At 46.4% G+C, this 115,343-nt stretch carries 114 protein-coding genes, 2 tRNA genes, 1 pseudogene and 1 riboswitch (2 of these 118 cut by a window edge); of the genes and pseudogenes, 84 read left to right on the forward strand and 33 right to left on the reverse strand.

The window, feature by feature from the left end:
- From FZD51_RS16835 to FZD51_RS16845, 3 genes are all read right to left on the reverse strand, one after another.
- Positions 1-251: the 5' portion of a globin domain-containing protein gene (locus FZD51_RS16835; protein WP_148975830.1), read on the reverse strand. It extends 157 nt beyond the left edge of the window; only the first 251 of its 408 coding nucleotides appear in the window; it begins with the start codon at positions 249-251; its stop codon lies off the left edge, out of view.
- A 277-nt stretch (positions 252-528) separates the two neighbouring features.
- Positions 529-1,149, reverse strand: coding sequence for a lytic transglycosylase domain-containing protein (locus tag FZD51_RS16840; RefSeq protein ID WP_148975831.1), 621 nt, complete (start codon positions 1,147-1,149; stop codon positions 529-531).
- 35 nt (positions 1,150-1,184) lie between these two features.
- Positions 1,185-1,781 carry a CYTH domain-containing protein gene (locus FZD51_RS16845; protein ID WP_148975833.1) on the reverse strand — a complete coding sequence of 199 codons (597 nt, stop codon included), beginning with the start codon at positions 1,779-1,781 and terminating at the stop codon, positions 1,185-1,187.
- 122 nt (positions 1,782-1,903) lie between these two features.
- On the opposite strand from FZD51_RS16845, the gene FZD51_RS16850 reads away from it, so the two are divergent.
- The 4 genes from FZD51_RS16850 to FZD51_RS16865 all read left to right on the forward strand — a co-directional run bounded on the left by FZD51_RS16850 (position 1,904) and on the right by FZD51_RS16865 (position 4,762).
- Complete coding sequence (locus FZD51_RS16850) at positions 1,904-2,266, forward strand: UPF0738 family protein (protein WP_187445797.1); 363 nt, start codon at positions 1,904-1,906, stop codon at positions 2,264-2,266.
- Between the two features lie 85 nt (positions 2,267-2,351).
- Entirely contained in the window at positions 2,352-2,990 is a 639-nt protein-coding gene (gene yjbM, locus FZD51_RS16855; protein WP_009794118.1) for a GTP diphosphokinase, read from the forward strand.
- Between the two features lie 69 nt (positions 2,991-3,059).
- The gene (locus FZD51_RS16860; protein WP_009794119.1) at positions 3,060-3,857 is read left to right on the forward strand and encodes an NAD kinase; all 798 of its coding nucleotides are present in this window, start codon (positions 3,060-3,062) and stop codon (positions 3,855-3,857) included.
- A gap of 17 nt (positions 3,858-3,874) precedes the next feature.
- Positions 3,875-4,762, forward strand: a complete 888-nt coding sequence (locus tag FZD51_RS16865; protein WP_148975835.1) for an RluA family pseudouridine synthase — start codon at positions 3,875-3,877, stop codon at positions 4,760-4,762.
- Positions 4,763-4,809: 47 nt separating this feature from the next.
- Here FZD51_RS16865 and prpE read toward each other — a convergent pair whose 3' ends face one another.
- On the reverse strand, positions 4,810-5,550 hold the full coding sequence (gene prpE / locus FZD51_RS16870; RefSeq protein WP_148975836.1) for a bis(5'-nucleosyl)-tetraphosphatase PrpE: 741 nt from the start codon (positions 5,548-5,550) through the stop codon (positions 4,810-4,812).
- 156 nt (positions 5,551-5,706) lie between these two features.
- Here prpE and mgtE point away from each other — a divergent pair, with 156 nt between their 5' ends.
- The 4 genes from mgtE (at position 5,707) to FZD51_RS16890 (ending at position 10,710) form a co-directional block, all read left to right on the forward strand.
- Positions 5,707-7,080, forward strand: a complete 1,374-nt coding sequence (mgtE, locus tag FZD51_RS16875) for a magnesium transporter (protein WP_148975837.1) — start codon at positions 5,707-5,709, stop codon at positions 7,078-7,080.
- A gap of 18 nt (positions 7,081-7,098) precedes the next feature.
- On the forward strand, positions 7,099-8,958 hold the full coding sequence (locus tag FZD51_RS16880) for a monovalent cation:proton antiporter family protein (RefSeq protein WP_148975838.1): 1,860 nt from the start codon (positions 7,099-7,101) through the stop codon (positions 8,956-8,958).
- 136 nt (positions 8,959-9,094) lie between these two features.
- Entirely contained in the window at positions 9,095-9,868 is a 774-nt protein-coding gene (fabI, locus tag FZD51_RS16885) for an enoyl-ACP reductase FabI (protein WP_148975839.1), read from the forward strand.
- Between the two features lie 284 nt (positions 9,869-10,152).
- A complete protein-coding gene (locus FZD51_RS16890) occupies positions 10,153-10,710 on the forward strand; it encodes a CotO family spore coat protein (protein WP_148975840.1) in 558 nt (185 codons plus the stop codon).
- A gap of 213 nt (positions 10,711-10,923) precedes the next feature.
- Here FZD51_RS16890 and FZD51_RS16895 read toward each other — a convergent pair whose 3' ends face one another.
- Positions 10,924-11,421, reverse strand: a complete 498-nt coding sequence (locus FZD51_RS16895; RefSeq protein ID WP_009794127.1) for a CotY/CotZ family spore coat protein — start codon at positions 11,419-11,421, stop codon at positions 10,924-10,926.
- A 172-nt stretch (positions 11,422-11,593) separates the two neighbouring features.
- Between FZD51_RS16895 and FZD51_RS16900 the strand changes: the two genes are divergently transcribed.
- The 20 genes from FZD51_RS16900 (at position 11,594) to spoVIF (ending at position 28,514) form a co-directional block, all read left to right on the forward strand.
- Complete coding sequence (locus tag FZD51_RS16900; protein ID WP_148975945.1) at positions 11,594-11,929, forward strand: DUF1360 domain-containing protein; 336 nt, start codon at positions 11,594-11,596, stop codon at positions 11,927-11,929.
- A 406-nt stretch (positions 11,930-12,335) separates the two neighbouring features.
- Entirely contained in the window at positions 12,336-12,821 is a 486-nt protein-coding gene (locus tag FZD51_RS16905; protein WP_148975841.1) for a YhcN/YlaJ family sporulation lipoprotein, read from the forward strand.
- 12 nt (positions 12,822-12,833) lie between these two features.
- Positions 12,834-13,304 (forward strand): stage V sporulation protein AC, encoded by a 471-nt coding sequence (gene spoVAC / locus FZD51_RS16910; RefSeq protein ID WP_148975842.1) that lies wholly within the window; start codon positions 12,834-12,836, stop codon positions 13,302-13,304.
- Positions 13,305-14,321, forward strand: coding sequence for a stage V sporulation protein AD (gene spoVAD, locus FZD51_RS16915; protein WP_148975843.1), 1,017 nt, complete (start codon positions 13,305-13,307; stop codon positions 14,319-14,321).
- Between the two features lie 34 nt (positions 14,322-14,355).
- Positions 14,356-14,712 (forward strand): stage V sporulation protein AE, encoded by a 357-nt coding sequence (gene spoVAE / locus FZD51_RS16920; RefSeq protein ID WP_148975844.1) that lies wholly within the window; start codon positions 14,356-14,358, stop codon positions 14,710-14,712.
- Positions 14,713-14,784: 72 nt separating this feature from the next.
- Positions 14,785-15,492, forward strand: coding sequence for a DUF421 domain-containing protein (locus tag FZD51_RS16925; protein WP_148975845.1), 708 nt, complete (start codon positions 14,785-14,787; stop codon positions 15,490-15,492).
- Between the two features lie 83 nt (positions 15,493-15,575).
- Positions 15,576-15,707 (forward strand): YjcZ family sporulation protein, encoded by a 132-nt coding sequence (locus tag FZD51_RS16930; RefSeq protein ID WP_009794135.1) that lies wholly within the window; start codon positions 15,576-15,578, stop codon positions 15,705-15,707.
- A gap of 340 nt (positions 15,708-16,047) precedes the next feature.
- Positions 16,048-17,256: an acyl-CoA dehydrogenase gene (locus FZD51_RS16935; protein ID WP_148975846.1), complete on the forward strand. Its 1,209-nt coding sequence runs from the start codon at positions 16,048-16,050 to the stop codon at positions 17,254-17,256.
- A gap of 18 nt (positions 17,257-17,274) precedes the next feature.
- Positions 17,275-18,048, forward strand: coding sequence for an SDR family oxidoreductase (locus FZD51_RS16940; protein WP_148975847.1), 774 nt, complete (start codon positions 17,275-17,277; stop codon positions 18,046-18,048).
- Between the two features lie 101 nt (positions 18,049-18,149).
- Entirely contained in the window at positions 18,150-19,766 is a 1,617-nt protein-coding gene (locus tag FZD51_RS16945; protein WP_148975848.1) for a long-chain-fatty-acid--CoA ligase, read from the forward strand.
- A gap of 125 nt (positions 19,767-19,891) precedes the next feature.
- Positions 19,892-20,455 (forward strand): TetR/AcrR family transcriptional regulator, encoded by a 564-nt coding sequence (locus FZD51_RS16950; protein ID WP_148975849.1) that lies wholly within the window; start codon positions 19,892-19,894, stop codon positions 20,453-20,455.
- Positions 20,456-20,523: 68 nt separating this feature from the next.
- Positions 20,524-21,411 (forward strand): 3-hydroxyacyl-CoA dehydrogenase family protein, encoded by an 888-nt coding sequence (locus tag FZD51_RS16955; RefSeq protein ID WP_148975850.1) that lies wholly within the window; start codon positions 20,524-20,526, stop codon positions 21,409-21,411.
- Positions 21,411-22,190, forward strand: a complete 780-nt coding sequence (locus tag FZD51_RS16960) for an enoyl-CoA hydratase/isomerase family protein (protein ID WP_187445799.1) — start codon at positions 21,411-21,413, stop codon at positions 22,188-22,190. Before FZD51_RS16955 ends, FZD51_RS16960 begins: the two co-directional genes overlap by 1 nt.
- Positions 22,191-22,203: 13 nt before the next feature.
- Complete coding sequence (locus tag FZD51_RS16965; protein ID WP_148975852.1) at positions 22,204-22,620, forward strand: acyl-CoA thioesterase; 417 nt, start codon at positions 22,204-22,206, stop codon at positions 22,618-22,620.
- Positions 22,621-22,637: 17 nt separating this feature from the next.
- Positions 22,638-23,705, forward strand: coding sequence for a phosphotransferase family protein (locus FZD51_RS16970; protein ID WP_148975853.1), 1,068 nt, complete (start codon positions 22,638-22,640; stop codon positions 23,703-23,705).
- Between the two features lie 36 nt (positions 23,706-23,741).
- The gene (locus FZD51_RS16975; protein WP_148975854.1) at positions 23,742-24,485 is read left to right on the forward strand and encodes a 2-phosphosulfolactate phosphatase; all 744 of its coding nucleotides are present in this window, start codon (positions 23,742-23,744) and stop codon (positions 24,483-24,485) included.
- A 35-nt stretch (positions 24,486-24,520) separates the two neighbouring features.
- On the forward strand, positions 24,521-26,287 hold the full coding sequence (locus tag FZD51_RS16980) for an acyl-CoA dehydrogenase family protein (protein WP_148975855.1): 1,767 nt from the start codon (positions 24,521-24,523) through the stop codon (positions 26,285-26,287).
- A gap of 104 nt (positions 26,288-26,391) precedes the next feature.
- Entirely contained in the window at positions 26,392-27,171 is a 780-nt protein-coding gene (locus FZD51_RS16985; protein ID WP_148975856.1) for an enoyl-CoA hydratase/isomerase family protein, read from the forward strand.
- A gap of 11 nt (positions 27,172-27,182) precedes the next feature.
- The gene (locus FZD51_RS16990; RefSeq protein ID WP_148975857.1) at positions 27,183-28,154 is read left to right on the forward strand and encodes a quinone oxidoreductase family protein; all 972 of its coding nucleotides are present in this window, start codon (positions 27,183-27,185) and stop codon (positions 28,152-28,154) included.
- A gap of 105 nt (positions 28,155-28,259) precedes the next feature.
- Entirely contained in the window at positions 28,260-28,514 is a 255-nt protein-coding gene (spoVIF, locus tag FZD51_RS16995) for a sporulation-specific transcription regulator SpoVIF (RefSeq protein ID WP_009794149.1), read from the forward strand.
- A gap of 55 nt (positions 28,515-28,569) precedes the next feature.
- On the opposite strand, the gene FZD51_RS17000 is transcribed toward spoVIF, so the two are convergent.
- The gene (locus FZD51_RS17000) at positions 28,570-30,855 is read right to left on the reverse strand and encodes a UvrD-helicase domain-containing protein (protein ID WP_148975858.1); all 2,286 of its coding nucleotides are present in this window, start codon (positions 30,853-30,855) and stop codon (positions 28,570-28,572) included.
- Between the two features lie 248 nt (positions 30,856-31,103).
- Between FZD51_RS17000 and FZD51_RS17005 the strand changes: the two genes are divergently transcribed.
- Positions 31,104-31,382 (forward strand): hypothetical protein, encoded by a 279-nt coding sequence (locus FZD51_RS17005; protein ID WP_148975859.1) that lies wholly within the window; start codon positions 31,104-31,106, stop codon positions 31,380-31,382.
- 21 nt (positions 31,383-31,403) lie between these two features.
- Here FZD51_RS17005 and FZD51_RS17010 read toward each other — a convergent pair whose 3' ends face one another.
- The 4 genes from FZD51_RS17010 to FZD51_RS17025 form a co-directional block, all read right to left on the reverse strand.
- A complete protein-coding gene (locus FZD51_RS17010; RefSeq protein WP_148975860.1) occupies positions 31,404-32,078 on the reverse strand; it encodes a DUF421 domain-containing protein in 675 nt (224 codons plus the stop codon).
- Between the two features lie 120 nt (positions 32,079-32,198).
- A complete protein-coding gene (locus FZD51_RS17015) occupies positions 32,199-32,624 on the reverse strand; it encodes a GNAT family N-acetyltransferase (RefSeq protein ID WP_148975861.1) in 426 nt (141 codons plus the stop codon).
- Positions 32,625-32,627: 3 nt separating this feature from the next.
- Positions 32,628-33,146 (reverse strand): YjcG family protein, encoded by a 519-nt coding sequence (locus FZD51_RS17020; protein ID WP_148975862.1) that lies wholly within the window; start codon positions 33,144-33,146, stop codon positions 32,628-32,630.
- A gap of 403 nt (positions 33,147-33,549) precedes the next feature.
- Positions 33,550-34,272 carry an alpha/beta hydrolase gene (locus FZD51_RS17025; RefSeq protein ID WP_148975863.1) on the reverse strand — a complete coding sequence of 241 codons (723 nt, stop codon included), beginning with the start codon at positions 34,270-34,272 and terminating at the stop codon, positions 33,550-33,552.
- Positions 34,273-34,587: 315 nt separating this feature from the next.
- Here FZD51_RS17025 and FZD51_RS17030 point away from each other — a divergent pair, with 315 nt between their 5' ends.
- The 3 genes from FZD51_RS17030 (at position 34,588) to FZD51_RS17040 (ending at position 38,241) form a co-directional block, all read left to right on the forward strand.
- Positions 34,588-35,586, forward strand: coding sequence for a TAXI family TRAP transporter solute-binding subunit (locus tag FZD51_RS17030; protein WP_148975864.1), 999 nt, complete (start codon positions 34,588-34,590; stop codon positions 35,584-35,586).
- 173 nt (positions 35,587-35,759) lie between these two features.
- The gene (locus FZD51_RS17035; protein ID WP_148975865.1) at positions 35,760-36,290 is read left to right on the forward strand and encodes a DUF1850 domain-containing protein; all 531 of its coding nucleotides are present in this window, start codon (positions 35,760-35,762) and stop codon (positions 36,288-36,290) included.
- Positions 36,280-38,241, forward strand: a complete 1,962-nt coding sequence (locus tag FZD51_RS17040) for a TRAP transporter permease (protein ID WP_148975866.1) — start codon at positions 36,280-36,282, stop codon at positions 38,239-38,241. The genes FZD51_RS17035 and FZD51_RS17040 overlap by 11 nt, the downstream gene beginning before the upstream one ends.
- A 167-nt stretch (positions 38,242-38,408) precedes the next feature.
- Here FZD51_RS17040 and FZD51_RS17045 read toward each other — a convergent pair whose 3' ends face one another.
- Positions 38,409-38,633, reverse strand: coding sequence for a hypothetical protein (locus FZD51_RS17045; RefSeq protein WP_009794159.1), 225 nt, complete (start codon positions 38,631-38,633; stop codon positions 38,409-38,411).
- Between the two features lie 275 nt (positions 38,634-38,908).
- Here FZD51_RS17045 and FZD51_RS17050 point away from each other — a divergent pair.
- A tRNA-Val gene (locus tag FZD51_RS17050) sits at positions 38,909-38,980 on the forward strand.
- Positions 38,981-39,088: 108 nt separating this feature from the next.
- On the opposite strand, the gene FZD51_RS17055 is transcribed toward FZD51_RS17050, so the two are convergent.
- Complete coding sequence (locus tag FZD51_RS17055) at positions 39,089-40,105, reverse strand: LLM class flavin-dependent oxidoreductase (RefSeq protein ID WP_148975867.1); 1,017 nt, start codon at positions 40,103-40,105, stop codon at positions 39,089-39,091.
- A 251-nt stretch (positions 40,106-40,356) separates the two neighbouring features.
- Between FZD51_RS17055 and FZD51_RS17060 the strand changes: the two genes are divergently transcribed.
- The 15 genes from FZD51_RS17060 to FZD51_RS17130 all read left to right on the forward strand — a co-directional run bounded on the left by FZD51_RS17060 (position 40,357) and on the right by FZD51_RS17130 (position 55,670).
- Positions 40,357-40,947 carry a molybdopterin-dependent oxidoreductase gene (locus FZD51_RS17060; RefSeq protein ID WP_148975868.1) on the forward strand — a complete coding sequence of 197 codons (591 nt, stop codon included), beginning with the start codon at positions 40,357-40,359 and terminating at the stop codon, positions 40,945-40,947.
- A gap of 810 nt (positions 40,948-41,757) precedes the next feature.
- Positions 41,758-42,087: a DUF3870 domain-containing protein gene (locus FZD51_RS17065; protein WP_022543622.1), complete on the forward strand. Its 330-nt coding sequence runs from the start codon at positions 41,758-41,760 to the stop codon at positions 42,085-42,087.
- Between the two features lie 166 nt (positions 42,088-42,253).
- Positions 42,254-43,078: a M55 family metallopeptidase gene (locus tag FZD51_RS17070; RefSeq protein ID WP_148975869.1), complete on the forward strand. Its 825-nt coding sequence runs from the start codon at positions 42,254-42,256 to the stop codon at positions 43,076-43,078.
- A gap of 12 nt (positions 43,079-43,090) precedes the next feature.
- Positions 43,091-44,023: an ABC transporter permease gene (locus FZD51_RS17075; RefSeq protein WP_148975870.1), complete on the forward strand. Its 933-nt coding sequence runs from the start codon at positions 43,091-43,093 to the stop codon at positions 44,021-44,023.
- Positions 44,023-44,976, forward strand: a complete 954-nt coding sequence (locus tag FZD51_RS17080; protein ID WP_148975871.1) for an ABC transporter permease — start codon at positions 44,023-44,025, stop codon at positions 44,974-44,976. The genes FZD51_RS17075 and FZD51_RS17080 overlap by 1 nt, the downstream gene beginning before the upstream one ends.
- A gap of 6 nt (positions 44,977-44,982) precedes the next feature.
- Complete coding sequence (locus FZD51_RS17085) at positions 44,983-45,981, forward strand: ABC transporter ATP-binding protein (RefSeq protein ID WP_148975872.1); 999 nt, start codon at positions 44,983-44,985, stop codon at positions 45,979-45,981.
- Between the two features lie 105 nt (positions 45,982-46,086).
- Complete coding sequence (locus tag FZD51_RS17090; RefSeq protein WP_148975873.1) at positions 46,087-47,718, forward strand: peptide ABC transporter substrate-binding protein; 1,632 nt, start codon at positions 46,087-46,089, stop codon at positions 47,716-47,718.
- A 76-nt stretch (positions 47,719-47,794) separates the two neighbouring features.
- Entirely contained in the window at positions 47,795-48,715 is a 921-nt protein-coding gene (locus FZD51_RS17095) for a S66 peptidase family protein (RefSeq protein ID WP_148975874.1), read from the forward strand.
- Between the two features lie 12 nt (positions 48,716-48,727).
- Positions 48,728-49,837, forward strand: a complete 1,110-nt coding sequence (locus tag FZD51_RS17100) for a mandelate racemase/muconate lactonizing enzyme family protein (RefSeq protein ID WP_148975875.1) — start codon at positions 48,728-48,730, stop codon at positions 49,835-49,837.
- The gene (locus FZD51_RS17105; RefSeq protein ID WP_148975876.1) at positions 49,821-50,750 is read left to right on the forward strand and encodes a C40 family peptidase; all 930 of its coding nucleotides are present in this window, start codon (positions 49,821-49,823) and stop codon (positions 50,748-50,750) included. The genes FZD51_RS17100 and FZD51_RS17105 overlap by 17 nt, the downstream gene beginning before the upstream one ends.
- A gap of 2 nt (positions 50,751-50,752) precedes the next feature.
- On the forward strand, positions 50,753-51,760 hold the full coding sequence (locus FZD51_RS17110; RefSeq protein WP_148975946.1) for an ABC transporter ATP-binding protein: 1,008 nt from the start codon (positions 50,753-50,755) through the stop codon (positions 51,758-51,760).
- The gene (locus tag FZD51_RS17115; protein ID WP_148975877.1) at positions 51,757-52,572 is read left to right on the forward strand and encodes a serine hydrolase; all 816 of its coding nucleotides are present in this window, start codon (positions 51,757-51,759) and stop codon (positions 52,570-52,572) included. The genes FZD51_RS17110 and FZD51_RS17115 overlap by 4 nt, the downstream gene beginning before the upstream one ends.
- A gap of 4 nt (positions 52,573-52,576) precedes the next feature.
- Positions 52,577-52,918, forward strand: coding sequence for an Mpo1-like protein (locus FZD51_RS17120; protein WP_148975878.1), 342 nt, complete (start codon positions 52,577-52,579; stop codon positions 52,916-52,918).
- 155 nt (positions 52,919-53,073) lie between these two features.
- Entirely contained in the window at positions 53,074-55,095 is a 2,022-nt protein-coding gene (locus tag FZD51_RS17125; protein WP_148975879.1) for an EAL domain-containing protein, read from the forward strand.
- A complete protein-coding gene (locus FZD51_RS17130; protein ID WP_148975880.1) occupies positions 55,095-55,670 on the forward strand; it encodes an HAD-IA family hydrolase in 576 nt (191 codons plus the stop codon). Before FZD51_RS17125 ends, FZD51_RS17130 begins: the two co-directional genes overlap by 1 nt.
- Positions 55,671-55,716: 46 nt before the next feature.
- On the opposite strand, the gene FZD51_RS17135 is transcribed toward FZD51_RS17130, so the two are convergent.
- From FZD51_RS17135 to FZD51_RS17150, 4 genes are all read right to left on the reverse strand, one after another.
- The gene (locus FZD51_RS17135; protein WP_148975881.1) at positions 55,717-56,139 is read right to left on the reverse strand and encodes a pyridoxamine 5'-phosphate oxidase family protein; all 423 of its coding nucleotides are present in this window, start codon (positions 56,137-56,139) and stop codon (positions 55,717-55,719) included.
- Positions 56,129-56,392 carry a hypothetical protein gene (locus FZD51_RS17140; protein WP_148975882.1) on the reverse strand — a complete coding sequence of 88 codons (264 nt, stop codon included), beginning with the start codon at positions 56,390-56,392 and terminating at the stop codon, positions 56,129-56,131. Before FZD51_RS17140 ends, FZD51_RS17135 begins: the two co-directional genes overlap by 11 nt.
- A gap of 23 nt (positions 56,393-56,415) precedes the next feature.
- Positions 56,416-56,535, reverse strand: coding sequence for a hypothetical protein (locus FZD51_RS17145; RefSeq protein ID WP_022543627.1), 120 nt, complete (start codon positions 56,533-56,535; stop codon positions 56,416-56,418).
- Positions 56,536-56,726: 191 nt separating this feature from the next.
- A tRNA-Arg gene (locus FZD51_RS17150) sits at positions 56,727-56,800 on the reverse strand.
- Positions 56,801-56,943: 143 nt separating this feature from the next.
- Between FZD51_RS17150 and FZD51_RS17155 the strand changes: the two genes are divergently transcribed.
- The 9 genes from FZD51_RS17155 to FZD51_RS17185 all read left to right on the forward strand — a co-directional run bounded on the left by FZD51_RS17155 (position 56,944) and on the right by FZD51_RS17185 (position 66,438).
- Entirely contained in the window at positions 56,944-58,290 is a 1,347-nt protein-coding gene (locus FZD51_RS17155; protein WP_148975883.1) for a spore germination protein, read from the forward strand.
- Between the two features lie 16 nt (positions 58,291-58,306).
- A complete protein-coding gene (locus FZD51_RS17160) occupies positions 58,307-59,407 on the forward strand; it encodes an SLC5/6 family protein (protein WP_148975884.1) in 1,101 nt (366 codons plus the stop codon).
- On the forward strand, positions 59,404-60,489 hold the full coding sequence (locus tag FZD51_RS17165) for a Ger(x)C family spore germination protein (RefSeq protein WP_187445800.1): 1,086 nt from the start codon (positions 59,404-59,406) through the stop codon (positions 60,487-60,489). Before FZD51_RS17160 ends, FZD51_RS17165 begins: the two co-directional genes overlap by 4 nt.
- Positions 60,490-60,678: 189 nt before the next feature.
- The gene (locus FZD51_RS26245; protein ID WP_187445801.1) at positions 60,679-60,837 is read left to right on the forward strand and encodes a hypothetical protein; all 159 of its coding nucleotides are present in this window, start codon (positions 60,679-60,681) and stop codon (positions 60,835-60,837) included.
- A gap of 109 nt (positions 60,838-60,946) precedes the next feature.
- Entirely contained in the window at positions 60,947-61,945 is a 999-nt protein-coding gene (locus tag FZD51_RS17170) for a DUF3231 family protein (RefSeq protein ID WP_148975886.1), read from the forward strand.
- Between the two features lie 90 nt (positions 61,946-62,035).
- Positions 62,036-62,161 carry a hypothetical protein gene (locus FZD51_RS26700; RefSeq protein WP_262380957.1) on the forward strand — a complete coding sequence of 42 codons (126 nt, stop codon included), beginning with the start codon at positions 62,036-62,038 and terminating at the stop codon, positions 62,159-62,161.
- Entirely contained in the window at positions 62,140-62,955 is an 816-nt protein-coding gene (locus FZD51_RS17175; protein WP_148975887.1) for a cyanophycinase, read from the forward strand. Before FZD51_RS26700 ends, FZD51_RS17175 begins: the two co-directional genes overlap by 22 nt.
- Positions 62,952-65,576, forward strand: coding sequence for a cyanophycin synthetase (cphA, locus tag FZD51_RS17180; RefSeq protein WP_148975888.1), 2,625 nt, complete (start codon positions 62,952-62,954; stop codon positions 65,574-65,576). The genes FZD51_RS17175 and cphA overlap by 4 nt, the downstream gene beginning before the upstream one ends.
- A gap of 127 nt (positions 65,577-65,703) precedes the next feature.
- Entirely contained in the window at positions 65,704-66,438 is a 735-nt protein-coding gene (locus FZD51_RS17185; RefSeq protein ID WP_148975889.1) for a protein-glutamine gamma-glutamyltransferase, read from the forward strand.
- Positions 66,439-66,479: 41 nt separating this feature from the next.
- Here FZD51_RS17185 and FZD51_RS17190 read toward each other — a convergent pair whose 3' ends face one another.
- On the reverse strand, positions 66,480-67,289 hold the full coding sequence (locus FZD51_RS17190) for a glycerophosphodiester phosphodiesterase (RefSeq protein WP_262380959.1): 810 nt from the start codon (positions 67,287-67,289) through the stop codon (positions 66,480-66,482).
- Between the two features lie 98 nt (positions 67,290-67,387).
- Positions 67,388-67,681 carry a hypothetical protein gene (locus FZD51_RS17195; protein WP_148975891.1) on the reverse strand — a complete coding sequence of 98 codons (294 nt, stop codon included), beginning with the start codon at positions 67,679-67,681 and terminating at the stop codon, positions 67,388-67,390.
- A 317-nt stretch (positions 67,682-67,998) separates the two neighbouring features.
- Here FZD51_RS17195 and FZD51_RS17200 point away from each other — a divergent pair, with 317 nt between their 5' ends.
- The 7 genes from FZD51_RS17200 to FZD51_RS17230 all read left to right on the forward strand — a co-directional run bounded on the left by FZD51_RS17200 (position 67,999) and on the right by FZD51_RS17230 (position 75,411).
- Positions 67,999-68,370 (forward strand): hypothetical protein, encoded by a 372-nt coding sequence (locus tag FZD51_RS17200; protein ID WP_148975892.1) that lies wholly within the window; start codon positions 67,999-68,001, stop codon positions 68,368-68,370.
- 232 nt (positions 68,371-68,602) lie between these two features.
- Complete coding sequence (locus FZD51_RS17205; protein WP_148975893.1) at positions 68,603-69,127, forward strand: NfeD family membrane protein; 525 nt, start codon at positions 68,603-68,605, stop codon at positions 69,125-69,127.
- A 15-nt stretch (positions 69,128-69,142) separates the two neighbouring features.
- Positions 69,143-70,690, forward strand: coding sequence for a flotillin family protein (locus FZD51_RS17210; protein ID WP_148975894.1), 1,548 nt, complete (start codon positions 69,143-69,145; stop codon positions 70,688-70,690).
- A gap of 220 nt (positions 70,691-70,910) precedes the next feature.
- Positions 70,911-71,024, forward strand: coding sequence for a YjcZ family sporulation protein (locus FZD51_RS17215; RefSeq protein WP_009794198.1), 114 nt, complete (start codon positions 70,911-70,913; stop codon positions 71,022-71,024).
- Positions 71,025-71,061: 37 nt separating this feature from the next.
- Complete coding sequence (locus tag FZD51_RS17220; protein WP_009794199.1) at positions 71,062-71,196, forward strand: YjcZ family sporulation protein; 135 nt, start codon at positions 71,062-71,064, stop codon at positions 71,194-71,196.
- A gap of 135 nt (positions 71,197-71,331) precedes the next feature.
- On the forward strand, positions 71,332-71,532 hold the full coding sequence (locus FZD51_RS17225) for a hypothetical protein (protein ID WP_262380961.1): 201 nt from the start codon (positions 71,332-71,334) through the stop codon (positions 71,530-71,532).
- A 345-nt stretch (positions 71,533-71,877) separates the two neighbouring features.
- The gene (locus FZD51_RS17230; RefSeq protein WP_262380963.1) at positions 71,878-75,411 is read left to right on the forward strand and encodes a CheR family methyltransferase; all 3,534 of its coding nucleotides are present in this window, start codon (positions 71,878-71,880) and stop codon (positions 75,409-75,411) included.
- Between the two features lie 10 nt (positions 75,412-75,421).
- Here the strand turns inward: FZD51_RS17230 and FZD51_RS17235 are convergent, their stop codons facing one another.
- Genes FZD51_RS17235 through FZD51_RS17245 form a run of 3 tightly spaced genes read right to left on the reverse strand, consistent with a single transcriptional unit; the run spans position 75,422 to position 76,734 of the window.
- Positions 75,422-75,847 (reverse strand): hypothetical protein, encoded by a 426-nt coding sequence (locus FZD51_RS17235; RefSeq protein ID WP_148975896.1) that lies wholly within the window; start codon positions 75,845-75,847, stop codon positions 75,422-75,424.
- Complete coding sequence (locus tag FZD51_RS17240; protein WP_148975897.1) at positions 75,844-76,026, reverse strand: hypothetical protein; 183 nt, start codon at positions 76,024-76,026, stop codon at positions 75,844-75,846. Before FZD51_RS17240 ends, FZD51_RS17235 begins: the two co-directional genes overlap by 4 nt.
- A 60-nt stretch (positions 76,027-76,086) precedes the next feature.
- A complete protein-coding gene (locus FZD51_RS17245) occupies positions 76,087-76,734 on the reverse strand; it encodes a cobalamin B12-binding domain-containing protein (protein WP_148975898.1) in 648 nt (215 codons plus the stop codon).
- Positions 76,735-76,856: 122 nt separating this feature from the next.
- Between FZD51_RS17245 and FZD51_RS17250 the strand changes: the two genes are divergently transcribed.
- Positions 76,857-77,225, forward strand: coding sequence for a hypothetical protein (locus tag FZD51_RS17250; protein WP_148975899.1), 369 nt, complete (start codon positions 76,857-76,859; stop codon positions 77,223-77,225).
- Between the two features lie 59 nt (positions 77,226-77,284).
- Here the strand turns inward: FZD51_RS17250 and FZD51_RS17255 are convergent, their stop codons facing one another.
- Entirely contained in the window at positions 77,285-81,613 is a 4,329-nt protein-coding gene (locus FZD51_RS17255) for a S8 family peptidase (RefSeq protein WP_148975900.1), read from the reverse strand.
- A gap of 662 nt (positions 81,614-82,275) precedes the next feature.
- Between FZD51_RS17255 and FZD51_RS17260 the strand changes: the two genes are divergently transcribed.
- The 5 genes from FZD51_RS17260 to FZD51_RS17280 all read left to right on the forward strand — a co-directional run bounded on the left by FZD51_RS17260 (position 82,276) and on the right by FZD51_RS17280 (position 86,976).
- Positions 82,276-82,803 carry an RNA polymerase sigma factor gene (locus FZD51_RS17260; protein ID WP_148975901.1) on the forward strand — a complete coding sequence of 176 codons (528 nt, stop codon included), beginning with the start codon at positions 82,276-82,278 and terminating at the stop codon, positions 82,801-82,803.
- Complete coding sequence (locus FZD51_RS17265) at positions 82,787-83,407, forward strand: hypothetical protein (RefSeq protein ID WP_148975902.1); 621 nt, start codon at positions 82,787-82,789, stop codon at positions 83,405-83,407. Before FZD51_RS17260 ends, FZD51_RS17265 begins: the two co-directional genes overlap by 17 nt.
- A 349-nt stretch (positions 83,408-83,756) precedes the next feature.
- Positions 83,757-85,049 (forward strand): ABC transporter substrate-binding protein, encoded by a 1,293-nt coding sequence (locus FZD51_RS17270; protein ID WP_148975903.1) that lies wholly within the window; start codon positions 83,757-83,759, stop codon positions 85,047-85,049.
- Positions 85,050-85,123: 74 nt separating this feature from the next.
- Positions 85,124-86,104, forward strand: coding sequence for a carbohydrate ABC transporter permease (locus FZD51_RS17275; RefSeq protein ID WP_148975904.1), 981 nt, complete (start codon positions 85,124-85,126; stop codon positions 86,102-86,104).
- A complete protein-coding gene (locus FZD51_RS17280; protein WP_148975905.1) occupies positions 86,101-86,976 on the forward strand; it encodes a carbohydrate ABC transporter permease in 876 nt (291 codons plus the stop codon). Before FZD51_RS17275 ends, FZD51_RS17280 begins: the two co-directional genes overlap by 4 nt.
- 150 nt (positions 86,977-87,126) lie before the next feature.
- On the opposite strand, the gene FZD51_RS17285 is transcribed toward FZD51_RS17280, so the two are convergent.
- The 6 genes from FZD51_RS17285 to FZD51_RS17310 form a co-directional block, all read right to left on the reverse strand.
- Positions 87,127-87,885 (reverse strand): hypothetical protein, encoded by a 759-nt coding sequence (locus FZD51_RS17285; protein WP_148975906.1) that lies wholly within the window; start codon positions 87,883-87,885, stop codon positions 87,127-87,129.
- Positions 87,886-88,060: 175 nt separating this feature from the next.
- On the reverse strand, positions 88,061-88,831 hold the full coding sequence (locus FZD51_RS17290) for a TatD family hydrolase (protein WP_148975907.1): 771 nt from the start codon (positions 88,829-88,831) through the stop codon (positions 88,061-88,063).
- The gene (locus FZD51_RS17295; protein WP_148975908.1) at positions 88,828-89,574 is read right to left on the reverse strand and encodes an ABC transporter ATP-binding protein; all 747 of its coding nucleotides are present in this window, start codon (positions 89,572-89,574) and stop codon (positions 88,828-88,830) included. The genes FZD51_RS17290 and FZD51_RS17295 overlap by 4 nt, the downstream gene beginning before the upstream one ends.
- A complete protein-coding gene (locus FZD51_RS17300) occupies positions 89,571-90,335 on the reverse strand; it encodes an ABC transporter permease (RefSeq protein ID WP_148975909.1) in 765 nt (254 codons plus the stop codon). The genes FZD51_RS17295 and FZD51_RS17300 overlap by 4 nt, the downstream gene beginning before the upstream one ends.
- Complete coding sequence (locus FZD51_RS17305; RefSeq protein WP_148975910.1) at positions 90,332-90,622, reverse strand: thiamine-binding protein; 291 nt, start codon at positions 90,620-90,622, stop codon at positions 90,332-90,334. The genes FZD51_RS17300 and FZD51_RS17305 overlap by 4 nt, the downstream gene beginning before the upstream one ends.
- An 11-nt stretch (positions 90,623-90,633) precedes the next feature.
- Positions 90,634-91,632 (reverse strand): ABC transporter substrate-binding protein, encoded by a 999-nt coding sequence (locus FZD51_RS17310; protein ID WP_148975911.1) that lies wholly within the window; start codon positions 91,630-91,632, stop codon positions 90,634-90,636.
- 163 nt (positions 91,633-91,795) lie between these two features.
- A riboswitch (TPP riboswitch) is annotated at positions 91,796-91,904 on the reverse strand.
- Between the two features lie 236 nt (positions 91,905-92,140).
- Here FZD51_RS17310 and FZD51_RS17315 point away from each other — a divergent pair.
- Positions 92,141-92,779, forward strand: coding sequence for a cell wall hydrolase (locus tag FZD51_RS17315; RefSeq protein ID WP_148975912.1), 639 nt, complete (start codon positions 92,141-92,143; stop codon positions 92,777-92,779).
- Between the two features lie 24 nt (positions 92,780-92,803).
- Here FZD51_RS17315 and FZD51_RS17320 read toward each other — a convergent pair whose 3' ends face one another.
- Positions 92,804-93,250: a YkvA family protein gene (locus FZD51_RS17320; protein WP_148975913.1), complete on the reverse strand. Its 447-nt coding sequence runs from the start codon at positions 93,248-93,250 to the stop codon at positions 92,804-92,806.
- 105 nt (positions 93,251-93,355) lie between these two features.
- Here FZD51_RS17320 and FZD51_RS17325 point away from each other — a divergent pair, with 105 nt between their 5' ends.
- The 4 genes from FZD51_RS17325 to treC all read left to right on the forward strand — a co-directional run bounded on the left by FZD51_RS17325 (position 93,356) and on the right by treC (position 99,223).
- Positions 93,356-94,078: an NAD-dependent deacylase gene (locus FZD51_RS17325; protein ID WP_148975914.1), complete on the forward strand. Its 723-nt coding sequence runs from the start codon at positions 93,356-93,358 to the stop codon at positions 94,076-94,078.
- 255 nt (positions 94,079-94,333) lie between these two features.
- On the forward strand, positions 94,334-95,737 hold the full coding sequence (gene treP / locus FZD51_RS17330; RefSeq protein WP_148975915.1) for a PTS system trehalose-specific EIIBC component: 1,404 nt from the start codon (positions 94,334-94,336) through the stop codon (positions 95,735-95,737).
- An 80-nt stretch (positions 95,738-95,817) separates the two neighbouring features.
- Complete coding sequence (locus tag FZD51_RS17335) at positions 95,818-97,500, forward strand: glycoside hydrolase family 13 protein (protein WP_148975916.1); 1,683 nt, start codon at positions 95,818-95,820, stop codon at positions 97,498-97,500.
- A gap of 37 nt (positions 97,501-97,537) precedes the next feature.
- Entirely contained in the window at positions 97,538-99,223 is a 1,686-nt protein-coding gene (treC, locus tag FZD51_RS17340; protein WP_148975917.1) for an alpha,alpha-phosphotrehalase, read from the forward strand.
- 39 nt (positions 99,224-99,262) lie between these two features.
- On the opposite strand, the gene FZD51_RS17345 is transcribed toward treC, so the two are convergent.
- Positions 99,263-100,480, reverse strand: coding sequence for a NupC/NupG family nucleoside CNT transporter (locus tag FZD51_RS17345; RefSeq protein ID WP_148975918.1), 1,218 nt, complete (start codon positions 100,478-100,480; stop codon positions 99,263-99,265).
- A 102-nt stretch (positions 100,481-100,582) separates the two neighbouring features.
- The gene (locus FZD51_RS17350; protein ID WP_148975919.1) at positions 100,583-101,464 is read right to left on the reverse strand and encodes a metal-dependent hydrolase; all 882 of its coding nucleotides are present in this window, start codon (positions 101,462-101,464) and stop codon (positions 100,583-100,585) included.
- 194 nt (positions 101,465-101,658) lie between these two features.
- Here FZD51_RS17350 and FZD51_RS17355 point away from each other — a divergent pair, with 194 nt between their 5' ends.
- From FZD51_RS17355 to nhaC, 4 genes and pseudogenes are all read left to right on the forward strand, one after another.
- Complete coding sequence (locus tag FZD51_RS17355) at positions 101,659-103,236, forward strand: peptide chain release factor 3 (RefSeq protein ID WP_148975920.1); 1,578 nt, start codon at positions 101,659-101,661, stop codon at positions 103,234-103,236.
- A 213-nt stretch (positions 103,237-103,449) separates the two neighbouring features.
- The gene (locus FZD51_RS17360) at positions 103,450-104,376 is read left to right on the forward strand and encodes an EAL domain-containing protein (RefSeq protein WP_148975921.1); all 927 of its coding nucleotides are present in this window, start codon (positions 103,450-103,452) and stop codon (positions 104,374-104,376) included.
- Positions 104,373-104,848 (forward strand): annotated as a pseudogene (locus FZD51_RS17365) (GNAT family N-acetyltransferase). Before FZD51_RS17360 ends, FZD51_RS17365 begins: the two are co-directional and overlap by 4 nt.
- Before the next feature lie 658 nt (positions 104,849-105,506).
- Positions 105,507-106,895, forward strand: a complete 1,389-nt coding sequence (gene nhaC / locus FZD51_RS17370) for a Na+/H+ antiporter NhaC (RefSeq protein ID WP_148975922.1) — start codon at positions 105,507-105,509, stop codon at positions 106,893-106,895.
- Between the two features lie 49 nt (positions 106,896-106,944).
- Here the strand turns inward: nhaC and FZD51_RS17375 are convergent, their stop codons facing one another.
- A complete protein-coding gene (locus FZD51_RS17375; RefSeq protein ID WP_148975923.1) occupies positions 106,945-107,700 on the reverse strand; it encodes an AAA family ATPase in 756 nt (251 codons plus the stop codon).
- Positions 107,701-107,965: 265 nt separating this feature from the next.
- On the opposite strand from FZD51_RS17375, the gene FZD51_RS17380 reads away from it, so the two are divergent.
- The 5 genes from FZD51_RS17380 to FZD51_RS17400 all read left to right on the forward strand — a co-directional run bounded on the left by FZD51_RS17380 (position 107,966) and on the right by FZD51_RS17400 (position 115,257).
- Positions 107,966-111,238 carry an efflux RND transporter permease subunit gene (locus tag FZD51_RS17380; protein ID WP_148975924.1) on the forward strand — a complete coding sequence of 1,091 codons (3,273 nt, stop codon included), beginning with the start codon at positions 107,966-107,968 and terminating at the stop codon, positions 111,236-111,238.
- 256 nt (positions 111,239-111,494) lie between these two features.
- The gene (locus FZD51_RS17385) at positions 111,495-112,601 is read left to right on the forward strand and encodes an SDR family oxidoreductase (protein WP_187445803.1); all 1,107 of its coding nucleotides are present in this window, start codon (positions 111,495-111,497) and stop codon (positions 112,599-112,601) included.
- Positions 112,602-112,691: 90 nt separating this feature from the next.
- A complete protein-coding gene (locus FZD51_RS17390) occupies positions 112,692-113,162 on the forward strand; it encodes a hypothetical protein (RefSeq protein WP_148975925.1) in 471 nt (156 codons plus the stop codon).
- 212 nt (positions 113,163-113,374) lie between these two features.
- Positions 113,375-114,118 (forward strand): RNA polymerase sigma factor SigI, encoded by a 744-nt coding sequence (sigI, locus tag FZD51_RS17395; protein ID WP_148975926.1) that lies wholly within the window; start codon positions 113,375-113,377, stop codon positions 114,116-114,118.
- Positions 114,115-115,257, forward strand: coding sequence for an anti-sigma factor domain-containing protein (locus FZD51_RS17400; protein WP_148975927.1), 1,143 nt, complete (start codon positions 114,115-114,117; stop codon positions 115,255-115,257). Before sigI ends, FZD51_RS17400 begins: the two co-directional genes overlap by 4 nt.
- Positions 115,258-115,292: 35 nt before the next feature.
- Here the strand turns inward: FZD51_RS17400 and FZD51_RS17405 are convergent, their stop codons facing one another.
- A protein-coding gene (locus FZD51_RS17405; RefSeq protein WP_009794241.1) for an alpha/beta-type small acid-soluble spore protein crosses the window boundary here: on the reverse strand, positions 115,293-115,343 show its 3' portion. The gene runs 150 nt beyond the window's last position; 51 of the gene's 201 nt are visible here — the last part of the coding sequence; the start codon falls outside the window, past its right edge; it ends in the stop codon at positions 115,293-115,295.

The following is a 115,343-nucleotide window of genomic DNA, read 5'->3' on the forward strand; positions in this document are numbered from 1 at the left end:
GTTTCAGTAATTTCGAAGGGGAGGTGGCGGGCTCTTAGCATAGGGTGCCCATGTTCGGTTGTATATAAAGCAGGTCCTCCAAGATATTGAGTCAGGAACTGTTTTTGCTTTCTGGCCGTTTCAGTCAGGTCATCAGGGAAGATAGGAGCGAGATCAGGGTGCTGTCCAACCAGGCTGTAAAAAACATCAACAAGCCGGTGAAGTTTTTCTTCGCCAATAGCATCGAACGGTACAGTCATTTTCTCGGCCATTATAAAAACTCCTTTTCGAGTTTAATGAGTAAGTTTCCAAAAGATTAGTTATAGCAGGAACATGATCTTTTAATCCTTCTGTGCTTTCTTTATTTTAACAACGCCCTTTTTATATCTCAAACAAACAGCTTGAGGACAAGTGGCGGCATTCATTACTTTAACCAATATCACGGAATTTTTCCAGCGTGAACCATTGTCAGCTCAATATGAAGGTTTTTCCCGCAAAAAAAAGCCTTCTGCAGAGCCTGGGGCTGCAAAAGGCTTTCTCGCAAGCTTCTTATGCAAAAAAGCTGCCGGTCACTTTTTTCACATAGTTCAAAGTTTCTTTAAAAGGAGGGATGCCCCCGTATTTATCTACATTTCCCGGGCCTGCATTGTAGGCTGCAAGCGCCTTTTCAATGTTTCCGCCATACCTGTCCATCATTTCACGCAAATATTTGCTGCCGCCAAATATATTGTCACGGGGATCAAATACATTTTTGACGCCAAGGCCTCTGGCTGTTTCCGGCATAAGCTGCATCAGCCCGGAAGCCCCGGCAGCACTGACAGCACCGGGATTGAAGTTGGATTCCTGTTTGATGACAGAGTGGATGAGCTTCGCTGGAAGCTTGTACAGCTCTGCTGCCTCATTGATGATATCTGAAAAAGGGTCTCCATTTCCTCCGGAAAGCTTTGTAAAGCTTACTGGAGGAAGTGCCGCAGCCATCTTTCCTGACAGGAATGTTTCTCGCCCGGTTTCTGCAGACGCCTGTCCGCCGGGTGCCTCATCTGCAGCCATCATCTCATTCATGATGCTGGTAAAGACACTGCCCAAGCCGGAGTCTGAAGGAGTACTGTTGCCGCCGAAATTCTGCAGGGCCTGGAGTTCAAGCATCACTTTCAGTTGGTCAATGTTCATTGCTGGCTCCTTTTATATAACTGCCAATGCTTTAATCATTCAGCAGTGTTCAATTTTAATTTTTGGCTGTAAAACCTCTTAATTTTATTTTCGGTTTTTCTTTCGGGAATGTTTAGGAATTTCAGGAAAAGGATAAATTCCTTCTTTCCTTTTTCGCTGTCACTCACTTCATATTCTAATTCATAATCCTCGCAATTTAAATAGGAACTATGGTCGAGAACCATCAGGCCGCCTTTATACGCTTTTTCGGCCCGTCTGGTAGAAAGGGATCCAAAGTATTCGAGTTCGGCAGCAGGAATATTCATGATTTCCAGCGCTTCTTTTATGAGGCCGTCCGGAATGCTTCCTGTCTGCATGCAGGCTTCGGCTTCGATTTGTGAAAGCTCTATATTTGTCTCGAGCAGCCCTTCGCCTGCCGGCTGCTTGAGCGTCATTTCATGTTTCCCGTTTTTCTTGCGGATCCTTAGCGCGCACATTTTGTCCTTGAGCTTGAAGTCCGGTGTATCAAAATAATGGTTTTCCTGCATGAAAAAATCTGCCGGTTCAATCTGCAGGAAGGCTGCCGCTTTTTCAAATTCATGCTGCTCTATCATGTTCTTAAATTCTATTTCAATATGCTGTGAATGGCTCATATCATTTGTGCTCCCCTGAGTATAGTCTGTTTTATTATCTCTTTCTTTCAGACAGACTTCAATCCTTAGGATATAGAAACAACCTGTGATAAAATAAAGGGGAGTATTGGAGGTTGGAATTCATGAATAAAAAAATAGACATATTCAAGGCGGCATTGACAGAAACGAACGAGCTGCTGCTGGAAACAGAACAGGATATTAACGGGCTTAAGGCAAATGGACAGATGCTGGTCGATTCAGATAATCTGGCATTTGTTTATATTGCAGAAAGCAATGATGAATATACATACATAGTCCTTTCAGAAGGCATATGGGCCGCCATGAGCCAGGCCCTCGCAGCAGGGGCGGATGCCTATCTGGCAAACGGCCCAGGCAGGCTGCATCTTCCGCAATTCAGGGAGGAACTCGGCTATCTGATCGAGAATATTAAAGGCAACAGCAATTATGGAGATGAAATGGTGGCAAAGGTGGAAGCCGCCTTCTAAAAGCGCAATAGCCCCCGGCAGAAAGGCTGGTGCACCCCGGCCTTCTTCCGGAAAATAGAGAAAATGGGATGAGGTGAAGATGCGCATGAAGCATTGGGATCAATTTTTAGCACCTTATAAGCAGGCTGTCGAGGAATTGAAGGTGAAACTGAAAGGGATGAGGGGCCAGTTTGAACTTGATTCCTCAAGTTCCCCGATTGAATTTGTTACAGGCAGGGTAAAGCCGATTGCGAGCATATTGGATAAAGCCAATCAAAAGGGGATACCGCTTGATAAATTGGAAACCGAGATGCAGGATATTGCGGGCTTGAGGATGATGTGCCAGTTTGTGGATGACATAAAACTGGTTGTTGAAATGCTCCGCCGCAGGAACGATTTCGAGCTGATAGAAGAAAGGGATTATATTTCCCACAAAAAGGCAAGCGGCTACCGTTCCTATCATGTCGTCATAAGATATCCTGTCCAAACGATCAATGGCGAGAAAAAAATCCTTGTTGAGATCCAGATCAGGACGCTGGCCATGAACTTTTGGGCGACTATAGAACACTCACTGAATTATAAATACCGCGGCCAATTCCCCAAGGATATACAGATGAGGCTGAAAAGGGCCGCTGAGGCTGCCTTCCGCCTGGATGAAGAAATGTCCCTGATCAGAGGAGAAATCCAGGATGCACAGGCGTTCTTCACCCGGAAGAAAGAGCATCAGAAGGAAGGCGGAAGCTGAGCGGCAAGGCTTCTGTCCACCACAGGGCAAAGGTCAAACTGGGATTTTGAAAAGGAGAGAAAAAGCACAATGAAATTTGCCATTACGTCTAAAGGCGACTCCAAATCAAATACACTTATGCATAAAATGAAAACGTATTTACTGGATTTTGATTTAATATATGATGAGGATCAGCCGGATATTGTTGTATCCATAGGCGGGGATGGCACGCTTCTCTATGCTTTCCACCGGTACAGCAGCAGGCTGGAAAAAACGGCTTTCGTCGGCATTCATACAGGACATCTTGGCTTTTATGCTGATTGGGTGCCGGAAGAAATCGAAAAGCTGGTGATTGCCATTGCCAAGACGCCGTACCAGGTGATTGAATATCCCCTTCTTGAAGTGATCATACGCTACCAGCATGGAGGAAGGGAAACGAGATATCTGGCCCTGAATGAATCTACAGTCAAGAGCATCGAGGGGACACTGGTGATGGACGTTGAAATCAGGGGACAGCATTTCGAGCGCTTCAGGGGAGACGGGCTCTGCCTTTCCACTCCATCAGGAAGTACGGCTTATAATAAAGCGCTTGGAGGGGCCATTCTCCATCCTTCGCTGCCTGCCATCCAGTTTGCGGAAATGGCTTCAATCAATAACCGGGTATTCAGGACGCTGGGTTCACCGCTTGTCCTGCCGGCCCATCATACGTGCATGCTGAAGCCGGTCAATGTACCGGACTTCCAGATTACAATCGACCATCTGACGCTCCTGCACAAGGATGTAAAGTCGATCCAGTTCAGGGTGGCGGATGAGAAGATCAGGTTTGCCCGTTTCCGTCCATTCCCATTCTGGAAAAGGGTCCATGATTCATTTATTACTGACAACTAAGAAGGGAAGGGCCCTCCATGGATTCGTTCACATTAAATTGGAGAATCGATAAGCAGGACAGCGGACAGTCCATCAAAGATTATCTGAAGCAGCATGAAATTTCCAAAGCTGCCCTGACTGATATAAAGTTCAGCGGCGGGAAAATCGAAGTGAACGGCAATGAGGAAAATGTGCGCTATACACTAAAGGAGGGGGACTGCCTTTACGTCAGGTTTCCTTCTGAAATGCCGAGTCCAGGGATGGAAGCAGAAGACATTCCCCTGGCTGTCGTGTATGAAGATCCATATGTACTGGTTGTCAACAAGCCAGCCGCTATGAGCACGATCCCCTCAAGAGAGCATCCCCGCGGAAGCCTTGCGAATGCACTTATCGGCTATTACAGGAAAATCAATCTGGCTTCTACGGTCCATATTGTGACAAGGCTTGACCGTGACACTTCAGGGCTGGTCCTGGTTGCCAAGCACCGCCATGTCCATCATTTAATGAGCACACTGCAGAGGGAAGGCAGGGTGAAGAGAACCTATGAAGCCTTTGCAGAAGGAAAGCTATTCCCGGAAGAAGGTTCCATAGAGGCACCGATTGCCCGCAAAAAGGACAGCATCATTGAAAGGGAAGTCAACTTCCTTGAAGGGCAGTATGCCTGCACTCATTACAAAGTGAAAGGAACCGGAGAGTTCACTTATGTGGAGCTGGTGCTTGAAACAGGGAGGACCCACCAGATCCGGGTCCATCTTTCCCATCTCGGCCATCCCCTGCTTGGAGACGGGCTGTATGGAGGGAATAAAAATCAAATTGGCCGGCAGGCCCTTCATTGCCGGGAGCTCCGTTTTTTTCATCCGTTCCTGGACAGGCAGCTTTGCTTCTCAGCCGGGCTGCCTGATGATATGAATGCACTGCTGGAATAGAAGACAGCCGCCTTTTTAGGCGGCCATTTTACTATAGCAGCAGATGTTTAATGGATGTCCCGGAACTTTTCTGCATTGAAAGGCATGGAGGAGCCGACAGAAACCAATTCCATTTCCGGGTATCTCAAGGCTGTAAGCTTGTTGCCAAAAACGGCACCTGTATCAATATTAAAGGTAGAATTGACGGTTCTCGGTTCCTTCACCGGCGTGTGTCCATACACAATGACCCTCTCTCCTTTATACTCCTTTGCCCAGTCCCTTCTTTCAGGAGTGCCATCTGCATTGTTCTTCCCGGTAATGTCTCCGTATAGTACAAATGTTTTCACCTTTGCATTATTTTTCCCGATATATTCTTCTTTGATCCCCGCATGGGCGATGACGAGCTTTCCCCCGTCAAGTACCTGATAGAGGGGAGCCTTTTCATACAGCTCCATAAATTTCCTTCTTGTTTCTTTTTTTTCCTTATGGGGAAGGGCCTCATATTCAGCAGCAGTGGTTTCAAGGCCGTGGGTAATCTGGACTTTGTTGCCCAGGAAAAAGCGGTATAGCTTATTGCAATGGTTGCCCGGTGAATAATAGGCTTCCTGCCGCCTGGCTGCAAGCTCCCAGACAATCTCAACCGTTTTCAGCGACGCGGGGCCCCGGTCAGTCAGGTCACCGACAAAAGCAAGCTTTCTCCCATCAGGATGGATGGGGATGCCGGTTTCCCAGGAATAGCCCATCTTCATAGTGAGTGTTTTGAATTCAGCAAAGCATCCATGTATATCCCCAATGATATCAATTTTCATTCTGTTCCTCCTCCGCTTATCATTCAAGCAGGTCTCACTCAGTATATTTGAAATCCTCAAAATATTCCTGTGGGAAGATTTTAATGACGACAAAAAAACAAACATTTGCTAGTATAGTAAAGACTGTTTTAGTATACCCGGAAGGAGGGGTAAATCATGCCCGATATGCAAGAAAGGCCCTCGGAGCAATATAACCGCGAGCTGCTGCTCCAGTCTTTACAAAATGAAGATTTAGATGTTTTCAGGGAGGAGTTCCTTGATCTGCACCCTTATGATCAAGCTTCATTTTTTAAGGAGCTGGAGGAAGAAGCCCGTTCAGTCATCTATCAATTCCTGTCCCCGGAAGAAATGGCAGATCTTTTTGAAAATCTGGAAGTGGATGAGGAAGAGTACAAAGATGTACTGGCTGAAATGAATCCAAGCTATGCAGCAGATATGCTGTCAAATATGTATGCCGATGATGCGGTCGATGTCCTGAATGAATTGGACAAAGACCAGGCTGCAAGCTATCTGACCATAATGGACAGTGATGCGGCACAGGAAATCAAAGACCTGCTGCATTATGAAGAATATACGGCAGGAAGCATCATGACGACCGAATTCATTTCGATCTCCGCCAATCAGACGGTCCGTTCAGCTATGTATATCCTGAAAAATGAAGCCCCCCGGGCCGAAACAATCTATTATGTATACGTAGTGGATGAAGACAAAAAGCTGGCAGGGGTCATTTCCCTCCGTGATCTGATTGTGAACGATGATGACACGATGATCGCGGAAATCACCAATGACCGGGTCGTCTCAGTGTCGGTGGGCGAAGATCAGGAGGATGTTGCCCGAAAAATTAAGGATTATAATTTCCTGGCATTGCCGGTAGTGGATTTTCAGAATCATTTATTGGGAATCATAACAGTTGATGATGTTATGGATGTCATGGAAGAAGAGGCATCAGACGATTATTCCAAGCTAGCAGCGGTTTCTGATATGGATACTCTTGATCGAAGTCCATTTGCTGCTGCCAGAAAGAGGCTGCCATGGCTTATTATCCTGCTGTTTCTGGGGATGATGACTGCCAGTCTGATTGGACGGTTTGAAGAAACGCTGAGCAAGGTGTCCATACTGGCTGTGTTCATACCGCTTATCGCCGGCATGGCTGGAAATACAGGCACACAGGCACTTGCAGTCGCTGTACGCGGGATCGCAACAGGCGATCTTGAAAGGGAGAACAAATCGAAGCTTATTTTCAGGGAAGCCGGGACAGGGGTCATTACAGGGACGATCTGCGGGGTATTGGTCAGTCTAGCTGTATGGCTCTGGCATGGCGATATCTATCTTGGCCTGCTTGTCGGCATTTCCATTTTCTCTACATTGATTGTTGCAACACTCGCAGGGGCGCTCGTTCCGTTGATCATGCACCGCATGAAGATCGACCCGGCAGTTGCTTCAGGACCTTTTATTACGACAATAAATGATATTATCAGTATTTTAATTTATTTTGGGATGGCCACATTGTTCATGAGCTATCTGATTTAAATCGGAGGAGGAATAGATATGGAGCATGGAGCATCTGTTGCTTCTCTTGTTATAGTCATTCTTGCAGCGTTTATCACACCCATTGTGCTGCATCGATTGAAATTAAACTTTATCCCTGTCGTCGTGGCGGAAATCATTGTCGGCCTCATCATAGGAAAGAGCGGGTTTGACCTGGTACATGAAGACATGTGGCTGGAAACCCTCTCGACCCTCGGCTTTATTTTCCTGATGTTTTTAAGCGGGCTTGAAATTGACTTTTCAGCTTTTAAAAAGAGCAAGAAAAAAGCAGTCCTGCCAAATGGAAAGCCTGAGCCAAACACTTTTTTTGTAGCGTCCATTGTGTTTGTCGGGATTTTCGCCGTATCTCTGCTGCTTTCCTATTTGTTTGTCCTGGCAGGATTCATTGATAATGCCTTCCTGATGACCCTGATCATTTCGACCATATCCCTTGGTGTGGTAGTGCCTACATTGAAAGAAGCCCATCTGATGAAAACGGGGATCGGACAGATCATCCTGCTGATAGCGGTCATTGCCGACTTGGCGACAATGATCCTCCTGGCTGTCTTTGTGTCGCTTAATGATGGCGGTGAAGGCAATACCTGGCTTCTGCTCGTATTATTCGGAGCCGGCATCATCCTGTTTTTTGTCGGAAAGAAATTCCAGAAACGCAATTTCATTGAAGCAATGTCAACCGGTACAGTCCAAATTGGCACCAGGGCAGTATTCACACTCATTCTGCTCCTGGTTGGCCTTTCGGAAACGGTTGGGGCGGAGAATATCCTGGGTGCATTCCTGGCAGGTGTGCTTGTGTCCCTGCTTGCACCAAATCAGGAAATGATCCATAAACTGGATTCATTCGGCTATGGCTTCCTGATACCTATATTCTTTGTAATGGTCGGTGTTGACCTTAATGTGTGGACGTTATTCAGCGATCAGAAGATGCTTATGCTTATTCCGCTTCTGCTGATTGCCCTGCTTGCTTCCAAGCTTGTCCCTGTTCTTATTCTCAAGAAATGGTATGACGCAAAAACCGTGATAGCATCAGGGTTCCTGCTGACATCCACGCTGTCTCTTGTCATTGCGGCAGCAACCATCGGGGAAAGGATGGAGATCATCACAGCAGAGATGAGCGGAACGCTGATCCTGGTTGCAATCATTACCTGTGTGCTGACTCCCATTGTCTTCAAAAAGCTTTTCCCGAAAGAAGCTGCAGAGGAAAAAATGCTCAAGGTCGCCTTTATCGGCGCCAACCAGCTTACACTTCCGGTTTACAGTGAACTGAAATCCTCGCTGTATGAACCAATGCTGTACCATAAAAAGCAAGAGAAGTCTGATAAGCAGATTGCCGATTCCCTTTTCGAGATAGAAGAGGTTGATGATTTCACAGTGGAAGTCCTAGAGGGTACAGATGTTTTTAATTCGGATATTGTTGTGATTTCTACAGGTGATGAAGAAGCTAATGCCACATTATCCGTCGCTTTCAAGGAACGGGGAGTAGAGCGGGTCATCTGCCGCATCGAAAGCCCTGACCTGGAAGAATCTCTTCGTGAGCAGGAAGTGGAAGTCTTCTCAGTGCTTTTATCGACAAAGGCGCTTTTGCGGGCTCTAATCGAATCTCCTAGCGTGATGAATATCCTGACCAATCAGGAAACATCCCTGTATGAGATCAAGCTGCTGAACAGCCAGTTTGACGGCATGACCTTAAGGAGATTTCCATTTACCGGGGATGTTATCTTTGTCCGCATTTTCCGCGGAATGGATTCGATTGTCCCGCATGGGGATACTGAGCTTCAAATGAATGACAGGCTGATCGTTACAGGTTCTAAAGAGTATGTGGATGAATTGAAGCGTGAGCTTGAGTTCTGCGAATGGTGTTAATCAGCATCATAGAAAGCCGGCCGTTTAAGATGGCCGGCTTTCTTATATTCTTTAACAGCACTTTCCTTTTAGCTGATTATGTAGTAATATTAGTACTAGGTACTAATAACATGTATTAATATAGGAGGCACCGACTATGACTCTGTCTTTAGCAGGAAAAACATATGTTGTAATGGGAGTGGCCAATAAACGCAGCATAGCATGGGGAATTGCCCGTTCGTTGCATGAAGCAGGAGCGCGCCTGATTTTTACATATGCAGGAGAACGCCTTGAAAAGAGCGTGAAAGAGCTGGCAGGCTCACTGGAAAATGCAGATAGCCTTGTCATCCCGTGTGATGTGACCAATGATGAAGAAGTAGCCAAATGCTTTGCAGAAATTAAAGCCCAGGCAGGAACCATCCATGGCGTCGCCCATTGCATCGCCTTTGCCAATAAAGAGGAGCTGCAGGGGGATTTCATGAACACGACCAGGGACGGATTTCTGCTTGCCCATAATATCAGCTCTTATTCTTTGACAGCAGTGGCAAAGGAAGCAAAAGAATTGATGACCGATGGAGGAAGCATTGTCACTTTGACCTATCTGGGCGGAGAGCGTGTTATGCAGAATTATAACGTAATGGGAGTTGCCAAGGCGTCTCTGGATGCAAGTGTCAGATACCTCGCTTCAGATCTTGGAAAAGCCGGTATCCGTGTCAATTCTATCTCTGCCGGCCCGATCCGTACCTTGTCTGCAAAAGGTGTCAGTGACTTCAATTCCATTTTGAGGGAAATTGAAGAAAAGGCACCTCTGCGCCGCACCACAACTCAGGAAGAAGTCGGAGATACTGCGGTGTTCTTATTCAGCGATATGTCCAGAGGGATCACTGGGGAAAACATCCATGTTGACTCCGGATTCCATATCATGGGCTAAAAAAATCGGCAGGCCAGTCATGGCCTGCCTTTTCAATATGTAAATGGGGGGTAAAACCTGAAGCGCGGGGTGCAATCCCGCACTAAGGTTCCTTATATTCCAACAATAGCACATGATTGTGAATCATATATTCCCCCCGTGTTAATCCTTTGTAAAGCTGCCCATCTGATGATTTTATTTCTCTGACGCGATATCTGCGAGTCTAAGATACTTGGTCGCCCTGTAAACGAATTTGCCCATTTTGCATACATATATGATGGAGAAACAATGCGGAGGTGCACAGGGTGGAGAAAAAAACAAAAGAACCTATGCTTTATATTCATCAGCCAAGTTTTAAAATGCCCGATATTAAAATGCAGGAGGTCTATTCAGCAAAAAATGCTAAAAAGCAGGAAAAGCTTCCGGCGGATCGTCAGACAGCTGATAACAGCAAAAAAAGTAAGCCTTCCGGACAGAGGGAAGAATCTATTTTCGGTCCTGCCGGTCCGGAGCTTGTATCAGCAGAGAGAAAAGAGGTTGTACAGTCGGCAATCAGTGATTACCAGGATGCTCATCTTGAAAAGAAGGAAGAAGAATCACGGAAACAGGGGTTCTTTTCTTTTCAAAGAGTAAAACCCTTCAAAGAAATGAATGTGGAAGAAAGGCTGGAGTATCTGGTTAATTTTCCTAAGCAGCTGCCGCCCGTTCCCTGCCTGATTTTCACGGAAGAAAAGACTTTCAGGGGTATAGTGCAGAGTATGCCTTCTGAACATGAGGTAGAAATAAAGCTCATGGATCAATCTTTAGAAACGATTTCTATAAAGTCTATAAAAGAAATCAGGATGATTGGCTTCACAAAGTAATAAGAACGCAAAAAAGCCAGCCTTCGGGCTGGCTTTTTTAATAAATAGGAATCATTTGATTATGATTTTCGGCTCTGGGCAAGCCGCCTCCGCATTTCAATACAAAAACAAAGCGGTCCGCCGGTCAAAGCCGGCGAACGCCAAGTGTTTGACTTGCCTGACTTATGCAAAGAAGGTTCTAACTCAGATGGGCCATTCAGAATGGCCAAGGTGCTAGTCACAGATGTCTAGGTTGACATCGGCGATGCACTGCACAGCACAGAAGCATTTCAGGTCGACTGTGATGCAGTCATTCGTCTTGACAAAGCGGTCTACCTGGCAGACCTTTTTGAGGTCGATGCAGCAGTCTTCAGTGAGATCTACTGTATCATAGCCATCATGTGTTCTTTTTTGCGGTTCAAGGACGCGGAGCACTGCGCAGCAGTTATCAAAAACATCTTCTACACGGAAGAAGATAGATACGCAAGAGCAGTCGCTGCCTCTGAAGAAAGCATGGAATGGTGAGCCGTCAGCTGTTTTCAGGACAAAAACGCGTGTATCGGCATTTTGCCTTTTAGACGGAGAGACCAGTGTCCCAAGCGGCTCCAGGAAACAATTCGTCGGGCACTCGCATACATCTTCGGCATTATCTTGAATATCTTTTATCGCACGAACCACTTCGCAGACACAGCTTTTTGAGCCATAAACATCGTCTTTTTTTCCACAACCCATTATCTTTTCCTCCTTTATTTCTTGTGATACTACACTAATAACATATTGCCGGAAGGGCTTATGGGTTACGGACAAACGCCTTGTTTCTGAAAATTAGGCAGTTTTTTTTCTGATGTGCATAAAGTATAGTACTGTATTCGCTTTAGGAAAAAACTCAGAAGAGGGGTACATGATGTTCATATCACTATGGGAATTCACTGTGCTGGCCTTTGCCGCCTTCCGGCTGACAAGGCTGATTGTATTTGATTCGATTACCGAATTCTTCAGGCAGATTTTTTTGGAAGAGGTTGTGGAAAAAGGCGAAATGTATTATGTGACGAGGCCGGGGGTGATCAGAGGCTTTATCGGCGAGCTTATCAGCTGCTATTGGTGCACAGGCGTATGGGCCTCTGCATTGCTTTACCTCTCCTATCTTTATTTCCCTATAGCAGCGGTCCCTGTCATCTTTATCCTTGCCATCGCCGGTGCTGCTGCTTTTATTGAATCGGTCATCCAGCGGCTTATCTGACATCTTTGGACTATGGCACTGTGCCGGCACAGGCGCTGGTTAGCATGCATAAACTGGCACTGTGCACTGAAATTTAAATAATGGAGGCATCCTTATGTTAAATGCTGATAAACCTGTTCAGGGGACAGTGTCCCGGCCTGTCAAAAAGAAAAAAAAGAAGAAGGGCTGCAATTGCGGCAAAAAGAAGGGGAACAGCTGAATAAGAAGGCAAAAAGATGCCTATTCAGAAGCCGCATTAGCGGCTTTTTAATTTGAAATGAAAGTTGTTTTCAACTTTGATTACTGTCCAGCCGTTTCCGTTTTTCTTATTTGTCATTTTTTACAAGATGGTTTTATTCATAAATTGCTGTTGATGCGAGGAAAATATAAGAGCGAATAAATCCATTTTACATAGGAAGGATTGCATATGAACAGAAAACAGATGTTTAGAAGGTCAATGGTCATCCTGGCCGCCATTCTGTATGTGAGCGGCTGCAGCAATGAGCAAAAGACCGCAGAAAGCCGTCTGGCACTGATAAAAACGACGAACCCGCAGCCTTTGCTTCTTGATGATAAGAAAGAGGAGCGGAAGGATTTGGCGCCAAGGGTTAAGAAGGAAATCGAAGCAATCGAAGAGGTTTATGATGTTGCGGTGGTTGTAGGCGAAGAGGAAGTTCTTGTGGCTTATAAGGTGAAGCATCTTAAACGCTTCCGCATGAAAAAAATTGAAAAGACGATCAATAAGCGTCTGGAAGAAAAGTTTCCTAAAGAAGACTTCATAGTATCCAGCGACTATAAAATCTTCCTTGAGGCTGTGGAATTGAAGGAACAGATGGAGGATCCTGCTTTTCCGCGCAAAAAGGCCAAGGAAAAGCTTGAAAAAATCATCAATATGAAAAAAGAGCTCACATAGAAAGGGGCGAAAATAGTGGCAAAGAGCAAGACACCCGAGCAGAAGAAATATGAACAGCTTGAACAAAAGCATGAATCAAAGCGCCCGGTCCTGAAGAACTGCCTGAAGGCGTTTTGGGTGGGAGGGGTCATTTGTGTGATCGGCCAGGCCATTACTTATTTTTATATATATTTCTTTGATTTTACAGAGCAGACAGCAGGAAACCCAACAGTCGCCACTATGATTTTCATATCCATGCTGCTGACAGGCTTCGGGGTATACGACCATATCGGCCAATATGCCGGAGCAGGTTCGGCTGTACCGGTTACAGGCTTTGGTAATGCAGTTATCTCTGCAGCCATAGAGCACCGGACTGAAGGGTTTGTGCTTGGGGTCGGAGGAAATATGTTCAAGCTCGCCGGGTCTGTTATCTTATTTGGGGTTTTTTCCGCTTTTGTAGTAGCTCTTGTTAAAACACTATTAATCATGTGGGGGGTGCTGTGAATGCTGAAAGGTAAACAATCCTGGATTTTTCAAAACCGGCCTGTCATTCTTTCCACCGGCGTCTCTGGAGGGCCTTTTGAAGCAAAGGGCAACCTGGCCGGGGACTTTGATATCCTTCACGATGATCTCTGGATGGGGGAAGACTCCTACGAAAAAGCGCACAGAGTCCTGATGGAAGAGGCAGCAAAGACAGCCATGCAAAAGGGTTCTGTAGAGAAAGATGATGTTCAGTTTTTTATTGCCGGGGACCTGATTAACCAGATTACACCCAGCAGCCTTGCAGCCAGAACGATTCAGCTCCCGTATTTTGGCGTATTCGGAGCATGTTCGACTTCAATGGAAGGTCTGGCATTGTCTGCTTTCATCATCAATTACGGAGGGGCAAAGAAAATCATTACAGGCGCTTCAAGCCATAACTCTGCCGTAGAAAAGCAGTTCCGCTATCCAACCGAATATGGGGGGCAGAAGCCTCCTACAGCCCAATGGACCGTGACGGGCGGGGGCGCTGCGCTTGTGGGCGAAAATACAGGGCAAAAAGATATGCCGGCTGCCGTTTCTGCCACAATTGGAAAGGTCATCGATATGGGGCTGTCCGATCCTTTTAATATGGGAGGGGCCATGGCACCTGCCGCTGCTGACACGATTTCAGCCCACTTCAGGGATATGGGAATCGATCCTTCCTATTACGACTTGATCGTCACAGGAGACCTTGGAAAGATTGGGAGGGAGACAGTCCTTGAGCTATTGCAGAATGACGGGCTTAACATTGATGAGAACAGGTTCGCTGACTGCGGCCTTTTAATCTACAAAGATGATCAGCCAGTACAGTCAGGAGGAAGCGGGGCGGGCTGTTCAGCTTCCGTACTTTACGGACATCTGCTGAACAGGATGAAGCAGGGGGAATTAAAAAGGATCCTTGTGGTGGCAACAGGCGCTCTCTTGTCCCCGCTGACCTTCCAGCAGAAGGAAAGTATTCCCTGCATCGCCCATGCCGTAGCGATTGAAATGACCCAGTAAATAAGGAACCGGAGTTCAGAAAGGAGATTTGTGGATGCTGGCAATGTTTTTTTGGGCTTTTGTTGTAGGAGGGATCATTTGTGTCATCGGACAGCTTTTCCTGGATATAGGCAAGCTGACTCCGGGCCATACATTAAGTTTGTTTGTCGTTATTGGCGCGGTACTGGACGGGCTTGGGCTTTATGAGCCTTTTGCTGATTTTGCCGGTGCAGGCGCAACCATTCCTATTACAAGCTTTGGCAACTCACTGGTCCACGGCGCCCTTCAGGAAGCAGAGCAGCACGGCCTCGTGGGTGTCCTGACGGGAATGTTTGAAGTGACAAGCTCTGGTATATCTGCTGCTATTGTATTTGGGTTTATCGGCGCTTTGCTGTTTAAGCCCAAAGGATAAGCGGAATCCGCGGGGATATTGGATAGCATGGTGCTGCGGATCCGCCATTAGGGTTAATAAGAGGAGGCTGGCATGGTGCCGGACTTTGGAGCAGCAATCATAAGGTCAGTTTTAATCATCATCGCGCTATTTTTTATCACTAAAGTGCTCGGAAAAAAACAGCTCTCTTCTTTATCTTTTTATGAGTATATTGTGGGTATTACAATCGGCGATATTGCAGGCAGCATTTCGATGGATCCCAGGCTCCGCCTGGCATCCAGCCTCCCGGCTCTCCTGATCTGGTCCGCAACCCCCTTGATTGTATCCCTTTTATCCCTGCGTTTTCCTAAATTTCGGGCTGCTGTGGAAGGAAAAGCAACCGTATTCATTGAAAATGGCAGACTGCTGAAGGAAAAGGTGAAGAAGGAAAAGTATACGAAAGATGAACTTTTGGAGCAGCTGAGGCTGAAAAGTATTTTTGACCCTGAAGATGTCGAGTTTGCCCAGCTTGAAACAAATGGGCAGATCAGTGTTCTTTTAAAAAAAGTCAAACAGCCTGTCGTCAATGAAGATTTGGAATGCCTTCGGCCCGCTCCGAATGAGCCGAAGGCAACTGGTGATGCCGGACAGGAACTGTCTGCTGCAAACATACTGGCTTGCATGGCAAAGTGGCAGGAACAGTTTGAGCAGTTTTCTGCAGAAGCACCCCAATTCTCCGAAGCCTGCAGACAATTTTCTGCAGAGATTGAAACCTTCCGCAAACAGATTCAGCCAGTTTTGAAAGTCCAAAAAGAAAAATGAGAGCAATACTGGGAGCTTGCCCACACAACTTTTGTCATTTCTCATATGTTATAAGTGAGTAAAGACAAAGTGAGGTGACTTTGATGGGCTACGGATATGGCGGATGCGGCTACGGCGGCGGCGGTGGCGGCGGCTATTACGGAGGTTCAACTTTCGTACTAATCGTTGTATTGTTCATTTTGTTGATTGTTGTTGGAGCTAGCTTCTATAACTAAAAGTGAAGAAGAAGAGCTGCCTCAGGGCAGTTCTTTTTTTATGATTGGCTTTATTAAACATTTTTGTTGATTTTGGGCTCATTTTAACCAGATATTCATTCTGCCGCCAAGAAAGCGAGCTTTCTTGGCGGCAGAATGAATATCTGGCTGAATTTCAGCACAGCTGAAATTCCGTGTGAAACTTTGTTTCACACGAATGAGCCCAAAATCAACAAGTATACAAACACAGCCTATAATTAAAAGACAGAATTTTTAGAACAATAGTTGAATAATTTTCTGAAAAGAGTATACTATTTTACATACCGACCGGTTAGTAAGTTGAGGAAGGAGCTTTTTAAGAATGGATTTTTCTTATTCAAGCAGAGTGAAGGAATTGCAGGATAAGCTTACAGAATTCATGGAAAGGCATGTATATCCTGCTGAACATTTGTATGAAAAGCAGCTTAATGAGCAGGATTCCCGCTGGAGCAGGGTTCCGCAAATTATGGAAGAACTGAAGGAGAAGGCGAAGGCAGAGGGACTGTGGAATTTGTTCCTGCCTGACAGTGAATATGGAGCTGGCCTGTCAAATCTGGAATATGCCCCGCTGTGCGAAATCATGGGCAGATCCCTTATTGGTCCTGAGGTTTTCAACTGCAGCGCCCCGGATACAGGGAATATGGAGGTGCTGGTCCGATATGGGAGCGATGAACAAAAAAAACGGTGGCTTGATCCTCTTTTGGCAGGCGAAATCAGGTCTTGCTTTTCCATGACCGAACCCGGGACTGCTTCATCGGATGCAACAAATATTGAGGCAAGCATCGAGCGGGATGGAGATGGATATGTCATAAACGGCAGAAAGTGGTGGTCTTCCGGTGCAGGAGATCCAAGGTGCCGTGTGGCCATTGTGATGGGGAAGACAGATAAAAGTGCAGCACGGCATGAGCAGCAGTCTATGATACTTGTGCCCCTTGATGCACCGGGGGTCTCGATTGAACGCATGCTCCCTGTATTCGGCTATGACCATGCACCGCACGGGCATGCAGAGATTACATACAAAAACGTCAGGGTCCCAAAGGAAAATATCATCTGGGGGGAAGGGAAAGGTTTTGCGATTGCCCAGGGCAGACTTGGCCCGGGAAGGATCCATCATTGCATGAGGCTGATCGGGGCGGCCGAGCGAGCTCTTGAAATTATGTGCAGGAGGGTCCAGACAAGGACTGCATTTGGAAAGCCGCTGTCAAGGCAGGGAGTGATAGGCGAATGGATTGCAGACTCCCGGATTGAGATTGAGCAGGCCAGGCTGCTGACGCTTAAAGCTGCTTATATGATGGATACAGTCGGCAACAAAGAAGCAAAAGCAGAAATTGCCATGATAAAAGTCACTGCTCCCTCTATGGCACTCCGGGTTTTGGACAGAAGCATCCAGGCGATGGGAGGAGCGGGCGTTTCCGATGATTATCCGCTGGCTGCACAGTGGGCAAATGCCAGGACACTGAGGCTGGCTGACGGTCCTGATGAAGTGCACAGGGCACAGATCGCAAAAATGGAATTGCGGAAGCATCAATAACTAATGGAGGTTTTAGATATGAATGTGATGGGACTTTTTGATCTTAAAGGGAAAACGGCGATTGTCACAGGCGGGGGAAGAGGCCTTGGGGCCCAGATTGCTGAAGGGCTGGCAGAAGCAGGCGCCAATATCGTCATCTGTTCACGTAAGCTTGAGGCCTGCAGGGAAACCGCTGCCCATCTCGAAAGCCTTGGTGTAAGAGCACTTGCGCTGCAGTGTGATATCTCCAATCCGGACGAGGTTCAGCAGATAGTGGACAGAACAGTGGAGGAGTTTGGCACAATTGATATCCTTGTTAATAATTCTGGTGCAACCTGGGGGGCGCCTGCTGCAGAAATGCCTCTTGAAGCATGGAAGAAAGTGATCGATGTCAATGTGACCGGGACCTTCCTGATGAGCCAGGCGGCAGGGAAGGTGATGATAGAGCAGAAGAGCGGCAAAATCATCAATATTGCTTCAGTTGCAGGCCTGGGAGGGACAGATCCGCGTGTCATGGATACACTGGGCTATAACACGAGCAAAGGTGCAGTCATTACCATGACAAAAGATTTGGCAGTTAAATGGGGAAAATACAATATTAATGTAAACAGCATTGCCCCTGGTTTTTTTCCTACAAAAATGTCACAGGCCATCATTGAACATGGAAAAGATCCAATCCTTGATGCAACACCCCTCAAGCGCTTTGGTACTGACCAGGATCTGAAGGGGGCAGCGCTGTTCCTGGCATCGGAAGCATCAAGCTATGTAACAGGCAATGTCCTGGTGGTAGATGGAGGCACTCACGCCATGTAGCAGATGGAAGTGTCTGCTGACTGTGAAACATATTGTAAGCCTTTTCATTATTCCTTGGTATTTCGCTATTAAACTATGCTTTTAATACAGGAGGTATAAAGATGAGCACAAAGAACTGGCTTGCCCATTATCCTGATTCAACTGCAAGAGAAGTGGAGATCCCTGACATCACACTCCCGCAAATGCTGGATGATACGGCAGAACATTATCCGGAGCATATCGCATTATCTTTTTACGGAAAGAAGATTACCTACCGGGAACTGCGGCAGCATGTCAGACTGTTCGCTGCTTCCCTGCAGGCTGGCGGGTTTGAGAAAGGCGGAAGGGTAGCTGTCATGCTTCCAAACTGCCCGCAATATGTCATTTCCTACTACGGCATCCTTGCGGCCGGCGGGATCGTCACCCAAGTGAACCCGATGAGTGTGGAAAGGGAAATCGAATATATTTTAAATGATTCGGGTGCAGAAAGAATGATTGCCCTTGATGCATTTTATCCGAAGGTCAGCAGTGTCCGCAGCAATACGCCTCTTAAAGAAATCATAGCAGTAAGCCTCCAGCCGTCCGCCGTGGATTTTGGCGAAGACAGCACCTTTGAGAGCTTCCTGCAGCGGGGCAAAGGAAACTTTGCACCGGTTATGCTGGAGCCGGAGCATGATACAGCCGTACTTCAGTATACAGGGGGGACGACTGGCCGTTCCAAAGGAGCCATGCTGACCCACAGAAATATTATCGCCAATGTGGTGCAGTCTTACGAGTTTTTCAAGCAGACTATTGATATCGGTGAAGAACGCTATCTGACTGTCATCCCGCTGTTCCATGTGTTTGGCATGACCTCCTGCATGAATCTTTCGATTTATACTGCTTCAGAATCCATCATGCTGCCAAGGTTCGAACTTGAAGAGGTGCTGGAAACGATAAAAAATGAGCAGCCGACAGTCTTCCCGGGTGTTCCGACGATGTACGGAGCTATTACCAATCACCCCAGGGCAGAGGAATACGGCATCGACAGCATCGAGGTCTGCAACAGCGGCAGCGCCCCGATGCCTGTCGAGGTGCTGAAGGAGTTTGAAAGAAAGACGGGCGCTGTCATCCTGGAGGGCTACGGGCTTTCTGAAGCCTCTCCTACCACACACTGCAACCCGGTATTTGCAGCCCGCAAAGCGGGGAGTGTAGGGATCGGTTTTCCTTCAACTGACTATAAAATAGTGGATTTGGCATCAGGAAGCGAGGAAGTCCCTGCCGGTGAGCTCGGAGAGGTGATCATAAAGGGGCCGCAGGTGATGAAGGGCTATTGGAATATGCCTGAGGAGACGGCACATGCGCTGCGGGACGGCTGGCTTTATACAGGGGACATTGCAAGGGTGGACGAAGAAGGCTACCTATATATCGTCGACCGGAAAAAAGATATGATCATTGCGAGCGGCTATAACATCTATCCGCGCGATATTGAAGAAGTGCTCTATGAGCATCCTGCCGTCCAGGAAGCAGTGGTGATCGGCGTGCCTGACGCGTACAGGGGAGAAAATGTCAAAGCGGTCATCGTCCTTAAATCGGGCAAACTGGCGGACGAAAAGGAAATCATGGAATTCTGCCGCGCCAATATGGCTGCCTATAAGGTGCCGGGCATCATTGAATTCAGGGATGCACTCCCGAAAACAAGTGTTGGAAAAATCCTCCGCAGAGCATTGCGGGAGGAAGCGGGAACAGGCCGGCGTTAAGACAGGTTCTTTGCAAGGCAATTCCGTTGCTGGAAAAAAGGCTTCCCGATGGGCATTCCTTAGTAATAGAGATCCAATTCATGGTATAATTCCTGGCGATATTCAAAGATTGAGAGGACATCATTATGAAGGAAAAAATAACAGAACAGAGCATCCGCTTATTTGACAAAAAAGGGTTCAGCGAGACATCAATCCAGGATATAGTCGATTCTATCGGAGTGACCAAAGGAACCTTCTATTATTATTTTTCAAGCAAGGAAGAACTGCTGATGGATATACACCTCCGTTATATAGACGATCTTCTGTCACAGCAGGAAAAAATCCTCAAAAACAGCAATGCCGATTGTAAAGGTAAATTGTATGATGTAGTCGCCATGCTGATCGGAAGCATCGAAAATCAGGGGGCAAGCGCCAAAGTGTTTTTCAGGGAAATCAGGAATCTGAGTGAAGAAAGGCTGGGCCGGATTATCCCGAAGAGGGACCGGTTCAGGACAAATGTTGAAGCGCTGATTTCAGAAGGCATCAGGAACGGGGAGTTCAGGGAGGATCTTAATGCCCCAATCATTACATTCGGCATTCTGGGTGCCGCCAACTGGAGCTACCAGTGGTTCAGCCCGGATGGAAGCGTCCCGGACTATGAAGTGGCGCGCATATTCACGGATATGATATTGAACGGAATCACCAATTAAATCAGGAGAAGAAATCGACTTTTTCTGCAAGCTGGATGGTATACCTGATAGTGATATTAAAGGAGGAAATGCTGATGGCTTTGACAGTGAAGAATATTACAGTGGTTGGTGCAGGGCAGATGGGCCACCAAATTGCCATGCTCTGTGCATTGGGCGGATATGAAACCACCCTGCATGACATGCAGGAAAAAGCATTGGATCAGGCTCAGGAAAAGCTCCGCGGAATTATGGATAAATGGGCAGCCAAAGGGAAACTGCCATCAGAACAGATAGAGGCTGCATTCAGCAGGCTCCGCTGCACATCTGATTTTGGGGAAGCTGTTAAGTCTGCCGATTTTATCATTGAGGCAGTCGTTGAAAAGCTTGAGGTTAAAAGAGAAGTATTTTCAAAGCTTGAAGAAGTGGCGCCGCCGCATGCCATATTTGCGACGAACAGCTCAACCATTGTCAACAGCCTGCTGGCCGATGCGGCAGACAGGCCTGAAAAGACAGTCAATATGCATTTCTTCTTTCCGCCGCTGGTTATGGATTGCGTAGAGGTTGTCATGAGCAGCCGGACTTCTGATGAAACCGCGGAGACAGCCATGGAAGTCTGCAAGGCGATCAACCGTACGGCGGTCCTCCTGAAAAAAGAGATTTCCGGGTTTGTCGCCAACCGCATTCTGGGGGCGCTGCAGCGTGAAGCCGTCCAATTATATGAACAGGGCATTGCAGACTACAAGGATATTGACATCATCTGCAGAAAGGCGCTTAACCATCCGATCGGCCCCTTTGAGCTGATGGACTTGTCAGGAATTGATGTCGGCTATTATGTGATGGAGCAGCGATATGCAGAAACCGGGGATCCGCTGGATAAGCCTGCTGCCTGTATTGAAGAAAAAGTGAAGGAAGGCCACCTGGGCAGAAAGACAGGAAAAGGCTGGTATGAGTATGGGAAAGAGGGAGCGGTGCGCTGATGGGGAATTATGTGGATATTCACTTTGAAGATAAGACCGCGGTTCTGACAATCAAGAACCCTCCGCTGAATGTGCTGAGCAAAAAGGTATTCCAGGAGCTGGGCGAAGCCTTTGAATCTCTTAGAACAAATGACGGGGTGGCGGCTGTCCTTCTGACCGGGTCTGGAGACAAAGCATTTGTTGCAGGAGCTGACATTAAGGAATTTCCGGAGATGATGAGCAATCCCCGCATGATTGAGGATGTATTGGCAACACATGAAGTGCTTAACAGCATAGACCGGTTTCCCAAGCCTACTATCGCTGTACTGAATGGCCTTACATTCGGTGGGGGATGCGAGCTTGCCCTTGCATGTGATATCAGGATAGCGGAAGAGCATGCTCAAATCGGCCTCCCGGAGGTAAAGCTGGGCTTGTTTCCCGGCGGCGGAGGAACCCAGAGGCTGCCCCGGCTGATCGGTGAAGCAAAGGCGAAGGAACTGATGTATACAGGTGAGCCTGTTTCAGCACAAGAGGCTGCAAGGATTGGCCTCGTCAATAAGGTAGCGGCTTCCGGGGAGGGCATGCAAAGTGCAAGAGAGCTTGCAGCCAAGATAGCCGGCCATTCACTGCAGGCACTTTCCAGAATCAAGCAGGCGGTGGATGGAGGCCTTGACAGGACTTTAGAAGAAGGCGTGAAGCTTGAAGCCCGCCTGTTTGAAGAGGTATTCCGCACGGAGGATATAAAAGAAGGAGTCAAGGCCTTCATCGAAAAAAGGAAAGCGGAATTCAAGCACCGCTAAGGGAGGATGCCCTATGCAGGAAACGCAGGTCAAAGTCCGGTTTTGTGAAACAGATGCCCTGGGCCATGTGAATAATACAAGTTATTTCGTTTACTTGGAGGAAGCCAGGATAGAATTCTTCGAATCGCTTGGCTACAGTATGGATACCAGGAAATGGAGCTTTATCCTTGCTTCCACGAAATGCGATTTTCTGAATCAGGGCTATTTCAATCAAAAACTGGCTGTCACAACTTATGTTTCGAAAATAGGCAATAAGAGCTTTACGCTGGAACATGAAATTCTTTGTGCACAAACAAAAGAGCCTATAGCCAAAGGGAATGCTGTCATCGTTTATTTTGACTTTGAAGCACAGAAGAGCAGTTCCTTGCCGGATCACCTCAGGGAAGGGCTCAAAGGATATCTTTATGATGATAATAATTTGAAAATTTAAAAAAGGAGGCGCTGTACATGCCTGCCGGCAAAGACACGATAATGGTAAGAAAAGGGGAAGAGCTGGATTTGGACAGCCTTATCAGGTTCCTGGAGAGCAAAGTGGACTCATTCCCGGGCGGGCCGCTTGAAGTCCTTCAATTTTCAGCCGGTCATTCCAATTTAACCTACCAGCTGAGGTCGGGGGATTGGGAAGCGGTCCTGAGGCGCCCGCCACTTGGCCCTGTGGCTGCCAAAGCCCATGATATGGAACGTGAATTCATCATTCTGAAGGAACTGAACACTATGTTCCCTCCAGCGCCTAAGCCATTCATCTACACAGAGGATGACAGCATCATCGGAAGTCCATTCTTCCTGATGGAAAGGAAGAATGGGATTGTATTGGATACAGAATTTCCAAATCATATCACTCCTTCCGTGGAGCTTTGCCAGCATCTGTCACAAACCATGGTCGATAAGCTGTCCGAGCTGCACTCTCTTCCTTACCGGGATACGGGCCTGGAAAAGATCAGCCGTCCTGAAGGGTTCATGGAGAGACAGGTCCACGGATGGATCACCCGCTACGAGAAGGCGAAGACCGAGGAAATCAAAGAGGCGGCTGCGCTCACCAAATGGCTGTCGGCAAACATCCCTTCCGAGAGCGGACATAGCATCATCCATTATGACTATAAGCTGAATAACACCATGTTCGATCATAAACTGGAAGCTATGACAGGGCTGTTCGACTGGGAAATGTCAACGGTTGGGGACCCGCTTGCCGATCTGGGGGCTGCCATGAGCTATTGGATTCAGGAGGATGACCCCGATCTGCTGAAATATGGTCTTGGCAAACCGCCGGTAACTGCTTTGAAGGGCTTTTATTCCAGGAAGGAATTTATGGAAGCGTATGCAAAGCGAAGCGGAAGGGATATAAGCGGCATGAACTTCTACCTGACCTTTGCTTACTTTAAGCTTGCTGTCATCTGCCAGCAAATCTATTACCGCTATAAAAAAGGGCAGACAGCCGATAAGCGATTTTCCCAGTTTGACAGGTTTGTCAGAAGTCTTATCCAGCACAGCTCAAGTATTGCCTATGAAAAGGCATAACAGAATTGCAGGTCAGTATTTTACCGGGAGGCATCTATGGGCAAGATTCATCTGCTGCTGAAAAAGGAAGAAATCAATGAACAGAAACTGCGGGAAGGCAGCAAAATAGCGGTTGTGCTGGATATCCTGCTTGCAACTACAAGCATCACTTCGGCATTAAAGGACGGAGCGGCCCGTGTCATCCCGGCAGAAAGCAGTGAAATAGCGAAAGCCCGATTTGACGAAGGAGATTCCAGCGGGATGCTTCTTGCCGGGGAATCTGACGCACGTCCTGTCGCAGGGTTTGTTTATCCAAGTCCGAAGATTCTTAGGGGGCAGGTAAGCGGAAAAACGCTGATCCTTGCGACTACGAACGGGACGGTTGCCCTTGCAAAGGCAGAGGCAGCAAAAAAGGTATATGCTTCGTCCCTGTTAAATAACTCTGCGGTGGCAGAAGCAATCAGTGAAGAAGAAGGGGACTCAACCATTGTTATCATCTGCGCAGGGAATTCAGGGGAATTCAGCCTTGAGGATTTCTATGGAGCAGGACATTTGATTGACTGCCTCCAAAAAGCAGGAGGGGAATCTTATGAGATGACGGATGCAGCCCTGGCGGCATTGCTCTTCTTTCAGACAAAGCGGGGCGATGCCGAGGAAGTCTTGGGAAATTCCTATGTCGGAGGCCTGCTGGCCAGCCATGGCCTCAGTGATGAACTTTCCTTTGCGGCCGGCCTGGACAGTATTCATATTGTCCCAGTTTATAAGAATGGGCTCATCTCAGCAGCAAAGGTAAGCAAATAGGAAGGCATATTTTTAAAAAAAGAGGAGTGAACAGCATGGCAAAAACAAAGAGCATGGGCTCCGGGTTTCTGTTATCTGAGATAGATGAAGGCCAATTGTTTACACCAGAAGATTTTACTGAAGAACACAAAATGATCGGCACTTCAGCGAGGCAGTTCATTGAGCAGGAAGTGGCCCCTTTAAAGGAAGAAATCGAAAGCCAGGATTTTTGGCTGGTGAAGGAACTGCTGAAGAAAGCCGGGGATCTTGGGCTGCTTGCACACAGCATTCCTGAACAGTACGGCGGGCTTGGCCTGGATAAAATCACCAAAGGGATTGTAGGTGAAAATATCGGAGCCTCCAGCGGCTATGGTGTGGCCCATTCCAACCATACTTGCATTGCCACCCTGCCGATCACCTATTTTGGAACCGAAGAGCAAAAAAATAAATATCTGCCTAAGATGGCGTCCGGAGAATATATCGGCGCCTATTGCCTGACAGAGCCGAATGCAGGGTCTGATGCCCTTTCCTCCCAGACGGTGGCACGCCTCAATGAAGCGGGGACACATTATATTCTGAACGGGACGAAGCTTTATATCACCAATGCGGCTTTTTCAGATACCTTTATCGTTTATGCAAAGGTTGATGGAAAGGATTTTACTAGCTTTATTTTAGAAAAGGATTTTCCCGGCCTGGTTCTGGGGCCTGAAGAAAACAAAATGGGGATCAAAGGTTCATCAACCAGGTCTGTCATCTTGGAAGATTGCGAGGTGCCTGCTGAAAATATGCTCGGGGAGAAGGGGAAAGGCCATGTAATCGCCCTGAACGTCCTCAATTTGGGCCGCTTCAATCTAGGGTCGGCCTGCATGGGAGCAGCCAAATACAGCCTGAAGAAAGCAGCACAATATACCCAGGAGCGGAGGCAGTTTGGACGAAAGATCGCTGACTTCAATGCCACAAAAGAAAAAGTGGGGAAAATGGCAGCGAGGATCTATGCTTCAGAATCTATGCAATACAGAACAGCAGGCCTGCTTGAAGAGGCGCTGGGCGATATAGGGGACAGCGCAGATTCACGCCTTGCAGGGAAGAGAATGAGCGAGTATGCCTCAGAGTGTGCTGTCTGCAAGGTATTCGGATCGGAAACCCTTGATTATGCAGCAGACGAAACATTGCAGCTTTATGGGGGAGCAGGATTCATAAAAGAATATGGCATCGAACAAATATACAGGGACTCCAGGATTAACCGGATCTTTGAAGGCACAAACGAAATCAACCGGCTGCTCATTCCGGCAGGCTTGTTTAAGAAAGCTGCAAAGGGAGAGGTGGATATCAGGGAGCTGACCGAAGAAGCGGCATCCGCCATCCTGCAGCCTGCACCTCTTAATGGAGCCCTGGCAATGGAGCGGGAGGCAGTCTCCCTGATGAGACATGCGTTTCTGCTTGCAGCAGGCCTGGCCCTGCAGGTTCACGGCCAGCAGATTTCGGAGGAACAGGAAACGCTGTTGAAGCTTTCTGATATGGCGATCTCTTTATATGCGGCCGAGTCGGCAGTCTACAGGACATATAAAAGCATCAATAAAGCCGGGGAAGAAGCAGCAGCTTTAAAAATCGATCTTGCCGGATCCTATCTGGAAGAGGCGCTGTGGGAATGTGAGAAAGCCTTCAGGATCCTCTCTTCCGAACTGGCATTACGGGAAGATGAAAAAAAGCTGGCCTCTGCTGTTGAAAGAGGATTCAGAAGAATAGAGCTGAATGGGGGAGGCTTCAGCCGGAACCGGAGAATTGCTGAAAGAATTTATCAAGCAACCCGCTATGTATGCTAGAAGCAGCAGAATAACCTGAAGAGCTTTGAAATGGGGACCGGCTGTGCAAGCCGATTGAGGTTTCCTCATGTCCAAACCTTATATAACCGATTGGGGGAGAGAATATGGATAATCAGCACCTGCTTTCTGAAAAAAAAGCCAGTGTTCTGCTTTTAACGCTGAACAGGCCGGACAGTCTGAATGCTTTCAGCAGTGAAATGATTACCGGCCTGACCAAAGCATTCCGCCAGGCTGATCAGGATGAGGATATTAAAGCAATTGTCTTATCCGGCGCAGGCAGATCTTTCTCTGCAGGCGGAGACGTAAAAACAATGGGGCAGGCAGGTCCGGCAGAAATCTATGAACATATCGGGAAACTCAACGAGTGCATTTTAAGCATAAAAGCCGCCAGCAAGCCTGTCATTGCTGCTGTTCATGGATTCGCAGCAGGAGCTGGCTTCAATCTCGCACTCGCATGTGATTTGATCATTGCTGCAGATGACAGCCGCTTTGCGATGAGTTTTTCACAAGTGGGACTTATTTCAGATGGAGGAGGATCATTTTTCCTGCCGCGGCTGATCGGGCCACATCTTGCAAAGGAGTTTTTCTTTACGGCTGAAGCGATACCTGCTGACAGGCTGCAGCAGATGGGAATTGTCAGCAGAATTGTACCTGGCACAGACCTGAGAGAAGAAGCATTGGCTGTGGCAGAAAAGCTGGCATCAGGTCCTGTCAAAGCATATGGGATGATGAAGAAGCTCATTGATGGCGCCCATGCCTCTACACTTGAGGAGGTATTGGAACAAGAACGCCTCATCCAGACGATGATGGCCGGAACGGAAGATCATTTAGAGGGGATTGCAGCATTCAAAGAAAAACGGAAGCCGCAATTCCAGGGAAAGTGAGGGGAACTTATATGAAGGCAATTCAGTTAAAGGAATATGGAGGACCTGATGTCCTGAAGCTTGTTGAAATGGACGTTCCAGAGCCAAGAGGACATGAGGTCCTGATTCAAATCCGCTCGATTGGCGTTAACTATGCCGATACAGCAAGAAGAGAGGGCCAGTATGTTGTAAAAACCCCCCTCCCCTTCATTCCTGGTGCGGAAGTGGCAGGAGTGGTCAAGGCAGTTGGAGAAAAGTCGGATATAGTGCCGGGCACCAGGGTAGTGGCACTGATAGAATCCGGCGGATATTCGGAATTTGCCATTGCCGACAGCAGGGGGCTCATTCCCATTCCGGAAGGACTTGACTTTCATGAGGCAGCGGCACTGCCCCTCCAGGGACTGAGCGCCTATCATATTTTAAAGACAATGGGGAGGCTTCAAAAAGGAGAAAATGTTCTTGTTCATGCAGCTGCTGGAGGTGTGGGAACACTGGCTGTCCAGCTTGCCAGGATATTTGGCGCTGGAAAGATTATCGCCACAGCCAGCTCAGAGCAAAAACTCAGACTGGCCAGGGATATGGGGGCTGACGTTCTGGTGGACTATACAGAAAGCGGATGGGAAGAGAAAGTAAGGGAAGCAACAGAGGGCAAGGGGGTCGATCTGGCACTTGAAATGGCCGGGGGAGAGGTTTTCGCTAAAACCATGAAGTGTCTCGCACCGTTTGGAAGGGTGGTCGTCTATGGCGTGGCAAGCGGAGAGCAATACAGAATGTACCCATCCTCACTGATGGCACGGAACCAGTCTGTGATTGGATTCTTCCTCCCGCAAATCATGAAAATGCCGGAGCTTCTTCATACAAGCATGAAGGAACTGCTCGGCTACCTGGCAGAAGGTAAGTTGAAGCTGGCGGTCGGCGGGATTTATCCCCTGGAGGAGGCTTCATTTGTTCACGAACAGATGCAGGGGAGGAAAACGAGCGGCAAACTGATTTTAACGCCTTAAAACCGGCTGAAGGCAAATTTTTAGGCTTTTCTTCTTATTCATTTCACCTTTTCAGCCCTCCTTCATACTATATAAAGTAGTTTAAGAAGGAGGCTTGAATTCAGCATGGATAATGGATTCTTTAAAAATATCGAGAAGAAAACAGGCGTTAATATGAAAGATATTCTGGAGTTGGCGAATTCTTTGCAGAATGCAAATTTCAAGGATGAAAAAACTGTCCGCAGCGTAATCCGCAGGGTATCCCAAATTGCCAACAAACCGGTCCCAAAAGCAACAGAAGATAAAATTGTACAATCCATCGTCGCTGACGGCAAACAGCTGGATTTCAATACAATCAGCCAGATGATCAATAAAAAATAATCTGCAGAAAAGGACTTGGAGCGAGCCAAGTCCTTCTTTGCCTTCTTATGCCATTTTAGCTCCTTACCGGTGCAAGAAACCTGGAAGGCCTCGCCTTTTTGCCCCGCCTTTTCTGCGGGACAGATATGAACAGCTCCTCCTGTGCCCGTGTAACCGCTACATATAATAGCCTTCTTTCCTCTTCCATCGGATCAGGGTCCCCAGTCCTGTAAGCTTCAAGGGCGAAGTCATGGGGGATGCTCCCGTCAACCGCCCCGATAATATAAACAGTCTTATATTCAAGGCCTTTTGACCGGTGAATCGTACTGAGTGTTATGCTGCTGTCCCTTACATTGCCGGGCTTTTTCATTTCTTTATTCATGGCGCGCATATGCTCGGCATGCTCCAGAAATTCTGCTATGCTCTCAAAATTGTTCGCAGCAACCTTTAAATCGCGAATATCATCCGAGCCTTTTTCCATACTGGAGCCTTCCAGCCCGCGCTTTTTAAGAAAGTCATTGAATCCGAGTTCTTTTTCTATCATATCAATGGCAGCTGCAGGACTCTTCGACTTGATGGACCGAATTGATGGGACAGCCCGTGTCAGCTTTTTCTCCTGAAAAGCAAATCCTGTTTTCACATCAGCAAGGCACTCGAGCAGAGTCCTGTCGGTCAGTATGCTTTCTGCTTTCAAGTCCTGCAGTACAGATTGCTTCAGGAAGAGCGCAGGAAGGATATTTTTGATGGATTCCTGGCTATCCTCATCAAGAGACAATCTTAAGAAAGCCAGGAGGGTCCTCACTAAATAACGATCGTAAAATGATTCAGCATCCTGGTCGATCCTGAATGGCAGGCTGGAATTGGCAAGCCTTTCAAAAATGGCCCTCATCCCTGCGTGGGTCCTGAACAAGACCGCGAAATCCCCTGGACTTCCGCCCTGGGAAATCTTCTCCTGTATATCGGTCACGATCATCGTCGCTTCTTCTTCCTCATCAAGCGGGAAAAAGAGGAGAGGCTTCCTTGCTTTTGAATACTGGGCTTTCATCTTTTTGTCGCGCCGCTGCTTGTTTTTGACAATGATGCTGTTTGCCGCGGATACAATTTCATGTGCGGAGCGGTAGTTCTGATCAAGCACAACAATGCTGGCAGCCGGGAAATCTTTTTCAAATTCGAGCAGATACCGAGGGTCGCTTCCCCGGAACGCATAAATGGACTGATCATCATCTCCCACTGCACAAACATTATTGCTTTTAGCGGAAAGCATCTTAATCAGCTCATACTGGACTTTGTTGATATCCTGGAATTCATCAATAAGGAAATAGTGAAAGCGGTTTTGATAAGACTCCAGTATATGGGGATGCTCCTGGAAAAGACGGTAACAGCCAAGAAGCATATCATCAAAATCGAAAAGCCTGTGATTCTCTTTATATTCTTCATATAGCCTGTATAATTCTGTCACCGTTTTGTCCCAATCAGTTGCAGGTTTGGTATCCTGGGGAAGAATAAGAGAGTTCTTCCAGAAACCGATTTTCTGCAGAGCCAGATCGAAAGCAAAGTCCTTTTCATCTATTTTCAGCTCTTTTGCAGCCCCTTTTAAAATCTGCTCTCGCTGCCATTCTTTTTTTAGCAGCTTTTGGGAGTTCCATCCTTCTCTGTCATGGAAGGAGAGGATCCGGTAAAAAATGCTGTGGAAGGTGCCGGCGAGGAGCTGCTGTGCCTGGGCAGACTTTATGCCAGGATAGTCAATCAGCCTTCTTTTCATTTCAGCAGCAGCTTTAGCTGTGAAAGTAACCAGCATGATGGATTTCGGGTCTATTCTCAGCTCTTGGAGCATATAAGCAGTACGGGTGGTTAAAACCCTCGTCTTTCCGCTGCCTGCCCCGGCCAGAACAAGCAGGGGCCCGTCAATATGCGATACAGCAGCAGATTGTGCAGCATCCAGTTGGAATCCATTGTCTGCGAGATCCTTCAGGTATCCGCTGGCAGCTTTGTTTTTAGAAGGCATAGACTGGAAAGGGGCACCTGATTTTACAAATGAAGCTTCCTGGAACACAGAAGGAGGCATTGTCTCAGCTGTGATTGTCCTGGATCTAGGCAGCCTGAACCCGCCGGCGGAGATTTCCGCTTCGACCGGCTCTTTTTTCACCTCGGTCATTGTCTCCTCTGCATCCTGGCATTCAGCATGGGAGTGAAGATGGTAAAAGTGGGGGGAAGCCTGTATCCCCAAGTACATCCTTATCCGCTCTCCGCAGGCAGGACAGAAAAGATTGCCCTTCTTTCCTTCAGCATAGATTTTTTGGAATTCCTCGCGGCTGTAGTTATCTATATTAATAGTCTGTTGCCGGTAAACAGCAGTTTTCATGAAAAGTCATCCCCGTTTTTCTAGTTCATCTATTATGTATTGAATACCCATAAACCTGGGTTTCCACCTGGAAAAATAAATATTTTATACCCATAAACATGCCGAAGCCGGCGAAGTCTATCATAACAAAACCAGTCACTTAAAAAAAGGAGTTTCCGCAGTTTATCTCCCTGGCCAAGGGGGTAAAGGAAGGAAAATATACATTTTCGGCAAAGTATGGAAAAGACCTTGAAATGGAGGAATGGACTATGGGGTATATCGTGCCTTTCAATCATTATCAATACAATCAGTATGCTGTGAGAGACTTGGATAAAAAGCAGGATCCATTCCGGCTGTATCCAGTTTCAAGGGTGAACAGAGTGGAGAATGACACACAATGGTTCCAGCCGGAGCAGCTGTTTCAATTCTCACGACCTGCCGAGGCCCATTCGGAGGAAAAACCGGCGAGAAAGGTCAATGAACAGACCGTTGAAAGAGTGTACGGGGACATGACAGGTAAAGGAACACTTTTCAGTGAATCTGTTTAGTGGCATAAAGAAAGGGAGAGCCTAGAAGGTCTGCACATGCAGAGGCTCTCCCTTTTTCCATTCAGCATAAAGCACATCTTTGACAGTTTCAGCTCCCCAGCCCTTCAATTCCGATTGGAGCTTGTCTTCATCCCAATGAATCATATGCAGATTATCCAGAACAATTTCACCGTCAAGCACCAGTGTGACCGGAAGCTCTTCCGGCTGCAGCTCAATTTTGAAATCCTTGGCTGCAGGGGAGCTGTATGGCGGTTTTTTAAGCACACTTACTGTCCCATCCGTCTCCAGTATCGCATACTCGCATTCACGTATAGAGAAAATATCCTTGGACCTCAGCAAATGCTGCAGCTGATTGATGTCAAGGTGATTCTTCTTTAAAGAGTCGTACACAATCTGCCCCTTTTTAATGACGATCGATGGCTCTCCCTCCAGAAAACGGCGCATTCTTTTAAACCTCTGTGTCAGATACTCAGTGAAATAAATCAATATTCCCCATAAGAAGACGGCAAACAGGATCTGGCCCAGGCCGATTTTTTCATCGAATAATGCATTGCCCACCAGTTCCCCCAAAACAAGGGCTGAAACAAAGTCAAATGTGGTGATTTGGGTGATCTGTGTTTTGCCCAGGAACTTAGTGATTAAAAAAAGGGCGGCAAAACCCACAACCAGCTCTGCGAAAATATGCAGATATTCCATGGCTATAACTCCTTTTAGTCCTTATTATTTTCATAGTATGTACGGACATGGAGGAAATTATTGACTGGGAAGAGTATTTTTCAATAGGAAAGGCGCCCTGAAATAAGGGCGCCCGGGTTTTTACAAGTACTTTTTCATTGTGCGGTGAGGGATGCCTGCATCCATAAATTCCTCTGAGACCACTTCATAGCCCAGTTTGCTGTAAAAAGGGATGGCCTGTGTCTGGGCATTCAGCTTAACAGCAGGTAGTTCCTGCTCTCTGGCAAGCTCTTCGATTTTATCCATGACAGCCTTGCCAGCCCCAATTTTGCGGGAATCTTTAAGGACGCAGATCCTTTCTGCCTTCCCGACCCCATCTACGACTCTGTATCTTCCTGCTGCAGCCGGAAGCTGGCTGTCATCGTAGAGAATGATATGGACGGCTTCCTTTTCGAACTCATCATACTCTTCTTCTTCTGGAACCTGCTGTTCGTCTATAAAGACGATTCGCCTGATTTTATAAACGTCTTCAATCTCTTGCTGTTCAACTGCTTTCTTTACGATCACGATTTATAATTCCTTTCCAAAACGAAATGTTTCATATACGGTCCAAGAACCGTTTTCCAGCTGATAGAGCAGATGGAAGCGGTCGATTGTTTCCTCATAGTTGACACGCTCCATGCGGAGTGAGCCGAAGACATCGGAATGCTCGTCATCCGAGAGCTTTTGCCCGACTGTAATATGGGGAACAAATGCGTATTCCTGATTTTCGCCCCCGGGAAATATTTGATTGATTTCCGTGTGGAGTGCATCCAGGTAATCATCTGGTTCAACCTTAAGGTAAATCACGTTGTTGACCGGCTGAAAAGAGCTGAACTTATTGACCTTCATATTAAATGGCCTAGCATTCTCAGCTGCTTTATGAAGCTTTACGGAAAGCGATTCTGCCTGCTCATCAGTTGCCTCAAAAGCACCTTTCAGTGTCAAGTGCGGCGGAATGAGAGCATAATGCGGATCATAGCGCTTCCGATAGGAATTGGCCAGATCTTGAAGTTTCTTTGCAGGAAATATAACTATTCCATATTTCATCCTGAATACCTCCATTGATAAAAATGATAAGCACATATATAAGATTTGTTTATCTATTATAACAAATTTTCCGACTTCAATGATATAGAAGGTCTTTTTTTAAGGTCAGTTGTTATTGAAAATAAATAAAATGTCTTAGGTGTGAAGGCAAGGACCGCCTTTTATTCTTGCTCGTCTTATGCTTGAGGCCCACAGGATGTGGGTCATGCGGACGTTGCCACAGGACGTGGCGTTCTTAGTCCGCGTTCCTCTAATGAACAGTCGCCTCCGCTTTTCTTATTGTCCAGCTCCGGGCGCTAGCCCCTCGAGGACTTAAGCCAAACAGATCAAAAGGTTAAAGAGCAAACCTTTCGCTCTGTTCGTCTTAAGCTTGTCGGGGCTGGGCAAGCGCCATCCGCTTTTCTTAAAGCATGTGCTTCAAAGCTCTTTTAAAGTCCGGCTGCCAGTATTTCCAGGTATGATTGCCTTCGAATTCGTTGTAGAAATATTGAAAACCTCTCTCAGATAATATGGAGGAGAGACTTCTGTTTGGTGTAAGGAAGTCTTCTATTTCTCCTTTAGTCGTTTTTACTTCTGTCTCTTGCGTGCCGATTACATGATAGATATTCAGCAGGCCGGGGGTTGGAAAGCTCCGGGCAGCTTCAAGGATGCTTTCGTCCACATAAGGAGATTGAAGGATTGTTTTCCCGAATGTATTCGGATATTCCAGCGAAGCCAGGAGCGAGACTGAAGCGCCGAGTGAGTCTCCTGCCAAAATGCGGCCCTGCCCCATTTGATAAGTAGGGAATTCTGCATCAAGGTAAGGCACGAGCTCATGTGCCAGGAATCGTATGTACGCCCTGTGTTTATCTCCCTCGGGATGATATTTGCTTCTGCGGTCATGCACATTTTTATAAGGGATGCCCACAATGATAACGTTTTCTATTTCCCTGTTGTGAAGGAGCTCATCTGCTGCCCGTCCTGCCCGGCCCATTTGGAAATAATCCTTTCCATCCTGGGCAATGAGAAGGGAATATTTATAAAGGGGAGAATAAGAGGGAGGAAGATAGATAAGTATATCCAGCTCTTCTCCCAGCTCCCTGCTCTGAAAAGAGACTTCTTTTATCGTTCCTTTTTGAATTTCCATGCCAGACCTCCATACACAGCTTTGTAAACCTTTTAAAAGGAATTCTAACATAAGAATTTAAGAATTGCCCATTCTGTGCACCTTATTGGTTCAGCCTAGCTGCAGCAATGTGTTATTATTGGATAATAAAACCAATCTTGAATCAGGAATAATAATAACTCTTCAATATAGACCGCTAAGACTATTTTCCTTGCCGGCACAACCTCTCCACTATTGGATTCAGGAGCGACCATGAGATGGTAATTGACAATTGTGCAAAAGTTTATGTTAAAATAAACTTGAGAAATTCTAAATAAAAACAGAGGGGGAAATTCTATGAAAAGAAAAAGTTTCTTACTTTCAGCAGCATTGCTGCTGGCGCTTTCTATGATTCTGGCTGCATGCGGCGGCAATTCAGATGAAGGCGGTTCAGACAATGGAGGGGAAGGCGGATCAGAAAAGCCTAAATTCCTCAGCATCGTTACCGGTGGAACCGGCGGTACATACTTCCCGCTTGGAGGCGCATTCGCGGATATCATCTCAGATGAAACCGGCATCCAGGCCAATGCTGAAACATCAGGCGCTTCTGCCGAGAACATGAATACGCTTAAAGATGGAAATGCTGAAATTGCTTTTTCACAAACTGATATTGCTTCATATGCTAAAGATGGAAAGCTGATGTTTGAAGGTTCTGCTGTTGACAATGTCAGCGCTATCGGAACGCTTTATCCTGAAACGATCCAAATCGTCACTACAGCTAAATCCGGCATCAAATCTGTTGAGGATTTGAAAGGCAAGAAGGTTTCTGTCGGTGCTCCAGGTTCAGGCACAAACCCGAATGCAGAGCAGATCCTTGAAGTGTACGGGATGACTTTTGATGACATCGACAAGCAGGATCTTTCTTTTGACGAGTCTACTGCAGGTATCCAGGATGGAACTATCGATGCGGCTTTCGTAACTGCTGGAACTCCTACTGGTGCTGTTGAAGGTCTTTCAGCGACTGAAGAAGTTGTCATTGTTCCTATCGAACAGGACAAAATTGATGCTCTGATTGAGAAGTACCCTTATTATATCCAGGATGAAGTCCCATCTGGAACTTACGGACTCTCTGATGCTGTAGCGACTGTTGCTGTACAGGCGATGCTTGTCGTGGCAAATGACCTGTCTGAGGATACCGTTTACGACATTACTAAGGCTATCTTTGAAAACACAGACAAAATCACACACGCAAAAGGCAAATTGATTACAGCTGAAAGTGCTCTGAATGGGGTAGGCATCGAGGTGCACCCGGGAGCTCAGAAGTATTTTGACGAAAAAGGCGTAAAAGCCGAATAGTCTGCTGATTTTTCTAAATGGCTTCACCCTGGCCGGCGCTGCAAACCTGAACAGGTTACCGCGCCGGTCAATTCTCTTTAAGAGGACCTGAAGTTTAAGTCAGCCTTAGCCCAATGAGAGATGGGCCTGGTGAAGGTGTTGGCCTTCATCCCATTTTCTAACAGGGGGTCCTGATGAAAAGACGAACAAGATTGAAGAGAGCATTATTGCTGCTTCCCCTCTTAATTGCTGCCATTGCAATTATTATCTTTATCCCTTACAAAAAAGCACTTGTAATTCAATACCAAAATACAGGCAAAGTGCTTGCCTATATCCCTTTCACCGAGGAAGAAATTTTTAAAATTAAATATACCCATTCAATCCATCTTTCCGATGTGGTAGAGAGCTATAAACCAACCAAGGATTTGAAGATCCGGCAATATGAGCTTATGTATGAAGATTTTGCGATCGGCATGCCTGACAACGCTTCCTCAGGTGAGGTATTTGAACAAAAGGACGGGAAATACTATATCCGGAATATGAATCGGGTATTTCCTCATTTTGATATGCGGACAGGCAAGGTCAGGGCAAATCATAGAATTATATATAACGGAACCGAGTATCCTATGGCAGGTTTTATCGAGCCGGGAACATGGGTAAGATTTACAATTGATAAAATAAACATTTACCAGCAGTTGGAAGGAGTGAATATCCTTGAGCAATAAAGGAGAAACACTGACTCAGGAACAGCAGCAGGAGCTGCTCGAAAAATATGATCCCGAAGCGGGGACGCGAAAGCTGAAGGGAGTGCTGGGATGGATTGTCTTTTTAGGCTTGCTGTCCTTCTCCCTATTTCAGCTTTATACTGGAATATTCGGTGTATTGACTGCGCAGCTGCAGCGTTCCATCCACTTGGGATTTGCACTTGCGCTTATTTTTCTTCTTTTCCCAGCGAGGAAAAAGGACAGGGGGAAAAAGCATAAGGTAGCTTGGTATGATTTGATCCTTGCCATTGCTGCGGTTGCAGTAGGGGCATACTGGCCGCTTATGATCGATGAGATTGTCATGAGGGTCGGCCGTTTGACTGATCTGGATTTTTATATTGGACTTACAGCAATCATCCTTGTCCTTGAGGCAACCAGGAGGGCAGTGGGGCTTCCTATAACCATCATTGCTGCCCTTTTTCTTGCGTATGCCTTATACGGTCCCTATATGCCCGGCTTCCTTGCGCACAGAGGGTTGGATCTCCAAAGGCTGGTGCAGACGATGTTCTTTACAACCGAAGGGATATTGGGTACGCCACTCGGAGTTTCTGCCACCTTCATCTTCCTGTTCCTGCTGTTCGGGTCATTCCTGGTAAAAACGGGTGTGGGGCAATATTTCAATGATCTGGCTGTCAGCATCGCCGGAAAAAGGACAGGCGGGCCTGCAAAGGTAGCGATCTTCTCCAGTGCACTTCAGGGTACGATCAGCGGAAGCTCAGTTGCCAATGTGGTAACTTCAGGTTCTTTTACAATCCCGATGATGAAAAAGCTGGGATACAAGAAGGAATTTGCCGGAGCGGTTGAGGCAGCAGCTTCTACAGGCGGACAGCTGATGCCGCCAATCATGGGGGCTGCGGCCTTCCTGATGGTCGAATTCATTGGCGGAGGCATCACCTACTGGGATATTGCCAAAGCAGCAGCCATTCCTGCCCTTCTTTATTTCACGGGGATATGGATCATGACCCATTTTGAAGCGAAAAGAATAGGGCTCAGAGGCCTGAAGAAAGAAGAAATGCCAAACCGCAAAGAAGTGCTGAGCAAAATCTATCTGCTGCTGCCTATCCTGGCAGTGGTCGTCCTGCTTATGAGCGGTATGAGTGTAATTAGGGCGGCTCTCTGGTCTATCCTCATTACAATAGCAGTCAGCGCAATCAGAAAAGAAACCAGGATTAATTTTAAAGATGCCATTGACGCGCTCGTTGACGGTGCGAGAACTGCACTTGGTGTAGCCGCTGCAACCGCAGCTGCCGGCATTATCGTCGGTGTGGTAACCAAGACAGGGCTGGGGCTGAAGCTGGCAAATGGACTGCTTGATCTGGCCGGCGGAGCTTTAATACCGACGCTTATGCTGACCATGGTAGCTGCAATTGTTCTGGGAATGGGTTCTCCGACAACTGCGAACTATGTTATCACGTCTACGATTGCGGCACCGGCCATCATTTTGCTTGGCGTGCCGGACTTATCAGCTCACTTGTTTGTTTTTTACTTTGGCATCATTGCCGATATCACACCGCCTGTTGCGCTTGCAGCTTTTGCTGCTGCAGGGGTTTCCGGAGGAGAGCCAATCAAGACAGGCGTCAATTCGGCGAAGCTGGCTATCGCGGCCTTCATCATTCCATATATGTTCGTTCTGTCACCTGAACTACTAATGATAGATACTACTTGGTATTATCTGATTTGGGTTGTCTTTACCGCTTTGGCAGGAATGACGGCAATTGGGGCAGGGGTAATCGGCTACTGGTTCAGAAGATTAATGTGGTTTGAACGCATAATCGGAATTGTCGGCGGATTATGCCTCATTTATCCGGAAGGGTATACAGATATTGTTGGCCTTGCATTATTTGCAGCTCTTATCATCCTTCAGTTTGTTATCAAAAGGGATGATTCACTAAAGCCGCAGACTGCAGGCTGATTGGAAGAAGGAAGTCCATATGGGCTTCCTTTTTTTATGGGATTACAATAGAAGAGATGGTTTGGAGGGATAACTTTAATGAATAATGGATGATTACGTAGTGGAGGAAACTGAGATAGATTCTGTTGGACAAAACAGAAAAGCTAATTCCAACACAAATATTGAAATTAGCTGATTTTCCGGTATGTCTGCTCTTTTTCCGGCATGAGCGAGAGAATATTTTCGAGCTTGAAGATTCTCATTTGCCTTCTTGTGAAGCAATAGGCAAGAACGGTAGTCCCATTTATATCCTTCACTAAAATCTTCCTTTGTGTCAGCTTGTTCTTGGCGGAAAGGTATATGACCTGGATCGCCATATTCTTTTCCATGGACCGGTATAGAATGCCTTTCATCTTGACTGCCTCCCATTAAGCCATCTATGGCTTTGTTTTTCTTGTAATTTTATTATATGCGAACAGACGTTCTTTTTCAAGCGTGAGGCGTTGCTTTTTTCATTTTTTTACATTTGTTTATTCCGGTTTGCATTAAAAGGACCTATACCAGATAGCTGTGTGGAAATACCTTTATAAAGGCTGCTGAAAAGAATAGTAGTATATAATAAAAAATATCTGAAATAGTATTGACTTTGCACCGAAAATGAATATAATTAAATATGTAGTTAAGACACGATCTGATAGTTCAGCGGGAGAATACTTCCTTGACAGGGAAGGGGTCGGGGGTTCGAATCCCTCTCAGATCATACTGAAAGATGTCTGGCAGAATAGTGCCAGGCATCTTTTTTTGATGAATTTTTAGTATGGGATGCAAAAAAAGGGGCTGCCGAGAGTAATCGGCAGCCCCTTTTTTATTATTTTTTCATAATCTCTCTAACAATTTCAAATGACCGCAACCGGGCTTTATGATCATAAATCTGGGCATTGACCATAAATTCATTAGCCTGGGTTTTATCAAGGAATTCCTGCAGCTTTTTCTGCACCGTTTCTGCATCTCCAATAATGGATGAGCCAAGCTGCTGCTGCAGCAGAGCCTTCTCGTATTCACTCCATAGTTCATCCATGTTGTCGACAGGCGGCTTCAGGGCACCTGGTGTATTGCGGATTAAATTAAGGAACTGCTGCTGCATGCTAGTGGCGAGCCTTTCAGCTTCTTCCTGTGTATCAGCGGCAATTACATTGACCCCTACCATTGCATAAGGCTCAGATAAATCATCTGATGGCGTGAAATGACTGCGGTAAAGATGAAGGGCAGGCAGGGTATTATCAGGAGAGAAGTGGCTTGCAAATGCAAAAGGAAGTCCCAGCTGGGCAGAGAGCCTGGCACTGAAGCCGCTTGAGCCCAAAAGCCAGATCGGTATATTCAAGCCTTCGCCTGGAACGGCTCTTACTCTTTTCCTTTCAGCCGGCGACTCTGCTTCGAAATACTCACGAAGTTCTTCAAGCTGTTCAGGGAAATCCTGCCCGTCGCTTCCGCGGTCCCTGCGCAGTGCATGTGCTGTTAACTGGTCTGTGCCCGGCGCCCGGCCCAGTCCAAGATCAATGCGCCCGGGATATAGGGACTCCAATGTGCCGAACTGCTCGGCTATCACGAGCGGTGCATGATTAGGAAGCATAATCCCGCCGGAACCAACCCGGATGGAAGAGGTTCCTCCGGCTACATGCCCGATTACAACAGAAGTGGCTGAGCTGGCAATCCCTGTCATATTATGATGCTCTGCAAGCCAATAGCGCGTATAGCCCCATTTTTCGGCATGCTGTGCGAGGTTGAGTGTATTCTTTAATGAAACAGCTGCTGTACTCCCTTCGTTGATAGGTGAAAGATCAAGTACAGAATATTTAATATCGCTTAACTTTTTATTCTCGGACATATTGTCACTTCTTTCTTCTGGAATGGCGGCTGTGCAGTTCATCAGCTCATGTCTATTTTATCAGCAGTAATTAGTCTCTCAAAATATTATGATTTAAACCGGAAAAAACCCACTGTCTAAGCTTTTATTGAATTACGGCATTTTCGGGGGAAAAGGCCGCTTTGAAAAGTAATATGCAAAGTGGGATTTCTTGCGGGAGGCAGCCGCAAAGGTTATTCTTAATGAAAATATAATTGTAAAGGATGATGACAGTGAAGCGGGTGCTGCCGCCAGGGCAATTTGAAACTGAAAAATGGCCTGTTCTCCACCAGGGCGATGTTTATGAATTTGATGAAGCTTCTTGGGATTTCAGGCTCTTTGGAGAGGTAGAAGAGGAGGTTTCCCTGTCATATGCTGAAATGATGATGCTTCCAAAAACGGTGTCCAGCATTGATATGCATTGTGTGACTACCTGGTCCAAGTTTGGGACAGAGTTTGAAGGGATTGCTTTGAGGGAACTGCTGCAGCTGGTCAATATCAAGGAAGATGTCAAATATATAAAGATATACGGGTATTATAACGGGGACCGTTTTGGCTACTCTGCAAACCTGCCTCTGGGGGACCTGCTAGGCGATGACGCCCTGTTTGTATACAGATGGAAGGATGAAAACCATGAATGGCAGGAAATATCCCCTAAGCATGGCTACCCGCTGCGATTCATACCTCCAGCCTCCTTTTATTTGTGGAAAGGCTCAAAATGGGTATCCGGCATCCGTTTTATGAAAGACGATGAAGAAGGCTTCTGGGAGGAGCTTGGCTACTCTATGACCGCCGATCCGTTTAAGGAAGAACGGTACAGGTGATAGATCTTAAATACTCATCTTCGCAGAGTAAAATGGTCAAGTAATTCTTCGTATACCTGGGCAGGCCGGTATCCATTAGAGTTGAATTTCGCTAAGCTGCAGGTGATAGAGCCCATCCATTAATAGACGGAAGAATTCCGCTTAATTAGTCATTTTAATAAAAAACAGCACAAATAGACGGAGAAATTCCGCTTATTGACCCGAAAAAGGTGAAAATTAACTTATCTTCTTTTCTTAATCGGAAAATCTACCCTTATTTTCCCAAAAAAGAGCACCGCTTATTTTTTGGAGGGTTCCTCAAATCAAAAGCTAGCAGAAAGAGAGCCTGCGCATTTAGCGCTCGGCGAAGCATTTCATGAATGAAGGGCGGGGCAGGCTGAAGGACTTCCGCCGAACGGCGTTTGTAGCCTGATGTGTCTTCTGTAGATGTATTCGTTCATACCATTAACACTGTTTTCTGTTCATCAGGCAGCTGCTTGTCTTGATGGGTTTAGCCTATCAAATATGCGACGCCTCTTCTTTATGGCAGTGTTATTTCGACTATTCATTTACCGCAGAATAAGGTGTTTTCTGTATTTATTAATACGTCAATAAACGAATGACAGCAGGCGATATGCTAGAAATGCCAGCTGCGCATTGATAAGCGGAAATTTAGTTGAATAAATAAAAAATTTAGAAAAATCCATAAAAATAATTGTCAAAGCAGTCTCTGTTATATTACAATTTCCTTAAGGGCGTGTGCATTATAATGAATATTTATGTTCCCGCATAAATGCCTCATATAATATCCCCGCGCCGCAGGAGGGCAATATGTATCAGGACAGCACAGTGTATATTATTGGAGACAGCAAGACATCCTCCAATAATCCGATCATGCAGAAATACAATGGTTTTTTCATTGCACTCGTCATTGACAGGGACACACATAAGATTGAAGATGCAGAATGCTCTTCAACAATTGGGCTGACTTCCCTGTTTGTTAAGTCATTGTTTGCAGGGAAATCCATGCTTGAGGAAGAAGGCATCCTTTCTGAAATAGAAGCGCGGTATTTTGGTTCTTCCCAGAAAGCGCTGATGGTTGCTTTTAAGAATGCCAGCATTAAGTACAAGCAAATAGCCGGAATAAATTTAAATGTATAGCTGCTTTTTCTGCTGAACCCAGATAAAATCCAGCTGTTAGAGACTCTCTCTGGCAGCTGGATTTTTTTGATAGCCTTAGAGCTCTATTCATAACGCTATTGAAATATAGTAAATTATCCGCTATAATAGTAAGAAAATTAAAAATATTTGAAAGTGTGGAGAGTCTATGAAAATATATCTATCGGTTGATATGGAAGGCATAACCGGGCTGTCTGATTATACCCATGTTGATTCTTCCAGGCATAATTACGAAAGAAGCCGCATCATTATGACAGACGAAGCAAATTTTATTGTTTCAGAAGCTTTTGACCGCGGTGCTGCTGAGGTGCTGGTGAATGACAGCCATTCCAAAATGAATAATCTTCTTGTTGAGAGGATGCACCCGGAAACCCAGCTGATCACAGGGGACGTTAAGCCTTTCAGCATGGTTCAGGGTTTGAATTCTGAATTCTCAGGTGCTATATTCGCTGGCTACCATGCAAGGGCCTCCATGGAAGGTGTAATGTCCCACACCATGATATTCGGTGTCCGGAATATATACATAAATGACACAGCAGTCGGGGAGCTGGGATTCAACGCATATGTGGCAGGCCATTTTGGCGTCCCGGTGATCATGGTTGCAGGCGATGACCGGGCGGCCAGGGAAGCCGAAGAGCTTATTCCGAATGTAACGACAGCTGTTGTAAAACAGACCATTTCCCGTTCGGCTGTAAAAACCCTCACACCTGCTAAGGCCGGGATGCTTTTGAAAGAAAAAACCGCCGCTGCTATCGAGAACAGGGAAAAGGTTAAACCGCTTGTCCCGCCGGATGCCCCTCTCCTGAGGATTGAATTTGCAAACTACGGCCAGGCAGAATGGGCAGGACTTATGCCTGGTACGGAAATAGAAAAAGGAACAACAACCGTCCGGTTCCAGGCAAAAAACATCCTGGAAGCTTACCAGGCTATGCTGGTCATGACCGAGCTGGCCATGAGAACGGCATTTTGTTAGGAAGTGGCCGGGATGAATAGTTATATACTCAAAAGACTTTTATCGATGCTTGTTACTCTATGGCTGATCATCACGCTTACCTTTTTCCTGATGCACAGCATCCCTGGTTCTCCATTCAACGAAGAAAGGGCGACGAGCGAAGCTGTCCAGAAGAACCTGGAGGCCTATTATCATCTGGATGAGCCGCTCCCTGTCCAATATGCAACTTACCTGAAGTCGCTTGTAACGCTGGATTTCGGGCCTTCTATCAAAAAGTCGTCACAGACAGTCAATGACATGCTGAGCCGGGGCTTTCCGGTGTCATTTGAACTTGGGATGTGGACATTGCTCCTGGCAGTTTTTTCAGGGATCGTGCTTGGCATCATCGCAGCGCTCAGGCATAACGGATTCATTGATTATCTGGCGATGACCATCGCTGTGCTCGGCATATCGGTTCCCAACTTTGTTCTGGCAACGCTGCTGATCCAGCAGGTTGCTGTCAATTGGGACCTGCTTCCCGCAGCTACATGGACCAGCTGGAGGCATATGATCCTGCCGACCCTGGCTCTCGCAACCGGCCCGATGGCAATCATTGCAAGGCTGACAAGGGCAAGCATGCTCGAAGTGCTGACCCAGGATTATATCAGGACGGCCAAGGCAAAGGGGCTGACACCGGTAAAAATCGTATTCAAACATGCACTGAGAAACGCATTGCTCCCTGTTGTCACGGTGCTTGGCACCATGGCGGCGAGCATATTGACGGGAACCTTTGTCATCGAGAAGATTTTTGCCATACCGGGGATGGGCAAGTATTTTATTGAAAGCATCGGGAACCGGGACTATCCCGTCATCATGGGGACAACCGTTTTTTACAGCGCCGTACTTATCTTCATGCTGTTTCTGGTGGATTTCGCCTATGGCGTACTCGATCCCCGCATCAAGCTGAGTAAAAGGGAGGGACGATAATGGAATTGCGAAAACAGCAGGAGCGCAGCGTTTCTCCGGAAGTTCCTGATGAGTGGTTTACGCCCCGCTCGAAAGAAGAGGGGGAAGCTGAGGCAGTAGTGAGGCCAAGCCTTTCCTACTGGCAGGATTCATGGAGGAGGCTGTCGCGCAACAAGCTGGCAATGGCCGGACTCGTATTTCTCATCTTTCTGCTCTTTATGGCTGTCTTTGGACCGGTCATTTCGCCTCATTCGGTCGAAAGCTCCAAGCTGACCGATCAGAATCTCCCTCCATCGTCCAGCCACTGGTTCGGCACAGATGAATTGGGGCGGGATGTGTTCACAAGAACCTGGTATGGCGCCAGGGTCTCACTGTTCGTAGCGGTGATTGCGGCCCTGCTGGATTTTATGATCGGAGTCATCTACGGAGGCATTGCCGGCTATAAAGGAGGCAGGGCAGACAACCTGATGATGCGGATCATTGAAGTCCTGTACGGCCTGCCATATCTGCTGGTTGTCATTCTGCTTGCAGTTGTAATGGGCCCAGGCCTGACGACCATCATTGTCGCCTTGTCAGTCACAGGCTGGATTGGCATGGCCCGGATTGTCAGGGGACAGGTCATGCAAATTAAAAATTATGAATTTATACTGGCATCCAAGACCTTTGGAACAAAGACATCGAGGATCATCAGAAAGAATCTCCTGCCTAATACGATGGGCCCGATCATCGTCCAGCTTACGCTGACGGTGCCCTCGGCCATATTTGCAGAAGCTTTCCTGAGCTTTCTTGGCCTGGGAATCCAGGCGCCGTTTGCCAGCTGGGGAGTAATGGCCAATGACGGACTGTCTACTATCCTTTCCGGCCATTGGTGGAGGCTGTTCTTTCCTGCCTTTTTCATCTCCATGACGATGTTTGCTTTTAATGTTCTCGGGGACGGCCTGCAGGATGCACTGGATCCAAAGCTGAGGAGGTAGAGCCATATGGAAAAAGTGTTGGAAATCAGAAATTTGCATGTATCCTTTTCCACCTATGGCGGAGAGGTAAAAGCAGTCCGCGGTGTGGAATTTGATTTATACAAAGGGGAAACCCTCGCTATAGTCGGCGAATCGGGAAGCGGCAAAAGCGTCACTTCCCAGAGCATCATGAAGCTGATACCATCCCCGCCAGGAAGAATCGCAGAGGGGTCGATCCTGTTCAATGGCCGTGACCTGACCCGGCTGAAAGAGGCAGAGATGCGGAAGATACGGGGGGCGGACATATCCATGATTTTTCAGGATCCCATGACGGCCCTTAATCCGACGATTACTGTAGGGGAACAGATTATTGAAGGAATCCGCCAGCATCAGTCCGTTTCCAAAGACCAGGCTAAGAAAAAGGCACTGGAAATGCTTAAGCTGGTGGGCATTCCCAGTCCTGAGTCAAGGCTCAGGCAATACCCGCACCAATTCAGCGGCGGCATGAGGCAGAGAATCGTCATTGCGATGGCCCTTGTCTGCGAGCCGGAAATATTGATTGCGGATGAGCCGACGACCGCCCTGGATGTAACCATCCAGGCACAGATACTTGATTTGTTCAAGGAAATCCAGCAAAAGACAGGTGTATCCATCATATTGATCACCCATGACCTTGGCGTGGTTGCGCAGGTAGCTGACCGTGTCGCGGTTATGTATGCCGGGAAGATCGTTGAGGCAGGCACAAGGAGGGAGATCTTCTATAGTCCGCAGCATCCTTATACAGTAGGGCTGCTGAACTCGGTGCCCCGCCTTGATTCTGAAGAAGGGGAGCTGGTGCCGATACCTGGATCGCCCCCTGATTTGTTCGCTCCGCCGCAGGGCTGTCCTTTTGCAGCAAGATGTGATTATGCAATGGAGGTTTGTGAAAAAGTCTATCCGTTTGAAAGCCGTTTAAGCAGTGAGCATTATGTGGACTGCTGGCTGCAGGATGAGCGTGCTAAAAAACTGCTGACACGTGTAAGATAGCGCCGCCCGCTTTCCGGCCGGGCCGGAAGGTAAGGCGGGATTATCCAGATGCAGGAGCCATATGGAACTGCATTGATAGATGAAAATGGAATGAGGGGGAGAAAAATGAAAAAGTTTTTCATGTTGTTTCTGGCAATGTCGCTTGTATTCGTCATGGCAGCCTGTACAGCCAATTCGGATACAGGAAGCGAACCTTCAGACGAGGGCAAAGATAGTGGGGATAGCGGAAGTGAAAAGGTGCTTTACTTAAATAATGGTGTAGAACCTACATCCTTTGATCCTCCAATCGGCTTTGATGCCGTTTCCTGGAACTCGCTGAATAATATCATGGAAGGCCTGACAAGGCTCGGCAAGGAGCATGAAGCAGAACCTGCCGCGGCAGAGAAATGGGATGTTTCAGAAGATGGCAAGACATACACATTCCATATTCGCGATAATGCAAAATGGTCTAACGGGGAAGATGTGACAGCAGGGGATTTTGTTTTTGCCTGGAAACGCCTGCTTGATCCGAATACAGGTTCGCCGGCGGCTTTCCTCGGCTATTTCATTGAGGGCGGGGAAGCTTTTAATACTGGTGAAGGATCGGCTGATGAAGTAAATGTAAAAGCTGTCGATGATAAAACATTCGAAGTGACTTTGACAAGCCCGCAGGCTTACTTTTTAAACATCATCGCCAATCCGGCATTTTTCCCGGTCAACGAAAAAACAGCGACGGAAAATCCGGAATGGTTTGCAGAAGCTGACACCTTTGTAGGAAATGGCCCGTTCAAGCTGACAGAATGGGAGCATGACACAAATATGGTCATGGAGAAAAATGAAGAGTATTGGGATGCGGAAAATGTCAAACTGGATAAAGTGCACTGGGCGATGGTGAATGACACGAATACCGAATACCAGATGTATCAAAAAGGGGAGCTGGATACTTCAGATGTACCGGCAGACCTGAGCGAGCAGCTCTTTGAAGAAGGCAAGGTCCAGGTTGAAGATCAGGCCGGCCAATATTTCTACCGCTTTAATGTGAATAAGGAGCCATTCCAGAATGTGAACATCAGAAAAGCTTTTGCAATGGCGGTGGATCAAGAGCAGATCGTTGAATTTGTAACCAAGAACCAGGAGCAGCCTGCTTATGGATTTGTTCCTCCAGGCTTTAAGGATCCGTCCGGGAATGATTTCCGCGAAGTTAACGGGGACCTGGTCAAAACTGATGCCGCACAGGCAAAAGAGCTGCTGAAGAAGGGAATGGAAGAGGAAGGCTACAGCGAGCTTCCTGAAGTGACTCTGACATACAGCACGAATGATGTGCATAAAAAAATTGCAGAAGCCCTTCAGCAGATGCTTAAAGAAAATCTGGGGGTCGATGTAAAGCTTGCAAATATGGAAGCAAACGTATTCGCGACTGAACAGAAGGCGCTGAACCTGCAGCTTTCCAGAAGCTCTTTCCTGGCTGATTATGCTGACCCGATCAACTTCCTGGAGAACTTCCAGACCGGCCACTCGATGAACCGGACCGGCTGGAGCAATGCAGAGTTCGATAAGCTGATCCAGGGCGCGAAAAATGAAGCTGATGAAGCGAAACGCTATGACATGATGTACGAAGCAGAAAAAATCCTTTATAATGAGTCGCCTATTTTCTCACTGCATTTCTATAACCAGGTATATCTCCAAAATGAAGCTGTATCAGGTATCGTCCGCCACCCAGTCGGATATCTGGAATTAAAATGGGCTGACAAAGAATAGCATTGAAAAGGGGTGTTCTGCTGAACATCCCTTTTTAACTGGCAAACGGCAGCGCATATGGAAAGGGGCATATGATATGAAAATAAAGCCGGGACATTTGAAAAAAGGGGATGCTGTCGGTGTAGTATCACCGGCCAGCCCGCCTGAAGCCAAAAGCCTTGATAGGGGCATTAATTTTCTTAAAGAGCTGGGATTGGAAGTCAGAGAAGGAAAATCTGTCAGGAAACTAAATGGCTACCTGGCTGGCACAGACAAAGAGAGGCTCGAGGATCTGCATGATATGTTCGAAGACAAAGAGATCAAAGCGGTCTTTTGTGCAGGCGGGGGATACGGAACTGCCAGGATTGCAGGTGAACTGGATTATGGCCTTATTAAGGCCAATCCCAAAATATTCTGGGGGTATAGTGATATCACCTTCCTTCATACGAGCGTAAGGCAGAAGACCGGACTTATTACCTTTCATGGTCCGATGCTTGCTTCCGATATCGGGAAGGAGGATGTCCACCCATTGTCCAAACAATATTTCAGCCAGCTTTTCAAGCCGGCAGATTCCTTATATACTGAAAAGATTTCACCTTTGGCAGCAGTGGTGGAAGGAAGGGCAGAAGGTCCTCTGACTGGAGGCAATCTATGCTTGATCGCGAGTACGCTTGGAACTTCTTTTGAGATTGATATGAGAGGGAAGCTGCTGCTGATCGAGGATATCAATGAAGAACCGCGCTCAGTCGACCGGATGCTGAATCAGCTGCTGATGGCAGGTAAATTATCTGAAGCAGCAGGCATTGTCGTGGGGGACTTTAACAAATGTGAACCGCAGCGCGAGCTCAGCTTATCTCTTGATGAAGTTATTGATTACTATCTGATTAAAGCGGGCAGGCCGGCCATGAAAGGATTTAAGATCGGACATTGCTCGCCTCACTTCTCTGTTCCGCTCGGAGCGGATGCGGTGCTGGATACAGCGGAAAAACAATTGTATGTCGAAAGCGGCGTACGCTAAAGAGGTGCAAGGATGAAAATTGAGCGAATTGAGACCTTCAGGGTTGCCATCCCATTGATCAAGCCGTTTAAGACTGCCTTAAGGACTGTGACTACAGCGGAATCTGTAGTCATTAAAATCACATGCGACAACGGCATTGAAGGCTGGGGAGAAGCTCCTCCTACAGTCGTCATCACCGGGGACAGCCTCATGAGCATCGAATCGGCCATCCACCATGTGTTCAAGCCATATCTTGTCGGTAAAAGCCTTCTGAACTATGAAACTATTTTCCAGGCAATAAAGACATTGATGGTCGGGAATTCAAGTGCAAAAGCTGCGGTGGATATGGCTTTATATGACTGCCTTTCCAAGCATTGCAGGCTGCCGCTGTATCAATTCCTTGGCGGCGCGAAAAATGAAATCGAGACTGACTATACAGTGAGTGTGAACAATCCCGAAGAAATGGGCGATGATGCTGCTTCCTATATAGATCAGGGGTTCAATGTACTGAAGGTTAAGGTCGGAAAAGATGATATCATGACAGACATCAGCCGAATAAAGGAAATCAGAAGGCGTGTCGGCAGCAAGGTGAAAATCAGGCTTGATGCGAATCAGGGGTGGCAGGCAAAGGATGCAGTAAGGGCCATCAGGAAAATGGAAGACAGCCTCCTCGACATTGAGCTGGTCGAACAGCCGGTTCCCGCAGACGATATTGAAGGGCTTAAACAAGTGACCGATTCCGTTGAAACTCTCATCATGGCGGATGAAAGTGTGTTCAGCCCGAAGCAGGCGCTCCAGGTGCTTTGTACGAGGAGTGCGGATCTGATCAATATCAAATTAATGAAGGCAGGGGGGATTTTCCAGGCCCAGGCCATCAACCAGCTGGCTGAAACCTGCGGTGTCGAATGCATGGTGGGAAGCATGATTGAAACAAAAATAGGCATCAGTGCCGCTGCCCATTTTGCTGCAAGCAAAAAAAATATCACACGCTTTGATTTTGATGCCCCCCTTATGCTGGCCAAAGATATGGTAGAAGGCGGCATCAGCTACAGCGGAAGGAAAATCACTTTCCCTGATGCAGCAGGGCTTGGCATCAGGCAAGTGTATTCAGAAGGAGGAATTTCAAGTGGGAATTCAGCATAAATGGCTGGTAAATGTACCAGTGGCGACAGTCTGGACCTACCCTGAATCGGCCAGGGAAATAGATGGAAAAGCGATTTCCAGCGGGCCGGACATAGAGGGATGGCTGGCTGGCCTGACATATGAAACTAGCCTCGCGCTTTGTAATGAAAACAGAATCCAGACCCAGGCACTGTTTGGCCAGGAGGTTATCCTCCTGGAAGAAAAGGGGCCTTGGGCGAGCGTCATAATCCTTAGCCAGCCTTCAGGAAAAAATGAAAGAGGCTATCCTGGCTGGATGCCAAAAAGCCAGCTGATGAAACTGAATGAATGGAATATCAAAAAAGGCCCTGTTGCATCTATCAGTTCAAAAAAAGCTGTATTGTATTCAGAGGAAGAGAAGCCTTTATTGGAACTCAGCTTTGAAACTGTCCTTCCTGCTGTTGAGAAAACTGATGAGTGGCTTAAAGTTAGGATTCCTGAAGGATACGGACTTCTTCGGCAGGAGGATGTTATCCTCCATCCTTCTTTGGAAGCGAGGAGGAAGGGGAATGGAGAGGGAATCGTTTCCGAAGGTGAGCGCTTCCTTGGCTTGCCTTACCTGTGGGGAGGGATGAGCAGCTGGGGATATGACTGCTCGGGATTCAGCTATAATATGTGCAGGGCAAACGGCTATATCATCCCAAGGGATGCGCATGATCAGGCACAAAATGGCAAGAAAGTGGATCTTGCTGAGATCCAGCCGGGTGACCTGCTGTTTTTTGCTTACCAGGAAGGCCGGGGCAGCATCCATCATGTGGGAATCTTTTATGGAGACGGAAAATTGCTCCATTCGCCGAACACAGGAAAAACAATCGAAATTATCCCGCTTAAAGACACCATCTATGAGAAGGAATTATGCGCAGCACGCCGTTATTGGCAGGAGGGAGAAGATTGACAATGCCGGACAGCATACTTGAGGTAAAGAATCTCAAAAAACATTTTACGCTTGGAAAAGGAGAGGTGTTAAAAGCTGTTGACGGCATTTCCTTTGATATAAAAAAGGGAGAAACCCTCGGAATTGTCGGTGAATCAGGATGCGGAAAATCGACTGCCGGCAGGACGATTATCGGGCTTTACGACAGTACAGATGGGGATGTCATCTTCAATGGAAAAAATGTCCACAGCATGACAAACAGGGAGCGCTTCTCTTTCCACAAGCAGATGCAGATGATTTTCCAGGATCCCTATGCTTCGCTCAATCCCAGATCAACAGTAAGCGAAATCATTGCCGAGCCGATGGAAGTCCATGGCTTATTACGGAATAAACAGGAGCGGATGGAAAAAATCTATCAGCTTCTGGAGGATGTCGGACTTAATAGAGAGCATGCCGGACGGTATCCGCACGAATTCAGCGGGGGACAGAGACAGAGGATCGGCATCGCGAGGGCCCTCGCCCTGGAGCCTGAATTCATTATAGCGGATGAACCGATATCAGCACTGGACGTTTCGGTCCAGGCCCAGGTGGTGAACCTGCTCAAAAAGCTTCAGAAGGAAAAAGGGCTGACATACTTATTCATCGCCCATGACCTGTCAATGGTCAAGCAGATAAGCGACCGGATCGGTGTCATGTACCTGGGGCATATGATGGAGCTCACAACCAGTAAGGAATTGTACCGTAATCCGCTTCATCCATATACACGGGCTTTGCTTTCGGCCATTCCGATCCCTGATCCGGATGTTGAGGATCAAAGGGAAAGAATCATCCTTCAAGGCGAGCTGCCAAGCCCGATCGATCCTCCAAGCGGCTGTGTGTTCCGGACCAGATGCCCTCACAGCATGGATATTTGTGCAGAAAAGACGCCTGTCTGGCAGGAGGCGGAGAAATCAAGGTTTGTCGCCTGCCATTTATACGATCCCAATCTGACCGGAAATCATGACAGCTCACAGGCAGCAGCATCTAAATGACCGGGCTGCTCTCGGAAAATATCAATCAACTTGAACAGAGGCTGGCTGATATCCTCAGGCAATGTCCGGGTAATGCCAGTCTGGCAGTAGAGTACGGCGAGATGGCAATCTATATGAACAGCGGGCGGACATATCCTGCAGCAAGCCTCATCAAAATCCCGATCATGATGGAAGCTTTCTTTCAGGCGGAGGCGGGCGCCCTGGATCTCAATGAGCAGGTGCGCATTGGCGGGATTGAAAAGTCCGGCGGGGCCGGCATCATTCAATCTCTTTCAGTAAAAGCTTCCCTAAGCATTCTGGACTGTATAACCTTGATGATTATAGTCTCAGACAACACAGCTGCCAATCTGCTGATAAAATTGCTGGGCAAGAAGAATATTAATGACAGAATGCATGGACTGGGTCTTCAAACGACTGTACTGGGCAGAAAAATGATGGACTTTGAAGCCGCTGCAAAAGGTATTGAAAATTTTACCACTGCGGCGGATATGGTGAAATGCCTGAGAGCAATAAAAGATGGTGAATTATTTTCCGAAAAGAACCGCAGCAGGATGCTCGATATAATGGAAGCGCAGCAATTCAGAGAAAAGCTGCCAGCCATTGCATGCAAGGACCTGAAGATTGCCAATAAAACCGGGGAGCTGCCTGGAATCGAGCATGATTGCGCCATCTTTACTTCAGGCCGGGATGATTTATATGCTGCCGTCCTGATTGACAGTCTCTCAAGCCCGGAAGAAGGAAAACATGCAATAAGGCAAATTGGGAGCCGGTTATCTGAGTTTCTTTGCCTTCCGGAAACAGAAACGGGGTGAAAATATGAAAGAGTTTAAGAATTATAGTGATTTCTGGCCTTTTTATCTTTCGCAGCACAGCAAAAAATCCACTAGGACATGGCATTTCATCGGCACTACTTTTGTATATATCTGTATTGCTCTTGCCATCATTTATTTGAATGTCTGGTTCATCATCCTGGCGCCGGTCATTGCTTATGGGTTTGCCTGGTTCTCCCATTTCTTTATTGAAGGAAATAAGCCGGCAACTTTTGGACATCCACTCTGGTCGCTTCGGGCTGACTTCCAAATGTATTTCTATATTTTAACTGGACGTCTTTCAAGGGAAATCGACATTCTGCCTGAACAATATTCAGCAGAAAAATAGACTATCAGAAAAGCATCCTCAGCCGCTGGGATGCTTCTTTCATTCTTAGTACTCCGCATACTGGTCTTTGACACTATAGGGGGAGGGATAGTAATATAATCATAGGTATATAGTAATTTTTTCCTAATAATAGACTAGGACAGGTGGACATCATTGTGAATAGCTACATTATTTCTGCAGCCGCCATGGTGCTGCTGGCTTTTATCTTTTTTTCTTCCGTTTTCCTGGGAAGCAGATATATCCATCAAAAACAAAAGTATTCCCAGACATTGCTTCTTCCGCTGTCCAGCTCCTTTTATGTATGGCTGCAGCTGATGACCTTATTAAGCATTTACGGATTTATCGGACCTGCAGATGCATTCACACTGAATAGCCTGGCGATTTTTCTGTGCCAGTTCGCTGTTTATATGGTTCTTTTTCAATTTGCGGGGGTTAAAGATGACCGGGAAATGTCGCTCAAGAATTTGGTGCTGTGTGTTTTCTTTGTTGCTTTGACAATCGGCATAGATGTATATTTTGTCAGAAAAATAAATCCTTCGTTAGTTGTCAGCACTGAGCATATTCTCATCGCCAGCTTATTCTTCATTATCTCATTGTTCCTATGCTTCCGGTTTGTCCAGCAGATTTATATTGATAAAGTATTCAATAAGCAAAAGGTTCCTTTCTGGTTTCTTTCCTTTGGAGCACTGCTGGTAGCATATACATTTGTAGGGAGCACCATTGAGATCATCAGGAGTTTGAACAGCAGCGGGGATAACAGCTTATTTTTTACAGAAGTGCTCTCCATCCTGCTGCTCCTCGGTGTGACGACGGTATACGGGGAGAAGCAGTATAACCGGAAAGAACAGGAATTGGTTGAAAGCAATAAACACCTTAATCACCTTGCCTATCACGATACATTGACGGGGCTTCCGAACAGGAGAAAGGTCATGCAGTCGATTGAGGAGTGGATGTCAGAGGATATCCAGTTTGCGGTTGTTTTTATCGATCTGGATCATTTCAAGCATGTCAATGATCTTCTCGGCCATAATATCGGTGATGATCTGCTCAAAAAAATTGCATCCAGGCTGAAAGAGAATTGTGGCAGCGAGGATATTGTGGGCAGGCTGGGCGGTGATGAGTTCATCATTTTGAAGCCTGTTAAGGAAAATCTGCAGCTTGACGATTTTTCAACAGAACTGATTGACAAGGTTGTAGAGCCCGTCCAGATTCTTGAACATGAGATCGTGATTACAACAAGCATCGGGATAGCCTTATATCCAACGCATGGGAAAGATGTTAATGACATCATGAAAAAGGCGGATATAGCTATGTACAATTCCAAGGATAAAGGGAGAAATACATATTTTATCTTTACGCTTGAGCTGGATGAGAGCATCATCCGCAAGATGACGTTAAAGGAAGATTTAAAGCATGCACTGGCGCGGGAAGAATTGGAGGTACACTTTCAGCCAAAGATCAGAGTATCCGATCAATCAGTGAATGGATTTGAAGCGCTTCTGAGATGGAAGCATCCTTCAATCGGCTTTATTCCCCCGGCTGAATTTATCCCGATAGCAGAGGAATCTGGCTCCATATCCGAGATAGGGAGCTGGGTCCTGCGGCAGGCCTGCAAAGAAATTGCCGCTATTAACGAAAAATATGGCAGGCAATATATCATTTCTGTGAATTTCTCAATTAAGCAGCTCCTGCAAAAAGATATTGTAGAAACTGTTTCGGGCATCTTAAACGAAACCGGCCTGGATCCGAAGTTCCTTGAGCTTGAAATAACAGAAAGGGTGGCCATGAATGATGCCTATTCGGCAGGGGATGCTTTTATGCAGCTGCTTGACCTTGGGCTGATGCTGAGCGTCGATGATTTCGGGACAGGGTATAATTCGCTGAGCAACCTCCAGGAGCTGCAGATCCAGCGGCTTAAAATAGATAAAACCTTTATTCAGCAGATGGAAAGTGATGAACATAATAAAGCTTTGGTCGCTTCCATTGTATCAATGGGCAAGCATCTTGGCATGCAAATCACTGCCGAGGGCGTTGAAACCCCGGAGCAGCTGTCATTCCTGATGGAAATCGGATGTGATGAGGCGCAGGGCTTCTACTTCTCCAGGCCAAAGCCGATTGAGCAGATTATGAATACAATCAATGCCGGCAGCAAAGCAATAGCCGGAAAGGAGCAGTAATGAATATTTTATGGGACTTTGACGGTACACTTTTTGATACATATCCCGCTTATACACGGATTCTGAAGGATGTGCTGGGAGAAGAGGCAGACAATGAAGAGATTTTGTCTCAATTAAAGATTTCTTTTACCCATGCCTTTACCCATTACAACCTGAAGGAAGAGCAGATTTCGTATGTAAGAAAGATGGCAAGAAGTCTGAAGCCGCAGGATCTTCAGCCGTTTTCTGGAGTGAAGGATGTGCTGAAAAGGGCCGGGTGCAATGTCATCATGACACATAAGGAGAGGGAGGATGTGCTGGCCATCCTGGAGCATCACAATATGTCCTCTTTATTTGCTGATCTCGTCGCCGGAGATGATGGATATCCCAGGAAGCCGCATAAAGCTTCTTATGAATATCTGCATGGCAAAAACAGCATTGATCTTGCCATAGGTGACAGGGAACTCGATATTCTTCCGGCGAAGGAGCTGGGCATCAGGACCTGCCTTTTCCAGAATAGTACACCTGGCGCGGATTATTATTTGGCGAGTTATGAAGATTTTGAGACTGTTATTGGATGGGAAGCATTTAAATAAAAACAGAAAGCAGGCAGCATGGCTGCCTGCTTTCTGTTTCATTAGATTATAATTCTAGAGTTTCAAAAGAGCTGTCTTTGCTGTTCATTACCCTGACGTCTGTCGGCTGTATTTCGAGGACGATATAATTCGGGTCATTCGGTCCGTCGAACCATGGCTTTAAATGGTCATTCCAGACCTTTTCCTTGAGCTCTTCAGAAGCATTGACAGAGGCTCTTCCTTCGATTTCAAGGTACTCATCTCCCAGCCCCTCGCCATCATATCCGATAAGTATATGAACATTCGGATTTTCTTCAATTTCTTCTGTTTTATCGGTCTCTTTGCTTGTTGCAGTATAAAGCTTCAGCTCATCATTGAAAAATGTCATATAGCGTGTATGCGGCTTATTGCTTTTTACAGTCGCCAGCGTTCCTATTTTATTATCTTCCAAAATTTTAAGGACTTTATCTTTCACATCATTAATAGTCATAAGAATCCCCTCCTATTTTGTCTTTATCAATCGTTTCGAAGTCTGCATTATACTTTTCTTCACTGGAGGAATTATCTTTCGTGTTCCTCCCCATCTTCTCTTCGCGCTGCTCCTGCTTTAAATCCTCGAGAGGGATGGTATCGACATTCTGCTCTTCCTTGAATTTATCGTAAATGCTTTCTTTGTCGGTTTTGAACTGCTCAGGGTTGTCCATGTTTTGCTGTTCGTATTTACCGTCTTTTTCGCCTGCCATGCGAAATCACCTCTTATACGAGATTATTTTTGGTTCTTTTCTGTTTTGGAGCCTTCTCTTTGCGGTTCGATATCTTTGTTGTGTTCTTTCTTCTTTTCCTGTTCAATTGAGTCATTGTCCTGGTGTTTATTTGTTTCAGCCATGAATATAACCTCCTTGATGATTGTGTAATAGTACATTACCCTTTTTCAGAAGTGAGAAACCGGGAGGAGAATTTCAATATGCAGCTGACGGGGGGAAGGGGTGCAATTTCATCAGAATGAACAGGCTGATTTTCTTTCCAGTGACAATAAAAAATGCCCGCTGCATATGCAGCGGGCATTTTCACAATATACGTCCCAGAAGAGATTCGAACTCCCGACCTACAGTTTAGGAAACTGTTGCTCTATCCTGCTGAGCTACTGGGACAACGTTATTTATTATATAACCTTTTTCTCTGTTGGTCAATAATGATCGAAAAAAAATCCTGTTTTTTTTGAAAGGCTTTTTCTGCATGGATTTTCCTTGCAGTGGGACAATAGTGAATATTTCTTAAGTGAGTTGGTGAAGAGATGTTCAAGGGCGGCAATAAAAGGGAAGAGCTCCTCCGGTTTTTAAAGGAGAAGGCGGGCCATGCATCAGATACAGCCGTTCAGGAGCTAAAAGGGACGAATTTTTCTGTCTATCTATTTTATATAAAAAGTATCTGCGATACCGACAAAATCCAGGAGCAGCTGGTAATGCCTTTTTTTCAGCTGCAGGATGAAGCAGGATATAAAAAATATATTTGTTCACTGTCCGGTATCAGTGAACTAGAGGACAGAGGGCAGGCCCTGAAGGATTTGATGAGGGGCTCGGCGATCCTCTTGTTCAGGGATACTTTTTATATTTTGCAGCTAAAGAAATATATAAGCCAGGGAGTCAAGGACGCAACAGTCGAAACAACCATCCAGGGGCCACAGACTGCATTGAGCGAAGACCTGGGGACAAATCTTAATATCATCCGCCACCGCTATCATAAGACAAGCCTGACGGTGGAAGAGAATGAAATAGGTTCTGTTTCGGGGCTGGGCCTTCTGCTCCTCTATGACAAGGAAAAGATTGAGAAAGACATCCTGCATGGGATAAAAGATAAGATAGAGAGCATCAAAGCTTCACAGAAAATCGTCCAGTCAGCAGGGGAAATCCATAGAATGCTGACGCCGCGGGAAAAAACGCTCTTTCCTGTGTTCATGATCACTGAGAGGACGGATCGCATAGCCCTCAATCTTGCACAGGGAAAAATAGTCATCCTCATTGAAGGATCTCCTTTCGGCCTGATTCTGCCGGCCGTTTTCTTTGACTTTATGAGCTCTATGGAAGACTTGTATCAGCCTTATTGGGTTTCTAGATTTCTGATTACCCTGCGGTATCTGGGCCTGCTTATCAGTCTGCTGCTCCCTGGACTTTACGTGGCCATTACTTCCTATAATCCTGAAGTCTTCCAGGTCCAGCTTGCACTGGGAATTGCGGGGAGCCGGTCATCAGTCCCTTATCCCTCCTATCTGGAGGTGCTGTTCATGCTGATTATGATGGAGCTGCTGACAGAAGCATCCATCAGGCTCCCTAAATCGATCGGCTCGACAGCGACGACGGTTGGTGGATTGATTCTGGGACAGGCTGCAACAGAGGCAGGGCTGGTATCCAACATCATGATCATCATTGTCTCAGCTGTGGCCATTTCCAATTTTGTGATTCCTATCAATGAAATGAGCTTCTCGATGAGGGTCATGAAATATATCATCCTTCTTTTGGCAGCCATGACCGGCATGATTGGCCTGGTGATTGGCCTGATGGGCCTGCTTCTATTTCTCGTACGATTGGACAGCTTCGGAAAGCCGTATCTGAAAATGTTTTTTGGCGAAGGCAGTAAACAGTAGAAGCGAGGTGGTCCGAATGACTAGCCGTTATTTTTATTATCTGATTTTGTTAAATATGCTTGCCAATATCATTGTGTTTGTTCCTAAGATGCTGGTTGAGGAACGTACTGGCGGAGCGGTGATGTCCATGGCGGCTGCTTTGCCTCTTGGCGTGATTGGAGCTTATTTTTTTTCAAGGGCAATGGGCAGGTTTGAAGGGAAAAGTCTGCCGCAGATCCTGAAGAACTCTTTCATCCCCGGCTGGGCAGGGAAGCCGCTTATCCTATATCTGGCTGCCATTTGGCTGGCATCTGGCCTGATCACACTTTATGCTTTTACGGACATAACAGAAAGATTTATCAATCCTGACATGGAGAAATGGCAGATAGCGCTTTTCTTTCTGCTATTTGTTGTATGGGCGGCTTCCTCAAAGCCGGAAAAGGTGCTGTACCTCCTGGAAATCATCCTCATTCTGAACGGGCCGCTTGCTGTGCTGCTTCTTGTTAAAATTTATCTCAGCGGATCGCTGAGCTGGCTGGACATTAAAGAGGCAGCAACGCACCTGTGGCAAATGCCGACCTGGAAGTCAGTATCCGCTGCAACATATGTCTTTTCCGGATACGCCAATTTAGTCATCTTCAATGTAGTCATGAAGGGGAAGGCAAAGCCGCGCTTCTTTCTGCTGACCCTGCCTGCAGGAGCGGCAGTGCTTGCAACCACTTACTTCGTTCCAATTGGCACTTTTGGGTTTGAAGGAGTGGGCGATCTGGAATATCCCTGGCTGTCGAGTGCTGATGCAGTCAGAATGGAGCTAGCCTTTGTCGAAAGGGCATTCTACATTTTCATCCTGATCTACATAGGAATCTCGCTGATGAATGTTGTGGTTCACTGGCATGTAGCCCAGGCGCTGGTCAAAAGTGTCTTCCCGCTTAAAATGCATAAGAATAAAACTAAACTGGGTGCACTTTTAACAAATTTTCCGCTGCTGCTGTTTGCTGCAATGTTTTTTATTGGCGTTTTTCTTGTCAATGAAGAGAATATGTCTGTCTTTACAATATGGTGGATGAACATCCGCATGCCGAGCGAGTACATTATGGTTGTCCTGTTAATATTGCTCTCCAGGAGGAAAAACAAATGAAGAAATGGCTGCTGCCGGCTGTTTTTGTTCTCTTAGTGTTTGTTGGAGGCTGCGGATTCAAGGATATAGATAACCGGTTTTTTGTTGTGACAATGGGAATAGACAAGCCCGAGGAAGGCGGAGATCTGATCAAAGTATCATTGAAGCTTGCCATCCCCACGGCAGACACAAGGTCGGATGACAGCCGCTTTGTGGTTGTAACAGAAACTTCTGAAACGATATCAGAGGCGATAAGAATCATCAAATCAAGAGTTGATAAGGAACTTGATTTTGGGCATCTGAAGGTTATCCTGCTGGGTGACCAATTGACAGATGCCAGCATCAAAAGGGAAATGGATTGGTTCTACAGAAGAAGGGACATCCAGAAAATAGCCTGGATTGCGATTGGCAATCCGACTGCTGAAGAGGTGATGAAAATTAAGCCTCCTTCTGAAAGGCTGGCATCCAATACCCTTTTTCTTTCCTTTGATCTGCAGGGTTCTGAGTCGCCTTATACCATTTCCAAGTACTTGTTCCAGTTTTACAGGGAAAGCAAGAGCAAGGGGATCAGCCCGGTACTCCCGGTGGTCAAAGTGAAAAACGGACTCCTTGAAATTAACCAGGCTGATATATTTATGAATCATAAACGTGTACTAAGGCTTTCAAAGAACGAGACAAAAACTTTTAATGCCCTCAAGCACGAATTTGAAAAACAGCAGATTACTGTGAAAGAAAAGGACAAATTTTTCGTGGTTTCCATCGATAATTACAAATCTGAAATTAAGATTGCTGAATCTGGCAATGGAGCTGCCGTGGAAGTAGGCATTTCAGTTAAAGGTACGATCGAAGAGTCAAGAAGCGATCTATCGGAGAAGGAGCTTGAGGTTTATAATCAGCTTCTTGAGAAGGAGATAGAACGGATAGTGAAAGATTTGCTGAAAAAATTCCAGGAGAAGTCTCTTGATCCTATGGGGTTTGGGCTTGCTTACAGGGCCAGCCATTTTGAGAAGGATGAGTGGGAAAGATGGAATAAAATCTATCCTGATATCACCATCAAAGTAAAAGCAAATTCAAAAATCATGGGTACGGGGATCATTGAATAGTTTGGCATGTACGCTCGCAAGTAAAGGGACTATGGCAGAAGTCCTTTCATAAAAATTTGGTAAATTTTATAAGCTGAGGATAAGAAATGGTTAAGAGAGGTAAAAAACCTGCAAATCCTATTTTAATTCTTTTCTAATTTTGTAAGATAAGCTTGTAACCGGTTCATTAAAAAAGAGGAGGAATAAAAGATGAAAAAATGGTTATTGATGCTGTTTGCTGCTCTCTCCCTATCAATGGCAGTTACAGGATGCAGCGGTACAGAAGATGAAGATACTGATACAGACACAGAGCAGAATGAAGATGCCGATACAGAAACGGAAGAAGGCACTGAGGAAGAATCTGAATAAGGAAACAGGCTGCCCCGCGGAGGCAGCTTTTATTTTTGGACGGTGAATCCCATGAAAGACTTTTGGAGACGATATTCTATTATGCAGGCATTATAAAAGGAGTGGTTTCATGGAAAACAAGCCGGCAATTTCTTCCTCTGAATTAGGTACTTTATGGATGACATATCAGCAAAAGTCAATGATCGTTCATATGCTGCCATATTTTATTAAAAAGGCTGAAGATCCGGAAGGAAAGGAACTGCTGCAGTCTTTATTGGTTCAGATAACCCCATATAAAGAAAGGATTGAACGTATTTTTCAGGAAGATGGGGCAGTTGTTCCTATAGGTTTTACTTCTCAGGATGTCAATCCCGACGCACCTGTTCTGTATCAGCCTTATTTTGATATTCATTTTTTTAGGCTGATGAAGGAAATCAGCATGGGGCTGCATACTCTCCATCTCAGCATGGCGTTCAGAGAGGATATCATCACCTTATACAGAAACCTTTCACAGGTTACACAGGAATTCTATCAGCACTTTACGCAGTTCCTGCTCAAGAAGGGTCTGCTGCCGCGTCCGCCTTCCGTTACAATGCCCAAGGATGTCGAAATGGCCGAGGGAACTGGGTATATGAAGGGAAACGATCTTTTTGGCAACAAAAGATCCCTGAACACAGTTGAAGTCGCGCATCTATATCATGCCATTGAGAGCAATGTGACCGGGATGCAAATGATCACTGGATTTGCACAGACTGCAAAGAAGCAGGAAGTGAGGGATTACTTCAATAAAGGAAAAGACCTCTCCCAGAAAATCATTGTTGAATTTGGGCAGAAGCTGACAGATAGCGATATACAGGTGCCATCCACTTCGGCCGGGTACCCGACCTCTTCGACTGAAGGCCCATTCACTGATAAGCTCATGCTGTATTGCACCAGTCTTTTGTGCAGCTTCGGACTCGGAAGCAATGCGATAGGAACTGCCTTTAGTCTCCGGAATGACCTGCCTTTGAAAATGGCAGCCCTGGCCAAGGATATCTATACATATGGGCATGATGGAGGAAGAATCATGGCCAAGAATGGATGGATGGAAGAGCCCCCGCAAATGGAAGACCGCAATACTTTGATCTGACTGAAAACGGCCCCTGCAAAGGGCTGTTTTTTTATTTTGTAAAATTCATTGGGTACGGTTTCATATAGGTTCGTACAGGGGTATAGAAGCTTGGGATTTAATGAAAAAACTGGAAGGGTGAGGTTCAGGCAGGGATCAAAGAAGGGTCTTAAAAATCTTTATCACTTCAAAAACATGACGGGAAAGGTGAAGGAATGCAGACTGGGGATTTATTGATCATTGGAGGCAACGAAGAGAAGTGCAATGAAGTAGAGATTCTGAAGAAATTTGTGGAGATTTCGGCTGCAAGGACAGGCCCGATCGGGGTCCTGCCTACTGCATCCCGGATCCCTGATGAAGTGAGCCGTGAATATATAGAGGTTCTGAATAGGCTCGGAGCGGATGAAGTGATTCGCCTTGACATCTCTTCGCGGGCTGATGCGGATTCTGAGGAAATTGCCCGGAAGATAGAGAGCCTTGCAGCTGTTTTTATCACTGGCGGCGACCAGGGGAGGCTGGCAGAACTGATTCTTGGTTCAAATGTATACGAAGCTTTACATAACAGCTGGAAAAAGGGGATGCCTATTGCCGGGACGAGTGCAGGCGCCTCCATTATGGGGAAAGTTATGATCGTGTCGTCCCAGACAAAAGCGGCAGATGATGTCCTGCAGGTAGAATTGGGAGAAGGCTTCGGCTTTCTCCAAAACCTGGTCATCGATCAGCACTTCTCCCAAAGGGCCCGGTTTGGAAGGCTTTTGGGAGCCATTGCGGAAAATACAGACTTGATGGGGATAGGCATTGATGAAAATACGGCCATCCTCGTCAGAAATGGACAGTTCGAAGTCTTCGGCGAGCATCAGGTGTTTGTCTTTGATGGAAAGGAAGGGGAGTTCGTCAATTCCGCTGTTTCAAGCAACGGAAGCGAGGAACTGACGCTGTCTGATTTTAAGCTGCACACTTTGACCGGCGGATACAGATTTGATTTGGGCAATAGAAAATTACTTCTTAATGGGGAAGAGGGACAAAGATGAACGTAAAGCGCATACGATATTTGCAGGGCCCTAATTATTTCAGCTATAAACCGATGATGTGGGTGGAAATCGATCTGGAAGAGCTGGAGTTCCAGCCCACCAATAAGCTTCCCTTTTTCGCTGACATTCTGCTGGAGGCCATTCCGTCACTCGGGGAGCATACCTGCTCAAGGGGATACAAAGGCGCTTTTGCAGAGCGCCTCCGCGAAGGAACATGGATGGGCCATGTATTAGAGCATATAGCCCTTGAGCTTCAGTCCCTGGCAGGCATCGAAGTGAAGTATGGAAAAACAATCACAAGCGAGAAGAAGGGCATCTATTTTATCGCTTTCGAATATAAAGAGCCTGAATCAGGTTTGTACGCCTTTCAGTCAGCAAAAAAGATTGCTGAAAAAATCCTCAGGGGCGAGGAAGGCTTTTCGGTAAAACACTATGTTGAGAAGACCGCCGAATTATTTTATAAGAATAAGCTAGGCCCGAGTACAGAATCGATTTATCTGGCTGCTGCAGCACGCAGAATTCCCGTTGAACGTGTGGGGAAAGACAGCTTCCTAAGGCTTGGGACAGGCTCTAAACAAAAATATGTACAGGCTACCATTACGAGCCAGACCTCTTATTTGGCTGTCGAGGCCTCCTGTGATAAGGAGATGACCAAGGAAATGCTTCGTAGAAGCGGCATCCCAGTGCCAGAGGGGGAAGTGGCCGAAACATTGGAAGGGATAACTGAAGCTGCAGTGAGGGTCGGCTTCCCGCTTGTAATCAAGCCTCTTCATGGAAGGCAGGGGCAGGGTGTGGCAACAGGCATCAGCAGCTGGGATGAGCTGAATGCTGTGCAGAAGTGCCTCAATGAGGAAGACAAGCCATATATTGTAGAAAGGCATTATGAAGGAAGCGACTACCGCCTCTTTGTAGTTGACAACAAATTGCGGGCTGCAAGTTTAAGAGTCCCTCCTTTTATCATCGGAAACGGCAAAGATACGATTCAGCAGCTGATCGATAAAGAGAATGAAAATCCACTGAGAGGAAACGGGCATGAAAAGCCTATGACCAAAATTCCAATGGCTGAGCCGCTGGACTGCTTCCTTGAAAAAATGGATCTGAATAAGAGCTATGTACTTGAAAAGGGAAGGGTTCTGCCGGTAGCAGGAAATGCAAACCTTTCCACCGGAGGACAGGCGATCGATGTAACCGATGAGGTCCATCCATCCGTCAGGAAAATGGCTGAAGCGGCTGCAGCTTCGATTGGCCTGGATGTCGCCGGAGTCGATATCATATCACAGGATATAGCGAAGCCGCTGGATCCGCGTGATACCTGTGTACTGGAGGTCAATGCTGCACCTGGAATCCGGATGCACCTTTACCCTGGAAAAGGAAAGATCAGAAACGCCGGTGCTGACATTGTTGACTATTTGTTTTCCAGCAGGGAAGAGGCAGCTATCCCGGTAATCGCAGTAACAGGAACCAACGGGAAAACCACCACCTCACGGCTGGTCAAGCATTTCCTCGAAAAGGAAGGGACCACTGTCGGCCTTACCAGCTCAGATGGCGTCTATGTCGGTGAACAGTGCATCGATACAGGGGACTGCTCAGGGCCGATTTCGGCAAGGAAGATATTAAGCCATCCTAAAGTCGATATAGCGGTTCTTGAGTCTGCCAGGGGAGGAATCCTTAGAGAAGGTCTTGCCTTCCGCCATTGTGATATAGGCATTGTCACCAATGTTTCTGAAGATCACCTCGGACTTGATGGGATTGAAGATTTCGCCCAGCTCGTTAAATTAAAGAGGCTTATACCGGAAGTAGTCATTGAAGGGGGCTATTGCATTTTGAATGCCGATGATCCGGAGACTTTGAAAATGGCTGCATACACGAAGGGGAAAGTCATTTATACATCACTTGATGAAGAGAGCGAGGGTTCCCGAAGGGCCCTGGAGAAGGGCGAGCCTCTTTGGTATCAGGACAGCATGGGACAGATTGTGTACGCGGAAGCAGGCATCAAAGCGGAGTTCCTGCCTGCTGCTGATGTACCTGTTACAATCAATGGCAGGGCGAAGCACAATATAGCCAATCTGCTGCAGGCACTGGCTGCGGCGGCTGCGCAAGGAGTAAGTCTTGAAACACTCAAGGAAAAGGCCTTATCTTTTATGCCTGACTCCAGGAATTCCCGGGGAAGGTTCAATGCTTTCCAGGTTCAGGGACGGGAGATTATCATTGATTATGCCCACAATGCTGCAGGGCTGTCAGCTGTTTTTGGTACGGCCGATTATATGAAAAATAAAAGGCTGATTACCATCCTGTCGGCTCCCGGGGACCGGTCTGATTCCGATATTGCCAGGATGGCAGAAATTACAGCAGGTTATTCAGATTTGATCATAATAAAGGAAGATAAAGACCTGCGGGGTAGACAGCCTCTCGAAACAGCATCGCTTTTGAAAGCAGCAGCTTCCTCGGTCATTGGCAGCCAGTCAGTTTCCATTTGCCCTGATGAACTGGAAGCTTACCAGAAGGCCTGGTCATTGTCCCAGGAAGGAGATACACTCCTGTTTTTATACGAAGACTTTGAGGTTGCGTCTTCTTTTATTGATAATCTCAAGAAACATGAACAAGCCCTGCAGGGGGATTGACAGGAGAGAGTGGCCTGCCATCTTAAAGATGGCAGGCTTTTCTGCGGAGGGAGGCGAAAACTCAGGGCATTTTAAAGAGCCATCTGCCATAAGGTATAGGGAAGCCGTACTTGGAAAGGAGTTTTCTATGATACAGCTGCCCGTTTTTCCAGGTTTGTCCGCCGATATGCTGCCAGAAACCCAAAGGGCTATATGGCAAGCTTTAGATAGAAGCCCGGAGACATTTTATTATTCTGATGCCGGTGAGCTATTGTTTGAGCTGGAAACAAGGGAAAAAATCCTGTACTACTCCAGGAAGCTGAGTGAAAGCGGCGCTGTTTTTGCCGCCTTTCAAGACTCATTCTTCAATCCGGCATACTGGGTAAAAACAAGGGCTGGATATGCCTTAAGGCCGGATGTCCGCCCTTCTGACGCGGTCAACGATGTTTTTTCCAATGCTAGCAAATATGCTTTTGAATGTTCAACGGCCATCGTGCTTATCTTATACAAGGCAGTGCTTGAGTCTATTTCTGTCCGCTACTTCAATCAGCTGTTCCAAAATCTGCTCGTATGGGACTGGAATTATGACAGAGATCTGGGCATTGTTACAAAAATAGGATCATCCTTTATTCCTGGCGACATTGTCTATTTTTATAATCCCGATTACCGGCAGCCGGTCTGGACGGGCGAGAATGCGGTTTATCTGGGCAATGATGCTTATTTTGGACATGGAATTGGCATCAAGTCAGAGCAGGAAATGGTTGCTGCCCTCAATACACTCAGGAAACCAAATGCCACCAGATCAGCATTCCTTATCTCCCAGCATAGCAGGATCAATTTCCGTTATTTATTTCAATTTGCTAAAAGGATCCAGGGCATTTAGGCAGGGAGTTTGTCTAAAACCTGTCATCGCGTGCACTTCAGTCAATCAAGGAGCTCGATAAAATCTGTTACTATGCCGTCGGCAGGAAGCTTCAATGCTTTTCCTGCTTCTTTTTCAGTCCTGATGGTCCAGATAATGGCCTTCATCCCTTTTTGATGTATCCGGTCCAAAAGCTGCCTGTTCGCAATAGTATGCTTTGGATTTATATAGCAGGCATACTTTGCAATCTGTTCAAGCTCCCTTGCGGTCATCCTTTTCGTTTTGTAATTCAGGAGAATTCCGACCGGGATGGAAGGCAGCAGGCTATGAATCTTTTTCATTGAGCTCCTGTCGAAAGATTGGATGATAATCCGGGATCCAGGGCCCTTGTCCAGCTTCCTGCTCTTTAGCTCTTCTGCAATCTGTTCTTCTATGCCTGGGTAAAGGGCCGGCTTCTTCAGTTCAATCAGGAGCCCGGCTTTACCGGCATATTTGTCCAGCATTTCAGTGAATGACGGGATGATTTCCCCCGCAAATTCCGTGGAATGCCAGCTGCCTGCATCCAGGCTCCTCAGCTCTTTCCATGTCAGGGAAGAAACTTTGCCCTTGCCGTCTGTTGTCCGGTCGACAGTCGAATCATGAATGACTGCAAGTCTACCGTCCTTGGTCCGCTGGACATCAAATTCAAGAAAATCTGCTCCCATTTGAAGAGCATAGTCAAATGATGAGAAGGTGTTTTCCGGCCTGGATCCTGCCGCTCCACGGTGTCCGATTTTGAGCTTTGATGGCAGGCTGCCATGTGCCTCCTGTACTTCTCGAAGGGCTTTCAGCCTGGCTAAAAGCAGTGTTAATCCATTCCGGCAGCTGCCCATGCTTTTCATCTCCTTTTACTGGTGAATTTTAACCTCCTGTTTTCTATTACCCTGACAATCTATCATATTGAACTGCTCCTGTTTCGGCAAATGAAAACTTAATCCCAATCTTCATATATGATCCTGCCGCCAGTCAAATCTATTTCGTTTCGTTCACCTTTATAGTAAAGCTTTCCATTTTCATGGAACAGCAGCTTTTCATAAGTGTAAATACTTTTGCCTGCAGGCAGTTCAATGACTACCTTTTGACCCAGGTCTTTTTCCGGGGATTCTATCTTAATAAGACTGGTAGAATAGTAGAAAATCAGAAGACCTGCTGCAGCCGTCAAAAGGATGAGGAAAGGAATCTTCCATCTGATTGTCCGCCTGCCGGTATATCGGTCTGATCTCATGGTATCTGCAACCTCCGTTAAATTATAATGCTTGCCAAGCGAGTAAATTGGTTCTAACTAAAGCCTTTACTAGCGTATGCAGCAGCGGCAGGGCCGATGACAAAAAGAGGCTGTCTGCCAGGCGGCCGTCTGAGGGGGGATCTTAGGCCGGATTGACTATTCTGCCTCATTTTGAACCAGGCACAGCTATAGGGAATCGAATTAATTTTGGTAGATTAGTCTATTTCTGTTTTAGCTGATAGTATGATATGGTAGGTAACGGAGCAGGATTACATAATTTTTAAAATGATCCAATCAGATTATCCGGAGGAAGAAATATGATTTGGGAAACCGTAGATGGAATTAATATATGGAAACTGAGCAGGTATTTCAAGAAGCTTTCTGCTTCTAAGCTGACGCTGGAAGAAAAAGTTCTGAATGATGTTCTGGTCGTTACACTGCCGCTGAAAAAATCAGATGAACCAACTGCCGCTGAAATCAGGAAACAGATTGAAGAGGCTGTCCTGCACTCGGATGGATTTGAAACATTGAAAGTGGCACTCCTGGAAAACTGCAGGCCGTCATATAAAGAAATGATGACGAAATATGGGGTCAGAAGATGGCTGGAAATTCCTGTAGAAGAAAATGTTATATATAAATTTTCATTTGAGAATATAAAAGAAACCAGCCAGCATAGTCCTGCCAGCTAGCTAAAGGCAACGGAGCTTCTGAGCTTGCTGCAGGATTGCATGGGAAACCATGCTTTTTTTTATGGGTAATTTTGCGAAAATTGAAACTTTTGTCATGCACATTCGTAAATAATACAGAAGCTTCCAGTTGGATAGTCAGAGGGGGAGAAAAAGAAAAGCATCTACACTCGTACCAAGTTTTTAGGCCGTTGTATGCTGTGTGCGAGAAGCGGGAGGGAGGTTTGATATTGATATGGAGATCTTCGGGTTGCCGATCCAGACTCTATACTTGTACATGTTGTGTTTTTCAGGCGGAATAATAGTTTTATATATTTTGTTCGGAGATGTTCTGGAGGGAGCCGGTGATATAAGCCCTTTCCTGAACCCCATACTGCTTTTTGCTTTTATGACGATTTTTTCGGCAGCCGGTTTCCTGATGGAATATACAACCGGGATGGACAGCATCTTCATCATAGCCATCTCGGCGGCAATCGCTTTCTTTTTGGATGCCGTTTTATATCTTTTTGTGCTGATCCCTTTGTCCAATGCGGAAGAATCGCTTGTCTATACAGACGAATCCTTGAGAGGCAGGGTTGGGAAGGTCATTATCCCGATACCTGATAACGGTTTCGGTGAAGTGCTGATTGAAAGTGTCAGCGGGAGGATTGCCAAGTCAGCCCAGAGCTTTAAAGGAGGGCCGATTGAAGAAGGCCGGGAAGTACTCATTATAGAAGTTAATGAAAATGTCCTTCAGGTTGTCAGACATGAAGGATTATAAACAGGAGGGAACAGAATGGCAATGATTTGGGTGGTAGTTGGTGTTGCAGCTTTTCTTTTGATTGCTCTGCTCGGTGTATTTGTTACTAAGTATAAGACGGCAGGACCTGACGAGGCTCTGATCGTCACAGGCAGCTATCTTGGAAACAAGCGGGTACACGTGGATGAGTCCGGCAATAAAATTAAGATCATCAGGGGAGGAGGGACCTTCGTCCTTCCGGTATTTCAGCAGTCAGAGCCATTGAGCCTGCTTTCAAGCAAGCTTGAGGTGTCAACGCCTGAGGTATACACAGAACAAGGGGTGCCAGTAATGGCCGATGGCACAGCCATCATTAAAATAGGCGGCTCCATCAGCGAGATTGCCACTGCAGCGGAACAGTTCCTTGGAAAATCAAAGGAAGACAGGGAGAATGAAGCGAAGGAAGTGCTCGAAGGCCACCTGCGTTCCATCCTTGGTTCCATGACAGTCGAAGAAATTTACAAAAACAGAGATAAATTCTCCCAGGAGGTTCAAAGGGTAGCCTCCCAGGATCTGGCGAAGATGGGCCTTGTCATCGTTTCATTGACAATAAAGGATGTAAGAGATAAAAACGGCTATCTGGATTCTCTGGGCAAGCCGAGAATTGCTCAGGTTAAAAGGGATGCGGATATTGCAACAGCTGAAGCCGATAAAGAAACAAGGATTAAAAAGGCAGAAGCTGATAAAGACGCCAAAAAGGCAGAGCTGGAGAGGGCAACCGAGATAGCTGAGGCTGAAAAGGAAAATAAGATGAAAATGGCAGATTACCGCAGGGATCAGGATATCGCCAAGGCCCGTGCCGACCAGGCTTATGATCTGGAAACAGCCAGGGCCAAACAGGAAGTTACTGAGCACGAAATGCAGATCAGGATCATTGAAAGGCAGAAGCAGATCGAGCTGGAGGAAAAAGAAATCCTGAGGCGTGAGAAGCAATACGATTCTGAGGTTAAAAAGAAGGCGGATGCAGACCGTTATGCCGTGGAGCAGGCTGCAGAAGCAGAGAAGCGTAAACAGATTACAGCAGCTGATGCCAATCAGTACCGCATTGAATCACAGGCAAAGGCAGAAGCCGAGCGGGTCAGGGTTGACGGCATTGCCAAGGCGGATGCCTTAAGGGCCCAAGGGGAATCTGAAGCTGAAATTATCCGCCTGAAAGGACTTGCAGAAGGAGAGGCCAAGCGGAAAATTGCTGAGGCGTTTGAGCAATTCGGCGAGGCTGCAGTTCTCGATATGGTCCTCAAAATGCTTCCTGAATATGCCAAACAGGTTGCGAGCCCGTTATCCAATATTGATAAAATTACAGTCGTCGATACAGGCGGCGATGGAAAAAGCAGCGGGGCCAACAGGGTTGCAGGCTATGCAACAAATCTAATGAGCACCATGCAGGAAACGCTGAAAGCTTCTTCAGGCATCGATGTGAAAGAACTGCTCGAAAACCTCTCAGGCAAGCATAATGTACGCCAGAGCCTGGATGAACTCACATATGAGCTGAAGGAGGCGGCCCAGAAGAAAGAAGGGGAAAAAGGGACCATCAGCACACCATAAGGTTTCAGGCGCAGGAAGAGCGATTCCTGCGCCTTTCATTATAGTTTTTTTCAATTGCCGGCTTTGGTGACTAATACCGCGAGTTTTTTTTATTTTGCTGTTTCTGCCCCCCTGTTTGTTTGCCTCTGAGGAAATGACCTAAAAATTGTGCGTTAGTCTATTCGCACAATAGCTCATTGCTGAATAGGATATATTGAATCAACTAAAGGAGGTTTTATAAATGTCAGACGGATGCGGATACGGCGGAGGTTTTGCCCTGCTGGTAGTATTGTTCATTTTATTGATTATCATCGGTGCTTCTTGGGGTTATGGCGGAGGCGGATACGGCTACTAAACGGTACTGACAAAGAATAAAAGGAGGAGATCTTCCAATGGCATACGGATACGGATACGGCGGCTATGGCGGCTGCGGCTACGGAGGCGGCGGCTACGGCGGCGGGTTTGCGCTGATTGTTGTACTATTCATCCTTCTGATCATCGTTGGTGCAGCCTGCTTTAAATGGTAATAAAGTGAAAGGGGGGGACAGGGCATCCTGTCTCTCCTTTTGTATACCGGGTTTTGTACAAGTCCCCTCCACATTCAAGTGTTTTATCCCCCTCCCTAAAGGGAATGTAAACAAAAACAGTAAATGGAGGAGAGAATGATGGAGCATCAGACTGAGGACAGGGCATACACGCTCGATGAGATTCACGGCCTTTTGGAAAGCGGGCTTCAGCGGGAGCTTAACCCAAAGGAACACAGCATTGTATCAAAGTGGATTGCTTCTTTTGATAAAGAGGATAGGATCATTGTACTGAATATGTTCAAAGAGCTGCTGAATAAGCATAAACGGATAGATTGAATGAGGAGCCTTCATTAGAGAAGGCTTTTTTCTATGTACAGAGAAGTAATTCTTCCGCCAGGAATGTTGAGAACTTGGCAGAAAAGCCACATGCAAATGATTTAATGACAAATCTTGATTGGCTCTTAAAGAACCTCTATAATCAGGAGTATAAACGAATTTCCTATAAGTGGAATCAATGCCCGTATTCCCCTATCTGAACCAGAAGCTTTGACGGACGCTGCTATTATCGATTTTTCCCTTGAAGTCCTGTCATCGTTATTGCACATCCAGCGATCGGCCACTGTGGAGGCTGTCCGGAAGGCTTGCTTATTTCGGCATTAATCAGGAGGAATCAATAAATATATGTCTATGAAACAATCAATTAACACTGCCGGGAAAAAATCTTTGGGGAAAGAATTTTATATTGTAGGAATTGGCGCTTCTGCCGGGGGACTGGATGCCATTGAACAGTTCTTTTCGAAAGTACCTGCCGATTCCGGTATGGCGTATATAGTTGTTCAGCATTTATCCTCCAAATATAAAAGCTTTATGCCGGAACTTTTGGCAAAAAAGACGAAAATGAATATATTGCGGATCAAGGAAGGGATGCAGGTCCAGCCTGACACCATCTATCTGAATCCGCCTGATTCCTATACGTCGATTGAGGACGGTACATTCAAGGTGAGCGGATACGAAAAAGACAAACAGCTGCATTTTCCGATAGATGCCTTTCTGATATCCCTCGCTGCGAGCAAAAAGGACAAGGCAGTTTCCATTATCTTTTCAGGGAAAGGAAACGATGGAACGGCTGGAGTTAAAGCAATTAAAGATAATGGCGGAACAGTTATAGTCCAGGATGGACAGTCAGCTAAATTCAATGATATGCCGGAAAGTGCAATTCTTTCAGGCTATGCAGATTATGTTGAGGCCCCTTCCAACATGCCCTCTATTCTCAGTTCCTTCAATGAAAGTGTCTTGCCCCGCTACAGCCAGGAAACCTTAGAAGAAATTTTTGGCCTGATAAAAAAGAAAACTGGATTGGACTTTGCATGCTATAAGAAAAACAGCATTATCAGAAGAATTGAACGGCGGATCCTGCAGCTTGAATCCAAGTATCAAAGCGTTGAACAATATCTTGATTATTTGCAGGCAAACAGCGGAGAGGTTGAGAATCTCCAAAAAGACCTTCTGATCGGCGTTACCCATTTTTTCAGGGATTCGGAGGCTTTCAAGATCATTGAGGATGTGATCGTGCCGGAAGCCGTCCACCGGAAGGCGGCTGCAAAGGAGGAGCTCAGAATCTGGATCGCCGGCTGTTCCACCGGTCAGGAAGCTTACTCCTACGCGATTCTGTTTGACCGCTATGTACAGAAGATGGGCTTGGACCTTAACGTCAGGATCTTTGCAACAGATATTAATAAAGATGCAATAGAGTTTGCCAGACGGGGGATTTATCCAGATCATCTGACCGAAGGCATCCCTCAGGAACTGCTGAAGAATTATTTTGTGAAAAAAGGAGACAGCTGGGAAATCATCAAGCGCATCCGCAGCCATGTCGTTTTTGCTCCGCATAATCTCATAAAAGACTCTCCTTTTGTCAATATGGATGTAATCAGCTGCAGGAATGTCATGATTTACTTTCAGCCGGAGCTGCAGCGAAAGCTGCTGTCACTCTTTAATTTTGCTCTAACAGAAAAAGGCACCCTCGTTCTGGGGCACAGCGAAACAACCGGGAAGATGTCCCATTTCTTCCGTCCTGTCAACAGTAAATGGAATATCTATAAAAATGCGATTTCTGAGAACTGGGTGGTGCAGTCAGAAGGGAGAGTTTCGAAAATGCCGGTTTCGGCAGATCAAGCTGAAAATAGGAGCATTGCGGCAGATTCACTCTCTGCTCGCAGGAGGGCGGCTATCCATCAGACCCTTATGGATAATTATGTGCTCCCTTGCATCGTCCTGAATGATGTCAATGAGGTAATATTCACGTCCCGCCGGGCGAACAAGTATCTGAATTTCCTGAATGAATCCTCGAGCAAAAGCATCTACAAAATGGTCCCTGTCCATCTGTCGGTCATGATTGGGACTGCCCTGAAGAAGTTAGATGGTGAGCGGAGTGAGGTGCGTTATAAAAACGTCCATTTTGACGTAGATGGCGAGAACCGGTATTTTGATCTTATTGTAAGAAAATTTGCAGCCAACGAATCTCTTGCTATCATCCTTTTTGATGAAGACCAGAATACGAAGGAAAAGAAAACGATGCCTCTTTACTTCGATCCGCACAGCACGGTGGCCGAGAGGATAGCAGACCTGGAGCAGGAGCTGTATTATACTCAGCAGACACTCCAGACAACCATTGAGGAGCTTGAGACATCCAATGAAGAACTTCAGTCTGCAAATGAAGAGCTTATTGCAGCCAATGAAGAAATGCAGAGCGCCAATGAAGAAATGCATTCGATCAATGAAGAGCTTGTGAATGTAAACAATGAGTATGAACAAAAGATCAAAGAAGTGACCGCGCTTGCAAATGATATGGACAATCTGCTCATCAGCACAAATATAGCAGCAGTATTTCTGGATGCTGAACTGAATATCCGCCTTTTTACACCGGAAGCCAAAAAGGTAATCAATGTCATTGATATGGATGTCGGCAGGCCGTTTTTCCACATCTCGCATAATTTTGAACAGGCAGCACTTGTGGAAGATGCTGAAAAAGTCGTCAAATCATTTAGTAAAATTGAGAAAGAGCTCATGTCCAAGAATCATAAATGGTATCTGATGCAGGCATTCCCATATCGCACTAGTGAGAATGTGATGGATGGGGTTGTCTTTACCTTCAATGATATTACCGAAATAAAACGATTCAACCAGAAGCTCAAACTGACCTCCAATGCTCTTGATCAGAGCCCGTCCAGGATCTTGATCATTGATAAATCAGGCAATATCGAATACCACAATAAAGAATTTGCCGAGCATGAAGGACAACCTGACAGCTTTGTGGGAAGGAATATTAAAGACCTGTACAGAGATCAAATGGATACAGCTGATTTTGAAGAAATTGAAAATGCCATCATTGCGAAGGAAGTGTGGAAAGGCAGCATGTCCTATCCGCTTGATGGCGGAATCGCCAGGTGGGAGAACGTCTGCTTTTTGCCGATCGAGGATCAGTCCGGAGATGTCAGCAGCTATCTTGGCATCATAGAAGATATTACAGTCCATAAGGCATCCGAGGCTATGCTGCAGAAATCTGAAATGCTGTCTGCGGTAGGGCAGCTTGCAGCAGGAATTGTCCATGAGATCCGCAATCCGCTGACTTCCCTGAAAGGATTTTTGCAGCTGATGATGCAGACTGGCAGCTATAATAAGGAATACACTGAAGTCATGATGTCTGAATTCGGCAGGCTGGAAGCCATCATTGACGAGTTCCTTGTCCTTGCAAAGCCTAAAGCAGCTGTTTATGACCTGGTCAATGTTTCCAAAGTCCTCCAGGATGTTTGTGTACTTCTTGATACACAGGCCATTATGCAGAATATCAGCATTACAGCAGTCCATCAGGATGCATTGCCAAAGATCAGGGGAAATGAAAAAGAGCTGAAGCAAGTTTTCATCAATATGGTGAAAAACGCGATTGAAGCAATGGACAACGGAGGGACAATCCTGATTGAGACGGGGATGGAAGGAAAAAATCTGCTCGTCAAAATATCCGATCAGGGAAAAGGGATACCGGAGAAGCAGCTTAATAAAATGGGAGAGCCGTTTTACACTACAAAGGAAAAGGGGACAGGCCTGGGGGTCATGGTCAGCTTCAGGATCATTGAAAACCACAAAGGCACTCTCAATTATGCAAGTATTGAAGGGAAAGGGACAACAGCAGAAATCCGTATCCCCTGCATTCAATAAAGGCAGGCTCTCAGTCTATTAAAGAGTCTGCCGCTGACATCATATCCAATAGATTTTTCTGGATCCGCTCCAAATACTCCGCTTTTCCATGTTCGATGGCAAGAGGCTGAAGGATGTTGATCAGATCGATTGATTCAGAAGCTGAATGGCTTATGCTTTTCAGCTTCTTTTTATGTTCGATTGACATTAGTTTTTCCTGCGCATTGCTGCTTACTTCAAAAAGGAAGGGATTACGCTGGCCCAGCGGCTTCAATTCTGCCGGCTGCAGGGATGAAAGCCTGTTTCGGAGCATGGCCAGATGATGCTGAACCTCCAGGAGGTTTGAAGATATGGGGGCGCAGCATACATAGATGAGCTTGTTTTCAGGAATGCGGGAATAATAGATATTGAAAAGTTCAACTGCATTTCCAGAGGTGCGCAGATTAACTTCAATCATTTCTCCGCTTTTTTTCTCGGGCATGCTGAATACTTTTTCAAGGCTGTCCTGGTCAGCAAGCTGGATAAAGCTGATGCAATAGGGGAATCTATTTTCAGCTGCTTCAGAAGCGAATACAATTTTCCGTCTATGTCCAATATAAAAAAAGGGATTGGCAGCAAATCTAATTCAGTTTTCATGTATAATGCCTCCTTTTTGGTAAAATGACAGCCTGCAGGATCTGCAGGCTGATAACTGTATTATATGGCAATCTCTTTAGACTGGCTTAAAATCCAGGGCTCCAGATCTTCCAATTTCTTAATTAGAACGGTTTCTTTGCTGCAAAAGGGTGTAAAATCATAGCGGTTGATCAGTCTGCTGCCTACCAAAATCTTTGGATGGAATGAGAGCTGTTCAAGTTCTTCTATATATTTCTTCAACAAAGGAAGATGGTGGGTCAGTGACAAAGAGATGCCGATAACATCCGGCTTCCATTTTTCCGCACTGTTCAAGGCATATTCCAATGGAAGGCTGGCACCGAGATTTTTTACTTCCCATCCATTTTCTTTGAATATGGAAGCTGTCATCTTAAGCCCGAGATAATGCTGTTCGCCTTCGGGGCAAAAAAGAAGGGCTTTTCTTCCCTGTGCTGCTTGCTGGCCTTTTTCATAAGAGTATTTGGCTAGAATGTAATCACATATTCCAGTCGCAAGATGTTCATCCGCCACAGTTACGAGATCCTTTTGCCATAGCTCTCCGATATAATGCATACTCTCGCTCAGCAAATGTTCAAATATATAGCAGGATTGATAGTCTTTATAATCATATTCCTGGATAATGGCCCAGCTTCCGTAAATATCGCCTTTCAACAGGTAACTGGCAAGCTCCTTGGCTGCTGCTGAATACAATGATATCAACTCCTGTTAAGATATAATTGTGACCGATGTCCCAAAAACATTCTGTTATTGATAGTATACTATATATGAGAATAGAAATCGCGTTCACGGCAAAATTATAGAGGAGGCCCAAGATGGAAAAACATGATAAAGATAGAATCGTCAAAAAGCTTTTTGAGCGCTTCTATGAAGAGTTCCCATCCCTTGAGAAATTCGGGGAATCAGGAAAGAAGAGGACAGAAGAAGATATAAATTATCATTTTCAATATTTGGAAACCGCCTATAAGCTGGAAAGCATCCAAATTTTCACCGATTACAGCAAGTGGCTCCAGGATATACTCACTTCCAGGGGACTCGATTCTTTTTATCTGGTGCTGAATTTTAAATGGCTGATTGAAGAGATGAATGAGACAGATGCTGAGGAGAAAAACTTTTACATTCAAGCTCTTGAAGAAGGCATAAAGGTCCTTGAAGCTTTGGAAGCAGAGGGAAGCCAGGCCTAGAGGCAAAATTAACAACAAGAAAGCCCGCCGGTTTCCCGGCGGGCTTCTTCTGTGCCTGATTATTTAGCGTTGATGTTCAGCTTGCCTCCAGCTGTCTCCCTTGTTTCATTTCCATAATCGTCCGTCACCTTGACTTCAATTTCTGCGCCAGGGGCTTTGACGTTCTTCGTTGCTGTATAGTAGCCCACATAATGGCCATCCGACGTTTCCATCATCGGAAGCTCCACAGCATTTGTCAGCTGTCCGCCGGTATTTGTCAGCGGCATTCTGATGGAGAACACAGCTTTCAGGCCTGGTTCACTGTCAAATTCAATTTTGACGCTTTCGCCTGATTTCAGATCTTTATTATCTTCCGGCAGCAGGTTCTCAATGACAGGTGCTGTGTATTTAGCAAACACTGTCACTTTTTTGTTTGTCTTGTTTTTTGCCTTGTCCTGAGCAGTGACAGTGATGATATTTTCACCTTCGTTCAAAAGGATCCTTAATGAATAGGCCCCGTCCTGGACTGAAGCTTTTTTCCCGTTGACTTTTACCCAATCAAGGTTTGCATCTGCAACAGTACCTTCGACAGTAACTGTTTCCTTATTTGTTTTTAAGCTGTCAGCAGGAGAGGTAATTGTCAGTTCAGGTTTTTCCGTATCCACAATGACCTTTACAGGGGCGGAAGAATCAGTTGTCCCGCTGTCAGTGGCAGCTTTGGCAGTCAGGATATTTTCTCCCTCGTTCAATTCAGCTTCTACAGTAAATTTCCCGGAGTCGTCTGCTGTTGTTTCCGCAGCCTTTTCACCGTTAATGTACAGGTGGACCGCTGTGGATGGGGCAGAATTTCCTTCAATCACTGCCTGTTTCTGCTTTGTGATGGTCCCGTCGGCAGGCGATGTGATAACTGGGGCACTCACTTCGTAGTCCACTGCAGCCCGTATCATATAATTGCCTTCTTCTGCCGGCACTGGTGACCAGGCACCGCCGACCAGCTGCCAGCTCCGCCCTGCATTCGGACCGTCTTCATCCGTAGCAAGGCCCGGGGTATTTGGGTTTGGAGCTGATTGGATATAGACCATGTAAAAATCGCCAGTGACCATGATGCCTTTGTCTCTTAAATCAACACGGGTCCATTCACCGTTTCTTAAAGCAGATGCCTCAAATGGCCCGGCAAGTTTTTTCCCGGGTGCACCGTCAGGACCGCTTGCGTCATAGACAGCAACCTGGAATTCCGTTCCTCCAGGCACCGGCCATTCTGTGTCCCAGAAGCGGAAAATTCCGCCGGTGACCATTGCGCTGTTCTGGCCATTTTCAAGTGACATTTTCACCGCCCAGCCGTTTCCGGCATCATAAAATGCTCTTGCATTTTCTGCTGTTCCGTCGTCATACCCGATTTCACCAGGATAGCCGATGAATGGCCTCAGCTGGATATTTTGCTCGGCACTTGAACTGCCTTCGATTGTTATTTCAACTTCTTCGCTATAGTAGGATGGAGCCACAACCTTTAAGGTGTATGTTCCTTCATAGGCTGTTAGCGAATATTGTCCATTCTCATCCGCGTAGACTGGTTCAACAGCCGCATCCTCGATTAGCATAACCATTGCTCCCGGTACAGGCTCGCCCGTCAATTCGTTTGTAATAATCCCTGTAACGCTTCCTTCCGGAATTTCTTCCAGTACAAAATTTGCTGAAGCCTCTCCGTCTTCAGGGATATTGACGCTTTGTGACTCTGACCGGAACCCGTAAGCCTCTGCCTGCACCGTATAAGTGCCGGATGCGTGGGTCATTTCATAGGAACCATCCTGCGGATCTGTAAAGACTGAACGTCCTGTCTCCAATACGGTGACTTCCGCATTTACAGGAAGTAATGCAGGGGATGGGGCAGAACCATTTTCCTGCTCTTTTTTCCCTTGCTCTTTTTCAGGAACAATTTTGGCAGGGTCGATTTGCTTTTTAGCTGACACTGCCGGCCCGGATGGCCCGGCTGTACCGGTTTTTCCAAGCTGGGCTTTCTTGGATGGTGCGTTAGGTGCATCAGACAGGGACACATCGTCCAAATACCAGCCTTGCTTTTGGACTGAGCTGTCAGTTGTAACATTGAAGGCAATATAGATGCGCTGGCCGGCATATTCGCTCAGATCGACTTCACCGTCAATCCATCCGGCTGTATTGCCGTTGACCCTCAGTTTTTGGGTCCAATTCTCCATATCTGTTGAAACAAAAACATGGCCATAATCATAGCGGTTCTCCAGCTCGTGCCATTGTTTGAATTGCAGATAGGCATTGCCTTCGCCAAGATCAACCGGCGGCATGAGGAGGGTCATATTAGCTGAGTTGGCATAGTTTCCTCCAAGAGCGGTCGCATAGACTTTCTCACCTGATGAGGCATTTCCCGGGCCGGATGCCGGCGCTCCCCATTCCCAGCTGTCATTTGTTCCATATGAAGTCCAGCCTGCAGGCAGGGATTCAAAATCCTGGCTGTATCCCGTGCTGATCCCCGGGATGACATTTACTTCAAATGTTTCAGATTCGGCGCTGTTACCGCCGAAATCCGCAGCTTTCCACTGATAGGAAAGAGAGGGTTCCTGGATAACCTCCCCAGGGATGACTGCCTCATAGACGCCATTAGTAAAACTGCCAGAAACTCTCTCTGCTCCAACAGCAGCAGTGCTTCCGTCAGACTTGACATACTCAAGAACTACGTTTGTAACACTGATGTTATCAGAAACCTCTGCGCGGACAGCGAGGTCCATACCGGCATATGTTTCAGCCGGTGCATCATGTGAAATGGATGGCGCTTCTTCATCATCTCCTTCTTTGGAAACCTGGCCCTTTAACTTGCCCAGGCCGGAAACGACGGAAGAGACGGCATCGAACACATTGACAAGTCCATGGCCATAGCCGTTATTCGGTACATTCGGGAATGTGGAATCTGTAAGCGGTACAGCAGTTGCTGACAGGATTTCTTCAATCTCATCTACTGTCAGGCTTGAGTCTGCCTGCCTCACCAAAGCTGCAGCCGCAGCTACGTGAGGGCCTGCCATGGAAGTTCCGTTCCAGCCTCCTTCATAGCCTGAACCCGGAACAGACGAACGGATATTTACCCCTGGTGCTGCAATGTCCGGCTTGATTTCTTCATATGGCGAAGGCCCTTGAAGAGAGAAAGAGCCCAGCCGGTTATTGATGTCTGTTGCCCCGGTAGTATAGGACTCTGGATAATTCCCTGGAGAGGCGACTGAACCAGGTCCTCCTGGATTGGTCAGTGTTGTATTTCCTGCTGAAAATTCCGGGAAGATCTCGGCTGCGCGCCATGACTGGACCATCGGACGGTACCATTCATCAAGTCCGGGTCCGCCGCCCCAGCTGTTATTTACAACATCCGGAGCCTGTTCAGGGTGTGGTGTGCCATTGGCATCTTTAGGTGCAAGGATCCATTCCCCAGCCTCCAGAAGGTCGACATCTGACCCCCCGCTTGGGCTGAAAGCTTTTACAGCAATAAATTTGGCTCCTGGTGCAACTCCAATCTGGTTTGCACCGCCAGGATCGGAGCCGACCATAGTGCCGGTCACGTGAGTGCCATGACCGTCGTCGTCATATGGGGAGGATTGTCCTCCTACTGCATCAAACCAGTTGTAAGTATGTGAAGGCTGATCAGGGTTTGAGGGATCATAGCCGCGGTATTTTTCCTTTAGCGCGGGATGGTTCCACTGGACGCCTGTATCAATTGAGGCGACAACAGTCCCGGACCCGTCTATGCCCATGTCCCAGGCGGCTGGGGCACCGACCCTGTCTATGTTCCATTCAATGGAGCTGGTTTTATTGTCTGCTGTTTTTTCCATCTGGATGGAAGGCTTAGAGGCTTCTTTTACAGGCTTATGAAGCTGTCTGGTCTCATTAGGAAGGATTTTGTCTACTTCTGGAAAGCTTGCAAGCTTTTCCATGACATCTTTAGTGGCTGTGACGGCAATGCTGTTCACAATATAGAAGGATTTGCTATCTTTCGCTTTGCCGGCTTTTTCCTGCTGCTCAATATATTTTAGTACTCCGGCCTGTGTTTCGGCTGCAACGGCTCTTAAGGAGGAAACTACTGCAGATCTTTTCATGAATTTTGCCTTGGAGGAAGTTGCTTTATCAGCTGAAGCTTTTTTTGCTGCTTCTTGAGCGGCTTTTTTTGTGTCCGCCTGCTCTTTCATTTTTATAAGGAAGGTAACCTTGTCTTTTCCATCGAATTGATCAAGGAGCCTGCCCGGGATTTTGTTTTTTGAAGACCCGGGCGAAGCTTTCTTCATCGAAACATGCGGAGACTTGCCGGCATCCGCCTGTGCTTGATAAGGACTAAGCAGCGGAATGATCAATAGTGCCGTGAGCAAGAGATATAGCCAGCGAAAATGCTTCTTGTTCTTCATGAACCTATTCCTCCTCTTTTCTATTCATTTTTCATTACAGCAGCTTACAGCCCTCCTTTCTATAAATTTTCCAGTTATGGCATTTCCTGCTGTGACACTTACTGTATCGGAAATAAAAGAATCAAGTTGTCGAAATATGATGGAAAAAGTACTCTTCTCGATGAAATCATTCCATCATCCCAGCCGCTAAAACGCAGCTGGACAATTCTTAGGCCTTTTTCAATCCATTTTGCTGTAAAAAAGCAGGGAATTATATCCATATGGTGATAAAAAGAGAGGCTGATGCTGAAAAAATAAGAGAATCAGATTATAAGAAGCAGATTTGAAAAAAATTTTTAAATAAGCATCAGCTAAATAGATTGCAGGATTTTAAAAGAGGGAGGGAGGAATATAGAAGAAATTGTAGAAAAAATAAGAAAAGCTGCCTGCAGCCTTGGAGACATTTTACGTAACCATACAGAATCTGAGAAAGTTGCAGACATTTTGCATCATTTTATAAATAAGTTTGAAAATGATGCTTTGTCTCTACTTTTCCTGTCAAGGGCAGGAGAAAAGATGCAGGTAAGGCCTGTCCTCCAATAAAAAAAATAAAAAATATGAATGGGGGCTGTTTCCTTTTCTGCTGTCAATCGTCTAACTATGTGCAAGAGGGGGCGCCTACAATGAATAAAGTTTCTGCAGAAACGTTTGAGAGCATCTATTACGAATACAGCGATAAAATCTACGGATATATCTTCATGTATGTAAACAATAAAGAAATAGCAGAAGACCTGACTCAGGATACGTTTATAAAAGCTTATAAGCATTTCCACCAATTCAATGGCGAGTCCCATATCTTCACCTGGCTTGTGAGGATCTCAAGAAATGTAGCCATTGATTATATCCGGAAGAGGAACCGGTTTAAGTTCTTTTCCATTGAAAAATATCAATTTGATTCAGGTCATGACACACCAGTGGAAATAATGGTCAAAGGTGAAAAAACAGCCAGGCTCTATGATGCCATCCATGCACTGAAGCTGAGCTACCAGGAAGTCCTTATCCTCCGGAAGATCAAGGAATTTTCAATCAAGGAAACAGCACAGGTCCTGGGATGGAATGAGAACAAAGTGAAAATAACCACATCCAGGGCAATGGCTGCCCTGAAAAAAGAAATGGAAAAAAGGGGGGATACCCTTGAAGGAGTTATTTGAAGATACGATATCATTTGAAAAGCTTGATGATATTCCCCGTTCCAAAATGCAGAAGGACCGTTCCTTCAAAAAGATTATGGAAGCTGCAGAACCCGGGAGGCTTGAGAAAATACAGGTCAGGCAGTTCCCTTGGGTGAAGGGACCTCTTTTGACTGCAGCAGCGTTTTTTATTGCGGCTGTCTATTTTTACTCCCAATTCAGCATCCCGGATCAGGACAGCACTTTCGCTGAATTGAAGGAGCTGCCGATAGCGGATATCATTACAGCAGAAACTGATTCGGAATACAGCTACATTACCAACGGCGTCAACATAGAGCTTAATGAATCCAGCTATGCCGAAAACCCTTTCATGAAAGCAATGATCAGGTCCATGCTGCATGAATCGGCCCCAACCAATTATACTCCGGCAGAAAAGCCTTCATATGACGCTCTTGTAAGGTTTAAAGGGGGCGACACGCTTCAGCTGAAACTCTGGAATGTCAATGAGGTCATTTACTTCCGGGAGGAGAGCAGTAAAGAATTCTTTAAGGCTCCTGAAAAGTTATCCAGAAGCATTTTCAAAACCCTGAAAAAGGAAGGGTTCAGCTTAAAGAGAGCCGGATGATGAAAAAGCAGTAAAGATGGGGAATTGAAGAGGCCGGCAGAAAGAGGCCAATTTAAATGCCAATATGAAAAGGCACATGGGAGGGAAATGCCCGTGTGCCTTTTTGTGTTTCCGTATGACATATATTCATACTGCAAAAGAGCCGGACTGGTACGTGAAACCATTTTTAGAAAAAAATTTTTAGACAATTTTCGATATTTTTTTTGAGAAGCAGGTTTAGAAGCAGAAGAAGCGGGTAGTTTTACAGTAAATTCCTTCTCGGAGTTATGCACCGTTATGGATCCTTTGCGCAAAGGCAGCTGGGTGTTATTTAGGGAGAAAAAAATAGATAAATTTTAGGGGGATACATATGAAAAAGGGAATAGCCTTATTAATTTCTGCCTTTCTGCTACTTGGCGTCCTGGCCGGATGCTCAGGCGGAGAATCAGCTCAGGCAGAAAAAACGAAGGATGGAAAAGTAGTCATTGATTTCTGGACATTCTGGGGATCGGAAACAAGAAGGCCAATCATTGAAAAAATCATAGACGACTACAATGGTTCACAGGATAAGGTTTTTGTTAAGCATACATATTTGCCTTGGGGAGATATCTGGACAAAGAACCTTGCTTCAGTGGCTGCAGGAAATCCGGCAGATGTTATCATCAATGATATCAATACAGTCGGGCAGCGGGCGGAAGCCAAACAGGTTGAAGATTTAAGCAAATATATGGATGAAGGCTTCAAGGATCAGTTTTATCCGCACCTTTGGGACACGGTCCTTTATGAGGACAAGCCTTATGCAGTTCCATTCAATACAGATACAAGAATTCTATTCTATAATAAAGCAGCTTTCAAAGAAGCCGGGCTTGATCCGAATAAGCCGCCTTCTACCTGGGCGGAGCTTGAAGAATATGCCGAAAAGCTTGATGTGAAAAATGGCAAAACCTATGACAGGGTCGGATTCTATCCGCTTTGGGGAAGCATCGGCGCAGGCAGCTGGATGACCAGTGCAGATGGAGGGAAGAACTTCATCGACAATGGTGAGCTGAAAATCAATACGCCTAAAAAAGCAGAAGCACTGGAATGGGTGCTCAAATGGCAGGACCGCCTCGGCGAGTCAAATGTTCAGGCGCTGAAGGCCGAATTCGGAAGTGAACAGTCCAATCCTTTCATTGCCGGAAAAGTGGCCATGTGGGTGGATGTAGGAACTTTTTATACTCAGATCAGGGATTATGGGCAGGATATGGATTTTGGAGTAGCTCCAATCCCGGCTTATGAAGAAGGTGCTGAAAACTGGAGTGATGGAGGCGGTTTTGTTGCCGAGGTGCCAAAAGGCTCCAGCAATCCGGAAGAAGCCATGGACTTTATTAAATATCTGACAGGACCTGAAGCACAGAAATACTGGGCTATGGAGAACTTTGACAATGTTGCCAGCATTGAAGGTGCTGAGGCAGCAGCAGAAGGGCTGGAAGGAAAAGATAAAGAGGTTTATGAAGCAACCATTGAAAATCTTGAAGATACACAGCTTTTCCCGATCCCGGTTGAATATCCTGATTATTTGAGCAGGGTAAACCCGCAGATCGACAATGCCCTGCTTGGGAAGCAGTCGCCCGAAGAGGCACTGGAGAAAGCGGAAAATGACGTTGAAAAACTAAAAAGATAATACATTCTGGAAGAAGAGAAGGGATCTCCTTCTCTTCTTCGAATGCAATCATTTCTGGGAAAGGGTGAAGGGGTATGAAATCGTATGACTCTACAATTGCCCAAAACGAAGCGAACAGCATGGGCAAAGAGAAGGCTAAGGCTGAGCCGAAGCGGCTTTCGCGAAAAGCGAAAGATAATTTATTTGGCTATTTATTCATCAGCCCCTGGATCATCGGCTTTCTGGGACTGACTCTCGGACCGCTCTTATTTTCATTATTTGCAAGTTTTACAGATTATAATATAACGTCAAGAATGAACTTCATCGGGCTGGATAATTTTAAAAGGATGTTCACGATCGATGATCTTTTCAAAACATCGCTCTGGAATACAATCTATTATGTATTATTTTCCGTGCCATTGACCACGGCTGGCGCTATCCTTCTGGCTGTGCTGCTGAATCAGAGGGTAAAAGGGATGAAATTTTTCAGGACAGTCTACTATCTGCCTGCCATTCTTTCTGGTGTCGCTGTCTATTTCCTATGGATGCAGCTATTAAGCCCTTCTACAGGCCTTGTCAACACTTTCCTTGCCTGGTTTGGCATAGAAGGTCCGGCATGGCTGTTCGATCCTGAATGGACCAAGCCTGCCCTGCTGCTTATGAAGATGTGGAGCGTCGGCGGAGGCATGCTCCTGTATCTTGCCAGCCTGCAGGGTGTTTCAGCCCAAATGTATGAAGCGGCAGACCTGGACGGGGCAAGTTCATTTCAGAAATTTTTCCACATCACTCTGCCAATGATTTCACCGATCATCTTCTTTGATGTCATTACGAGTACCATTGGATCTTTTCAAATTTTCCAGGAAGCGTATGTGATGACCGAGAACGGAGACGGAGGACCGGGGAATTCCCTGCTGTTCTACAACCTTCATATGTGGAACAATGCGTTTGAAATCTTTGATATGGGCTACGCCTCAGCGATGGCTTGGCTGCTGTTCCTGATTGTCATGGTACTGACAGTCATCAATCTGACACTCGGAAAAAAATGGGTTCACTATGAAGGAGGAGACAATAAATGAAGCAGACAGCTGCTGAAGCACCGAGGTTTTATGAGACAAAAAAATTCAGGCAGCGGACAAAGCATCTCTTTGTTGCTTTCCTGCTTCTGGCTGGAAGCGTGCTGATCCTATCGCCTCTGTGGTGGATGATTTCAACTTCCCTGAAATCACCGCAGGAAATCGCCCAATACCCGCCAACCTTCATTCCGACCGAATTCCATTTCTCGAATTATCTGGAGGCATGGCAGACAGCACCGTTCACAAGATGGGCGTTTAACACCTTATTTATTGCCCTTGCCGGCATGATCGGTAGCGTGCTTGTTAATTCTCTCGTTGCCTATGCATTCGCAAAAATCCGTTTCAAAGGCAGAAATGCTCTCTTTGTCATCGTATTATCTACCATGTTAATCCCTGGATTTGTCACTATGGTTCCGCAGTACATTTTATTTTCGAAACTCGGCTGGATCAACACGTATCTGCCATTGATTGTTCCTGCCTTCCTGGGAAGTGCATTTTTCATCTTCCTGTTAAGGCAGTTCATGATGGGGATCCCCAATGAATTGATTGAAGCAGCGGTTCTTGACGGTGCGAGCCATCTGCAGATCTGGTGGAATATCATGCTCCCGCTTACCAAACCCGCACTTATTACAGTCGCGCTGTTCTCCTTTAATGGTGCATGGAATGACCTGCTGGGCCCGCTGCTGTATATAAATGACGAAAGCCTGTATACTCTGCAGATTGGACTGCAGACATTCAAAGGAACAGTATCCACCCAGTGGCACTACCTGATGGCCATGTCAGTAACCGTTCTTCTGCCGGTCGTCCTCTTATTTTTCTTCTTCCAAAGACACTTCATCGAAGGCTCCAATATTGCTTCGGGGAGTAAGGGGTAAGAAAAGGGGAGGCATTTGCTGCCGTATCTTATGAAAATGTGAAAGAGCTGAATAGAAAGAAGGCATGGCTTCCCCAGCCATGCCTTCTTTCTATTCAGCTAGCCAATTTCTATTCAGCTAGCCAATTTCTATTCAGCTAGCCAATTTCTATTAAGCTGGTGCCGGACAGGTGGTTTTCCAGACGCCTTTTACACAGACCTTATCCTTCGGCACATAGCAATCTATGATTGTTTTGCCGGCGCACAGGAGCCTGCCGACTGAATATTGTGAGCCCGATGAACAGTAGCTGCCAACCAAATTGGCACAAGGAAGAGAAACGCTCCCGTTGGTATAGTTTGTACATTGCCAGCAAAGATAGTTGCTTACGTTCACACCTTCTTCAGCTGCAGGATTCCCGCTTTGCAGCCCCGCTGAACTGACCATGCTTTCTGCTTTTTCCTCCGTCTGCACCGCAAGTTCTGCGTATAAATCTGTCTCAGAAACATCTATTGCAGTGGTTGTGCCGGTGGAGAGTTCTTCAAGATAGATAGCTTTATCTTTGAGAATGCTGCTATAGTCGATAATATAAGCCTGCATATCATCATTGATGCTGTCATAAGCAAATGTAAGGATGGAGGAGAAACTGACCGTGGCTGCACCGCCTGCGGCAAGTGAAGCTTCTTCCTTATATTTAATCTCATACTGGACAATCCAGCCATACTGCTGGTCTTTTTCGTCTTTAAGCGGATTCAGGATATAAGGATCGTTTGAGAGAAAGTCATCTTTAAAGTCTTTATACTCTTCCGTTTTCTTTACGAGCTTAAGAAATTGTTTTTCAGAGGGAATCAGGCTGGCAGTTTCCGGCTGGGCAAAAGCAGAGGTGGAAAAAGAAAACAGGATGATAAGCAGAATCAGGCCATATTTTTTCATTCAGCAGTCCTCCAATAAGTTTTTCTTTTACTGTACCTTATATTTCCATTTGGAGATATGGGGAAAATTTATTAAAGATAAAATGGTTCTATACTACTAAAGAGATCAGATATGTCTTTTTATATCCAATTCCTGTTTTACCAACAAAAAGCACCCTGCTTAAACAGAGTGCTTCTCATATTCTATAAAAATTCCTGGTATTAGTCAGCAGGAGCTTATATACCTCCGGCAATTCCATTTTTTCGATTTCAGAAATTATAGCTGCTGAACGATGGATCATGAGCGGTGAAGTCATTTGTTTATTGAAAGGCTCTTCGAATGGCCAGGGGCCGTCTGTTTCAGCCATCACCTGCCTAATTGGGTAGTCTTTTACCAGAGATTGAATTTCCCTTTCGTACAATACATCAGGAGTCACTGAGATGAAATAGCCATTGGCGGCCATTCGTTCAGCCGTAAGAGCTGAGCCTTTGAACCAATGAAAATGGGCTTTTTCGATAGAATACTTTTCAAGCAGGCTGCACACTATCTCTGCATCTTCATAGATGCTATGGAGGATGACGGGGAGCTGCCACTCCTTTGCTTTCTGGACAAACAGCTCCAGTATTTCAAGATAAGGTTCCAGGCCTATAAAGGAAGCACCCTGTTCTTGTCTTAAATAGTATGGAAGGCCGACCTCTCCGATGGCTATCATATTTTCTTTATGATCCCCCATCCAGCCTATCAGATCCGCAAGTTCTGCTTCAGGAGGGAGGACCTGTTCCGGATGAAACCCAAAAGCAGGCTTTACCTTTGAAAACCTCTCTGCAAGGAGCAGGTTCTTTTTGCAGGAGCTGAGATCCCACGAGACAGTTACGAGTGATTCGAGCTCCGGTATGCTGCAAATATCAGCAATATCCTGATCAGCATAGCGGTCCAGGTGGATATGGCTGTCAATAATCTTTTTCATCCCTTTTCCCTACTTGGCCGCAGCGAATGATGGATCTTTCTTTTCCATTCCAGGAATTCCTCTTCCAGGAACAGTTCTTCTCTCCTTGGCCGGGAAAAAGGCACCTTAAATTCTGCTGCTGTATGGGCCGGCTTTTCTGATAAAACGATGATGCGATCTGACAGAAAAAGAGCTTCTTCTATATTATGAGTGATAAAGATGATGGCCGGCCGCTGCTCTTCCCATATATTCAGGAGCCACTTCTGCATATCAAGCCGCGTCAGTTCATCCAGCGCCGAGAAAGGCTCATCCAGGCAAAGAAGCTCCTGCGGGCTGAGCAGCGCTCTTATGAAGGAAGCGCGCTGCTTCATTCCGCCGGATAATTCATGCGGATAGGCATGCGCATACTGCCCGAGCCCTGCTTTATGTATCATTTCCATGGCTTTTTCCTTATCTGTTCTGCCTGTCAGTTCCTGTCCCAGAAGGACATTTTGCAAAACTGTCCTCCACGGAAGAAGGGAAGGGGTCTGCGGCATATAACTCATGAATCCTTTTTGCCCATTGATCGCTCGGCCGTTCATCTGGATGCTTCCTTCATCGGGCAGAAGCAGCCCCCCGATCAGATTGAAAATGGTGCTTTTTCCGCTTCCCGAGGGCCCGAGAAGGGAGACGAATTCACCTTCATTGACTTTAAGGCTAAAGTTATTAAGGACCATCTGTTCCCCAAAAGATTTTGATATATTATCCAGGTGCAGGAGATTCATTTTATCTGCTCCTTTTTATTCCATTTTAAAAGCAGGCTCTCTGCCAAAAGGATTGCTCCGAAGAAAAGCAGGCTTAATATCATAATGGCAAAAATGGCTACAAATACACGGTCTGTCCGGAAGGAGGAGGAGGCGAGCGTCATAAAAACGCCTATCCCTTTTTCCGAACCGAGCCATTCGGAGATGACAGCGCCCATTACACTGTAGGTGGCCGAGATTTTGAGCCCTGAAAATAGCGAGGGCAGGGAGCCGGGCCATTCCAGCTTCCAGAACAGCTGCCTTTTGGTGGCTCCTGACATGGCCATATAATGCTTGAGCTCGGCTGGAACCTGCCTGAAACCGTCCAAAGCTGCCACAGTGATTGGAAAAAAACAGACAAGAATAATGACAATGAATTTCGGCAGCAGCCCAAATCCGAACCAGATGACAAGGAGAGGGGCAAGGACGATGACAGGGACATTCTGGGATAATATCAGCAGCGGGTAAACAGATTCCCTTACAGCCGGCAGACGGTGAAGGATGATGGCCGCAGTGAGCCCGAAAATAGTCCCCAGTGCAAAGCCGGACAGTGATAAAAGCACCGTTGACGCCAGGTGTCCGGAAAAACGGGCCCAGCTTTCGACAGATTCAGCTATGATGTCAGAGGGCGGAGGCAGGAGCCAGGCAGGGACTTCTGCCAGCCTGACTGCCGCTTCCCATAGAATGAACAAAAGGAGGAGAACCGCTGCCGGCTTCCATCCTCTTACAAACACTTTCTTCATTTATATTTATCCGTCAGGTCATCCATCGTGATTCCATCAGGCTGAAACAGAATTTTGACCTGGGAAATCACATTTTTGCTTCCCATTTCGATCATTCTTTCATTCATTCTTGCGATAATCCCGAATAGCTCTTCAAGCTCGCCTTCCATTGTTGTCTCCAGCGGATGGACCTCGTATTTGACTCCGGATTCTGCAATGATTTTAATCGCTTCATCCACATATGGAATGACATCTTCCCCGTTTTTTGTTTTAGGTATGATCTGAATGCTGATCAGTGTACTGGCCATTATAGTTCCTCCTATTCTGGCAAAAATTCATTGGTAAAAGCTTTTTCAGCGTCCAGCTCGCTGTCAAGCAGTTTATTTTCATACATCCATTGGGCATAGTTTTCCCAAACCTCTATACTCTGTTCTCCCCATTGTTCTGCATCATCCTGATATTTTGGAGAAAGCCACTCCTGGCTTTTCCTGACCAGCTCGGCGTCTAAATCAGGTGCAGCCTCAAGCAGGATATCAGCAGCTTCTTCCGGATTCTTGATTGCAAACTGATAGCCCTGTGATGCTGCTTTTACAAAGGCTTTGACAGTATCAGGACTATTTTTGATCATTTTTTCATTGGTAGCCAGAACAGGTGTATAATAATCGAGTTTGTCGGAATAGTCGGTAAGGTAGACCATATTCAGATCTTCTCCGCGAAGCTCCGCCTCGACGCCTGTCCATCCATAATAAATCCAGGCAAAATCGATATCCCTTTTAACAGCTGTAAAGAAATCGGCATCCCCCATGTTAACAAAGGAAACATCTGAGACATCTGCATTTTCCTGCTTCATTAATGAGGCGATAACAGATTCCTCAACAGGCGATCCCCAGCCTCCATATTTTTTTCCGGCAAAATCCTTTGGCGAGTCGATATTTTTTGCTGCAGGAGAAGCAAAGCCGGATGTATTATGCTGTATGACGGCGGCTACTGACACAAGCGGGACACCCTGAACCCGTGCCTGTGTAATACTTTCCTGATAGCTGACGCCAAAGTCGGCCTTACCGGAAGCAACCAGCTGGTCTGCTCCAGCGTCACCAGGCATGATGATTTCTGCATCAAGGCCATTTTCTTTAAAATAATTTTTCGCTTTGGCAGCGTAAAGTCCAGTGTGATTAGTATTAGGTGTCCAGTCAAGGACAACCGTTATCTTTTCCAGGTCCTGCCCTTTATCAGCTTGTTTTTCTTCCTGACCAGTCTGTCCTCCGGTGCAGCCGGCAAGCAGCCAGACAGTGCACAATGCGCTGAGCCATTTCTTCATGATCAATCCTCCATGCTGTTTCTGATATTATTCCAAAAAGACCGCCGGATAATGGCATAAACTAATTCTGGATAACCGCGGGCGGAGGTGCTGTTCCTTTATATCCCGATGCAAACAAAAAAGCGCCCGGATTTCAGAACCCGTGCGCAATAAAAAACATTCATCCAATTAAGAATATGTTTCCTACGCTGGCATCTCTCCAGATCAGGTTCAAAGGGTCCTTTATTGTAACAATAAAGTCTCAACCGTGCCCGGTTCCCCCACAATTCTCTCCTATTTACAGCCGCATAAAGCAGCCGGTCCGTTCAGAGCTCCCGCTTTCATCCGGGAATCATGGTCCATTATAACAGATATTCTCTGCAATGGCATTGAAACAGCTTTCTTCCGGAAAATTCGGAGTTATCCCTATATATACCTGTGCTGCCATGGAAAGAATTAAGTTTGGAACTGAATCTTTATCTGTGATAGGGTAAGGAATGTTGAAAAAAGATAGAATGGAGGAGAAGCTATGAAATATCTTGCCTTAATGATTGCTGCATTCATGCTGATCTCATTCCAGATTGTCCAAAATCCCGGAAAACAAGCATTTGCCAAGACGATTGATAATGTCAATATATATACTGTAAAAGAAGAGGATACCCTTTCAAAGCTCAGCGGGAAATTTGGTGTAGCTGAGAAGGAAATACAGAAGGCGAATTACAAAAAGGATGAAAAGATTTCGGCCGGAGATAAGCTCATCATTCCGTCTGCTCCAAAGAAAAAGAAGCGAAAGACAGAACCAAAGGTCAGCTTATCTACAAAAGAAAAGGATCTTTTGGCAAGGCTTGTGCATGCCGAAGCCAAAGGGGAGCCGCATGCCGGAAAAGTCGCTGTGGCCGAAGTTGTCCTCAATCGAATGAAGGATGAAAAGTTTCCGGATACAGTTAAAGAAGTAATATACGAAGACAGGCAATTCGAGCCTGTGGACAATGGGATGATCAACAAGCCTGCAGGGAAGGATTCACAGAAAGCTGTCCAGGAAGCCCTGACAGAAGAAAGAAAAGACGGTGAGTCCCTATTTTTCTTCAACCCTGCCCAGACTAACAGTAAATGGCTCCGCACCAGGGCCGTAACAAAAGAAATCGGCAAGCACCGGTTTGCCAAATAAAAAAAAAGAAAAAAACTCTTGTGGCTATACAAGAGTTTTTTTGCTGTCTTCTTCCATTTCTATAATATTGTCCGGCTGTGTCTCTTTCCAGAGCTTAAATCTTTCAAGCTCATTAGTGATCTGCTTGATGATGAAGCCGATGATCGCTGCATCATCCAATATGCCGATTCCGGCAAGAAAGTCCGGGACTAAATCCAGGGGAGATACGAAATAGAGAATGCCCGCAATGACGGTCACGGCTGTTTTCGCAGAAATATCCCTATACTGTCCCTTTGAGTAGGCTTTAATGAGTTCAAACAGCAGCTGCAGCTTATCCCAAACTTCAGACAGGGCATTTTTCTTAGAGTCGGCTTTTTTGCTTGCTTTGGAAAGCAGCCCGCTTGTCTTGCCCGGATCATTTAAGTATTTGGCAGCGCGGGACTCATATTTTTTATATTCCTTTTCGTAATCTTCTTTTTTGAAAATCTTCATATATAACATCCTTCCGGTTAAAAGATTCTTTTTACTCTTTTATCCCATTTTCGGATGGTTGAACCCAGGAAAAGTTTATAATAGAGAAAAAAGCGAGGTGTCTTTATGCTTTTACAATGGCTGAAAGAGTCAAGCTATACGGTAATATTGACCGGTGCAGGCATGTCAACGGAGAGCGGGCTGCCTGATTTCCGGTCAGCAGGCAGCGGGTTAGCGAATACGATGGAATATGGGAGAATTGCCAGTACAGAAGCACTCAACCATCATGTTAATGAATTCATTGAATTTTATCGCAGCAGAGTCATGGGTCTGAAGGAATGCAGTCCCCATGCCGGGCATTATATACTGGCAGACTGGGAAAACAGAGGGATCATCAAAAGCATCATCACCCAGAATGTGGACGGATTCCATCAGGAGGCAGGGAGCAAAAATGTGGCTGAACTGCATGGTACACTGCAGCAGGTCCATTGCCAGACATGCGGGAAAACATTCCCGAATGATGAATATATAGATGAGCATTTCCGGTGCAGTGATTGCGGGGGGATTTTGCGGCCGTCCATCGTCCTTTTTGGGGAGATGCTCCCCGAGGAAGCTATTGATTTTGCCGCTGCAGAGTCAGAGAAAGCTGATCTTTTCATTGTCCTTGGCTCATCCCTCTCTGTCACTCCTGCCAATCAGTTTCCGCTCATTGCCAAGCAGTGTGGTGCAAAACTGGTTATAATTAATATGGATCCTACTGATTTGGACCTTTACGCGGACGAAGTCATCAACGGAGAAAAAGCTGGAGAACTGCTGAAAGAGCTTGATGCAGAACTAGGAAAAATGTGAAGCCTTCCATTACATTGGAGGCTTTTTTTATTTGAAATTTTTCTAGTATAATAAATGATTGACTGTCATGTATATACAAGATATAATGAAAACGTAAACACCATGTATATACAAGTTTTCTTTGGAGTGAATGCTTAATGAGCTGCCTTCCAGCAAAGGATAATTTTGCAAGATGGGCAGATAATATGATTTAAATGAGCTCCCGGCCAGCATTTTTTTGCTTGCTATTGAAAACGGTAACAGGAGGAGAACAGCATGAGCAATTACAGAGAATCTGCCGAGAGGATTGTAGAAGCAGTTGGCGGCAAAGAAAATATTGCAGCAGCCACGCACTGCGTAACACGGCTGCGGTTTGCATTGAAGGATGAAAGCAAAGTTGATAAAGAAGCATTGGAAAATATAGATAGTGTGAAAGGTTCATTTTCTACAAACGGCCAATTCCAGGTGGTCATCGGCCAAGGCCTTGTTGATAAGGTATACAAGGAAATGGCAGCGGCTACAGGAATCGGTGAAGTGTCAAAAGAAGAAGTGAAAGCAGCTGCATCTGAAAAAATGAATCCGCTTCAAAGAGCAATCAAAACGCTGGCTGACATTTTCATCCCTATTCTTCCGGCTATTGTTACAGCCGGCCTGCTGATGGGAATCAACAATATCATGACAGCGCCTGATATTTTTTATACAGGCAAATCGTTCATAGACGTTCATCCAGGATGGGCTGACCTGGCAAATATCATCAATATGATAGCCAATACAGCGTTTGTATTTCTGCCGGGGCTGATCGGATGGAGTGCGGTCAATCGTTTCGGCGGAAGTCCGCTTCTTGGCATGGTGCTCGGCCTGATGCTTGTCCACCCCGACTTGCTCAATGCATGGGGTTATGGTTCTGCTGATAAAGTTCCTGTATGGAACTTGTTTGGACTGGAGATAGAGAAAGTCGGCTATCAGGGGCAGGTGCTGCCTGTCCTGGTGGCATCCTACGTTTTGGCAAGGATTGAGATATTCTTAAGGAAGAGAATCCCTGATTCAATCCAGCTGCTGACGGTCGCGCCGATTGCGCTGCTGGTCACTGGCTTCCTGTCTTTCATTGCAATCGGTCCTGTTACGTTTGCGATCGGAGGCTGGATCACTGACGGTGTTGTATCCATTTTTGATGCGGTTCCTGCTCTCGGAGGATTGATTTACGGCGGCCTTTATGCACCGCTCGTTATTACAGGGATGCATCATACATTCCTGGCTGTAGATCTGCAGCTGATCGGGTCAATCGGCGGAACATTTCTCTGGCCGATGGTTGCATTATCAAATATTGCCCAAGGTTCAGCATCGCTTGCAATGTTCTTCTTGAATAAAAATGAAAAAGTAAAAGGGCTTGCTGCAACTTCTTCACTTTCAGCTTTCCTCGGAGTTACAGAGCCAGCCATGTTCGGTGTGAACCTGCGCTTCAAATATCCGTTCATTGCAGCGGTCATCGGCTCTGCCCTGGGCGGCATGTTCATTACCATTAAAGGGGTCATTGCTCCATCGATCGGAGTCGGCGGACTGCCTGCCTTTTTCTCAATCTTATCCGACAACTGGGGATCCTTTTTTATCGGTATGGCGATCGTGCTGGTTGTGCCATTTGTGCTGACATTCCTGTTCGGCAAATTCAAAAAAGCTGAATGATTATTCCGGTACCATGGATAAAGCCTATCCATGGTACCGCTATTTACATAACGTACTGAGAAATAATGGGAGGTTTTAAAATGACAGCGCAATGGTGGAAAAAAAGCACTGTATACCAGATATATCCGAGGAGCTTCATGGACAGCAATGGTGATGGCATAGGCGATCTGCAGGGCATCATTTCAAGGCTGGACTATCTTAAAAAACTGGGGATAGATGTCATCTGGCTGTCGCCTGTTTATCAATCACCCAATGATGATAATGGCTATGATATTAGCGATTATAAAAATATCATGGACGAGTTCGGGACCATGGATGATTGGGAAGAGCTGCTCAGCGAGATGCACCGCCGCGGAATGAAGCTGATCATGGACCTTGTCGTCAACCACAGCTCTGATGAGCATGCCTGGTTCATAGAAGCGAAGAAATCCAAAGAAAATCCTTACAGGGATTATTATATTTGGCGCAAAGGGGAAAACGGCAGGGAGCCGAACAATTGGGGTTCCAATTTTGGAGGATCTGCATGGGAATATGACGAAAATTCTGGAGAATACTTCCTCCATTTGTTTTCAAAGAAGCAGCCTGATTTGAACTGGGAGAACCCTGCACTGAGGCAGGAAGTATATGATATGATGCAATGGTGGCTCGATAAAGGAATAGATGGCTTCAGGATGGATGTGATTAATTTCATCTCAAAGGAGGATGGCCTCCCGGATGATGAAGTGAAACCAGGAAAGAAATATGCATCAGGAAGCAAGTATTACCGGAATGGCCCGAGAATCCATGAATATCTCCAGGAAATGAACGAAAAAGTCCTTTCGCATTATGATGTGATGACTGTCGGAGAGATGCCTGGGGTCAAGCCTGAAATGGCGCGTGAATATACAGGGGAAGACAGGAATGAACTGAATATGGTATTCCAATTTGAACATGTAAGCCTCGACAATGGGCCGGGGGGAAAGTGGGATCTTAAGCCGCTTGACCTTTCAGATCTGAAGAAAAGCCTGACAAAATGGCAGACCGAGCTTGAGGAAACGGGCTGGAATTCTTTATATTTCAATAACCATGACCAGCCGAGATCTGTATCAAGATTCGGCAATGATGGGGAATACCGCAAAGAATCAGCGAAAATGCTGGCCACCCTGCTGCATATGATGAAGGGCACCCCGTATGTGTATCAGGGCGAAGAAATCGGGATGACAAATGTTGAATTTACGGGTATAGGAGATTACCGGGACATTGAAACCCTTAATTATTTCCGTGAAGCGACAGAAGCGGGAGTGCCGGCAGGGAAAGCAATGGAAAGCATATACGCAAAAGGAAGGGACAACGCCAGAACCCCTATGCAATGGGATTCCTCGGTAAATGCCGGTTTTACAAAAGGAACTCCCTGGATTGGCATGAATCCGAACTATAGTGATATAAATGCGGCGGAAGCCCTGGAAGATAAGAATTCCATTTTTTATTATTATCAGAGCCTGATCAGGCTCAGAAAAGAGCATGACATTATTGTCTATGGAAAATATGAACTGATATTGGAAGAAGATCCGGAAATTTATGCATACACACGGACCCTTGGCAGCCAGGTGCTTGTAGTTCTGTGTAATTTTTATGGAAATACGCGGAGACTGGTATTGCCTGAGGAGCTCAAAGAACTGAAATATTCCTGGCTGACAGGAAACTATGGCCCGGAAGGCGGGGAGGACATAGTGCCCCGGCAGCTTAAGCCGTATGAGGCGCTAGTCTTGATTGGCGAAAAATAAGCAGACTAAATGAAAAAATATATGGCAGGTGGCAAAGATGAAACAACCTTGGTGGAAGAAAGCGACAGTATATCAAATCTATCCGAAAAGCTTCAACGATACAACCGGCAGCGGCGTTGGTGATCTGCAGGGCATCATTGAAAAGCTGGATTATTTAAAGGAACTGGGCATTGATGTTATCTGGCTGACGCCGATCTACCAGTCTCCACAGCGGGATAACGGGTATGATATCAGTGATTATTTCAGCATCCATGAAGAATACGGGACTATGGAAGAGTTCGATTCACTGCTTAAGGAAGCGCACAGCAGGGGAATCAAGGTTATCATGGATATTGTTGTAAACCATACGTCAACAGATCATCACTGGTTCCAGGAAGCAAGGAAATCAAAAGATAATCCTTACAGGGATTTTTATATCTGGAAGGAGCCTAAAGAGGATGGAAGCGCCCCGACCAACTGGGAGTCCAAGTTTGGCGGGAATGCATGGAAGCTTGATGAGGAGACAGGGCAGTACTATCTCCATCTGTTCGATGTAACCCAGGCAGATTTGAATTGGGAAAATGAAAAGCTCCGCCAGGAAGTGTACGATATGATGGACTTCTGGTTTGATAAAGGGGTGGACGGCTTCCGCCTGGATGTCATCAACTTGATATCCAAAGATCAGCGGTTCCCGGATGACGACGGATCGCTTCCGCCTGGAGACGGCAGGAAGTTCTATACAGATGGGCCGCGAGTCCATGAATACATGCATGAAATGAACCGGGAGGTGTTTTCAAAGCATGACAGCATGACTGTAGGGGAAATGTCTTCTACAAGCATCGATCATTGCGTGAAATACTCGAATCCGGAACGGGAAGAGCTCAGCATGACCTTCAATTTTCATCACTTGAAGGTAGATTATCCCGGCGGCGAGAAGTGGGCGCTTGCAGACTTCGATTTCCACGCTCTAAAGGATATCCTTTCCAAATGGCAGGTGGAGATGAACAAAGGCGGCGGCTGGAATGCCCTGTTCTGGTGCAACCATGACCAGCCCCGTGTTGTATCGAGGTACGGAGATGATGGGGAATATCACAGCAAATCAGCCAAGATGCTTGCATCTGCCATTCATATGATGCAAGGAACCCCTTATATCTATCAGGGCGAAGAATTTGGGATGACCAATCCGTATTTTGAAAATATCAGCCAATACCGGGATGTTGAATCCTTGAATATCTTTGAAATTAAAAGAAAAGAAGGAGTGCCTGAGGAAGAAATCCTTAAAATACTCCAAAGTAAATCGAGGGATAACTCAAGGACGCCTGTCCAATGGAATGATAGCAGAAATGCCGGCTTTACGGATGGAACTCCATGGATTGGCATTGCGGGCAATTACCAGGAAATCAACGCCGAAAAAGCGGTAAAAGATCCTGATTCCATTTTCCATCATTATAAAAAGCTGATCGGCCTCCGCAAAGAATTTGATATCATCACGTACGGTAATTATGAGCTGCTGCTGGAGGACCATCCGGAAATTTTTGCGTACCTCCGGAATGGCAAGGACGAAAAGCTTCTTGTACTTAATAATTTCTATGGAAGTGAAACAGTCTTTACACTTCCTGACAGGAAAATTGCTGATGATTATACAGCAGAGCTGCTGCTTTCAAATTACAGTGATGGACCCTCAGACATCAGGGAAATTACATTAAAACCTTATGAATCAATCATTTTCCATTTGACTAAATAAGAAAAGACAGGCTGCCGGCCTGTCTTTTTCCTTAATTGATTAGAAAAGCATCCCTGCAATCGCAGCACTGAGGAGCGATGCGAGTGCTCCTGCGATGACGGATCTTATCCCAAGCCGGGCGATATCGGCCCTTCGGTTCGGGGCAAGATTGCCCAGCCCGCCAAGAAGGATGGCAAGGGAAGAGATATTGGCAAATCCGCATAGAGCAAAACTGATGATGGCAACGGTCTTATCCGTAAGATCCGGAATTACCGGAGCGAAGGAGGAATAGGCAACAAATTCATTCAGGATCAGTTTTTGACCGATAAAGTTTCCTGCCTCTACAGCCTCTGCCCATGGAACTCCAATGGCAAAAGCAAGCGGGGAAAAGATATAGCCGAGAATGAGCTGAAGCGTCAGATCCCCAAATCCGAACCAGCTGCCGATCCAGCCAAGCAAACCATTCAGCAGTGCAACAAGTGCAATGAACGCAAGAAGCATGGCACCGATATTGAGAGCCAGCTGCAGGCCGACACTGGCACCTTTTGCGGCTGCATCAATAACATTCGTCGAATCGCTGTCATTTTCCATTTCCAATTCTTTTGGCTCTTCCTTCTTCTCTGTTTCTGGAAAAATGATCTTAGCCATGATCAGCCCTGCCGGAGCAGCCATAAAGCTGGCTGCGAGAAGGTATTCAAGCGGTACGCCCAAAAGTGAATAGCCGACAAGAACTGATCCTGCTACAGAAGCGAGCCCTCCTGTCATGACGGCAAACAGCTCAGAGTTTGTCATTTGGCCGATATAGGGGCGGATAACGAGAGGCGCCTCTGTCTGGCCTACAAAAATATTTGCCGCCGCTGACATGGATTCCGCCTTTCGGGTGCCGAGAAGCCAGGATAATCCCCCGCCAAGGATTTTTATGATGAACTGCATGATCTTCAAGTAGTACAGGACCGATATAAGGGCGGAGAAAAAAATGACAATCGGCAATACCTGAAAAGCGAAAACATATGTAACCCCGGATCCTTCAGCAAAGAGCCCGCCAAATAGAAAGTTAATGCCTTCATTGGCATAATTGATGATGCTGTTGACTCCCATAGTCAGCCAGTTCAGAGCCTTGCGTCCTGCTTCCCATTTGAGGACCGCAAAGGCGAACAGGATCTGAATGGCCAGGCCTCCCAGGATTGTACGCGGATTGATTGCCCGCCTGTTGTTGGAAAGCAGCAAAGCGATGACCAGCACGGTCAGTATTCCGGCAATTCCCCAGATAAAATTCATTATAGCACTCCATTCTATGTTAATAGACGTATCCAATTAGTGCTATTTTGCCCGAGATTAAAAAAAGTATGGGCTCTATTTTCTCTGCCCATACTTTTTTGTCTATTGCCCCGCTTCTTTTTTTATCGCTTCAAATAAAAAGGATTGGCCATTAATGTAGAATCGGGGATCGTAAAGCCCCAGCTGTTCGTCATCATCTACTATCACAACAAATGGAGACCATTCGTAAAGAGTCTTTGCTTTCGGGTTTTCTTGGAAAAGCCTGTCCATGTCTGCATTCTCTGCAGATTGGAGTGTATAAGTTTTTTCCCTGCTGGTGAAGACTCCATCTTTATAAATGGAGACCTCAGGGCCATTTTTCGCAATGACAGTAAACTGCCATGGCACAAAATCGGCTGAAAGTGCAACCTCACTGTATTCGCTGCTGTATTCCTCATAAAGTATATACCCCTGGATGCTTTGGCCGGCCAGATGAAGGAGCATCAGCACCCATGCAGCCCTGAAATAAATATGTCCCCTCCATCTTTTTCTTTTCCGGATAGAGAGGAGAAAAGCCGCAAGGATGATTGCCCAAAAGACAAGATCGACAATCGGGATGGTTCCGAATGTGATCCTCCTGTCAGAAAAAGGTTCAAGGTAGCCGGTTCCCCATGCATTGAACAGGTCACTCGTATCATGGATAAAGACGGCAACCCAGCTCAGGAAAAAGAGTTTGGGATCTTTTGCCTTGAAAATCCAGCGGCATGCCATGTAAATCAGCAGTGCCCAAAGCGGCGTAAGGAAAACAGAATGAGTGATGCCCCGGTGCCACATCTGATATAGTCCCTGTGTATCCCACAGCTGTGAAATCACATCGATATCAGGTATTTGGCTCGCCGCAACAGCGGCTGTCAAATAGGCGGCCTTTTCTTTTTTCTCAAGCCTGCTTTTATCAACTGAAGCATATAGGGCGAGCCCGAATAATGTATGTGTAATGGTATCCATGTTTCCCCCGTTCCTGTCCTGGCTGTCTGGGGTCCAGCCTGGCAGCTAGTGCTTTTCAATAAATCGTAGCAAAATTTGCTCAGAAGAGCCATTCTGAATGCTGGAAGTTGATTTCATCGATTGCAAACTTTCCTGCAGGAGGATAAGATAGATGTTATGATAATAAACGAAGTTAATTAAGAGAGGAATACAACATGTCTAACAATTTTTCAGATGAAGTTCTTTCACGGCGCACGTTTGCGATCATTTCCCACCCGGATGCCGGAAAGACTACGTTAACAGAAAAGCTGCTCCTGTTTGGAGGGGCGATACGAGATGCCGGTACCGTTAAAGGTAAGAAAACCGGCAAATTTGCCACGAGCGACTGGATGGAAATCGAAAAACAGCGCGGCATCTCCGTTACATCAAGTGTTATGCAATTTGACTATAAAGATGCCCGCGTAAACATTCTCGATACCCCGGGACATCAGGATTTCAGTGAAGACACCTACCGTACCCTGACTGCGGTGGACAGTGCAGTCATGATCATCGATTCGGCCAAAGGGATAGAAGCTCAGACATTGAAACTGTTCAAAGTCTGCCGGATGCGGGGCATACCGATCTTCACGTTCATGAACAAGCTCGACCGCCAGGGGAAAAGCCCGCTGGAGCTTCTTGCCGAGCTTGAAGAAGTGATGGAAATCGAGTCATACCCTATGAACTGGCCGATTGGGATGGGCAAGGAATTCCTTGGCATTTACGACCGCCATCATAACCGGATTGAACAATTCCGTGTGAATGAGTCTGATCGTTTCCTTGAACTGAATGCAGATGGGGAAATTGATGGGGACCACCCGATGAAGCAGTCTTCCCTCTACGACCAGACACTTGAGGAAATCATGCTCCTGAATGAAGCAGGAAATGAATTTTCGCGTGAGAAGGTGGCAAATGGAACGCTGACGCCTGTATTCTTCGGAAGCGCCCTCGCCAATTTTGGCGTCCAGACCTTCCTTGAATCTTATCTGGACTTTGCGCCGTCTCCGCAGGCCCGCAATTCCACTGAAGGTAAAATCGATCCGCTTTCCGAGGATTTCTCTGGCTTTATCTTCAAGATCCAGGCAAACATGAATCCTGCCCACCGTGACCGGATAGCATTCCTCAGGATCTGCTCCGGCAAATTTGAGCGCGGGATGACCATCAATATCCCTCGTACAGGCAAGCAGCTGAAGCTGAGCCAGTCGACACAATTCATGGCAGATGACCGCAGTACGGTCGATGAGGCAGTGAGCGGGGATATAATCGGATTGTATGATCCGGGCCTGTACCAGATAGGCGATACCCTGACAGTGGGAAAAAACAAGTTTCAATATGAAAAGCTGCCTCAGTTCACCCCTGAGCTGTTTGTAAGAGTCACTGCTAAGAATGTGATGAAGCAGAAGCACTTCCATAAAGGGATCCAGCAGCTCGTCCAGGAGGGCGCCATCCAGCTTTACAAGACAGTTAAAACAGATGAATACCTTCTTGGTGCAGTCGGCCAGCTTCAATTCGAGGTTTTTGAGCACCGCATGAAGAATGAGTATAATGCGGATGTCCGGATGGAAGGGCAAGGAAGCAAGATTGCCCGCTGGATTGAGGGAGAAGTGGATGAGAGCCTATCAAGCTCCCGGAGCCTTCTGGTAACTGACCGTTATGATAAAAAAGTATTCTTATTTGAAAATGATTTTGCCCTGAGATGGTTCCAGGACAAAAACCCGGATGTAAAACTTTACAATCCGATGGATATGGAGCAATAAAATGAAAAAACGATTCCTGTTCAGGAATCGTTTTTTTGCTCTTTTATAGGCGGGAAGAACTAGCTTATTGAGTGACTAAATTGTATTGGTTTGCTAAAATAGGAAAAAAAGACGAGGAAGAAGGGATCTGCTATTCGACACCTATGCGCACAGTGCGGCCTGCCTTTCCAGCTGGCAGAAGAGGGCTTCCTCTTCCACCAGAATGTTAATGCCGTGCAAAAACAGGAGAGCTGGATCAAAGCTCCTTATCAAAGCCTTGATGAACTTGAAACGAAGCTTGAAGCCATATGCAGGCAATTGGGGGATAAAGCCAAAAAATTAAAAGCGGGCATTTCACAATATGGCACCAAGCCTGTACAGCTCCTGAATGCATCTGAACTGTTCTCCAGGGTCAGCCATCGGGAAATGGTCCATACCATCCAGCATGGCGAGTTCCACAGCTATCAGCAGCCGATCATTAACCTGAAAGAGGGAGACAGGATTTATGGCTATGAATCCCTGCTGAGAACGGCAGGGAGCAAGCAAATACCGCCTGGCATCCTTTTCAAGACAGCCGAGGAAACGGGCCTGATGTCCATGCTTGACCAAAAGGCGAGGGAAGCGGCAATCAAAGCAAGGAAAAATATCATCCCGCCGGGAATCAAGAGCTTTATCAATTTCCTTCCTTCAACGATTTACAATCCGGATTTCTGTCTTCAGCACACATTCCAGATTGTCGAGAAATATAAAATCGATCCGGCAGATCTTGTTTTTGAAGTAGTGGAGACTGAGAAAATCAGTGATATTGACCATTTAAAAAAGGTATTGAATACATACAAAAAAAGAGGCATGAAAGTGGCGCTCGATGATGTCGGGGCCGGTTTCTCAACCCTCGAAATACTTGAAGCACTCCAGCCCGATTATTTGAAAATTGACAGAAGCTTCATCGACCGCTGCGATCAAAGGCCGGAAAGCCAGCAATTCCTCTCCAAGGTGATGAATATTGCAGACGGGCTGGGGATCATTGTCCTTGCGGAAGGAATCGAGAGGAAAGAAGAGCTGGAGTTTTGCAGATCGATTGGCGCCGATCTTGCCCAGGGCTATTATATTGGTCGCCCGGCAAAGGAAATAGAGTCCGCTTTCCAGGTGAATTCATATTGAGGATCATCCCCGCCGATCAGCTTGATAAAGATAAGGCATCAGCCTTTTTCCAGGAAAACTGGGGGAGTCCGCAAATGGTCATTTCCACTGGCACTATCATTGTGATGAGCTTCCCGGATTCGCGGCCATAGACAGTGCTGACAATATCATTGGCCTTATCACTTTTGCAGATAGTGCGGAGGGACGGGAAATCATCTCCCTGGATGCCGGCATGGAAGGACAGGGGGTCGGTTCAGGACTTCTGAATGCTGCTGAAGCTGATGCAAAAGAAAAAGGCATCAGCAGAATGGCGCTGATAACGACCAACGATAATTTGAATGCTTTGAGATTTTATCAGAAAAGGGGATATCAGTTAACGAAAGTCCTTCGGAACGCCGTGGAAGAGGCCCGAAAAATAAAACCGGAGATTCCTTTGTTTGGTATTGACGGGATTCCGGTCAGGGATGAACTGATTTTGGAAAAAGAAATTTAATTTGCGGCAGGTCCTGGGGCTTCAGGGCCTGTTTTTTATGGTAACGATCATGTCTGCTGCTGATCCGGAGCTTTATTTGGGAGGTTTGTGCTCTTACTGACGGGATTTCGTTGAAGAAGGGTGCTGCTTTGGCGGGCTGTGACAGCATGAATTTTCGTTTATTAGCAACTTTTTCCTTTTATTAGCAAGTTTTCAATTATATTAGCAACTTTTCGATTATATTAGCAACTTTCTGGATATATTAGCAACTCCCAAATTATATTAGCAACTTCTTCCCCCGCAACAGCCCCGCCACATGCTTCCAAAAGAAAATTTGACAAAATTTCTGATTGAGATTATAGTAGTATTACAAATAGACGCTTTAACGCTAAAAAGCGTTTAAGTATAATAGTTTGCCGGATAGCCAATAGTAGAATCGCCGGATGCAGCAAATAGAGACTGGGCGGCTGGTGAAAGCCCGGGCGGCGCCGATTTGAAGTACAGCTATCGAATCAAAGGCATCATGTGTGAAGAGAGGGAAGGCCGCTGTGCCTTTCAATTAGGGTGGTACCGCGGAGCTCCTCCGTCCCTAGCCGGCGAGAGGGCTTTTTGTGCTGTCTTTCAGCGCAATAATGCATTTCTGCCGACCGGAGCCAGTCATACAACAGGAGGAAGTACCATGCATCAGGATCAAGCGGTTATCAAAATCAGTACAGCGGAGGCTGTGGTAATATCCCTGCTTTTGCTCGGAGTAATCAGTTTCTCAATTATAGGCGCAGGAGCGGTTCCCCATGTGCCGATTATAGGGGCAATCATTGCCCTGCTCATATACGGACTTTTAAAAAAGGTCCGCATGAAAGATTTGGAGGAAGGTATGGCTGAGGGTGCCAGGTCAGGATTAGGCGCTGTGTTTATCTTCTTTTTTATCGGAATGCTGATCAGCAGCTGGATGGCCAGCGGTACGATTCCGACTTTTATCCATTTGGCGCTATCGGCAGTAAGCGGGAAGTACTTTTTTGCCATTGCCTTTACTGTGACAGCAGTCATCGGAATCAGCATCGGCAGCTCGCTGACGACAGCGGCAACGCTTGGGGCGGCCTTCGTCAGCGCGGCCGCTGCACTCGATCTCAGCACAGCAGCTGCAGCAGGTGCTGTTATATCAGGGGCGTTCTTCGGCGACAAGATGTCACCATTGTCTGATACAACCAATCTCGCTTCTATGACAGTGAAAGTCGATCTGTTCGATCATATCAAAAATATGGCTTGGACGACCATCCCGGCTTTTGTCATTTCTATCATTCTCTTTGCCATTATTTCGCCGGCGGCAGCAGAGACCGATTTCCAAAAAATCGCTGCAATCAAGAATAGCCTTGAGCAACTCAATCTCGTCAGCTGGCAGTCTTTGATCCCCTTCGCAGTGCTCGCTGTCCTGGCGGTGCGCAAGATTCCTGCTATTCTCGCCCTGTCTGCCAGTACAGTGTCCGCCTTGATTCTGGCTCCATTTATTCAGGGAAGCTTTGGTTTCAATGATATGGTCAATATACTGTACTCCGGCTACAAATCCAATACCGGAATGGAGGAGCTCGACTCCCTGCTGACAAGGGGAGGGATTGAAAGTATGCTGTTTTCGGTTTCGCTGGTCCTCCTGGCCCTCTCAATGGGCGGACTGCTCTTCAAGCTCGGCATATTGCCGGCACTTCTGGAAGGCATCAAAGGACTGATTGTAAAGGCACCTGCGCTTATAAGTGCCACAGCTGCCTCTGCCATCGGGATCAACTTCCTCCTTGGCGAGCAGTATCTGTCCATCCTGCTCACCGGAAATGCATTCACAGAGTCTTATAAAAAGGCCGGGCTGCATCTGAAGAATCTCTCAAGAGTCCTTGAGGATGCAGGTACAGTCATCAATCCCCTTGTTCCCTGGAGTGTTTGCGGCGTATTCCTGACAGGGGTGCTGAATGTGCCGACTGCCGAATATATGCCCTTCGCCTTTTTCTGCCTGCTATCTCCGATCATCACTTTGCTGTTTGGATGGACAGGGATAACTATCACGAAAGCTTCAGGCAAATGATTTGAAATAAGAGGAGCGGCAATTGCCGCTCCTCTTACTGTTTCCCGTTTCACTCTTCCAGCAAATGATGCAGCATCCTCTCCCGATTTTCAAAAAACTGCTTCATAAATTGATAGTGCCCGGTATCTTCAAGCCTGACCTCACGGACCCCGTCCTCTGTCAGCTCAATGATTTTGGCGGAAGGATATGACATGATGATGGGGGAATGGGTCGCGATGATGAATTGCGAGCGGTCTTTGGCAAGTTCATGGATACGCGAAACCATTGAAAGCTGCCTGAGCGGTGAAAGGGCTGCTTCAGGCTCGTCAAGAATATAAATCCCTTTTCCTCGGAAACGATTCAGGAAAGTGGCAAAAAAAGCTTCGCCGTGCGACTGTTCGTGAAGAGAAGTTCCCCCGAAAGAGTCGATCAGAGGCGGCATCCTGGAAAGTTCCTTATCAAGATCATCAATATAAGAAGCTACATTGTAAAAGCTTTCAGCTCTAAGAAAAAAACCATCCTCCGGCCGGTCAGACCCCCTGGAAAGCCTGAGGTACTGCTCGAGCTCCGAATGGGAGTTATGTGTAGAAAAGCTGAAATTCAGAGATCCTCCTTCAGGATTAAAGCCTGCTGCGATGGCAAAAGCTTCCAGGAGAGTGGATTTTCCCATCCCATTTTCGCCGACAATAAAGGTTACATCAGGATGAAGGGGCAGGTCGTCGAGATTCTTGACAGCAGGAAGATTAAAGGGATACTTGGAATATGAAGGAATATCGCTTCTTCTGAGTTTAATGCTTTTAAAATAATGGCCGTTATCAAATTCCATTCTTTATCCTCCATAAATTTATCTTATGCTGTTATCATAACAGCTTTTTGTATAGCAGGCATTGAACTTCCTCATCTTCTGTCCGCCCCTCGGCAGAAGCATTACCAGGCGTGAAAAAAGGCAGCCATACAGCCCATCGTGAGGGGAACATATTCACAGGCTCCTCCATACTTGCATCCCGTTTTTCCCTCTTATATAGTTAAACTATTGCACAATATTGAATGCCGGCCCGTGTCCGGCTCTGCAGACGAAAGGAGCAGCATAAGTGAAAATAAGCAATTTTTCGATCCGAAGGCCGATTTTTACACTTGTTACGATGGTTCTGGTTCTCGTTTTAGGGGTGGTGTCCCTTTTGAACATACCTTTAAAACTGATACCGGACATAAATCCGCCTGTCGGTGTTGTAGTAACCAATTATCAGGGAGCAAGCCCGGAAGAGGTATCTGAAAAGGTGACAAAACCTTTGGAGCAGAGCCTTGCCACTCTTCCTGGTTTAAAAACAATGACTGCAACGTCACAGGAAAGCGCCAATCTTGTACTCCTGGAATTTTCCTGGACGACTGATATTGACGAAGTGCAGTCGGAAATCATCCAGCGGCTGGATCAGACTCCGCTGCCGGAAGATGTGGACAAGCCGCGCTTCCTGAAATTTGATCCTTCCCAGTTTCCGATCATCCAGCTTTCTTTAAGCTCTGACAGTGATGAGGAATCATTAAGGAGCATTGCCGAACAGCTGGAGCTGGAGCTTACAAAGGTAGACGGTGTGGCCAGCGTCAATCTATCCGGCACCAGCATAAAGGAAGTCAGGGTTGAACTGGACCAGGACAAGCTGAGGGATTACCAGCTCAGCCAGTCTGATATTGTTGATACCATTCAGGCCAATGATATATCCCTGCCAGGGGACACCATTCTCACAAACGGCAAGGAACTGACTACCAGGGTAATCAGCAGCATTGATTCAGTCGATATCTTAAAAAAACTTGTGGTAGCCGCCAATCCGTCTAATGGAAATGAAGTACTCCTTCAGGATGTGGCCGGCGTCCAGCTTGTCAACCAGAACGACCGGACGATCACCAGGACGAATCAGGAGCCTTCTGTCCTTTTAAGCGTCCTGCAGCAGTCAGATTCAAACACTGCAGAGGTGTCGAAGGAGTTCATCAGCCAGCTCGATGAACTGCTTGAAAAAGATCAATATGAGGGGATTGAGTCTGATATCCTGTTTGATCAGGGTGATTATATCCAGCAGGCGATCGGGAATATCTCAACCTCGCTTCTCTTAGGCGGCCTGTTCGCCATGATCGTTTTGTTTTTCTTTTTGAGGAATGTCAAAAGCCCGCTCATCATCGGGATTGCCATCCCATATTCTGTCATCTTCACCTTTGTGCTGATGTATTTTTCAAATTTCACCCTCAATATCATGACCCTTGGCGGATTGGCGCTGGGGATCGGGATGCTCGTTGATAACTCAATCGTTGTGATTGAAAATATCTACAGACATTTGTCGATGGGGAAAGATCCAAAAGAAGCGGCAAGGGACGGTGCGGGAGAAGTAGGTGCAGCGATTACAGCCTCCACCCTCACCACTGTGGCAGTGTTCCTGCCTGTCGTCTTTATAACAGGAATCATCGGCCAGCTTTTCACTGAATTTGCTTTGACCATTTCATTCAGTCTTTTTGCGTCGCTTGTCGTTGCTTTGACTGTGGTGCCGATGCTTGCCAGCAGGCTGCTGAAAGCGCCGAAAAACAATCTGGAAGAAAAGCGCCAGGAGTCGGCCATCATGAAGGGGCTTGAGCGTTCTGTCAAATGGGCCCTTCGCAACAGGCTTGCTGTCCTGGTCATCATGCTTGTCCTTCTTGCCGGCGGCGGATATGGGATCACGACGGTCGGGACACAGTTCCTTCCTAATTCGGACGAAGGTTTCTTCAGCGTCAGGGTCAATCTTGGAAATGGCTCAGCTCTTACAGAAACTGAAAAGGTCATGGCTGCACTTGAAGAGCAGCTTAAGGAAGAAGACGATGTCGAGACATATGTCAGCCTGATCGGCACAACACAGGAATCTTCTTTCAGAGGCTCCGGCAATCCGAATGTGGCTGAGCTTTATGTAAAGATGAAGGATCTGGAGGAGAGGGACCGCTCGACATTTGAGTTTGTCGACGATGTGAAGAGAGACTTGGAGAGAGCGGCAGAGAAGGCCAACAGCACGGCGGAAGTCTCATTCAATCTGCAGTCTTCCGCAGGATCCGCGCCGAATACTCTCTCGTTCAGCGTCCGTGATACAAACGAAAAGCGGCTGAATGAATCGGTAGACAAAATATACAATTCACTCAAAGACCTTGATGACGTGAACGAACTTTCCACAGACCTGATGGATACGGTAGAAGAAATCCAAATCACGGTCGACCGGGAAAAGGCACGGGCAGCAGGGCTGGCGCCTGCCCAGGTTGCCATGATTGTCAATGATGTGACAAGAGGAAACCAGGCAACCCAGATCATTGATGAGAGCTCCAATATTTATGGCGTTTTCGTAGAATATGATCCAGAAGTCACACAAAATCTTGATAATCTTAAGAAACTCCTGCTGCGCAAGCCTGATGGAAGCTATACAACCCTTGATCAGGTAGCGGCTATCGAAAGAGGCGAAGGGCCGGTCAATATCCAGCGGATCAACCAGCAGGACGCTGTCCAGTTTACCCTGAAATATAAGACCTCAACAAACCTCGGGGCTATTTCTAATCTGGTTGATGATGAGATTGCTGATCTGGATCTGCCGGAAGAAACAGAAATTGTCTTCGGCGGTGACCGGGAGCTCCTGGAATCATCCATTGATGATATGCTCCTGGCATTCATCCTGGCGGTTGTCTTCATCTATCTTGTGATGGCGGCCCAATTCGAATCACTGAAATATCCGTTCGTCATTATGTTCACAGTTCCGCTGATGGTCATTGGCGTAGCTATAGCATTGACCGTGACACGCACTCCTGTCAGCCTGACCGCTATCATCGGCATCATTGTCCTTGCCGGCATAGTGGTCAATAATGCCATTGTCATTGTAGATTATATCAATCAGAAAAAGGCAAGCGGCATGAAAACCTATGACAGCATTGTCGTTTCTGTAAAAGACAGGGCAAGGCCTATCCTCATGACAGCACTTACGACGATCCTCGGACTGATCCCGCTTGCGCTGGGGATCGGCGAGGGGGCTGAGATCAACCAGCCGATGGGCATCACGGTAATCGGCGGCCTGATCAGCAGCACCTTCCTGACGCTGTTCGTCATCCCTGTCGTCTACAGCTTCTTTGATAAAGATACAAGGAAGCTCAACAAGATGTATGCTACACCTGACGGCCACTTGATTCCTGCTTATCTCCTTGAAGAAAGGTACGAAGACCAAAAGAGTCAAAGTGAAGCGCCTCAGGTTCCTGCTGAAAGCAACAAAAATTACAGCCGCGAAGACATGGCTGCCATGCTCGAGGAATTGCTGAGGGCAGTAAAAGATGAGGAAAGAAAACAGCAGGACGAGGATCATAGAGACAAATAAAATTTTTAACTGCATGATGCTGAAAAGCCTTTCTCTTTGGAGAGAGGCTTTTTTTTAGGCTTTGTTAAACATTGTTGTTGATTTGGGCTCATTCGTGTGAAATCAAGTTTCACACGAATGAGCCCAAAATCAACAAGGTACACTAACACAGCCTTTTTTAAAAAGAAAATATATTTGAATTATCAGAAATATATTGTTTGAAGCTGGTATGACCGGTTACAATTTGAGTAAATCTATAATTGAAAGAGGCGGTCCAATGAAGGAGAGGCATTATTTTTTCACGGGGTTTCCTGGTTTTATCTGCTCCCGCCTAATTAGGGAGGTACTTAATAAAGAGCAAGGGAATTTACATATCAGCGTTTTAAGCCTGCGGGAAATGGAAGCGGCCGCAAACGATGAAATCAGGAAGATTTGCGAGGAGACCGGTGCAGAGAGCGAGTGCTTTTCAATCATTACTGGAGATATTACCAGGGCTGGGCTTGGTATCGGCCAGCAGGACTTAGCATTCCTCAAGGAAAGCATCACCCATCTTTTTCATCTAGCCGCCATTTATGATTTGGCTGTTCCTAAGGATATTGCGTATAAGGTGAATGTTGAAGGGACGAGGCATGTAACAGAATTTGCAGGAACGTTGGAGATGCTTGAAAGATATGTCTATTTCAGCACTGCCTATGTGGCTGGAAAAAGGGATGGGCTGCTGCTGGAGGATGAGCTGATAGAGCCGCCCGGGTTCAAGAATCATTATGAAGAAACAAAATATCTGGCCGAAGTCATCGTTGAAAAAGCTAAAGGGGAAATGCCGATTACCATCTTAAGGCCCGGGATTGTAAAGGGGCATTCTGTAACAGGGGAAACCATCAAGTTCGACGGGCCGTATTTTATCCTGAATTTTATGGACCGCCTGAGCAGGCTGCCATTCCTGCCGATGCTCGGGAAAGGGGAAGCTTTTATCAATCTGGTGCCGGTGGATTATATCATTGAAGCAGCCGCATTCCTTGGGACATCAGCTGTCGGGAGGAATAAGACCTACCACCTTACAGATCCGAATCCATATAAAGTTTCCGATCTGTACGAAATGCTGATGGCTGAGCTTTGCGGGAAGAGACCGGCAGGCAGCTTCCCTCTGAGTGCTGCCAGAAGGGCGCTGCGCATCAAAAAGCTGAGGAATTACCTTGGTGTGGAGCAGGAAGCGCTTGACTACTTTACCTGGCAGGGGCGTTTTGATTGTTCTATAGCACAGACCGATCTGAAGGGATCAGGAATTTGCTGCCCTGATCTGAAGGAAGGCATCCCGCCGATGGTTTCTTTTTACAGGCTGCATAAATCTGATCCGCGGTTCCAGGTGCATAAGCTGTATTCCTAGGAGACATTTTGAAGCAAGTTCAGGTATTTGTGATAAAAGAGAGATCTTTGGTGCATGATACCACTATAGAAATATAGCTGGTGATAATGAATGAAAAAAGTCGGAAAACTAGAAGCCATTTTTTGGAGCATTGCTTTGCCCGGTTTCAGCCAGCTGCTGACGGGCCACTATGTAAAAGGTGTTCTTTTTGTGGCACTTGAAGTTCTCATCAACGTTTTCAGCAACTTTAATCTGGCTATCATGCACAGTTTCCTGTGGGAAATCGATAAGGCGGCTGCAGTCCTTGATTATCAGTGGCTGATGTTTTACCCTTGTCTGTATATGTTTGCTATGTGGGATGCTTATAAAGAAGCTATGCCTGCACAGGAAGAATTATCTTTCCTCCCCTTTGTCTTCGGAGCCTATTTTGTAACTGTGGGCCTTATGTATTCGGTGAAGCTCAAGCTTTTTGGCATCTTGTTTGGCCCGGTCTTTTTGCCGATGATTTTCCTTATTCCCGGGCTTGCCGCGGGCTTTGCGCTAAGGGCCCTGCTATTGTTCCTGCGAAGAAAAGCAGCGTGAAATGAATACAGGGGTCCAATAAAAAACCTTTGCTGAATCAGCAAAGGTTTTTCGCCGTTCACGGGCAATCACCAAACCACCCCCAAAAGCTCCTCTTTCCGGGCGAAGCTTTATGTTAGCAGTGAAAATGTTCCTTCTTCCTCTCTTCAATCCTTCCCCTTGCTGGCTGATATTTGGCATATGGTATAATGTGCTGGTGAAGAGGTGAGGATATGCTCGGTTATTTATTCATCACTAAGAAAAAACAGACACTAGAAAAAACCGTAATGAAAATCCAGCAGGGCGACAGCCGGCTGCTTAATGAACTGATAGAGTCATACAAACCTTTTATAGCCAAAACCGTATCCTCCGTCTGCAGACGCTATATCCATGAGTCTGATGATGAGTACAGCATCGGGCTGATCGCCTTTGATGAAGCGGTCCGTAAATACAGTCCCGAGAAGGGCAGTTCCCTCCTGGGATTTGCCGAAATCATAATCAAGCGAAGGGTCATTGATTATATCAGGCAGCAGGCAAGGCATATGAATGTCAGCTTTGAAGGCAGCAGTGGAAGTGCTGATGAACAAGCTTCAGCCAGTCTTGTGGAAGACAGGCTGTCGATTGAAGAGTTCGTGAAAAAAACAGAGCAAGAGCTTAGACGGGATGAAATCATTCACTTTACAGCTCTTCTCAAAGAATATGGACTAACTTTTGCTGAAATCGCAGATCAGTCCCCAAAACATGCTGATGCGCGGAAAAATGCGATGGAAATAGCATCGGCACTTGTCAGGGACAAAGAGCTGGCTGCCTATTTGCAGGAAAAAAAGCGCCTTCCCATCAAGCAGCTGGAAGGCACTGCAGCAGTGAGCAGAAAAACGATTGAAAGGAACAGGAAATATATCATTGCTGTTTCCCTTATTTTAATGGGAGATTATGTGTTTTTACAGGAGTATATAAAAGGGGTGCTGAAAACGTGAAAAAAGGGGTCATCCTTGAAATTGAGGGACGTTTTATGACGATGCTTACTCCCGAAGGCGAATTTCTTCGTGCCCTTAATACAGAAGGACAACATCAGATAGGGGAAGAAATCTACTTCTACCCTGTTGAAAATGCAGGAAAAGACGGAAAAGGGCTCTTTTCACGCCTGGCAGCAAGGAAGAAACTGATTGCCGCTGCCGCCCTGGCCTGCATCCTTGTTCTATCTCTTGTCCTTCCTTTTAATAACAGCAGCGAAGTATACGCCTATATGACAATTGATGTAAACCCGAGCATAGAGTTGGGTGTCGACAAGGAACTGTCTGTAGTGGAGCTTCAGTCTTATAATCAGGAGGGCAGGAAATTGCTCAGTCTGATGGAGGATTGGAAGGGAAAAAGCGCCGGCTATGTATCACGGAAGATCCTTAGTCTGGCTCAGCAGCAGGGATATCTGAGAGAGCACGAAGAAATGATCATCGCTTCTGTACTGAAGAAAGAAGTCAGCAAGGATTCCACTGAAAGCAAGAAGCTGAACAGTCAGGTTGAAAGCATCAAAGAAACAGCAGAAGCAGAAAATCTTGAAGTCAAAGTGGTCGAAGCAACTGAAGGTGAACGGGAGAAGGCCAAAGAAAAAGGGCTGACTGCCGGCAAATTTAAAGAAGAGGAAATAGAAAGGAAGCAGCAGCTGGAGGAAAGGGAACGGGAAAAAGAAGAAGCTGCCAGGGAAAAAGCGGAAAGTATTAAAAGGAAACAAGAGCAGCAGAATAGCGGGAGTGCCGATAAAGCGAAAGATAAAAAGGAAACAGGCGGCATAAAGCCTTCCCTTCAGCCTCCAAAAGGTTCTGTATCAAAGCCTGAAGGAAAGAACAAGGAGGCAGACAGGAAAAGTGATGCCCGCAAAGCAAAGCCGGAAAAAAGGCAGGACGAAAACAAGGGGCGGGACAGACAGGAAAATCAAAAGGAAGAACCCAGGAAACAAGAACATGGAAAGCCTGAAAGACACGAAAAGCATGAAAATAAGGAAGGTAATGGTAACGGTAACGGCAAGAAAGGTCCCCCTTCGCCTGGCAATAATGGACGGGGAAATGGCAATAACGGACATGATAAGGGGCAAAAAGGGAATAATGGAAAATCCGGCTGAAGGCAGCCGGATTTTTTGCCATTTATATTTTATTATTATTGTTCGTTCCGTCCAGCAAGCTGGGATTGGGCTTGTTGTACAAGGCG

The sequence above is a fragment of the Bacillus infantis genome (assembly GCF_008180445.1).
In the GTDB taxonomy this organism is placed as follows: Bacteria; Bacillota; Bacilli; order Bacillales; family Cytobacillaceae; genus Bacillus_AB; species Bacillus_AB infantis_B.

Bases quoted from the DNA above. Each gene is read 5' to 3' on its own strand.
- FZD51_RS17270 (WP_148975903.1), top strand. From the start codon at position 83,757: ATGAAAAAGGGAATAGCCTTATTAATTTCTGCCTTTCTGCTACTTGGC.
- FZD51_RS17025 (WP_148975863.1), bottom strand. From the start codon at position 34,272: ATGGAAATTCAAAAAGGAACGATAAAAGAAGTCTCTTTTCAGAGCAGG.
- FZD51_RS16935 (WP_148975846.1), top strand. From the start codon at position 16,048: ATGGATTTTTCTTATTCAAGCAGAGTGAAGGAATTGCAGGATAAGCTT.
- nhaC (WP_148975922.1), top strand. From the start codon at position 105,507: ATGCATCAGGATCAAGCGGTTATCAAAATCAGTACAGCGGAGGCTGTG.
- FZD51_RS16960 (WP_187445799.1), top strand. From the start codon at position 21,411: ATGGGGAATTATGTGGATATTCACTTTGAAGATAAGACCGCGGTTCTG.
- FZD51_RS17115 (WP_148975877.1), top strand. From the start codon at position 51,757: ATGACCGGGCTGCTCTCGGAAAATATCAATCAACTTGAACAGAGGCTG.
- FZD51_RS16985 (WP_148975856.1), top strand. From the start codon at position 26,392: ATGGATAATCAGCACCTGCTTTCTGAAAAAAAAGCCAGTGTTCTGCTT.
- FZD51_RS17300 (WP_148975909.1), bottom strand. From the start codon at position 90,335: ATGAAGAAAGTGTTTGTAAGAGGATGGAAGCCGGCAGCGGTTCTCCTC.
- FZD51_RS16840 (WP_148975831.1), bottom strand. From the start codon at position 1,149: ATGAACATTGACCAACTGAAAGTGATGCTTGAACTCCAGGCCCTGCAG.
- FZD51_RS16950 (WP_148975849.1), top strand. From the start codon at position 19,892: ATGAAGGAAAAAATAACAGAACAGAGCATCCGCTTATTTGACAAAAAA.
- FZD51_RS17170 (WP_148975886.1), top strand. From the start codon at position 60,947: ATGGAAAACAAGCCGGCAATTTCTTCCTCTGAATTAGGTACTTTATGG.
- FZD51_RS17385 (WP_187445803.1), top strand. From the start codon at position 111,495: ATGAAGGAGAGGCATTATTTTTTCACGGGGTTTCCTGGTTTTATCTGC.
- FZD51_RS17325 (WP_148975914.1), top strand. From the start codon at position 93,356: ATGCTTTTACAATGGCTGAAAGAGTCAAGCTATACGGTAATATTGACC.
- FZD51_RS17155 (WP_148975883.1), top strand. From the start codon at position 56,944: ATGTTCAAGGGCGGCAATAAAAGGGAAGAGCTCCTCCGGTTTTTAAAG.
- FZD51_RS17260 (WP_148975901.1), top strand. From the start codon at position 82,276: ATGAATAAAGTTTCTGCAGAAACGTTTGAGAGCATCTATTACGAATAC.
- FZD51_RS17160 (WP_148975884.1), top strand. From the start codon at position 58,307: ATGACTAGCCGTTATTTTTATTATCTGATTTTGTTAAATATGCTTGCC.
- FZD51_RS17065 (WP_022543622.1), top strand. From the start codon at position 41,758: ATGTATCAGGACAGCACAGTGTATATTATTGGAGACAGCAAGACATCC.
- FZD51_RS16860 (WP_009794119.1), top strand. From the start codon at position 3,060: ATGAAATTTGCCATTACGTCTAAAGGCGACTCCAAATCAAATACACTT.
- FZD51_RS16905 (WP_148975841.1), top strand. From the start codon at position 12,336: ATGAACAGAAAACAGATGTTTAGAAGGTCAATGGTCATCCTGGCCGCC.
- FZD51_RS17200 (WP_148975892.1), top strand. From the start codon at position 67,999: ATGATTTGGGAAACCGTAGATGGAATTAATATATGGAAACTGAGCAGG.
- spoVAE (WP_148975844.1), top strand. From the start codon at position 14,356: ATGCTGGCAATGTTTTTTTGGGCTTTTGTTGTAGGAGGGATCATTTGT.
- FZD51_RS17185 (WP_148975889.1), top strand. From the start codon at position 65,704: ATGATACAGCTGCCCGTTTTTCCAGGTTTGTCCGCCGATATGCTGCCA.
- FZD51_RS17305 (WP_148975910.1), bottom strand. From the start codon at position 90,622: ATGGCCAGTACACTGATCAGCATTCAGATCATACCTAAAACAAAAAAC.
- FZD51_RS17075 (WP_148975870.1), top strand. From the start codon at position 43,091: ATGAATAGTTATATACTCAAAAGACTTTTATCGATGCTTGTTACTCTA.
- FZD51_RS16880 (WP_148975838.1), top strand. From the start codon at position 7,099: ATGGAGCATGGAGCATCTGTTGCTTCTCTTGTTATAGTCATTCTTGCA.
- FZD51_RS17005 (WP_148975859.1), top strand. From the start codon at position 31,104: ATGGGGTATATCGTGCCTTTCAATCATTATCAATACAATCAGTATGCT.
- FZD51_RS16970 (WP_148975853.1), top strand. From the start codon at position 22,638: ATGCCTGCCGGCAAAGACACGATAATGGTAAGAAAAGGGGAAGAGCTG.
- FZD51_RS17000 (WP_148975858.1), bottom strand. From the start codon at position 30,855: ATGAAAACTGCTGTTTACCGGCAACAGACTATTAATATAGATAACTAC.
- FZD51_RS16965 (WP_148975852.1), top strand. From the start codon at position 22,204: ATGCAGGAAACGCAGGTCAAAGTCCGGTTTTGTGAAACAGATGCCCTG.
- FZD51_RS17225 (WP_262380961.1), top strand. From the start codon at position 71,332: ATGATGGAGCATCAGACTGAGGACAGGGCATACACGCTCGATGAGATT.
- FZD51_RS17030 (WP_148975864.1), top strand. From the start codon at position 34,588: ATGAAAAGAAAAAGTTTCTTACTTTCAGCAGCATTGCTGCTGGCGCTT.
- FZD51_RS16990 (WP_148975857.1), top strand. From the start codon at position 27,183: ATGAAGGCAATTCAGTTAAAGGAATATGGAGGACCTGATGTCCTGAAG.
- treP (WP_148975915.1), top strand. From the start codon at position 94,334: ATGAGCAATTACAGAGAATCTGCCGAGAGGATTGTAGAAGCAGTTGGC.
- FZD51_RS16940 (WP_148975847.1), top strand. From the start codon at position 17,275: ATGAATGTGATGGGACTTTTTGATCTTAAAGGGAAAACGGCGATTGTC.
- FZD51_RS17145 (WP_022543627.1), bottom strand. From the start codon at position 56,535: ATGGCTGAAACAAATAAACACCAGGACAATGACTCAATTGAACAGGAA.
- FZD51_RS17215 (WP_009794198.1), top strand. From the start codon at position 70,911: ATGTCAGACGGATGCGGATACGGCGGAGGTTTTGCCCTGCTGGTAGTA.
- fabI (WP_148975839.1), top strand. From the start codon at position 9,095: ATGACTCTGTCTTTAGCAGGAAAAACATATGTTGTAATGGGAGTGGCC.
- FZD51_RS17175 (WP_148975887.1), top strand. From the start codon at position 62,140: ATGCAGACTGGGGATTTATTGATCATTGGAGGCAACGAAGAGAAGTGC.
- FZD51_RS16850 (WP_187445797.1), top strand. From the start codon at position 1,904: ATGAATAAAAAAATAGACATATTCAAGGCGGCATTGACAGAAACGAAC.
- FZD51_RS16865 (WP_148975835.1), top strand. From the start codon at position 3,875: ATGGATTCGTTCACATTAAATTGGAGAATCGATAAGCAGGACAGCGGA.
- FZD51_RS17390 (WP_148975925.1), top strand. From the start codon at position 112,692: ATGAAAAAAGTCGGAAAACTAGAAGCCATTTTTTGGAGCATTGCTTTG.
- cphA (WP_148975888.1), top strand. From the start codon at position 62,952: ATGAACGTAAAGCGCATACGATATTTGCAGGGCCCTAATTATTTCAGC.
- FZD51_RS17210 (WP_148975894.1), top strand. From the start codon at position 69,143: ATGGCAATGATTTGGGTGGTAGTTGGTGTTGCAGCTTTTCTTTTGATT.
- FZD51_RS17235 (WP_148975896.1), bottom strand. From the start codon at position 75,847: ATGATTGAAGTTAATCTGCGCACCTCTGGAAATGCAGTTGAACTTTTC.
- FZD51_RS17240 (WP_148975897.1), bottom strand. From the start codon at position 76,026: ATGAAAACTGAATTAGATTTGCTGCCAATCCCTTTTTTTATATTGGAC.
- FZD51_RS17280 (WP_148975905.1), top strand. From the start codon at position 86,101: ATGAAGCAGACAGCTGCTGAAGCACCGAGGTTTTATGAGACAAAAAAA.
- FZD51_RS17310 (WP_148975911.1), bottom strand. From the start codon at position 91,632: ATGAAGAAATGGCTCAGCGCATTGTGCACTGTCTGGCTGCTTGCCGGC.
- FZD51_RS17010 (WP_148975860.1), bottom strand. From the start codon at position 32,078: ATGGAATATCTGCATATTTTCGCAGAGCTGGTTGTGGGTTTTGCCGCC.
- FZD51_RS17275 (WP_148975904.1), top strand. From the start codon at position 85,124: ATGAAATCGTATGACTCTACAATTGCCCAAAACGAAGCGAACAGCATG.
- FZD51_RS17090 (WP_148975873.1), top strand. From the start codon at position 46,087: ATGAAAAAGTTTTTCATGTTGTTTCTGGCAATGTCGCTTGTATTCGTC.
- FZD51_RS16955 (WP_148975850.1), top strand. From the start codon at position 20,524: ATGCTGATGGCTTTGACAGTGAAGAATATTACAGTGGTTGGTGCAGGG.
- FZD51_RS17335 (WP_148975916.1), top strand. From the start codon at position 95,818: ATGACAGCGCAATGGTGGAAAAAAAGCACTGTATACCAGATATATCCG.
- FZD51_RS16925 (WP_148975845.1), top strand. From the start codon at position 14,785: ATGGTGCCGGACTTTGGAGCAGCAATCATAAGGTCAGTTTTAATCATC.
- FZD51_RS17285 (WP_148975906.1), bottom strand. From the start codon at position 87,885: ATGAAAAAATATGGCCTGATTCTGCTTATCATCCTGTTTTCTTTTTCC.
- FZD51_RS17315 (WP_148975912.1), top strand. From the start codon at position 92,141: ATGAAATATCTTGCCTTAATGATTGCTGCATTCATGCTGATCTCATTC.
- FZD51_RS16845 (WP_148975833.1), bottom strand. From the start codon at position 1,781: ATGAGCCATTCACAGCATATTGAAATAGAATTTAAGAACATGATAGAG.
- spoVIF (WP_009794149.1), top strand. From the start codon at position 28,260: ATGGATAATGGATTCTTTAAAAATATCGAGAAGAAAACAGGCGTTAAT.
- FZD51_RS16980 (WP_148975855.1), top strand. From the start codon at position 24,521: ATGGCAAAAACAAAGAGCATGGGCTCCGGGTTTCTGTTATCTGAGATA.
- FZD51_RS16900 (WP_148975945.1), top strand. From the start codon at position 11,594: ATGTTCATATCACTATGGGAATTCACTGTGCTGGCCTTTGCCGCCTTC.
- FZD51_RS17355 (WP_148975920.1), top strand. From the start codon at position 101,659: ATGTCTAACAATTTTTCAGATGAAGTTCTTTCACGGCGCACGTTTGCG.
- FZD51_RS17295 (WP_148975908.1), bottom strand. From the start codon at position 89,574: ATGAATCTCCTGCACCTGGATAATATATCAAAATCTTTTGGGGAACAG.
- FZD51_RS17135 (WP_148975881.1), bottom strand. From the start codon at position 56,139: ATGACTATTAATGATGTGAAAGATAAAGTCCTTAAAATTTTGGAAGAT.
- FZD51_RS17130 (WP_148975880.1), top strand. From the start codon at position 55,095: ATGAATATTTTATGGGACTTTGACGGTACACTTTTTGATACATATCCC.
- spoVAD (WP_148975843.1), top strand. From the start codon at position 13,305: ATGCTGAAAGGTAAACAATCCTGGATTTTTCAAAACCGGCCTGTCATT.
- FZD51_RS17195 (WP_148975891.1), bottom strand. From the start codon at position 67,681: ATGAGATCAGACCGATATACCGGCAGGCGGACAATCAGATGGAAGATT.
- FZD51_RS17375 (WP_148975923.1), bottom strand. From the start codon at position 107,700: ATGGAATTTGATAACGGCCATTATTTTAAAAGCATTAAACTCAGAAGA.
- FZD51_RS17350 (WP_148975919.1), bottom strand. From the start codon at position 101,464: ATGGATACCATTACACATACATTATTCGGGCTCGCCCTATATGCTTCA.
- FZD51_RS17140 (WP_148975882.1), bottom strand. From the start codon at position 56,392: ATGGCAGGCGAAAAAGACGGTAAATACGAACAGCAAAACATGGACAAC.
- FZD51_RS17290 (WP_148975907.1), bottom strand. From the start codon at position 88,831: ATGAAAAAGATTATTGACAGCCATATCCACCTGGACCGCTATGCTGAT.
- FZD51_RS17035 (WP_148975865.1), top strand. From the start codon at position 35,760: ATGAAAAGACGAACAAGATTGAAGAGAGCATTATTGCTGCTTCCCCTC.
- sigI (WP_148975926.1), top strand. From the start codon at position 113,375: ATGCTCGGTTATTTATTCATCACTAAGAAAAAACAGACACTAGAAAAA.
- FZD51_RS17070 (WP_148975869.1), top strand. From the start codon at position 42,254: ATGAAAATATATCTATCGGTTGATATGGAAGGCATAACCGGGCTGTCT.
- FZD51_RS26245 (WP_187445801.1), top strand. From the start codon at position 60,679: ATGAAAAAATGGTTATTGATGCTGTTTGCTGCTCTCTCCCTATCAATG.
- FZD51_RS16945 (WP_148975848.1), top strand. From the start codon at position 18,150: ATGAGCACAAAGAACTGGCTTGCCCATTATCCTGATTCAACTGCAAGA.
- FZD51_RS16930 (WP_009794135.1), top strand. From the start codon at position 15,576: ATGGGCTACGGATATGGCGGATGCGGCTACGGCGGCGGCGGTGGCGGC.
- FZD51_RS17045 (WP_009794159.1), bottom strand. From the start codon at position 38,633: ATGAAAGGCATTCTATACCGGTCCATGGAAAAGAATATGGCGATCCAG.
- FZD51_RS17095 (WP_148975874.1), top strand. From the start codon at position 47,795: ATGAAAATAAAGCCGGGACATTTGAAAAAAGGGGATGCTGTCGGTGTA.
- FZD51_RS17085 (WP_148975872.1), top strand. From the start codon at position 44,983: ATGGAAAAAGTGTTGGAAATCAGAAATTTGCATGTATCCTTTTCCACC.
- FZD51_RS17165 (WP_187445800.1), top strand. From the start codon at position 59,404: ATGAAGAAATGGCTGCTGCCGGCTGTTTTTGTTCTCTTAGTGTTTGTT.
- FZD51_RS17345 (WP_148975918.1), bottom strand. From the start codon at position 100,480: ATGAATTTTATCTGGGGAATTGCCGGAATACTGACCGTGCTGGTCATC.
- FZD51_RS16895 (WP_009794127.1), bottom strand. From the start codon at position 11,421: ATGGGTTGTGGAAAAAAAGACGATGTTTATGGCTCAAAAAGCTGTGTC.
- prpE (WP_148975836.1), bottom strand. From the start codon at position 5,550: ATGAAAATTGATATCATTGGGGATATACATGGATGCTTTGCTGAATTC.
- FZD51_RS17080 (WP_148975871.1), top strand. From the start codon at position 44,023: ATGGAATTGCGAAAACAGCAGGAGCGCAGCGTTTCTCCGGAAGTTCCT.
- FZD51_RS17190 (WP_262380959.1), bottom strand. From the start codon at position 67,289: ATGGGCAGCTGCCGGAATGGATTAACACTGCTTTTAGCCAGGCTGAAA.
- FZD51_RS17230 (WP_262380963.1), top strand. From the start codon at position 71,878: ATGTCTATGAAACAATCAATTAACACTGCCGGGAAAAAATCTTTGGGG.
- FZD51_RS17320 (WP_148975913.1), bottom strand. From the start codon at position 93,250: ATGAAGATTTTCAAAAAAGAAGATTACGAAAAGGAATATAAAAAATAT.
- FZD51_RS17255 (WP_148975900.1), bottom strand. From the start codon at position 81,613: ATGAAGAACAAGAAGCATTTTCGCTGGCTATATCTCTTGCTCACGGCA.
- FZD51_RS17100 (WP_148975875.1), top strand. From the start codon at position 48,728: ATGAAAATTGAGCGAATTGAGACCTTCAGGGTTGCCATCCCATTGATC.
- treC (WP_148975917.1), top strand. From the start codon at position 97,538: ATGAAACAACCTTGGTGGAAGAAAGCGACAGTATATCAAATCTATCCG.
- FZD51_RS16975 (WP_148975854.1), top strand. From the start codon at position 23,742: ATGGGCAAGATTCATCTGCTGCTGAAAAAGGAAGAAATCAATGAACAG.
- FZD51_RS17055 (WP_148975867.1), bottom strand. From the start codon at position 40,105: ATGTCCGAGAATAAAAAGTTAAGCGATATTAAATATTCTGTACTTGAT.
- FZD51_RS17110 (WP_148975946.1), top strand. From the start codon at position 50,753: ATGCCGGACAGCATACTTGAGGTAAAGAATCTCAAAAAACATTTTACG.
- FZD51_RS17205 (WP_148975893.1), top strand. From the start codon at position 68,603: ATGGAGATCTTCGGGTTGCCGATCCAGACTCTATACTTGTACATGTTG.
- mgtE (WP_148975837.1), top strand. From the start codon at position 5,707: ATGCCCGATATGCAAGAAAGGCCCTCGGAGCAATATAACCGCGAGCTG.
- FZD51_RS17020 (WP_148975862.1), bottom strand. From the start codon at position 33,146: ATGAAATATGGAATAGTTATATTTCCTGCAAAGAAACTTCAAGATCTG.
- FZD51_RS17250 (WP_148975899.1), top strand. From the start codon at position 76,857: ATGGAAAAACATGATAAAGATAGAATCGTCAAAAAGCTTTTTGAGCGC.
- FZD51_RS17220 (WP_009794199.1), top strand. From the start codon at position 71,062: ATGGCATACGGATACGGATACGGCGGCTATGGCGGCTGCGGCTACGGA.
- FZD51_RS17120 (WP_148975878.1), top strand. From the start codon at position 52,577: ATGAAAGAGTTTAAGAATTATAGTGATTTCTGGCCTTTTTATCTTTCG.
- yjbM (WP_009794118.1), top strand. From the start codon at position 2,352: ATGAAGCATTGGGATCAATTTTTAGCACCTTATAAGCAGGCTGTCGAG.